The 115,343-nt window shown below is 65.4% G+C and carries 91 protein-coding genes, 3 tRNA genes, 2 pseudogenes and 1 riboswitch (1 of these 97 only partly in view); of the genes and pseudogenes, 48 read left to right on the top strand and 48 right to left on the bottom strand.

The annotated features are described in order from the left end of the window. Window positions 1–175, top strand: the 3' portion of a protein-coding gene (locus tag ACNFIA_RS20905) for a DUF1272 domain-containing protein (protein ID WP_259754246.1). Its footprint begins 68 nt before the window's first position; 175 of the gene's 243 nt are visible here — the last part of the coding sequence; its start codon lies beyond the left edge, outside the window; its stop codon occupies window positions 173–175. A 574-nt stretch (window positions 176–749) separates the two neighbouring features. Here ACNFIA_RS20905 and nfuA read toward each other — a convergent pair. Both nfuA and ACNFIA_RS20895 read right to left on the bottom strand, forming a co-directional pair. Then, entirely contained in the window at window positions 750–1,334 is a 585-nt protein-coding gene (nfuA, locus tag ACNFIA_RS20900; RefSeq protein WP_259754244.1) for a Fe-S biogenesis protein NfuA, read from the bottom strand. A gap of 446 nt (window positions 1,335–1,780) precedes the next feature. Further along, window positions 1,781–4,069 carry a fatty acid cis/trans isomerase gene (locus ACNFIA_RS20895; RefSeq protein WP_416788290.1) on the bottom strand — a complete coding sequence of 763 codons (2,289 nt, stop codon included), beginning with the start codon at window positions 4,067–4,069 and terminating at the stop codon, window positions 1,781–1,783. A gap of 171 nt (window positions 4,070–4,240) precedes the next feature. Between ACNFIA_RS20895 and metH the strand changes: the two genes are divergently transcribed. The 4 genes from metH to ACNFIA_RS20875 all read left to right on the top strand — a co-directional run bounded on the left by metH (window position 4,241) and on the right by ACNFIA_RS20875 (window position 10,335). Continuing rightward, entirely contained in the window at window positions 4,241–7,933 is a 3,693-nt protein-coding gene (metH, locus tag ACNFIA_RS20890; protein WP_416788288.1) for a methionine synthase, read from the top strand. Between the two features lie 85 nt (window positions 7,934–8,018). Beyond that, window positions 8,019–8,456: a GFA family protein gene (locus tag ACNFIA_RS20885; protein ID WP_259754240.1), complete on the top strand. Its 438-nt coding sequence runs from the start codon at window positions 8,019–8,021 to the stop codon at window positions 8,454–8,456. A gap of 43 nt (window positions 8,457–8,499) precedes the next feature. Beyond that, window positions 8,500–8,850, top strand: coding sequence for a YggL family protein (locus ACNFIA_RS20880; protein WP_259754239.1), 351 nt, complete (start codon window positions 8,500–8,502; stop codon window positions 8,848–8,850). 123 nt (window positions 8,851–8,973) lie between these two features. Further along, the gene (locus ACNFIA_RS20875; RefSeq protein ID WP_416788285.1) at window positions 8,974–10,335 is read left to right on the top strand and encodes an FAD/NAD(P)-binding protein; all 1,362 of its coding nucleotides are present in this window, start codon (window positions 8,974–8,976) and stop codon (window positions 10,333–10,335) included. A gap of 80 nt (window positions 10,336–10,415) precedes the next feature. Here the strand turns inward: ACNFIA_RS20875 and ACNFIA_RS20870 are convergent, their stop codons facing one another. The 4 genes from ACNFIA_RS20870 to ACNFIA_RS20855 form a co-directional block, all read right to left on the bottom strand. Continuing rightward, window positions 10,416–10,775 (bottom strand): hypothetical protein, encoded by a 360-nt coding sequence (locus ACNFIA_RS20870; protein ID WP_024763315.1) that lies wholly within the window; start codon window positions 10,773–10,775, stop codon window positions 10,416–10,418. Window positions 10,776–10,846: 71 nt separating this feature from the next. Further along, the gene (locus ACNFIA_RS20865; RefSeq protein WP_259754237.1) at window positions 10,847–11,257 is read right to left on the bottom strand and encodes a roadblock/LC7 domain-containing protein; all 411 of its coding nucleotides are present in this window, start codon (window positions 11,255–11,257) and stop codon (window positions 10,847–10,849) included. Between the two features lie 32 nt (window positions 11,258–11,289). Beyond that, complete coding sequence (locus ACNFIA_RS20860; RefSeq protein WP_416788283.1) at window positions 11,290–11,820, bottom strand: GTP-binding protein; 531 nt, start codon at window positions 11,818–11,820, stop codon at window positions 11,290–11,292. Beyond that, complete coding sequence (locus ACNFIA_RS20855; protein WP_416788281.1) at window positions 11,817–12,410, bottom strand: hypothetical protein; 594 nt, start codon at window positions 12,408–12,410, stop codon at window positions 11,817–11,819. The genes ACNFIA_RS20860 and ACNFIA_RS20855 overlap by 4 nt, the downstream gene beginning before the upstream one ends. 121 nt (window positions 12,411–12,531) lie before the next feature. Continuing rightward, a riboswitch (cyclic di-GMP riboswitch) is annotated at window positions 12,532–12,619 on the bottom strand. 228 nt (window positions 12,620–12,847) lie between these two features. Between ACNFIA_RS20855 and ACNFIA_RS20850 the strand changes: the two genes are divergently transcribed. The 5 genes from ACNFIA_RS20850 (at window position 12,848) to ACNFIA_RS20830 (ending at window position 17,636) form a co-directional block, all read left to right on the top strand. Next, entirely contained in the window at window positions 12,848–14,173 is a 1,326-nt protein-coding gene (locus ACNFIA_RS20850) for an MATE family efflux transporter (RefSeq protein ID WP_259754233.1), read from the top strand. Between the two features lie 33 nt (window positions 14,174–14,206). Continuing rightward, a complete protein-coding gene (locus ACNFIA_RS20845) occupies window positions 14,207–14,422 on the top strand; it encodes a DUF2970 domain-containing protein (RefSeq protein ID WP_416788277.1) in 216 nt (71 codons plus the stop codon). Window positions 14,423–14,745: 323 nt separating this feature from the next. Next, window positions 14,746–15,240, top strand: a complete 495-nt coding sequence (locus tag ACNFIA_RS20840) for a PaaI family thioesterase (protein ID WP_416788274.1) — start codon at window positions 14,746–14,748, stop codon at window positions 15,238–15,240. A 250-nt stretch (window positions 15,241–15,490) separates the two neighbouring features. Further along, window positions 15,491–17,149, top strand: a complete 1,659-nt coding sequence (locus ACNFIA_RS20835) for a nitrite/sulfite reductase (protein ID WP_416788272.1) — start codon at window positions 15,491–15,493, stop codon at window positions 17,147–17,149. Further along, a complete protein-coding gene (locus tag ACNFIA_RS20830; protein ID WP_416788270.1) occupies window positions 17,133–17,636 on the top strand; it encodes a DUF934 domain-containing protein in 504 nt (167 codons plus the stop codon). The genes ACNFIA_RS20835 and ACNFIA_RS20830 overlap by 17 nt, the downstream gene beginning before the upstream one ends. Window positions 17,637–18,092: 456 nt before the next feature. On the opposite strand, the gene ACNFIA_RS20825 is transcribed toward ACNFIA_RS20830, so the two are convergent. Further along, a complete protein-coding gene (locus ACNFIA_RS20825; RefSeq protein WP_416788268.1) occupies window positions 18,093–18,671 on the bottom strand; it encodes a TetR/AcrR family transcriptional regulator in 579 nt (192 codons plus the stop codon). Window positions 18,672–18,793: 122 nt separating this feature from the next. Between ACNFIA_RS20825 and ACNFIA_RS20820 the strand changes: the two genes are divergently transcribed. Both ACNFIA_RS20820 and ACNFIA_RS20815 read left to right on the top strand, forming a co-directional pair. After that, on the top strand, window positions 18,794–19,231 hold the full coding sequence (locus ACNFIA_RS20820; protein ID WP_259754227.1) for a hotdog fold domain-containing protein: 438 nt from the start codon (window positions 18,794–18,796) through the stop codon (window positions 19,229–19,231). An 11-nt stretch (window positions 19,232–19,242) separates the two neighbouring features. Further along, a complete protein-coding gene (locus ACNFIA_RS20815) occupies window positions 19,243–20,097 on the top strand; it encodes an alpha/beta fold hydrolase (RefSeq protein ID WP_416788266.1) in 855 nt (284 codons plus the stop codon). 33 nt (window positions 20,098–20,130) lie between these two features. Here ACNFIA_RS20815 and ACNFIA_RS20810 read toward each other — a convergent pair whose 3' ends face one another. Together ACNFIA_RS20810 and sohB are read right to left on the bottom strand one after the other, a co-directional pair. Then, on the bottom strand, window positions 20,131–21,123 hold the full coding sequence (locus tag ACNFIA_RS20810) for a YhdH/YhfP family quinone oxidoreductase (protein WP_416788263.1): 993 nt from the start codon (window positions 21,121–21,123) through the stop codon (window positions 20,131–20,133). A gap of 55 nt (window positions 21,124–21,178) precedes the next feature. Beyond that, a complete protein-coding gene (gene sohB / locus ACNFIA_RS20805) occupies window positions 21,179–22,207 on the bottom strand; it encodes a protease SohB (RefSeq protein WP_416788260.1) in 1,029 nt (342 codons plus the stop codon). 211 nt (window positions 22,208–22,418) lie between these two features. Between sohB and ACNFIA_RS20800 the strand changes: the two genes are divergently transcribed. The 4 genes from ACNFIA_RS20800 (at window position 22,419) to ACNFIA_RS20785 (ending at window position 25,696) form a co-directional block, all read left to right on the top strand. Continuing rightward, complete coding sequence (locus ACNFIA_RS20800; RefSeq protein ID WP_416788257.1) at window positions 22,419–23,129, top strand: histidine phosphatase family protein; 711 nt, start codon at window positions 22,419–22,421, stop codon at window positions 23,127–23,129. A 58-nt stretch (window positions 23,130–23,187) separates the two neighbouring features. Further along, window positions 23,188–23,499 carry an SCP2 sterol-binding domain-containing protein gene (locus ACNFIA_RS20795; RefSeq protein WP_017519529.1) on the top strand — a complete coding sequence of 104 codons (312 nt, stop codon included), beginning with the start codon at window positions 23,188–23,190 and terminating at the stop codon, window positions 23,497–23,499. A 334-nt stretch (window positions 23,500–23,833) separates the two neighbouring features. Further along, entirely contained in the window at window positions 23,834–24,901 is a 1,068-nt protein-coding gene (locus ACNFIA_RS20790; protein WP_416788254.1) for a phosphotransferase family protein, read from the top strand. Between the two features lie 27 nt (window positions 24,902–24,928). Continuing rightward, complete coding sequence (locus ACNFIA_RS20785; RefSeq protein ID WP_259754220.1) at window positions 24,929–25,696, top strand: SDR family oxidoreductase; 768 nt, start codon at window positions 24,929–24,931, stop codon at window positions 25,694–25,696. A gap of 152 nt (window positions 25,697–25,848) precedes the next feature. On the opposite strand, the gene ACNFIA_RS20780 is transcribed toward ACNFIA_RS20785, so the two are convergent. Further along, window positions 25,849–26,493 (bottom strand): hypothetical protein, encoded by a 645-nt coding sequence (locus tag ACNFIA_RS20780; protein WP_416788251.1) that lies wholly within the window; start codon window positions 26,491–26,493, stop codon window positions 25,849–25,851. A 158-nt stretch (window positions 26,494–26,651) separates the two neighbouring features. Here ACNFIA_RS20780 and ACNFIA_RS20775 point away from each other — a divergent pair, with 158 nt between their 5' ends. Further along, complete coding sequence (locus ACNFIA_RS20775; RefSeq protein WP_416788248.1) at window positions 26,652–27,434, top strand: TSUP family transporter; 783 nt, start codon at window positions 26,652–26,654, stop codon at window positions 27,432–27,434. Window positions 27,435–27,484: 50 nt separating this feature from the next. Here ACNFIA_RS20775 and nudC read toward each other — a convergent pair whose 3' ends face one another. The 9 genes from nudC to ACNFIA_RS20730 all read right to left on the bottom strand — a co-directional run bounded on the left by nudC (window position 27,485) and on the right by ACNFIA_RS20730 (window position 39,981). Beyond that, the gene (gene nudC / locus ACNFIA_RS20770; protein WP_259754215.1) at window positions 27,485–28,324 is read right to left on the bottom strand and encodes an NAD(+) diphosphatase; all 840 of its coding nucleotides are present in this window, start codon (window positions 28,322–28,324) and stop codon (window positions 27,485–27,487) included. Next, window positions 28,324–29,997, bottom strand: a complete 1,674-nt coding sequence (locus tag ACNFIA_RS20765; protein ID WP_259754214.1) for a ferrous iron transporter B — start codon at window positions 29,995–29,997, stop codon at window positions 28,324–28,326. Before ACNFIA_RS20765 ends, nudC begins: the two co-directional genes overlap by 1 nt. A gap of 42 nt (window positions 29,998–30,039) precedes the next feature. Continuing rightward, window positions 30,040–30,852 carry a crotonase/enoyl-CoA hydratase family protein gene (locus ACNFIA_RS20760; RefSeq protein ID WP_259754213.1) on the bottom strand — a complete coding sequence of 271 codons (813 nt, stop codon included), beginning with the start codon at window positions 30,850–30,852 and terminating at the stop codon, window positions 30,040–30,042. A 249-nt stretch (window positions 30,853–31,101) separates the two neighbouring features. Further along, window positions 31,102–32,445, bottom strand: a complete 1,344-nt coding sequence (locus ACNFIA_RS20755; protein WP_416788244.1) for an amino acid permease — start codon at window positions 32,443–32,445, stop codon at window positions 31,102–31,104. A 232-nt stretch (window positions 32,446–32,677) separates the two neighbouring features. Further along, window positions 32,678–34,864, bottom strand: coding sequence for a putative bifunctional diguanylate cyclase/phosphodiesterase (locus ACNFIA_RS20750; protein WP_416788242.1), 2,187 nt, complete (start codon window positions 34,862–34,864; stop codon window positions 32,678–32,680). A 107-nt stretch (window positions 34,865–34,971) separates the two neighbouring features. After that, window positions 34,972–37,224 (bottom strand): Orn/Lys/Arg decarboxylase N-terminal domain-containing protein, encoded by a 2,253-nt coding sequence (locus ACNFIA_RS20745; RefSeq protein ID WP_416788240.1) that lies wholly within the window; start codon window positions 37,222–37,224, stop codon window positions 34,972–34,974. Window positions 37,225–37,960: 736 nt separating this feature from the next. Next, a complete protein-coding gene (dnaQ, locus tag ACNFIA_RS20740) occupies window positions 37,961–38,698 on the bottom strand; it encodes a DNA polymerase III subunit epsilon (protein WP_416788237.1) in 738 nt (245 codons plus the stop codon). Window positions 38,699–38,770: 72 nt separating this feature from the next. Further along, window positions 38,771–39,214: a ribonuclease HI gene (rnhA, locus tag ACNFIA_RS20735; protein WP_259754208.1), complete on the bottom strand. Its 444-nt coding sequence runs from the start codon at window positions 39,212–39,214 to the stop codon at window positions 38,771–38,773. 11 nt (window positions 39,215–39,225) lie between these two features. Beyond that, entirely contained in the window at window positions 39,226–39,981 is a 756-nt protein-coding gene (locus tag ACNFIA_RS20730; protein WP_026079125.1) for a class I SAM-dependent methyltransferase, read from the bottom strand. Between the two features lie 89 nt (window positions 39,982–40,070). Here ACNFIA_RS20730 and gloB point away from each other — a divergent pair, with 89 nt between their 5' ends. From gloB to fabI, 8 genes are all read left to right on the top strand, one after another. Further along, window positions 40,071–40,850 (top strand): hydroxyacylglutathione hydrolase, encoded by a 780-nt coding sequence (gene gloB, locus ACNFIA_RS20725; RefSeq protein ID WP_416788233.1) that lies wholly within the window; start codon window positions 40,071–40,073, stop codon window positions 40,848–40,850. 79 nt (window positions 40,851–40,929) lie between these two features. Beyond that, complete coding sequence (locus ACNFIA_RS20720) at window positions 40,930–42,555, top strand: lytic transglycosylase (RefSeq protein ID WP_259754206.1); 1,626 nt, start codon at window positions 40,930–40,932, stop codon at window positions 42,553–42,555. 115 nt (window positions 42,556–42,670) lie between these two features. After that, window positions 42,671–44,500, top strand: coding sequence for an extracellular solute-binding protein (locus tag ACNFIA_RS20715; RefSeq protein WP_416788230.1), 1,830 nt, complete (start codon window positions 42,671–42,673; stop codon window positions 44,498–44,500). Further along, window positions 44,497–46,362, top strand: a complete 1,866-nt coding sequence (locus ACNFIA_RS20710) for an extracellular solute-binding protein (RefSeq protein ID WP_416788227.1) — start codon at window positions 44,497–44,499, stop codon at window positions 46,360–46,362. The genes ACNFIA_RS20715 and ACNFIA_RS20710 overlap by 4 nt, the downstream gene beginning before the upstream one ends. Continuing rightward, window positions 46,362–47,444, top strand: coding sequence for a microcin C ABC transporter permease YejB (locus tag ACNFIA_RS20705; RefSeq protein WP_081516482.1), 1,083 nt, complete (start codon window positions 46,362–46,364; stop codon window positions 47,442–47,444). The genes ACNFIA_RS20710 and ACNFIA_RS20705 overlap by 1 nt, the downstream gene beginning before the upstream one ends. A gap of 4 nt (window positions 47,445–47,448) precedes the next feature. Beyond that, on the top strand, window positions 47,449–48,468 hold the full coding sequence (locus tag ACNFIA_RS20700; protein ID WP_259754202.1) for an ABC transporter permease: 1,020 nt from the start codon (window positions 47,449–47,451) through the stop codon (window positions 48,466–48,468). Window position 48,469: 1 nt separating this feature from the next. Beyond that, window positions 48,470–50,080: an ABC transporter ATP-binding protein gene (locus ACNFIA_RS20695; protein WP_416788224.1), complete on the top strand. Its 1,611-nt coding sequence runs from the start codon at window positions 48,470–48,472 to the stop codon at window positions 50,078–50,080. Window positions 50,081–50,110: 30 nt separating this feature from the next. Next, window positions 50,111–50,908, top strand: a complete 798-nt coding sequence (gene fabI / locus ACNFIA_RS20690) for an enoyl-ACP reductase FabI (RefSeq protein ID WP_416788222.1) — start codon at window positions 50,111–50,113, stop codon at window positions 50,906–50,908. A 138-nt stretch (window positions 50,909–51,046) separates the two neighbouring features. Here the strand turns inward: fabI and ACNFIA_RS20685 are convergent, their stop codons facing one another. The 9 genes from ACNFIA_RS20685 to ACNFIA_RS20645 form a co-directional block, all read right to left on the bottom strand. Then, complete coding sequence (locus tag ACNFIA_RS20685) at window positions 51,047–52,936, bottom strand: SurA N-terminal domain-containing protein (protein ID WP_416788220.1); 1,890 nt, start codon at window positions 52,934–52,936, stop codon at window positions 51,047–51,049. Window positions 52,937–53,164: 228 nt separating this feature from the next. Further along, window positions 53,165–53,437, bottom strand: coding sequence for a nucleoid-associated protein HU-beta (gene hupB, locus ACNFIA_RS20680; protein ID WP_003087931.1), 273 nt, complete (start codon window positions 53,435–53,437; stop codon window positions 53,165–53,167). 136 nt (window positions 53,438–53,573) lie between these two features. Beyond that, window positions 53,574–55,970: an endopeptidase La gene (lon, locus tag ACNFIA_RS20675; protein WP_259754198.1), complete on the bottom strand. Its 2,397-nt coding sequence runs from the start codon at window positions 55,968–55,970 to the stop codon at window positions 53,574–53,576. Between the two features lie 133 nt (window positions 55,971–56,103). After that, the gene (gene clpX / locus ACNFIA_RS20670) at window positions 56,104–57,384 is read right to left on the bottom strand and encodes an ATP-dependent Clp protease ATP-binding subunit ClpX (RefSeq protein WP_259754197.1); all 1,281 of its coding nucleotides are present in this window, start codon (window positions 57,382–57,384) and stop codon (window positions 56,104–56,106) included. A 107-nt stretch (window positions 57,385–57,491) separates the two neighbouring features. Continuing rightward, window positions 57,492–58,130 carry an ATP-dependent Clp endopeptidase proteolytic subunit ClpP gene (gene clpP / locus ACNFIA_RS20665; RefSeq protein ID WP_259754196.1) on the bottom strand — a complete coding sequence of 213 codons (639 nt, stop codon included), beginning with the start codon at window positions 58,128–58,130 and terminating at the stop codon, window positions 57,492–57,494. 93 nt (window positions 58,131–58,223) lie between these two features. Then, entirely contained in the window at window positions 58,224–59,534 is a 1,311-nt protein-coding gene (tig, locus tag ACNFIA_RS20660; protein ID WP_259754194.1) for a trigger factor, read from the bottom strand. A 142-nt stretch (window positions 59,535–59,676) separates the two neighbouring features. Beyond that, window positions 59,677–59,761 (bottom strand) — tRNA-Leu (locus tag ACNFIA_RS20655). A 52-nt stretch (window positions 59,762–59,813) separates the two neighbouring features. Then, window positions 59,814–59,889: transfer RNA gene (locus tag ACNFIA_RS20650), tRNA-His, on the bottom strand. Window positions 59,890–59,920: 31 nt separating this feature from the next. After that, a tRNA-Arg gene (locus ACNFIA_RS20645) sits at window positions 59,921–59,997 on the bottom strand. A 261-nt stretch (window positions 59,998–60,258) separates the two neighbouring features. Here ACNFIA_RS20645 and folD point away from each other — a divergent pair. Beyond that, the gene (folD, locus tag ACNFIA_RS20640) at window positions 60,259–61,113 is read left to right on the top strand and encodes a bifunctional methylenetetrahydrofolate dehydrogenase/methenyltetrahydrofolate cyclohydrolase FolD (RefSeq protein WP_254473077.1); all 855 of its coding nucleotides are present in this window, start codon (window positions 60,259–60,261) and stop codon (window positions 61,111–61,113) included. A 60-nt stretch (window positions 61,114–61,173) separates the two neighbouring features. Here folD and cysS read toward each other — a convergent pair whose 3' ends face one another. Next, window positions 61,174–62,562, bottom strand: a complete 1,389-nt coding sequence (cysS, locus tag ACNFIA_RS20635; protein ID WP_416788215.1) for a cysteine--tRNA ligase — start codon at window positions 62,560–62,562, stop codon at window positions 61,174–61,176. 3 nt (window positions 62,563–62,565) lie between these two features. Further along, on the bottom strand, window positions 62,566–64,248 hold the full coding sequence (locus tag ACNFIA_RS20630) for a glutamine--tRNA ligase/YqeY domain fusion protein (protein ID WP_416788381.1): 1,683 nt from the start codon (window positions 64,246–64,248) through the stop codon (window positions 62,566–62,568). A 121-nt stretch (window positions 64,249–64,369) separates the two neighbouring features. Between ACNFIA_RS20630 and ACNFIA_RS20625 the strand changes: the two genes are divergently transcribed. From ACNFIA_RS20625 to ACNFIA_RS20615, 3 genes are all read left to right on the top strand, one after another. Then, complete coding sequence (locus tag ACNFIA_RS20625) at window positions 64,370–64,876, top strand: peptidylprolyl isomerase (protein WP_416788213.1); 507 nt, start codon at window positions 64,370–64,372, stop codon at window positions 64,874–64,876. A gap of 4 nt (window positions 64,877–64,880) precedes the next feature. Then, complete coding sequence (gene lpxH / locus ACNFIA_RS20620; protein ID WP_259754188.1) at window positions 64,881–65,603, top strand: UDP-2,3-diacylglucosamine diphosphatase; 723 nt, start codon at window positions 64,881–64,883, stop codon at window positions 65,601–65,603. A gap of 121 nt (window positions 65,604–65,724) precedes the next feature. Further along, the gene (locus tag ACNFIA_RS20615) at window positions 65,725–67,053 is read left to right on the top strand and encodes an SPFH domain-containing protein (protein WP_259754186.1); all 1,329 of its coding nucleotides are present in this window, start codon (window positions 65,725–65,727) and stop codon (window positions 67,051–67,053) included. A gap of 161 nt (window positions 67,054–67,214) precedes the next feature. Here ACNFIA_RS20615 and ACNFIA_RS20610 read toward each other — a convergent pair whose 3' ends face one another. After that, window positions 67,215–67,826: a tRNA-(ms[2]io[6]A)-hydroxylase gene (locus tag ACNFIA_RS20610; protein ID WP_416788210.1), complete on the bottom strand. Its 612-nt coding sequence runs from the start codon at window positions 67,824–67,826 to the stop codon at window positions 67,215–67,217. Window positions 67,827–67,998: 172 nt separating this feature from the next. Here ACNFIA_RS20610 and ACNFIA_RS20605 point away from each other — a divergent pair, with 172 nt between their 5' ends. Continuing rightward, entirely contained in the window at window positions 67,999–68,862 is an 864-nt protein-coding gene (locus tag ACNFIA_RS20605; protein ID WP_259754184.1) for a universal stress protein, read from the top strand. 155 nt (window positions 68,863–69,017) lie between these two features. On the opposite strand, the gene ACNFIA_RS20600 is transcribed toward ACNFIA_RS20605, so the two are convergent. Next, window positions 69,018–69,494, bottom strand: a complete 477-nt coding sequence (locus tag ACNFIA_RS20600) for a DUF1289 domain-containing protein (protein WP_259754183.1) — start codon at window positions 69,492–69,494, stop codon at window positions 69,018–69,020. A gap of 382 nt (window positions 69,495–69,876) precedes the next feature. Between ACNFIA_RS20600 and acnB the strand changes: the two genes are divergently transcribed. The 11 genes and pseudogenes from acnB (at window position 69,877) to cobA (ending at window position 86,041) form a co-directional block, all read left to right on the top strand. Next, window positions 69,877–72,486, top strand: coding sequence for a bifunctional aconitate hydratase 2/2-methylisocitrate dehydratase (acnB, locus tag ACNFIA_RS20595; protein ID WP_259754182.1), 2,610 nt, complete (start codon window positions 69,877–69,879; stop codon window positions 72,484–72,486). 411 nt (window positions 72,487–72,897) lie between these two features. Next, window positions 72,898–74,100, top strand: a complete 1,203-nt coding sequence (locus ACNFIA_RS20590) for a CmpA/NrtA family ABC transporter substrate-binding protein (RefSeq protein WP_416788207.1) — start codon at window positions 72,898–72,900, stop codon at window positions 74,098–74,100. 2 nt (window positions 74,101–74,102) lie between these two features. Then, window positions 74,103–74,681 (top strand): ANTAR domain-containing response regulator, encoded by a 579-nt coding sequence (locus tag ACNFIA_RS20585; RefSeq protein WP_416788205.1) that lies wholly within the window; start codon window positions 74,103–74,105, stop codon window positions 74,679–74,681. Window positions 74,682–74,917: 236 nt separating this feature from the next. After that, window positions 74,918–75,610, top strand: a complete 693-nt coding sequence (locus tag ACNFIA_RS20580; RefSeq protein ID WP_259754178.1) for a polysaccharide lyase family 7 protein — start codon at window positions 74,918–74,920, stop codon at window positions 75,608–75,610. A 98-nt stretch (window positions 75,611–75,708) separates the two neighbouring features. Then, complete coding sequence (locus ACNFIA_RS20575; protein WP_416788202.1) at window positions 75,709–76,137, top strand: thioesterase family protein; 429 nt, start codon at window positions 75,709–75,711, stop codon at window positions 76,135–76,137. A 304-nt stretch (window positions 76,138–76,441) separates the two neighbouring features. Beyond that, window positions 76,442–77,653 (top strand): nitrate/nitrite transporter, encoded by a 1,212-nt coding sequence (locus ACNFIA_RS20570; protein ID WP_416788200.1) that lies wholly within the window; start codon window positions 76,442–76,444, stop codon window positions 77,651–77,653. A 100-nt stretch (window positions 77,654–77,753) separates the two neighbouring features. Beyond that, window positions 77,754–79,423: pseudogene (locus tag ACNFIA_RS20565) on the top strand (protein kinase domain-containing protein). Between the two features lie 272 nt (window positions 79,424–79,695). After that, a complete protein-coding gene (gene nirB / locus ACNFIA_RS20560) occupies window positions 79,696–82,146 on the top strand; it encodes a nitrite reductase large subunit NirB (RefSeq protein ID WP_416788197.1) in 2,451 nt (816 codons plus the stop codon). A 55-nt stretch (window positions 82,147–82,201) separates the two neighbouring features. Further along, complete coding sequence (nirD, locus tag ACNFIA_RS20555) at window positions 82,202–82,531, top strand: nitrite reductase small subunit NirD (protein ID WP_416788194.1); 330 nt, start codon at window positions 82,202–82,204, stop codon at window positions 82,529–82,531. Between the two features lie 22 nt (window positions 82,532–82,553). Beyond that, window positions 82,554–85,268 carry a molybdopterin-dependent oxidoreductase gene (locus ACNFIA_RS20550; RefSeq protein ID WP_416788192.1) on the top strand — a complete coding sequence of 905 codons (2,715 nt, stop codon included), beginning with the start codon at window positions 82,554–82,556 and terminating at the stop codon, window positions 85,266–85,268. Between the two features lie 35 nt (window positions 85,269–85,303). Further along, a complete protein-coding gene (cobA, locus tag ACNFIA_RS20545) occupies window positions 85,304–86,041 on the top strand; it encodes a uroporphyrinogen-III C-methyltransferase (protein WP_416788190.1) in 738 nt (245 codons plus the stop codon). Window positions 86,042–86,106: 65 nt separating this feature from the next. Here the strand turns inward: cobA and ACNFIA_RS20540 are convergent, their stop codons facing one another. The 8 genes from ACNFIA_RS20540 to ppsA form a co-directional block, all read right to left on the bottom strand. After that, the gene (locus tag ACNFIA_RS20540) at window positions 86,107–87,165 is read right to left on the bottom strand and encodes an OmpA family protein (RefSeq protein WP_259754171.1); all 1,059 of its coding nucleotides are present in this window, start codon (window positions 87,163–87,165) and stop codon (window positions 86,107–86,109) included. Window positions 87,166–87,274: 109 nt separating this feature from the next. Beyond that, a complete protein-coding gene (gene sigX, locus ACNFIA_RS20535) occupies window positions 87,275–87,865 on the bottom strand; it encodes an RNA polymerase sigma factor SigX (protein WP_259754170.1) in 591 nt (196 codons plus the stop codon). 73 nt (window positions 87,866–87,938) lie between these two features. Continuing rightward, window positions 87,939–88,763, bottom strand: coding sequence for a mechanosensitive ion channel family protein (locus tag ACNFIA_RS20530; protein ID WP_259754169.1), 825 nt, complete (start codon window positions 88,761–88,763; stop codon window positions 87,939–87,941). Between the two features lie 2 nt (window positions 88,764–88,765). Further along, window positions 88,766–89,014 (bottom strand): hypothetical protein, encoded by a 249-nt coding sequence (locus ACNFIA_RS20525; protein WP_017516812.1) that lies wholly within the window; start codon window positions 89,012–89,014, stop codon window positions 88,766–88,768. Between the two features lie 54 nt (window positions 89,015–89,068). Continuing rightward, complete coding sequence (locus ACNFIA_RS20520; RefSeq protein ID WP_259754168.1) at window positions 89,069–90,067, bottom strand: zinc transporter ZntB; 999 nt, start codon at window positions 90,065–90,067, stop codon at window positions 89,069–89,071. A gap of 100 nt (window positions 90,068–90,167) precedes the next feature. After that, window positions 90,168–90,656: a ribonuclease E activity regulator RraA gene (rraA, locus tag ACNFIA_RS20515; protein ID WP_088417476.1), complete on the bottom strand. Its 489-nt coding sequence runs from the start codon at window positions 90,654–90,656 to the stop codon at window positions 90,168–90,170. A 97-nt stretch (window positions 90,657–90,753) separates the two neighbouring features. Next, entirely contained in the window at window positions 90,754–91,728 is a 975-nt protein-coding gene (locus ACNFIA_RS20510) for an alpha/beta fold hydrolase (RefSeq protein WP_416788187.1), read from the bottom strand. Between the two features lie 65 nt (window positions 91,729–91,793). Continuing rightward, a complete protein-coding gene (gene ppsA, locus ACNFIA_RS20505) occupies window positions 91,794–94,163 on the bottom strand; it encodes a phosphoenolpyruvate synthase (RefSeq protein WP_416788184.1) in 2,370 nt (789 codons plus the stop codon). 165 nt (window positions 94,164–94,328) lie between these two features. Here ppsA and ACNFIA_RS20500 point away from each other — a divergent pair, with 165 nt between their 5' ends. The 6 genes and pseudogenes from ACNFIA_RS20500 to ACNFIA_RS20475 all read left to right on the top strand — a co-directional run bounded on the left by ACNFIA_RS20500 (window position 94,329) and on the right by ACNFIA_RS20475 (window position 101,182). Continuing rightward, the gene (locus tag ACNFIA_RS20500) at window positions 94,329–95,147 is read left to right on the top strand and encodes a pyruvate, water dikinase regulatory protein (protein WP_017516884.1); all 819 of its coding nucleotides are present in this window, start codon (window positions 94,329–94,331) and stop codon (window positions 95,145–95,147) included. A 156-nt stretch (window positions 95,148–95,303) separates the two neighbouring features. Further along, window positions 95,304–96,941 carry a DUF3300 domain-containing protein gene (locus ACNFIA_RS20495; protein ID WP_416788182.1) on the top strand — a complete coding sequence of 546 codons (1,638 nt, stop codon included), beginning with the start codon at window positions 95,304–95,306 and terminating at the stop codon, window positions 96,939–96,941. Between the two features lie 10 nt (window positions 96,942–96,951). Further along, window positions 96,952–97,844, top strand: a pseudogene (locus tag ACNFIA_RS20490) (DUF2950 domain-containing protein). A gap of 268 nt (window positions 97,845–98,112) precedes the next feature. Next, a complete protein-coding gene (locus tag ACNFIA_RS20485) occupies window positions 98,113–98,655 on the top strand; it encodes an ATP-dependent zinc protease (RefSeq protein ID WP_259754161.1) in 543 nt (180 codons plus the stop codon). Window positions 98,656–98,659: 4 nt separating this feature from the next. Beyond that, window positions 98,660–100,192, top strand: coding sequence for an inactive transglutaminase family protein (locus ACNFIA_RS20480; protein WP_259754160.1), 1,533 nt, complete (start codon window positions 98,660–98,662; stop codon window positions 100,190–100,192). Window positions 100,193–100,195: 3 nt separating this feature from the next. Beyond that, window positions 100,196–101,182 (top strand): alpha-L-glutamate ligase-like protein, encoded by a 987-nt coding sequence (locus ACNFIA_RS20475; protein WP_259754159.1) that lies wholly within the window; start codon window positions 100,196–100,198, stop codon window positions 101,180–101,182. A gap of 873 nt (window positions 101,183–102,055) precedes the next feature. Here the strand turns inward: ACNFIA_RS20475 and ACNFIA_RS20470 are convergent. The 7 genes from ACNFIA_RS20470 to ACNFIA_RS20440 all read right to left on the bottom strand — a co-directional run bounded on the left by ACNFIA_RS20470 (window position 102,056) and on the right by ACNFIA_RS20440 (window position 112,890). Then, complete coding sequence (locus tag ACNFIA_RS20470) at window positions 102,056–103,192, bottom strand: MalM family protein (RefSeq protein ID WP_416788379.1); 1,137 nt, start codon at window positions 103,190–103,192, stop codon at window positions 102,056–102,058. Between the two features lie 55 nt (window positions 103,193–103,247). Then, window positions 103,248–104,846, bottom strand: a complete 1,599-nt coding sequence (locus ACNFIA_RS20465) for an outer membrane protein transport protein (RefSeq protein ID WP_259754158.1) — start codon at window positions 104,844–104,846, stop codon at window positions 103,248–103,250. Between the two features lie 18 nt (window positions 104,847–104,864). Next, window positions 104,865–105,869, bottom strand: a complete 1,005-nt coding sequence (locus ACNFIA_RS20460) for a transporter (protein WP_259754157.1) — start codon at window positions 105,867–105,869, stop codon at window positions 104,865–104,867. Between the two features lie 48 nt (window positions 105,870–105,917). Then, the gene (locus ACNFIA_RS20455) at window positions 105,918–106,679 is read right to left on the bottom strand and encodes a C39 family peptidase (RefSeq protein ID WP_259754156.1); all 762 of its coding nucleotides are present in this window, start codon (window positions 106,677–106,679) and stop codon (window positions 105,918–105,920) included. Between the two features lie 90 nt (window positions 106,680–106,769). Beyond that, window positions 106,770–107,225, bottom strand: coding sequence for a DUF6160 family protein (locus ACNFIA_RS20450; RefSeq protein WP_259754155.1), 456 nt, complete (start codon window positions 107,223–107,225; stop codon window positions 106,770–106,772). A gap of 231 nt (window positions 107,226–107,456) precedes the next feature. After that, entirely contained in the window at window positions 107,457–110,180 is a 2,724-nt protein-coding gene (locus ACNFIA_RS20445) for a LuxR C-terminal-related transcriptional regulator (RefSeq protein ID WP_416788178.1), read from the bottom strand. Between the two features lies 1 nt (window position 110,181). Next, a complete protein-coding gene (locus ACNFIA_RS20440) occupies window positions 110,182–112,890 on the bottom strand; it encodes a LuxR C-terminal-related transcriptional regulator (RefSeq protein ID WP_416788176.1) in 2,709 nt (902 codons plus the stop codon). 162 nt (window positions 112,891–113,052) lie between these two features. Between ACNFIA_RS20440 and pabB the strand changes: the two genes are divergently transcribed. Continuing rightward, window positions 113,053–114,396: an aminodeoxychorismate synthase component I gene (gene pabB / locus ACNFIA_RS20435; RefSeq protein ID WP_416788174.1), complete on the top strand. Its 1,344-nt coding sequence runs from the start codon at window positions 113,053–113,055 to the stop codon at window positions 114,394–114,396. 148 nt (window positions 114,397–114,544) lie between these two features. Here the strand turns inward: pabB and thrH are convergent, their stop codons facing one another. Further along, window positions 114,545–115,162 (bottom strand): bifunctional phosphoserine phosphatase/homoserine phosphotransferase ThrH, encoded by a 618-nt coding sequence (gene thrH / locus ACNFIA_RS20430; RefSeq protein WP_416788172.1) that lies wholly within the window; start codon window positions 115,160–115,162, stop codon window positions 114,545–114,547. Between the last annotated feature and the right edge of the window lie 181 nt (window positions 115,163–115,343).

Below are 115,343 nucleotides of genomic sequence, written 5' to 3'. Positions count from 1 at the left end.
GATCTGCAGCTTCGAGTGCACCTTCTGCCGCGACTGTGCCGAGCAGGTGCTGCACGGCCGGTGCCCGAACTGCGGCGGCGAACTGGTGCCCCGCCCGCGCCGCCCGTTGCAGAAGCTCGCGGCTAATCCGGCCTCGACTCAGCGGGTGCACAACCCGGCCGGGTGCCAGGGCTGAGCGTGGCGCTCTCGCGCTGATGCAGAGTCTCCCGTAGGAGCGGACCTTGTCCGCGAAATTCTCAGCGGGAGCTTCCCAGGCATCACGGCCGCGCCAATGTCCCTTCTGGGCGTCGGCACCGATGGTGGTTCGCGAGCAAGCTCGCTCCTACAGGTTGGTTTCGGGGCTCTTTGTAGGAGCGAGCTTGCTCGCGAATTTAGTCCGGATGGAGAAAAACGTTTGCCGCGCAGGCCAAGCGCCGGCGCTGCCGGCGGATCGCGGGCATGGCCCGCTCCTACAGGTTGGTTTCGGGGCTCTTCGTAGGAGCGAGCTTGCTCGCGAATTTAGTCCGGATGGAAAAGAACGTTTGCCGCGCAGGCCAAGCGCCGGCACTGCCGGCGGATCGCGGGCATGGCCCGCTCCTACAGGGACGCGCGGCGGTGGATCTCCACGTAGGAGCGGACTCCGTCCGCGATAGGCCCGACTCGCGCCGAACAGCCCCCACACGACAGGCAGAACCCAGCGCTGCCGCGAGCAACGAGCGCCCACAAAAAAGGCGACCCGCAGGTCGCCTTTTCGCAGCGCGTGCGCCCACTCAGTAGTAGGCGTTCTCGCGGTTGCTGTGGTCGGTCACGTCACGAACGCCTTTCAGCTCCGGGATGCGCTCGATCAGGGTCTTCTCGACGCCATCCTTGAGGGTCATCTCGACCGCGCCGCAGCCCTGGCAACCACCGCCGAAACGCAGCACGGCGATGTTGTCCTCGACCACGTCCACCAGGCTCACCTGGCCGCCATGGCTGGCCAGACCGGGGTTGATCTCGGTCTGCAGGTAGTAGTTGATGCGCTCGGTGATCGGGCTGTCTTCGTTGACCATCGGCACCTTGGCGTTGGGCGCCTTGATGGTCAGCTGGCCGCCCATGCGGTCGGTGGCGTAATCGACGATGGCGTCCTCCAGGAACGGCTCGCTGATCGCGTCGATGTAGGCAGTGAAATCCTTCAGGCCGACCGGGGTGTCTTCCGGCTTCTGCTCGCCCGGCTTGCAGTAGGCGATGCAGGTTTCGGCGTACTGGGTGCCCGGCTGGGTGATGAAGATGCGAATGCCGATGCCGGGGGTGTCCTGCTTGGACAACAGCTCGGCCAGGTAATCCTGTGCGGCTTCGGTAATGGTGATAGCGCTCATGGCAACTCCTCGCAAACGTGGCGCCAGTTTACGCCATCCGGGGGTGAAGGATAAAGCCCTACTGATTTAGTAGGAATAATTCGCAGCTGGGCGGTGCGCTTTTGCAGGAGCGGGCCATGCCCGCTATCCGTCGGCAAGGCCGGCGCCCGACGCGCCCACACCGTGCGCATTGGCAAGGGGGAGGCCGATCGCGGACAAAGTCCGCGGAACACTGGAGCTGACCTGCAGGAGCGCGCCATGCGCGCGATCGCGGGCATGGCCCGCTCTTACAGCGCAACGCCGGCGCTTGGGTATGCCTCGGCCTACACCTGAACCCTCGGCGCCAGCGCCGTGGATTTCGCGGACAAGGTCCGCTCCTACGCGAACTGAAATCCCAGAGCTGACCTGTAGGTGCGGGCCATGCCCGCGATCACGGGCGTGGCCCGTTCCTGCAGAGCGCGCGACGGTCACAGGTTCTCGTAGCGATTCATGTCCAGCACGCCCGCCTCCACCGGCTCGGTTTCGCGCAGGTAGGCGTCCAGGTCGTGGAAGTAGAACCAGAACTGCGGGTGGCTGCGGCGGATGCCCCAGCGATCGGCGACCTTCTCGAAGTCCGCAGCGGTTTTCACCTGTTCCAGCGCACTGACGAACTCGCCGGCCTCGCTGGCCTTGAAGTCGAACATGAAGTTCGGGTAGCTCGACAGCACGCCGGGGTAGATGGTCAGCGTATCCAGGCCGGGCTGGTAGCGCATGGATTCGCCCATGATGAACGCGACGTTGCTGTGCGCGCGGTTGCGCAGCACAGTGTAGATCTCGCGCTGGCCGTCCGGAAGTTCGACGCGCAGGATGGTCGCCTCGGGGAACTGGTCGATCACCGGCAGCCCGGCGGCCGGGCGGCTGACCAGCCGACTGAAGGCTTGCTCGGCGTCCTGCAGCGGCGCGGCGACGTTGTTGCGGTAGCAGGCGCCGTTCTCGCAGAGGTTGATCGGGTCGGGTCGCGCATTGAGCGCCACGTAGTGCTTGAGCAACTGTTTGGCAAAGGCCAGCTTGGCGCCCTTCTCCGGCAGGAACAGCCCGGTCGGCGCGTCGCTGTCGTTGGTGTAGTAGTCGGCCCACATCTTCAGCTTGCCGCTGGTCTGGTACCAGTCGTCGAGCAGCTTCTGCCGCGCGGCCACCGGCATCAGGCGCAGGAAGTTCTGCTCCGCGCCATTGCGGATCAGGTCGAAATACAGGCGGGTCTGCGCCTGATGGGCGACGTTGCCATACACGTCGAAGTTCACCACCAGGCCGTAGTAGGTGCGCTCCAGCAGCGGATAGTCCATCCACCAGATCGTCTGCGGTACGCCGCCGATCAGGCCCTTGCGCACCGAGGCGCTGTCGTACTGGCGGAAGATGCTCAGCACGGCGTTGTCGTTGCCGGCCCAGATGTCCGCCCAGGTCGGCGCCGGCGCGTCGTCGTAGACGTCCTGGCGCAGTTCCTCGTACTGGTTGCGCTTGTCGCGGTAGGCGCGCCACTGCGAGAGCATCGCGCCCACGTCATCGATCTGCCCCGGCAGCGCCAGCAGCGGCGAGGCCTGGCGCTGGAAGTCAGGGTCGGTGACGTAGAGGTCGTGGTCCGGATCCTGGAACAGCGCCCAGAAGTTGTCACGGATCACGTCGGTGGCGATCTGTCCGCGGCAGACCGGCCCGCGGATGAAGGTGCGGACGAAGTACTCGGCGCTGTCCAGCATGAACTGGTAGCGCGCCCGCGCCGGGATCGCCTCGAAGGTCACGAACGGGTTGGCGCGGTGCTGCAGCCCGTAGCCCGGCACCTTGTCGGTATCCCAGGCGGTGCCATAGAACAGCTCCTGGTTGCGCTTGAGACGGGCCTCGTTGAGCGGATAGGTGATGTGCGTCTTGTGCACGATCACACCCTGGATCGGCCACAGGCGGTAATAGAAGGTATTGCCCGGATCGTCGTTGGGCCGCCGCGTGGCGATGGGGTCGATGGGCTGGCCGCTGGGCGTGCGCGAGCGCACCAGCTGGAAGAAGTGCCCCGGCTCGCCGCGCTCGGTGAAGTACAGGTGGGCGAGGTACAGGTGCTCGTAGATCCAGCGCGATACCAGGCTCTGGCGGGCGCCGGGCTGGTTGAGGAAGCGCTCCCAGCGGTCGATCTGCGCCGCTTCGCCCTGGCCCGGCTGCCAGGCCTGCTCGTCCACCGGCGCGCCCTGGGCCAGCCAGGTCTTGATGGTTTTGAGCTGCGCATCGGTCAGGCCGGTGACGGCAAACGGCATGCCGCTGCGCGGGTTCTTCGCCACGAAATCATCGATGCTGTCAGGCGTCGGGCACTGATTGGCGCGGTTGATCGACAGGTCCAGCCCATCGGGGAGTTTCGCGTTCGGCACCAACGGGTGCTCGTGCCCCAGGTCGATCATCCGTGCCATCAGCGCCGCCTGGCTGCCACGGCCATCGAGCACCGACCAGAAGTCCTTGCGCCGCCAGGCATCCGCACCGTGGGCGTCGAGGAACAGCCGCGTCGTGTCCTGAGCCTTGGTTCGCGCGCCGTCGTACACCGGCAGCTTGTTCGCCCCGCGCTGCGCGCCTTCGGCGGCGGTCAGGTTGAGCTGGCACGGCGAGTCGTAGCAGGCGTGGCAGGCCACGCACTTCTCGGTGAAGATCGGCTGGATGTCCTTGGTGTAGGACAGTCCTCCCGCCAGGGCCTGCGCCGAAAACGCCAGGGATGCGATGAGCAACGTGAAGCGGGCTCGCAGGGACATGAAGGACTCCGGACATCAGGATGGAGCGGATTCTAACGGGAGCGCCGCCGCAATGCGCTCCAACCAAAGACTGAACATGAGAAATCTTCATGTAAAACCGCGGCCGGTCAAATTTCCTGCAGCTTTGCTATCATCAGCGACCTTTCGTCACGCCCTTTTCCGAGACTTCCAATGATCGACCGTGCCGCACGCCTGCAAGCCCTTCAGCAAGCCCTCAAGGAGCGCATCCTGATCCTCGACGGCGGCATGGGCACCATGATCCAGAGCTACAAGCTGCAGGAAGAGGACTACCGTGGCGCGCGCTTCGCCGACTGGCCGAGCGACGTGAAGGGCAACAACGACCTGCTGCTGCTCAGCCGCCCGGATGTCATCCAGGCCATCGAGAAAGCCTACCTGGACGCCGGCGCCGACATCCTCGAGACCAACACCTTCAACGCCACCCGCGTGTCCCAGGCCGACTACGGCATGGAAGAGCTGGCCTACGAGATGAACGTCGAGGGCGCGCGCCTGGCCCGTGAAGTGGCCGATGCGAAGACCGCCGAGAATCCGGCCAAGCCGCGCTTCGTCGCCGGCGTGCTCGGCCCGACCAGCCGCACCTGCTCGATCTCCCCGGACGTCAACGATCCGGGCTTTCGCAACGTCACCTTCGACGAGCTGGTGGAAAACTACAGCGAAGCCACCCGCGGCCTGATCGAGGGCGGCGCGGACCTGATCCTGATCGAGACCATCTTCGACACCCTGAACGCCAAGGCCGCGATCTTCGCCGTGCAGGGCGTCTATGAAGAACTGGGCGTCGAGCTGCCGATCATGATCTCCGGCACCATCACCGACGCCTCCGGCCGCACCCTGTCGGGGCAGACCACCGAAGCCTTCTGGAACTCGGTGCGCCACGCCAACCCGATCTCCGTCGGCCTGAACTGCGCCCTGGGCGCGAAAGAGCTGCGCCCGTACCTGGAGGAGCTGGCGACCAAGGCCGGGACCCACGTTTCCGCCCACCCCAACGCCGGCCTGCCCAACGCCTTCGGCGAATACGACGAGACCCCGGCACAGATGGCCGAGGTAGTCGAGGAGTTCGCCGCGTCGGGCTTCCTCAACATCATCGGCGGCTGCTGCGGCACCACCCCGCCGCACATCGAAGCCATCGCCAAGGCCGTGGCCAAGTACGCCCCGCGCGCGATCCCCGAGATTCCGCGCGCCTGCCGCCTGTCGGGCCTCGAGCCGTTCACCATCGACCGCAACTCGCTGTTCGTGAACGTCGGCGAGCGCACCAACATCACCGGCTCGGCCAAGTTCGCCCGCCTGATCCGCGAGGAAAACTACGCCGAAGCACTGGAAGTGGCGCAGCAGCAGGTGGAAGCCGGCGCCCAGGTGATCGACATCAACATGGACGAGGGCATGCTGGATTCGAAGGCGGCCATGGTCACCTTCCTCAACCTGATCGCCTCCGAACCGGACATTTCCCGCGTGCCGATCATGATCGACTCCTCCAAGTGGGAAGTGATCGAAGCGGGCCTCAAGTGCATCCAGGGCAAGGGCATCGTCAACTCCATCTCCATGAAGGAAGGCGTCGAGCAGTTCAAGCACCACGCCCGCCTGTGCAAGCGCTACGGCGCCGCCGTGGTGGTGATGGCCTTCGACGAAGCCGGCCAGGCCGACACCCAGGCGCGCAAGGAAGAAATCTGCCAGCGCTCCTACGACATCCTGGTCAACGAAGTGGGCTTCCCGCCGGAAGACATCATCTTCGACCCGAACATCTTCGCGGTCGCCACCGGCATCGAGGAACACAACAACTACGCAGTTGACTTCATCAACGCCTGCGCCTACATCCGCGACAACCTCCCCTACGCGCTGAGCTCGGGCGGGGTGTCCAACGTGTCGTTCTCGTTCCGCGGCAACAACCCGGTGCGCGAAGCGATCCACTCGGTGTTCCTCTACTACGCCATCCAGAACGGCCTGACGATGGGCATCGTCAACGCCGGCCAGCTGGAGATCTACGACGAGATCCCGCAGGAGCTGCGCGACAAGGTCGAGGACGTGGTGCTCAACCGCAGTCCGGACGCCACCGAGGCACTGCTGGCCATCGCCGACAACTACAAGGGCGGCGGCGCCACCAAGGAAGTGGAAGACGAGGAATGGCGCAGCCATAGCGTCGAGAAGCGCCTGGAGCACGCACTGGTCAAGGGCATCACCACCTGGATCGTCGAGGACACCGAGGAGTGCCGGCAGAAATGCGCGCGCCCCATCGAGGTCATCGAAGGCCCGCTGATGTCCGGCATGAACGTGGTCGGCGACCTGTTCGGCGCCGGCAAGATGTTCCTCCCGCAGGTGGTGAAGTCCGCCCGCGTGATGAAACAGGCGGTGGCCCACCTGATCCCCTTCATCGAGGCGGAAAAAGGCGACAAGCCCGAGGCCAAGGGCAAGATCCTCATGGCCACGGTGAAGGGCGACGTCCATGACATCGGCAAGAACATCGTCGGCGTGGTGCTGGGCTGCAACGGCTACGACATCGTCGACCTCGGCGTGATGGTGCCGGCGGAGAAGATCCTGCAGACCGCCATCGCCGAGAAGTGCGACATCATCGGCCTGTCCGGCCTGATCACTCCGTCGCTGGACGAGATGGTCCACGTCGCCAAGGAAATGCAGCGGCAGAACTTCCATCTGCCCTTGATGATCGGCGGCGCCACCACGTCCAAGGCGCACACCGCGGTGAAGATCGACCCGCAGTACAGCAACGACGCGGTGGTCTACGTCACCGACGCCTCGCGCGCGGTGGGCGTGGCGACCACCCTGCTGTCCAAGGAAATGAAGCCCGAATACGCCCGCAAGCTGCGCGAGGAATACGCGGAGGTGCGCGAGCGCACCGCCAACCGCAGCGCGCGTACCGAACGCCTGAGCTACGAGCAGGCCATCGCCGCCAAGCCGCAGTTCGACTGGGCCGGCTACCAGCCGCCCGTGCCGAGCTTTACCGGCGTGAAGGTGCTGGACGACATCGACCTGAACGTGCTGGCGGAGTACATCGACTGGACGCCCTTCTTCATCTCCTGGGACCTGGCCGGCAAGTACCCGCGCATCCTCACCGACGAAGTCGTCGGCGAGGCGGCCACCAGCCTGTTCAACGACGCCCAGGCGATGCTGAAGAAGCTGATCGACGAGAAGCTCATCCGCGCCAAGGCGGTCTTCGGCTTCTGGCCGGCCAACCAGGTGCACCACGACGACCTGGAAGTCTACGGCGACGACGGCCACAAGCTGGCCACCCTGCACCACCTGCGCCAGCAGACCATCAAGCCCGACGGCAAGCCGAACTTCAGCCTGGCCGACTTCGTCGCGCCGAAAGACAGCGGTGTGAAGGACTATGTCGGCGGCTTCATCACCACCGCCGGCATCGGCGCCGAGGAAGTCGCCAAGGCCTACGAGACCAAGGGCGACGACTACAGTGCGATCATGGTCAAGGCCCTGGCCGATCGCCTTGCCGAAGCCTGCGCAGAATGGCTGCACGAGCGCGTGCGCAAGGAATACTGGGGTTACCAGCCCGAGGAGCACCTGGACAACGAGGCGCTGATCAAGGAGCAGTACGTCGGCATTCGCCCGGCGCCCGGCTACCCGGCCTGCCCGGACCACACCGAGAAAGGCACGCTGTTCAAGCTGCTCGATCCCACGGGCGTCTCCGGTGTGACGCTGACCGAGCACTACGCCATGTTCCCCGCCGCCGCCGTCAGCGGCTGGTACTTCGCTCACCCGCAGGCCCAGTATTTCGCCGTGGGCAAGGTCGACAAGGACCAGATCGAACGCTACAGCGCGCGCAAGGACCAGGAAATCAGCACCAGCGAACGCTGGCTGTCGCCGAACCTGGGCTACGACAACTAAGCCCCTCCCCTGATGCCGCGACCGGGCTTGCCCGGCGCGGTGCCAGGGAGCAAGCTCCGGGCGAGTCAATACCGGAGCCCGCCGCATGAACCCTCTGCTTCAAGGAAGCTGCCACTGCGGCAGCCTGGCTGTCCGCACCGAACTCAGCCACGATCCAGCCGACTACACCCCGCGAGCCTGCGACTGCGATTTCTGCCGCAAACACGGCGCCGCCTACATTTCCGACGCGCAAGGCCAACTAGCCATCCACTGCCGGTCGGCCGCTGACTCGCTGCGCTATCGCCAGGGCAGCGGCACCGTCGAATTCCTTCTGTGCCGCCGCTGCGGCGTGCTGACTGCCGCGCTCTGGGAGGACGCCGGGAAAACCTACGCTGCACTCAACGTCCAGATACTGGATAATCCCGCCACCCTGGGCGCGCCCCAACCGGCCTCGCCACGCCAATTGCCGCTGAATGAGCGCAAGGAACGCTGGCGCAAGCTATGGTTCGCCGATGTGCGTATCACCCGGGACACCACGGATTGAAGCCCGGCCACCTGCCGGCCTTCCCCTGACGAGAGAAAGACAGATGAAATACCTCACCCCCGAACAGATGGCCAAACCGCGCAAGCGCCGCCTCCTCAAGAAGCTGCGCCTGGGCGAGTTCCAGGAATTCGGCTTCAGCCTGGAAGTGAACTACACCGGCGATCTGGACGACGTGCTCGACCAGTGGATCGCCTTCGTCGAGTCCGAGGGCTGGGTCTTCGTCGGCGGCGCCACCGAAGAGGGCGAATTCACCGGCTACCTGTGCCTGAACGCCGTCGGCAGCCTCACCGAAGCCGACCGCGAAACCACCCGCCTGTGGCTGGAAAAGCAGTCCTGGGCCAAGTCCTTCGAACTGGGCGAGCTGAGCGACTGCTGGCACGGCCTGTTCGAGTAAGCGGTCATTCACCCGGCGCGGCGCAACGCCGAGCCGGGCGAAGTCAACAGCGTCGTTTCGCCACTGTTGTCAGCAGGCCCCTGCTCTGCGACCCTGCGTCGGTTCAAACACGGAGCAGGTTGCATGGAACACATCGCCATCATCGGCAGCGGATTCTGCGGCACGGCACTGGCCATCCAGTTGCTGCGCAGCGCCAAGGGGCCGTTGCGCCTCAGCCTGATCAATCGCTCAGGGCGCCTCGCCCGCGGCCTGGCCTACGGCACCCGCTCCGTGAGCCATATCCTCAATGTGCCGGCCGAGCGCATGAGCCTGTTCCCGGACCAGCCCTCGGATTTTCTCGAATTCGCCCGCAAGCAGATGCCCGAGGCGAAACCCGGCGACTTCCTGCCGCGCCGTTTCTACGGTGACTACCTCCAGGACCGCCTCGGCCACGCCATCGCCGAAGCCGCACCGGGGGTGCGCTTCAGCAGCCTCTGCCAGCAGGTGCTGGAACTGACCGAGCATGGTGATCACCTGCGCCTGCTGCTCGACGACGGCCAGCCGCTGGACAGCCAGAACGTGATCATCGCCACGGGCAACTTCGCACCGGCCACCCCCGGCCCGCTCAAGGTGCTCGAGGATGACCCGCGTTATCTGCGCGACCCCTGGGCACCTGGCGCCCTGGAACGCATCCCCCCGCATGCCAATGTGCTGCTGCTGGGCACCGGGTTGACCATGTACGACATGGCCCTCGCCCTCCAGGACCAGGGGCACCGCGGCCCTCTGTTGGCGCTGTCGCGCCGCGCGTTGCTGCCCCAGGCACACCGCGATAACGCCAGCCATCCTGTACTGCCCGATCTGCCGCAGGCCTTCCTTCGGGAGATGGGCCTGAACGAGCGGCTGCGTGGCTTGCGCCGGTTGATCCGCCAGGCAGCCGAAGATGGCCACGACTGGCGCGACGTGGTCGCCGCGCTGCGCCCAGTCACCCCGCAGCTCTGGCAATCGCTGAACGACGCCGAGCGCGGCCGCTTCCTGCGCCATCTGCAAACCTACTGGGATGTCCATCGGCACCGTGCCGCGCCGCCGGTGGCCAAGCGTATCGACGACTTGCGCAACAGCGGCCAATTGCGCGTGCAGGCTGGCCGAGTGCTGGCCGCCAAGGCGGCAGAAAACGGCATCGAACTGGACATTCGCCCACGCGGCGCCAGGCATTCGCAACAGCAGCGCGTCGATTACCTGATCAACTGCACCGGCCCCTGCACCAACCTGCGCACCGTGAACGAGCCGCTGCTGTGCGGCCTGCTTGATCGCGGCGTCATCCGCCAGGACCGGCAAGGCCTGGGGCTGGACACCGACAGCGCATTCCGCCTGCTGGACGCCCACGGCAAGGCCAACCCCCACCTCTTCCTGCTGAGCCCGATGCTGCGCGCCAGCCACTGGGAAGCCACCGCGGTGCCGGAACTGCGCGGCCATGCCGCGCGACTGGCCGAACTGTTGCTGGCCTGAAAGGCAGCTGGCCCGCGATGGGCCAGCCAGTAGTGATCGTCGAAGGCGAGCCTCCCCGCCCGCCTTCGCGGTCGGCGTGTTCAGATCGCCATCTGCCCCTCCACCTCCTGCAGCTTGCGCCGGGCCAGTGCCAGGTTGGCCTTCACCTTGTCCAGCACGTAGTACATGAACACGCCTTCGTGCTTCGCCATGGGGCGGATGATGTGGTACTGGCGGCCCAGGGTGATGAGGATGTCCTCGATCACGTCGTTGAGCGCCAGCGACTTCATGGTCTTGAGCTTGGCGCGGACCACCTCGGTGTTGCCCGCGGCCGCCAGTTCCAGGTCCACGCCGCCGCCCGCCTGCCCGAGCAGCATGCCGCTCTTGGCATCCACCACGGCCGACGCCAGGGCACCATCCAGGTTCAGCAGTTCGTCCAGCGATTGTTGCAGTGCTGCCATAGCGATTACTCCTTGAGTGCGCGTCCTGTTGTAGTGGCCCCGCAGCCGCGCGCGCCGCGGAGCCTGTTATCTCAGCCGGCCAGCGACAGATCCGCCAGCCGCGTGGCGGTGCGTTTGGCCTGGTAGAGCACCTGGCCGAGCATCTCCTCGCGGTCGGCCACCAGGTTGAGGATCATCGGGTGGCTCGGATGTGGGATGTCGACGATGACGATGTAGCCTTCGCTCGCCTCGACGATCACGTTCTGGTGCGGGCCGACCTCGCTTTCCTGGCCGACCATGGCGCCGAGGGCGGAGATCGAGCAGGCCATTGCCGCCAGCTTGGAAACCTCCAGTCCCTTGCCGGCGCGGGAGGCCACTTCGAAGCCGTCTGTGGTGGCGATCACCGCGGCGCTCAGCCGGCCGAGGCTCGCGCCGAGCTCGTCCAGTGCCTGTTCGGCGTCGTGGCGCAGCCTGTCGGGCAGGCTCATCAGGGCATGTTCCATGGTCGACTCCAATCGATGGCGAACGTCAGGCCTCAGGCCGCCGTGCATTCCAGTTGCAGCAGGAGCAGGTCGAGCAGCAGGCGCACCTGTTCGGCTTCGCGGACATCCACCTCGACCACCGGGAAGCTGTACCCGGCCTGCGCCAGCGCCGCCGCGTAGTCATCCAGGCCAGGATGAGGATGGCCCGGCAGCCGACCGACGCCGACCACGCAGGGTGCCTGGCCAATGCACTCGGCGAAGCCGTCGAGGTAGACGCGCAGGTCGCCCAGTGGATCGGGCCGCGAGTTGTCGATCAGGATCACCAGCCCCAGCGCACCGCGGGCGAGGATGCCCCACATGAAGGCGAAGCGGGCCTGGCCGGGGGTACCGTACAGGCGCAGGCGTTCGTCCGGACCGAGCAGCACTTCGCCGTAATCCAGGCCGACCGTGGTGCGCGCCTTGTCGACGCTGGGGTCGTTGTTCTGCACATCGGTGCTGATCGGCTCGATATCGCTGATCGCCGCGATGGCGGTGGTCTTGCCCGCGCCCATGGTGCCGGTGAAGAGAATCTTGTACTCCTTCATCGGCCAGCCTCCGCAGCACCGCCCAGGCCAAGGTGGCGCCGAATGCGCGCCAGCAGGCCGACGGGGGCGGCCGTGTGCGGCACCGGCTTGGCCGGCAGGGCTTCACCGGGCAGGAACATCTCCCGGGCCGCCATCAGGCGAACGAAGCTTTCCGTCACCTGACGCGGCACACCGGAGCGCTCGCACAGTTCATCCAGGCTCATGGTCCGCGCGCAGAGCAGCGTGGCCAGGCGCACGTAGCGATGGTCGCCGGTGAGCAGCGCGGCCGCCGGCCAATGCTTCAGGCGCAGCGCGGCGGCCGGCAGCTGCGCCGGACGCTGGCCAATGGCGCGGGCGGCGCGCTCCAGGCAGTCGAAGATTTCGCTGGCGCGCAGCGGCCAATGTACCCAGAGCGACTCGCCTTCGGCGGTGCGCAGTTGCACCCGCGGCTCGCCCTCCTCGCCCTCGACCAACAGGTCGGCCGGACCGTCGACATAGGCCCAGCGCGCCACGGTGCGACCGCTGAGCAGACCGACGATGGACTTGAACACGACCTGATCGCGCAATGCCATCCGGGCGAACCCGTAGGTGTACTGAACTGGCTGATTCATCGGCGCGCTCCCTTGGGCCAACAAACACCATCAACCTGCACGGGTTGATCAGGAGGCTCACCGGGACGTTGGAGGATGCCGAGCGCACGCTCGCAGAAGGCGCGGACGAACGTCCGGCCTGCTTGGCAACCCCGCGGTCATGGCCCTTCCGGGCTGTAGATCGGTGGCTTTGCGTCCCTGGCTTTCGCACAGGTTTGCCCTGGTCAAGTGAGTCTCAGCGTAGTACGCCGATTTCGTTCGCCAAGGCGAAAAAGCGTGATGCACCTCACACAAATATCGGAAATATCACCGGAACAACTTCGCAATAGGTGTACGCATATTCCGATCTAAAAGCGGCGGAGCCTCGTCCCTTCAGCTAGGATTTCCCCCAGCGGCGCCCCACCGGCGCGGGTCCGCGGACACCCACAACAGGCCGGAGCTCACTGCCCAGAGACGCCATGCTAGAGCGCCAGCGGTTCCAGAACATTCTCAGCCTGGGCCTGCCGATCATTGGCGGGATGCTCAGTCAGAGCCTGCTCAATCTGGTGGACGCGGCGATGGTTGGCCACCTCGGGGAGAAGTCCCTGGCCGGGGTCGGCATCGGCAGCTACGCCAACTTCGTCGCCATCTCGCTGGTGATGGGCCTGGGCGCCGGAGTACAGGCGCTGGTGGCGCGTCGACGGGGCGAGGGCCGCCATGACCAACTGGCCGCGCCGCTCAACGGTGGGCTGCTCGTCGCGCTGGGCCTGTCGCTGCCGATCACGCTGATCTGCCTGCTGTTCGCCGAGCCCATCCTCCGCGCCCTGTCCAACGACCCGGATGTGCTGGCGGTCGGCATCCCCTATTTCGAATGGCGGGCGCTGTCGGTGCTCGCCGTGGGTCTGAACTTCTCCTTCCGCGGCTACTGGAACGGCACCCGGCGCTCGGGCATGTACATGCGCACCCTGGTGGTGATGCACCTGGCCAACGCGGCCATCAGCTACAGCCTGATCCACGGCCTGTTCGGCCTGCCACGGATGGGCGCGGTGGGCAGCGGCCTGGGCACCACGCTGGCGTTGTTCCTGGGCTCGGCGATCTACGCCTGGATCACCTGGCGCGACGCCCGCGCCCAGGGTTTCCGCCCGCGCCTGCCCAGCGAGCGGGATATCCGCACCCTGCTGCGCCTATCGCTGCCCAACTCGCTGCAGCAGTTCTTCTTCGCCGCCGGCATCACCTTGCTGTTCTGGATCATCGCCCAGGTCGGCACCCGCGAACTGGCGGTCGCCCATGTGCTGATCAACCTGGCGCTGTTCCTGATCCTCCCCGGCGTCGGCCTGGGCATGGCGGCCACGACGCTGGTCAGCCAGAGCATGGGCGAGCGCGATTTCGACAGTGCGCACCGCTGGGGCTGGGACGTGGTCAAGGTGGCGGCCTGCGGCCTGGCTCTGCTGGGCGCGCCGTTCTGGCTGTTCCCGGAGGCCATCCTGCGGCTGTTCGTCAGTGATCCTGCGCTGATCGAGCTGGGTCGAGTGCCGCTGATGCTGACCGGCATGGGCATGGTGATCGACGCCACCGCGCTGGTCCTGACCCAGGCGCTGCTGGGCGCCGGCGCCGTGCGCACGGTGATGGCGGTGAGCCTGGGCAACCAGTGGCTGTTCTTCCTGCCGCTGGCCTATCTGGTCGGCCCCGTGCTGGGCGGCGGGCTGCTGGCGATCTGGAGCATGCAGATTCTGCAGCGCGGGCTGGCTTCGGCGATCTTCGCGGTGATGTGGCAGAAGCGCCAATGGACGCAAATCGAGCTCTAGGGTCTAGGATGGGATGCAAAGGGAGGACGAACGATGGACGAGCAACAGAATAAGCCGCCAACCTTCTGGCAGATGCTGCACAGCGTGCTGGCCGCGGCCTTCGGCGTACAGAGCGGGCGCAACCGCACGCGCGACTTCACCCACGGCAAGCCCAGCCATTTCATTGCCATGGGCATTTTATTCACCCTGGTCTTCGTGCTGCTGCTCTATGGGCTGGTGCAGCTGGTGCTGCACTTCGCCGGGCTGTAGCGCACCGGCAAGGGTGAGGTACCGGGCGGGCCGCAGGGCGACCCGCCGGCACCGCTGTCACTGGTGGCTGACCCAGAACACTGCGGTGGCGACCACCAGCAGGATCAGGATGAATGCGGCGCGGGCATCGACGACGCTGTCGCTGGTCTTGTTGGACGTTTCTTCGCTCATGCTTCCCCCATCTTTTCGTTATTGGCTGAAGGACCACAGGCAGAGTTAAGACCAGCCCCGCCCGCTGCTCAAGGAACGGCCCCTTTCCGCCACCGCGCAAATGCCGTTAGGCTGCCGGTTCGACCAGCACAAGCGAGTGGAAAGGAAGGACCATGCACGTGGACTCACTGCAAGACACTGTCGCGCCGGAAGGCGTCTGCTACGGCTGCGGCGGGCGCAACCCGCACGGACTGCACATCAAGAGCCGCTGGCACGAGGACGGCGTCCACGTCGTCGCCGAGCACCTGCCCGACGCCAAGTACTGCGGCTGGCCGGAACTGGTCTACGGCGGGCTGATCGCCATGCTGGTGGACTGCCACTCGAACTGGACGGCCATGGCCTACCACTACCGCGCCGAGGGCCGCGAGCCGGGCAGCCTGCCGCGCATCGACTGCGTGACGGGCCACCTGGGCATCAAGTACATCAAGCCGACGCCCATGGGCGTGCCGCTGACCTTGAGGGCCCATATCGAGGGCGAGGTCGGTCGCAAGAGCCGGATCATCTGCGAGGTCTACGCCGGCGACGTGCTGACCTGTGTCGGCGACTCGATTTTCGTCCGCGTCGACACGGCGCAGCTGCGCGACGCCGCCCACGGCCGCGACGCCTGATCGATCCGTTGCGCCGCTGCCACCCTCCAGACGCAGCGGCGCATTCATCCGCGCTCCATCTCCCGTCGCGCCTGGGCTTCAGGCCCGGCGCGGCTTAGATCAGAAAGTTCTCCCCATATATTCAAACATCACTTTTGCGCATATTCCCGAACTGGTATCGTGCGCCCCACTCCGCGTGGAGCGCGTTGCCGTGCGCGCTGGGAAACGCAGTACGCCCCCGAGCGCTATAAGCCTGACAGCAGGATGATTCATGTACGTATATGACGAATACGATCAAAGGATCGTAGAGGATCGCGTCAAGCAGTTCCGCGATCAGACCCGCCGCTACCTGGCGGGCGAACTGACCGGCGAGGAATTCCGCCCGCTGCGTCTGCAGAATGGCCTCTACATCCAGCGCTACGCGCCCATGCTGCGGGTGGCCGTGCCTTACGGCCTGCTGTCCTCCCGGCAGGTTCGCAAGCTGGCGCAGATCGCCCGTGACTACGACAAGGGCTACGCGCACATCAGCACCCGCCAGAACGTCCAGTACAACTGGCCGGAGCTGGAAGACGTGCCGGAAATCCTCGCGGAGCTGGCCACCGTGCAGATGCATGCGATCCAGACCAGCGGCAACTGCATCCGCAACACCACCACCGACCAGTTCGCCGGCGTCGCCCGCGACGAACTCGTGGACCCGCGCCCCTGGTGCGAGATCATCCGCCAGTGGTCGACCTTCCACCCCGAATTCGCCCACCTGCCGCGCAAGTTCAAGATCGCCGTCAACGGCGCCGTGAGCGACCGCGCCGCCATCGAGGTGCACGACATCGGCCTGGAAGCGGTGAAGAACGAAGCCGGCGAGCTGGGCTTCCGTGTTTCGGTCGGCGGCGGCCTGGGCCGTACCCCGATCGTCGGCAGCTTCATCAACGAATTCCTGCCGTGGCAGCACCTGTTGTCGTACCTGGACTCCATCCTGCGCGTGTACAACCGCTATGGCCGTCGGGACAACAAGTACAAGGCGCGCATCAAGATCCTGGTCAAGGCGCTGACCCCGGAAGTCTTCGCCCAGAAGGTCGACGCCGAATGGGCGCACCTCAAGGACGGCCCGAGCACCCTGACCGAGGCCGAACTGCAGCGCGTGGCCGCCCACTTCGTCGACCCGGCCTACAAGGCCCTGGAAGACCAGGACGCCGCCCTCGCCCAGCTGGACGCCGAACACCCCGGCTTCGCCCGCTGGCGCAGCCGCAACACCTTCGCCCACAAGAAGCCCGGCTACGTCGCCGTGACCCTGTCGCTCAAGCCCACCGGTGTGGCGCCTGGCGACATCACCGACAAGCAGTTGGACGCAGTCGCCGACCTGGCAGACCGCTACAGCTTCGGCGAAGTGCGCAACAGCCATAACCAGAACATCATCCTCGCCGACGTCGAGCAGGCGCAGCTGTTCACCCTCTGGGGCGAACTGCGCGAGAACGGTTTCGCCACCCCTAACGTGGGCCTGCTGACCGACCTCATCTGCTGCCCGGGCGGCGACTTCTGCTCGCTGGCCAACGCCAAGTCGATCCCGGTGGCCGAAGCCATCCAGCGCCGCTTCGATGACCTGGACTACCTGTTCGACATCGGCGAGATCGACCTGAACATCTCCGGCTGCATGAACGCCTGCGGCCACCATCACGTGGGCCACATCGGCATCCTCGGCGTGGACAAGAAGGGCGAGGAGTTCTACCAGGTTTCCCTTGGTGGCAGCGCCAGCCGCGAGGCGAGCCTTGCGCAGATCCTCGGCCCGTCCTTCGCCCAGGAGCAGATGGCCGACGTGATCGAGAAGATCATCAACGTCTACGTGGAACAGCGCACCGAAGAGGAACGTTTCCTCGATACCTACCGTCGCATCGGCATCGACCCCTTCAAGGAGCGCGTATATGCAGCGAATCATTAAGCACCGTGAGGTCGTCGACGACCGCTGGCACCTGCTGCCCAAGGACGCGACCCTGGAGACCGTGCCCAACTGCGACGACGTGATCATCCCGCTGAACCTGTGGCTGGAACACGGCCCCGCCCTGCGCGGCCGTGACGGCGGCCTGGGCGTGTGGCTGGACGCGGACGAAGAGCCCGAAGCCATCGCCGGCGACCTCGACAACTTCAAGGTCATCGCCGTGAACTTCCCCGCCTTCACCGACGGCCGCGGCTTCAGCACCGCGCGCCTGCTGCGCGAGCGCTTCGGCTACCAGGGCGAAGTGCGCGCCATCGGCGACGTGCTGCGTGACCAGTTGTTCTTCATGCAGAGCTGCGGCTTCGACGCCTATGCCATCCGCGCCGACCGCGACCCGCACGCAGCGCTGGCCGGCCTGGACGACTTCAGCGAGGTCTACCAGACCTCGGTGACCCAGCCGCAACCGCTGTTCCGTCGCCGCCAGCCGGCCTGATCCAGCGACAGGAAAAAGCCCCGCACTGCGGGGCTTTTTCGTTTCTGCGTTTGATCTTCGTAGGAGCGAGCTTGCTCGCGAACCCGCCCAGCTTCAGCGCCGCCAGTGAACTCGTTCGCGAGCAAGCTCGCTCCTACAGGGTGCAGCGGCACGCCACCTCAGTAAGGGCACGAACGGCTTTGGTAGGAGCGGAGCTTCTCCGCGAAACTCTTCAGCAAGGCCGGGATGTCGCGGACAAGGTCCGCTCCTACGAAAGCGCTTAAGCCCGAGCTCGCTCGCGAACCCGCCCAGCTTCAGCGCCGCCGGTGAACTCGTTCGCGAGCAAGCTCGCTCCTACAGGGTGCAGCCGCACGCCACCTCAGGGGCACGAATGGCTGTCGTAGGAGCGGAGCTTCTCCGCGAAGCGCTTCAGCATGGCCGGGATTTCGCGGACAAGGTCCGCACCTGCGAAAGCGCTTAGGCCCGCACGCTCTCCCAGGCAATCTGCGCCAGTTGCTCGCGGCAGTCGATCAGGTCCACCCGCGTGCGCCCCGCCAGCCAATTGCGGGCATAGTCGTGGGTCGGGCCGATCACCACGGAATTGAACAGCTCCGCCGACAGCGCCTTGAACGCCCCCGCCTTGCGGTGCTCGGCCAGTAACTCGGCGATACGCCGGCCCTGCTGGCGGTTGGCCTCACGCAGTTCCTCGCCCATCTCCCCCGCCTCGACGCGCCCACGGCTGTGCAGGATGAAGCGCGCCCACTCCGGGTTGGCCGAGACCCAGTCGACATAAGAGGTGACGAACAGCTTGACCACCGCCTCCGCGCTCTTCGCCTCCTGCAAGCCGGCATCGAGCAATGCCGCGTACTGGCCGACGCCCGTCAGGTAGAGCGCGCCGATGATGCGTTCCTTGTTGCCATAGTGATGGTAGAGGCTGCCGATGCTGGCGCCGGAGCGGTCGCGGATCATCTCGATGGTGGTGGCGTCCACGCCGGATTCGCTGAAACAGGCCAGCGCGGCCTGGAGGATGTCGTCTTTGCGGGAAGGTCGGGCCATGTGGTTCCTATGGGAAAAACCGCTCGAACATAATTCTAGAATATTTTTCTAGAATTACTTTCTAATCTTCGTATACTGCCTGGGCGCGCATCCATCTTCAATCCGCTTTCCCCGGAGTTGCCATGAGTCAGATGATGCAGATGTACCAGCAGGCCGGCCCCGCGCAGTTCAGCGCCATGATCGGGCAGGTCGCCCCCTACTTCGCCAGCATCGCCCCGCAGTTCGTCGAACTGCGCCCCGGCTATGCGGAAGTCACCTTCCCCAAGCGCCGCGAAGTGCTCAACCACATCGGCACGGTGCACGCCATCGCGCTGTGCAACGCGGCCGAACTGGCCGCCGGGACCATGACTGACGTGTCGATCCCCAAGGGCCGCCGCTGGATTCCCCGCGGCATGACGGTCGAATACCTGGCCAAGGCCGAGGGTGATGTTCGCGCCGTGGCCGACGGCCGTGCCATCGACTGGAACCAGGACGGCGACATCGTCGTGCCGGTGCTGGCTTATGTGGGCGACAAGAAGGTATTCCGCGCCGACATCACCATGTACGTCAGCCAGGCCTGAGGGACAAGCCCATGATCACCCCGCTCCCCCGTCCGCTGGACAACGGCAACGGCCACAGCCTCTCCAGCCACTGGTACTACCCGCCCGGCGAAGCGCGCGGAGCGGTGTTGATCGTCCCTGCCATGGGTGTCGAACAGCGCTTCTATGCGGCCTTCGCCACCTGGCTGGCCGAGCGCGGCTTCCTGACGGTGACCTTCGATTACGTCGGCATGGGCACCTCCCGCGCCGGCCATCTGCGCGAGCTGGATATCGACATACTGGCCTGGGGCAACCACGACTGCAGCGCGATGCTCGACGCCGTGGTCGAGGCTGCCGGCGAGCGGCCCGTGTTCTGGGTCGGCCACAGCCTGGGCGGGCAGATCCTGCCCTTCGTGCGCGGCACCGAGCGCATCCACCGCGCCTTCACCATCGCCACCGGCAGCGGCTATTGGCGCGAGAACACCCAGGGGCTGCGGCACAAGGCCTGGCTGCTCTGGTATCTGCTGGCGCCGACGATCACGCCGCTGCTGGGCTATTTCCCCGGCAAGCGCCTGGGCGTGGTGGGCGACCTGCCGCGCGGGGTGATCGAGCAATGGCGGCGCTGGTGCCTGAATCCGGAGTACGCCGTGGGCGCGGAAGGTGGCGCAGTACGCGCGGCGTACTCCTCGGTGCGCACGCCCATCACCTCCCTCTCCTTCACCGACGACGAGATGATGTCCGGGCGCAACACCGAATCGCTGCACGGCTTCTACCGCGGCTCGCCGAAGACCCTGAAGAGAATCGCCCCGGAGGACATCGGCGTGAAACGCATCGGCCACTTCGGCTTCTTCCGGCGCCAGTTCGCCGATTCGCTGTGGGCGGGCTACCTGCTGCCGGACCTGGGCTGACGCCCGGGCCCGGCTCGGGTATCGAACGAAGGATCAGTCCAGCGTCACCAGCACCCGCCCAACCAGCTTGCCGGCGAGGATCTGGTGAATGGCGGCCGGCAGGTCGTCGAGCTTGACTTCGCGCACCGCCGCTTCGAGGTTGTCGAGCTTCCACTGCAGGGACAGCTTGTCCCACATGGACGCCTTGACCACCAGCGGCAGCTCCACCGAGTCCACGCCCAGCAGGTTCACGCCGCGCAGGATGAAGGGCAGCACGGTGGCCTTGAAGGCGGCGCCGGCGGTCAGGCCGCAGCAGGCGACGCTGCCGCCGTATTGCAGCGACTTGACCACGTTGAACAGGATGTCGCCGCCCACGGTGTCCACCGCGCCGGCCCACTGCTCGCGCAGCAGCGGCTTGTCGACGCCATCGGAGACGGTGGCGCGGTCGAGGATCTGCCGGGCGCCGAGGCGGTTCAGCAGTTCGGCCTGCTCCAGCTTGCCGGTGGCGGCCGCCACGGTGTAGCCCAGTTGCGCCAGTAGCATCACCGCGATGCTGCCTACGCCGCCGGTGGCGCCGGTGACCAGGATCGGGCCGGCGGACGGCGTTACGCCGGCGCGCTCCAGCTTGTCGACGCACAGCGCGGCGGTCAGGCCGGCGGTGCCGAGAATCATCGACTCGCGCAGCGACAGGCCCTGCGGGCGCTTGATCAGCCACGCCGCCGGCACGCGGATGTACTGGCCAAAGCCGCCCGGGGTGTTCATGCCCAGGTCGTAGCCGGTGACGATGACTTCGTCGCCGGCGGCGAATTCGGCAACCGAGGATTCTTCCACCACGCCGGCGGCATCGATGCCGGGCGTGTGCGGGTACTTGCGGGTGACGCCTCGGTTGCCGCTGGCGGACAGCGCATCCTTGTAGTTCAGCGACGAATACTTCACCCGCACCAGCACTTCACCCGCCGGCAGATCGGCAACCTGCCGCTCGGCCACCTGCAGGTCATACACGCCATGTGCGCTTTCCGTGACCCACAACGCCTTGAATGCACTCATCTCGACCCTCCTCTTTCGAATTTGGAACGGGCGCGATCCCGGCGCCCGACGACAATCATTGCCAGAAGCGGCTGCGGCCCAGGCGATCCCACCAGGTCACCAGCACACGGTCGATCACGCCGCTGACGCCCACACCGAAGCGCTCCTGGAGGGACTTCTTCTGGACGTAGCTGAGCTGGTAGACATCCGCCTCGCGGGCGCGTTCGGCCAGGTACTCGTCACTGGTCTTGAGTTCGTCGACCAGCTTCTTGCCCAGCGCTGCCTGGCCCAGCCAGACCTCGCCGGTGGCGATTTCATCGATGGCCAGCTGCGGGCGGTAGTGAACGACGAAGCGCTTGAACAGCTCGTGGGTGGTTTCCAGGTCTTCCTGGAACTTCTCGCGCCCCTTGTCGGTGTTCTCGCCAAACACGGTCAGGGTGCGCTTGTACTCGCCGGCGGTGAGCACTTCGAAATCGACGTCGTGCTTCTTCAGCAGGCGGTGCACGTTGGGCAACTGCGCCACCACGCCAATGGAGCCGAGGATGGCGAAGGGAGCGGAAAGGATGCGCTCGCCGATGCAGGCCATCATGTAACCGCCGCTGGCGGCGACCTTGTCGACGCACACGGTCAGCGGCACGCCCGCCTGGCGAATGCGCGCCAGCTGGGAAGCGGCCAGGCCGTAGCCGTGGACCATGCCGCCACCGCTCTCCAGGCGCAGCACCACCTCGTCGCGCGGGGTGGCCAGGGTCAGCAGCGCGGTGACTTCATGGCGCAGCTGCTCGGTGGCCGAGGCCTTGATGTCGCCATCGAAGTCGAGCACGTACACGCGATTCTTCTCGCCGCCCTTCTTCTTTTTCGCGTCCTTCAGGTTTTTCGCCTCGGACTTGCGCAGGGCCTTGAGCTTGGCCTTTTCCAATACGCTATGTTGCAGGCGCTCACGCAGCTCCTTGTAGAAGTCGTTGAGCTTGTGCACCTCCAGGTGTCCGCTGCCGCCGCGACGACCGCGGCCGCGCAGTGCGGCGATCACCACCAGGACGATGACGATGGCCACCACGACGGTGAAGGTCTTGGCCAGGAAACCCGCGTAATCCGCTAGAAACTCCACTCACTTCCCCTTTTGCAATTCTGGTCGAGCCCGCCAGGCGAGCGCAGCGAATCCCGCAAGCATACCCACGCCGCAGGCCCGCCACCAGCGCTGGCAAACCGCTGCATCAGTCCAGCGAATGCCATTCAAACAAGCGTATGTTTTTTCGTTGACAGCCCCAGGTGATCCTCATAACCTCGCCGGAACTTTCAGCCCTGCCGGGATACTGCGCGTGGGAAGCATCTACCTGATTCGACATGGCCAGGCTTCGTTCGGCGCCGACGACTACGATGTGCTCTCGGCCACCGGCGTACGCCAGGCGGAAATACTCGGCGAGCACCTGGCCAGCCTCGGCCTGCGCTTCGACCGCTGCGTCGCCGGCGACCTGCGCCGCCAGCGCCACACCGCCGAAGCGGTGATGGGCCGGCTGAACGAAGCGGGGATCGAAACGCCAGCCCTGGAAATCGATTCCGCCTTCAACGAATTCGAAGCCGACGCGGTGATCCGCGCGCACCTGCCGGACCTGCTGGAAATCGAACCGCAGGCGTTGCACATCATGCGCAACGCGGCCGACCACCGCGCCGAGTTCCAGCGCCTGTTCTCCACCGTGATCGCCCGCTGGGTTTCCGGCGACCACGACAAGGACGGCCTGGTGAGCTGGGCCGAGTTCCTCGACACCGTGCACGGCGGCCTCAAGCGCCTGCTGGAATCGGCCAGCGGCAAGGACAACATCGGCGTCTTCACCTCCGGCGGCACCATCACCGCGGTGCTCCAGCAGGTGACGGGCATCCCTGCGCTCAACGCCTTCGAACTCAACTGGCAGATCGTCAACACCTCGCTCAACCGCCTGAAGTTCCGCGGCAGCGAAGTGGCCCTGGCTTCCTTCAACAGTCACGTGCATCTGGAACTGTTGAGGGCGCCGGAACTCATCACCTACCGTTGAGTGCCGGCCCATTGCGACGCATGCGTCGCGCGAGAAAACCTAGAAAAGGAATAGAACCATGAGTGTTGCTGACATCGTTTCCACCATGAAGAGCAAGTTCAACGCCAGCGCGGCCGCCGGCCTGGATCTGGTGTTCCAGTTCAACATCGAAGACGGCGACAACCACTACCTGGTCGTCAAGGACGGCACCTGCGAAGTCGTACAGGGCGACGCCGAGTCCCCCAACGTCACCCTGATCATGGACAGCGAGACCCTCAAGGGTATCACCAGCGGCGAAACCGACGGCATGCAGGCCTTCATGGCCGGCAAGCTGCGCGCCGAAGGCGACATGATGCTGGCGATGAAGCTGGGCGAACTGTTCCCGGTCTGATCCGAGGAAAACCTGCCCGCGCCGCACGAAAAACCGGAGTCCATGGCTCCGGTTTTTTTATGCCCGCACGCCTTGGCCGGGCCCGGATCAGGCAGCCTGATCGGGGTGCAACACGAACACCAATAACGGCTGCGTGCGCTTGTGACGGGCCGAGGCGGACATTAGATTAGCCAATGATCACCCGGCGCCATCATTGCTTTGCCTGATCCTGCCACGCTTCACCCGGCATGAGACCGACGCCGGCCTGCGCGCACCTCGCCAGGAGCCCTGGGCCCTTGCGGGACGATTCGTACAAGCCAGTACAAGACGAGCTCCTAGATAAAAAGGGACCAGCATGTCGTTGACCGACCAGACCATCCGCTCCCGCGAAGGCGAAGAACTCGATGCCGCCGTGATCGACGGCTACCTCAAGGACCACGTTCCCGGCCTGCAGGGCCAGCCGCGCATCAGCCAGTTCCCCGGCGGCGCCTCGAACCTGACCTACCTGATCCAGTACGACAACCAGGAACTGGTCCTGCGCCGTCCGCCGTTCGGCAAGAAGGCCAAGTCGGCCCACGACATGGGCCGCGAATACCGCATCCTGAACCAGCTCAACGACGGCTTCCCCTACTGCCCCAAGGCCTACGCCTATTGCACCGACGAATCGGTGATCGGCGCCGAGTTCTATGTCATGGAGCGCGTCAACGGCATCATCCTGCGCAGCGAGCTGCCCAAGGAACTGAACCTCGACGCCGACAAGACCACCGCGCTGTGCAAGAGCTTCATCGACAAGTTCGTCGAACTGCACAACGTCGACTACAACGCCTGCGGCCTGGGTGACCTGGGCAAGCCCGAGGGCTACGTGCAGCGCCAGATCGGCGGCTGGATCGATCGCTACGAGAAGTCGCTGACGCCCGACGCGCCGGCCTGGGAGCAGGTCAAGGTGTGGCTGCGCGAGAAGATGCCGGCCGACCACCACAAGCCGGGCATCGTCCATAACGACTACCGCTTCGACAACGTCATCCTCGACCCGAACAACCCGATGCAGATCATCGGCGTGCTCGACTGGGAGATGACCACCATCGGCGACCCGCTGATGGACCTGGGCAACACCCTCGCCTACTGGATCCAGGCGGACGACCCACAGCCGATGCAGATGCTGCGCCGCCAGCCCAGCCACGAGCCGGGCATGCTGACCCGCCAGCAGTTCGCCGACTACTACGCCGAGCGCGCCGGCATCCAGATCGACAACCTCGATTACTACTACACCTACGGCATGTTCCGCCTGGCGGGCATCATGCAGCAGATCTACTACCGCTTCTTCCACGGCCAGACCCAGGACAAGCGCTTCGCCACCTTCATCCACGCCAACAAGCTGCTGGAACAGGTGAGCCTGCAGGTCATCGGCAAGTCCCGCCTGTAAGGCGTGTCACATAACAAGGAAACTCCCATGTCCAAGACCCAACTGTTCGACCTCGACGGCAAGATCGCCTTCGTCTCCGGCGCCAGCCGCGGCATCGGCGAGGCCATCGCCAAGCTGCTGGCCCAACAGGGCGCCCACGTCATCGTTTCCAGCCGCAAGATCGATGGCTGCCAGGCCGTGGCTGACGACATCGTCGCCGCCGGCGGCAAGGCCACCGCGATTGCCTGCCACATCGGCGAGATGGAGCAGATCCAGGCCGTCTTCGCGCAGATCCGCGAGCAGTTCGGCCGCCTGGACATCCTGGTGAACAACGCCGCCACCAACCCGCAGTTCTGCAACGTGCTGGACACCGACCTGTCGGCCTTCCAGAAGACCGTTGACGTGAACATCCGCGGCTACTACTTCATGTCCATCGAAGGCGGCAAGCTGATGAAGGCCAACGGTGGCGGCAGCATCATCAACGTGGCCTCGGTGAATGGCGTCACCCCGGGCGAATTCCAGGGCATCTACTCGGTGACCAAGGCCGCGGTGATCAGCATGACCAAGGTCTTCGCCAAGGAATGCGCGCAGTTCAACATCCGCTGCAACGCCCTGCTGCCGGGCCTGACCGACACGAAGTTCGCCTCGGCGCTGGTGAGCAACGATGCGATCCGCAACGTCGCGCTGCAGCGCATCCCGCTCAAGCGCGTGGCCGACCCGAGCGAAATGGCCGGCGCCGTGCTGTACCTCGCCAGCGACGCCTCCAGCTACACCACCGGCGTGACGCTGAACGTGGACGGCGGCTTCCTCGCCTAAGCGCTGGCGTAGCGACGAAAAAGGGAGCCGATGGGCTCCCTTTTTCTTTGGCAAGGATTGGCTCTTCGTAGGAGCGAGCTTGCTCGCGAACCTGCTTCACGCTGAAGTTTCAGGGTGCCGTGCGGTTCGCGAGCAAGCTCGCTCCTACAATGTCACTGCCACTCCTTGAGGGCCTGGTTCGCCGCCGCATTCATCGGCTCGGCGGTCAGCCCGCCTGCTCCGTAGCGCACGGCGAATACCGCCTGGTCGGCCATCGGCAGGTAATTCACTCGCCCGGCCCTGGGCACGAAGGTCAGCAGGTCATGCTGGCCGTCACGCAGCCAGCGCCACAGGTCGACACCCGGCACCTCGTCCGCCAGTGCCACCTTGCGCCCCAGGCTCTGCTGCTCCACCGCCAGGAAGCGCCCACTGAGGTCCTGCAGGCGGTAGCCCGGCGCCAGGCCGATCAGCCGCGCCAGGCCCTTCCACTCCAGCACGCGTGCGTCCAGCTGCCAGAGGTCGCCGGCCAACTCGACGCGCCGCTCGTCATTACCCTGCAACAGGGTGACCTCGAAGCGTTGCTCAGCAGCCTTGTGGAAGCTCAGGGTCGCCAGCGGGCGCTCGGCCGGCAGCGGGTCATAGCTGCGCAGATCCCACGCCACCAAGGCCACCAACGCGGCGATGGCGACGAACAGCAACCCCACCGTGCCGCGCAGCCAGCCGAGGAACCAGTGACGGTCGAACAGAATGCGGGCGGCTACCACCAGGGCCAACAGCGCCACGAAGGCAACGACCCAGGCCAGACCGTCGTACTGCATCGAATGATTTCCTTCCTCGTAGAAATGCCGGCATTATGCGCACCGCGTACCTGCGCGGCCAGCCAGACCGTCGCAGCTTTCGGGTCCGTTAACGTTTCCCATGCCACCGGCTCTTTACCCAGGAGCGGCGGTGCGGGCCCCCGATCAAGGCCAACCCAATGCCCTTCGAACTCGTCGTAGACCCGACCACCCTTGTCATTCTCGCCGGCGTCGCCTTCCTCGCCGGTTTCATCGATGCCATCGCCGGCGGCGGCGGCCTGCTGACCATCCCGGCCCTGCTCACCGCGGGCGTCCCGCCGCACCTGGCGCTGGGCACCAACAAGCTCAGCTCGACCTTCGGCGCCGCCGTGGCCAGCTACACCTTCTACCGGCGCAAACTGTTCCAGCCGCGTCAGTGGCGCAACGGCCTGATCGCCACCGCCATCGGCGCCGCGCTGGGCGCCTGGGCCGCGCATTTGATGCCGGCAGAGTGGCTCAACCGCATGCTGCCGGTGGTGGTATTCGGCTGCGGCCTGTATCTGCTGTTCGGCAAGACACCGGAAGCCCCGCTGGACGCCACCCCGCGCATCGCCCAGCGCCGCCAGTGGCCGCAGGGCCTCGGCCTGGGCTTCTACGACGGCGTGGCCGGCCCCGGCACCGGCGCCTTCTGGACCGTCAGCAGCCTGCTGATGTACCCGCTGGACCTGGTCCGCGCCAGCGGCGTGGCGCGCAGCATGAACTTCGTCAGCAACATCGTCGCACTGGCGGTGTTCATCGCCTCGGGTCAGGTGGTCTGGCTGATGGGCCTGTGCATGGGCAGCTCGCTGATGATCGGCGCCTATTTCGGCGCACGCACGGCTATTGGCGGCGGCGCCAAGTTCATCCGTCCGGTGTTCATCCTGGTGGTGCTGGCGCTGACCGTGCGCCTGGCCTGGCAGCACTGGTTTAGCGCCGCAGCCTGAGACCCCGGCTACGATCCGCTGCGCGTCGGCAGAACGGCGCGGCGCCTGGGTCAGGCGCCGCCGGGCAGGACAGGATCGGGGCGACCGGCGCGGCGCGCCAGGTAGACCTCGATCAGGTAACGCGCAATGGAACGCTCGGCCGGCAGGCGCGGCAACTCGTCGACGTGGAACCAGCGGGCATCCTCGATCTCGTCCGGCTGCATGACGATCTCGCCGCTGACGTACTCGGCGTGGTAGCCGAACATCAGCGAATGGGGGAACGGCCAGGGCTGGCTGCCCATGTAGCGGATATTGCCGATCTCCACGCCCACTTCTTCGCGCACCTCGCGGGCGACACAGTGCTCCACCGACTCGCCGGGCTCGACGAAGCCGGCCAGGGTACTGTACATCCCCGGCACGAAGCGCGGCGAACGCGCCAGCAGCACTTCATCGCCGCGGGTCACCAGCACGATCATGCTCGGCGACAGCAGCGGGTAGCGCTGGATGCCGCAGCTCTCGCAGTGCATGGCGCGATCACGGGGCATGCGCAGGTTGGGCTGGCCACAGCTGCCGCAGAAGCGGTTCTGCCGCCACCAGATGCCGATCTGGCTGGCGAAGCCGAGCATCGCGAAGATGTCTTCCTCGGCCTGCATCATGAACTGGCGCAGGCCGATCCAGCTGGCGCCTTCCAGCGGGTCGGTGCGGTCGATCTCCAGCAGGTACACCGGCTCGCCGTCGAACTGGCCGACGGCGTGCTCGGAGAGCACCGACAGGTCCTGGCGCTTGAGCCAGTCCCGGGGGAACAGCACGCCGTTGCTGTCGGCGAGGAACTGCTGCTGGCAGTGGGCAAGCGCCCAGCCACCGTTGGCCGCCACCTCGAACATCGCGGATTCCCAGCGTCCGGTGCGCATCAGGCTGCCACCGTCAGGCCCAGGGCCTTGACGCTCTCGCTGGCGACGTCCAGGACGTCGGGTTGGCCTTCAGGCCGCATCATCGCTCCACCCTCCAGGTAGTACTCCAGGCCAGTCAGCGCATCCGCCAGGGTCTCCAGCATCTGCTCGGACGGCATCTGGGTCGTCTCGATCATCTGCCCCTGAATGTAATCGGCACAGGCGCCCACGAGCAATGCCGCACGCTCCTGGCCGAGGAACCACAGGCCGCCACGCACCGCCTGCAGGCTGACCGGAACGTTGGCCAGGTGCAGCTTGTCGCCGTTGGATTCCAGGTACGCGGTGATCGCGCGCTTGGCCAGCGCCAGCCCCGCCTGGGCTTCGTCGATCACCACGATGCGCGCTTCGGCGAGCTGGTGCACGGCGAAGGAATCGTCCTCGCCCACCGGCGTCGGGCGCGCGCTCAAGCGCTCACCCCGCTCCAGGTTGCCGACCATGCTCTCGACGTAGAGCAGCGCGTCAGCCAGCGCGTTGAGCGAGGCCGGGTCGTCCACCGCCCCCTTGGCGACCCAGCCGGCGACCACGCCGTGCTGGTGCTGCAGCGAGGTGGCGGCGGAGTTCAGGCCGACCATGCCCAGGGTCTTGGCCAGCTTGCCCAGCTGGGTGTGCAGCAGGCCCAGCGCATCGGCCTGGGACACGCCGCGCTCGATCAGGTCGAGCTGGTCCTTGACCGCGGTGAGCTCCTCGCGGATCGCCACCGACAGCGAGCGCATCACCGACTGACCGGGGCCGGACAGGCGTTGCGATTCGTCTTCGAGCAGGTGGTCGGTGAACGGCAGCGGGGTCAGGCCGAATACCTGGCGCAATTCGCTGGCGCGCACGCCGCTGGTATCGGCCAGGGTGATGAGATAGAGCAGTTCCTTGAGCAACTGGCGCGGCGCTTCGTACTGAGGATTGGCGATCAGTTGCTTGAGCTCGCGGTCCAGGCGCGCGAACACCTGCTTGCGCGTCTTGCGCGGCAGCATCTGCGCGTCCACCAGCGCCTCCAGCGCGCCGGCGCCGACCCAGCACAGGCGGGTGCGCGCGGCGCTGCCCAGCAGCACGTCGAGCTTGCCCAACGCACGCCCCATGAGCTTGAGGCTGGGGTAGAGATTCTGTTCGCGGATCAGCCCCACCAGGCCCACCTGGTACATCTGCCGCAGGCGGCGGACTTCACGGGCCGGGTCTTCCACCTGGGGCACGGTGACCGCACGCAGCGGGCGCGGCAGGTCCAGGCGCGCACTGAAGAAGAAGCTTTCCGGCAGCGCGGGCTGGCCGGCGGCCTGGCGCACGTCGTTGATCGCCGGCAGCAGCAGTTCGGGGATTTCCTGGCGGTGCGCCTCGAGGTTTTCCAGGTAGCGGCGCAGCACGTAGAGCGCGTTGCCCAGCGCGGCCAGCTGGCCGTCACGGTCTTCGCTGACGCCTGCCGGGATGTCGGTGGCCAGGTCCAGCGCTTCCTGCGCCAGCAGCTCGGCGCCCGCCAGTTCGATCAGATTCAGCGTGCCGCGAATCTGGCTCAGGCAATCGACGGAATGTTGCAGCAGGCTGCCGTTCTGACGCTCGGCGATGAAGTGCTCGAGATTCTGCTCGGCCTCCTCCATCGTCGCGAACAGCTCGTCGCGGACCAGACTGAGGGACGTGGCTCCAGTAACCATCGGCCTAGTGCGCCTCCTGCGCGCAAGAAGAGTGGACGGACATCAATCGGCGAACTCGGGGGTCTTCTTGCTCATGTGCGCCATCATCGCGGCCTGCAGGTCGGCGGACTGCAGCATGGCGGCGTTCCAGGTGGCGATGTATTCCAGGCCGTCCTCGACGCGGTGGTCGCGGGCGTAGCCGATCATTTCCTTGGTGCCGCGGATGGCGATCGGCGACTTGGCAGCGATCTGCCGGGCCAGGCCCATCACACCGTCCAGCAGCGCGGCGTGGTCGGCGTAGACGCTGTTGACCAGGCCGATGCGCCGGGCTTCCTCGGCATCGACGTTGCGCCCGGTATAGGCCAGTTCGCGCATGATGCCGTCACCGATCAGGCGCGGCAGGCGTTGCAGGGTACCGACGTCGGCGGCCATGCCCATGTCGATTTCCTTGATGGAGAACTGCGCATCGGCGCTGCAGTAGCGCATGTCGCAGGCGGAAATCAGGTCGATGCCGCCGCCGATGCAGTAGCCCTGGATGGCCGCGAGCACGGGCTTGCTGCACTTGTCCACGGCGTTGAAGGAGCCCTGCAGCTGCAGGATGGTCTTGCGCAGGGCGCGGGCGTTGCGGCCGACGTCCTTGCCCAGGTGGCTGGCGGCCTGGGCCAGCAGGGCGAGGTCGATGCCGGCGGAGAAGTGTTTGCCGGCGCCGCTCAGGACGACGACGCGGACTTCATCCGTTTCATCGGCCCATTGGAAGATTTCGATGATTTCCTTCCAGAAATCGGCGTTCATCGCGTTGAGCTTTTCCGGGCGGTTGATCTGCACATGGGCGATCTTGTCCGCCAGTTCAACGCGGAAGGCTTTGTATTCGGTCACGGGAAAGGTCCTCGGGATTGCCCTGCTTCTCATCTGGGTGCGGCGCGCTGCCGCTGGAGCCCGGGCCAACAGTTCTTATGTGTCGTTTATTCGCGTGGAGCACAGAATTTTGGCATCGCGCCACTATAACAAGGCAAGACCAAAAGTCGATGCCGCGGTCTGTGACACAGGCCACGGCATCGGCGGCGAATCCGCTCGCCATTCGCCCATCAAGTGCTTGATCTGGCTGGAACGCGGCGTTCGCAGCTCTCAGTCACCCGCCGTCAGCGGCAGCCCCTGGGCGCGGTTGCGGTATTGCCGCCAGGTGTACATCGGGATACCCGCCATCAGCACCAGGAAGCCCCAGAAGATCGCCTGCTGCCCGGTGCCATAGAGCGCCCACAGGGAATAGAGGAAGCCCAGGCAACCGATGGCCAGCACCTGCGGCCGCGAGCGCGGCGAGAAGGACTCCGGCTTCACCGCCAGCAGTTGCAGCAGCGCGGCGGTGCAGAAGGCATAGGGAACGACGCCGGTCATGGTGCCGAGCAGGATGATGACGTTGAACACCTCCACCAGTTCGCCGTGGCCATCGACCATCACCAGGGCAGTGACCAGCAGCCCAGACGACAGCAGGCCATTGGCCGGCGCACCGTTCTTGTTGAGCTTGCCCAGGGACTCGGGGAACAGCCCGTCGCGGGCCGGCGCCACCGGGATCTGCCCCTGCAGCAATACCCAGCCGTTGAGCGCGCCCAGGCAGGCGATCACCGCGCCGCCGGCCACCAGGTAGTAGCCCCAGTCGCCCAGCAGGATGCGCGCGGCGTCGGCGAACGGCGAGGTGGACTTGGCCAGTACTTCCGGCGGCATCAGGCCCTGCACGGCGGTGATCGACAGGATGTACACGGCGGCCGCGGCCAGGGTGCCGAACAAGGTGGCACGGGGAATGGTCTTCTTCGGATCGCGCACATCGTCCGCCGGCACGGTCGCCGACTCCAGGCCGATGAACGACCAGAGCGTCAGCGCCGCCGTGGTGGCGATGGCCTGGGCATAGCCCATGCCCGGCAGTTCGCTGGGTGCGGGAATGGTCAGGTAGTCGGGGTTGAAATGGAACCAGCCGAGGATGCCCACCAGCAGCAGCGGGATCAGCTTGAGGGCGGTCAGGCTGTTCTGCACCACGGCGAAGGCGGTGATGCCGCGCAGGTTGATCAGGGTGCACAGCCAGATCGCGCCGATCGCGGTGGCGACCATCAGCAGCGGGTCGGCAAGTGCCGGCATGAACACCCGCAGGTACCCCACGAGCGTGACGGCGATGGCGGCGTTGCCGATCCACGCGGCCTTCCAGTAGGTCCAGGCGCAGAGGTAGCCGGCGAAGCTGCCGAAGCCATCCCGCGTATAGGCGTAGGGTCCGCCGGCGCCGGGGTTGAGCCGTGCCAGTCGGGCGAAGGTAAAGGCCAGGATCACCGCCCCGGTGCTCGACACCAGCCAGCCGAACAGGCTGAGCCCGCCGAACGCCGCCAGGCTCGATGGCAGCAGGAACACCCCCGAGCCCACCATGTTGCCAATCACCAGCGCGGTGCAGCTCCAGAACCCCATGCTGCCCTTTTTCCCTTCCGCCATCTGCGCTCCTTAGAAGCCCGCGATCTCTATTGTCGTGTTATCGCTCTGCCGTCGGACGATTTGCCCCTGCTCTTCTTACAGGCTCTCTTCTCACAGAGAAGTCGCAGAGCGGCGATATGTCCTACAGGGTAGACAGCGCTGGGCCAAGGAGGAAAGCGTTTTGCAGGTCGATATCGCCCGTTTCGAGCGATTTCGCCCTGCGCGGTCAATGCCGCTGCGGAAAATCCGCCCCTCAGGCGGAGCCGACCTTGCGCGTACCGATTTCGTAGAGCTGCTCGAACTGCAGTGACGGCATCGGTTTGGCGAACAGGTAGCCCTGCCCTTCGGTACAGCGTTCGACACGCAGGCGGTCACGCTGGGCAGAGGTCTCGATGCCCTCGGCAATGGTCTCCAGGTCGAAACTGCGGGCCATGTCGAGGATCGCGCGAATCACCGACAGATCCTGCTGGGTCTCCAGCATGCCGATGACGAACGTGCGGTCGACCTTGATGCGCGAGAGCGGGTAGGTCTTGAGCAGGCTGAGCGAGGCGTAGCCGGTACCGAAGTCGTCGAAGGCGATGCCGACGCCGTAGGAGCGCAGGCTCTGCAAGGTGCTGAGCACCGTGTCGTCGTGGTTGAGCACGATGTTCTCGGTGATCTCCAGCTCCAGCGCCTCCGCCGGCAAGCCGTGCCGCTCCAGCGCCTCGAGGACCTGGGTGACCAGGTTGCCCATGCGGAACTGCGCGCCGAACAGGTTCACGCCCATGCGCAGGTCCGGCGCGCCATTGCGCCGCCAATAGGCCGCCTGGGCGCAGGCTTCATCGAGAATCCAGGCGCCGACGATGGCCGCCAGCGGCCCGCCCTCCAGCGAGGGCAGGAACGCGGCCGGCGACAGCAGGCCGCGTTGCGGGTGCTGCCAGCGGATCAGCGCCTCGGCGCCGCGCAGCGAGCCATCGCGCAGGCTGACCTGGGGTTGGTAGAACAGCAGGAACTCGCCGTTGGCCACGGCGCGGTGCAACTCCATGCCGTAGAGATGCCGCGCTGCGGCTTCCATCTTCAGCGCCGGGACGAACACGAAGGCATGGCTGCGCCCGCTGCTCTTGGCCTTGAACAGCGCAAGATCCGCGTCGCCCACCAGCTCCAGGGCCTCCTGGGCGTGCAGCGGAGCCAGCGCCACGCCGCAGCTGGCGGCGACCCGCACTTCGTGGGCGTCGATGATGATCGGCTCGGCAATGCTGGCGATCACCGCCTGGGCGAAACGCATGGCGTGCTCGGGGGAAAGCAGGTTCGGCTCGAGGATGGCGAACTCGTCACCACCGATGCGCGCCACGGTGGCGCCGGCGGTAGCCAGCCGGTCCAGGCGCTGCGCGACCTGGCGCAGGATGCCGTCGCCCACGGCGTGGCCAAGCGAATCATTGACGTCCTTGAAGCCGTCCAGGTCGATCATCAGCACCGCCGCCGGGCGCGACTGCACCAGAATGTCCTCGGTGCGCCGGTAGAACTGGCCGCGGTTGGCCAGCCCGGTGAGCACGTCGACACTGGCCAGTTGGCGCAGCGCTTCCTCTTCCTGGTGCTGGGCGGTGAGGTCCTTGAGCACGGCTTCGAACTTGAGCTTGCCCCGCTCCGACCAACTGAACAGCGTCAGGCCCAGGGACAGCTCGGAGCCGTCCTTGCGCAGGCCGGCGATCTCCCCCGGCACCGCCATGCCGTCCAGGGACGTGGCATCGCTGGCGCCGTTGATCAGGGCGCGAAACGCCGCGCGCTGGGGCTCGGGCAGCAGCAACTCGAAGGCCTGGCCGCTGCCTTCGGCCAGGTCATAGCCGAACAGGTTGGCCGCCGCTTCGTTCCAGGCGGCGATCTCGCCCCAGCAGTCGAACCACACCACCGGCGTCGGCGAAGTGCCGGCGTACTCCTCGAACAGCGGCCGGGTGCGCGACGAGGCCACTTCGATGCGGCGCAACTCGAGCCGGTCCGAGGCCATGCGCGCCAGTTCGACCAGGCGTTCACGGTCCTGGGGGGAAAAGTCCTCGTGGGGCTGGCTGTCGATCACGCACAGCGCCCCCAGGGGCTGCCCCTGCACCGACAGCAGCGGCACGCCGGCATAGAAGCGCACGCCGTTGGGCGCCGTCACCAGGGGGTTGTCGTGGAAACGCTCGTCGCGGCTGGCGTCTCCCACCACCATCACGCCATCCTGGGCGATGGCATGGGCGCAGAAGGAAACATCGCGGCCCATGTCAACCTCGCCAATGCCGGTGGCGGCGGCGAAGAACACATGGTCGCTACCGATCATGTTCACTGCCGCGACCGGCATGCCGAACATGCGTATGGCAATCTGCACCACCGGGTCCAGGCTGGGCAGCAGGCTCTCGTCATCGAAACCGTATTCGGAGAGCGCACTCAGGCGTTCGCTCTCGTTCGGCAACGTCACGGGACAGCGCATGGGGGGAAACCTCCCTTTTTCCTCAATTTCTCCCTTTACCGATGCGCTCAAGGATAGTTCCACTTTTCATACAGTGATGTATGTCGCCCCCGCCAGGAGCCGGACGGTCATTTGCAGCATTCCACGGTGTAGCGCTTCTGCCCGTCTACCTCGCGTATCTGCAGGCCGTGGACGTCGGAATCGAAGCCGGGGAAGGTGCGCTCGAAACTCTGGGCAAACGCCAGATAATCGAGGATGGAACGGGTGGATTCGGTAAACCGCTCGCCCGGCATGATCAGCGGAATGCCCGGCGGATAGGGCACCAGCATCACCGCGGCGATGCGTCCCTCCAGTTGATCGATGGGCACCGCCTCCACTTCGCCGCGCACCAGTTGGGCGTAGGCGTCCGCCGGGCGCATGGCGATTTCCGGGAGCACCGTGTACATGCGTTTCATCGCCTTGGCGGTGGCGTGGTCGCGGTAGCAGCGGTGCAACTCGTCGCAGAGGTCGCGCAGGCCCATGCCGGCATAGCGTGCGCCGCCGGCCTGGGCGACGCTGGGCAGCGCATCGGCCAGCGGCTGGTTGGCATCGTAGCTGCGCTTGAATTCCAGCAGCTCCGTGACCAGGGTGCTCCACTTGCCCTTGGTCACGCCCATGGAGAACAGCACGAGGAAGGAATACAGGCCGGTTTTCTCCACCACCAGCCCGCGCTCCCAGAGGAAGCGGCTGACCACCGCCGCGGGAATGCCCCGCGAGTCGAGGCGCCCGCCGGCGGTCAGGCCCGGGGTGGCCAGGGTGACCTTGATCGGGTCGAGCAGCACGTAGTCTTCCACGGCGTCGCCGAAGCCGTGCCAGTCGGCATTGGGTTCCAGCACCCAGTCGCGGGTCTTGACCTCGTCGGTTCCCTCCACGCCCGGCGGTTGCCAGACGCAGAACCACCAGTCGTCCTCGGCGAGGTTCTGCCGCACGTTGGCCAGGGCGCGACGGAAGCTCAGGGCTTCGTCGAAGGTTTCCTGGATCAGCGAGCGCCCCGCCGGGCCCTCCATCATCGCCGAGGCCACGTCCAGCGAGGCGATGATGCCGTACTGCGGCGAGGTGGAGATGTGCATCATGAAGGCTTCGTTGAAGCGCGCCTGCTCGAAGCGCCGCGCGCCGGCGTCCTGCACGTGGATCATCGACGCCTGGCTGAAGGCGGCGAGCATCTTGTGCGTGGAGTGGGTGGTGAACACCAGCGGGCCGCTGTCGTCGCGGCTGGTGCCCATGCCGTAGCGCCCCTCGTAGAACTCGTGGAATGCCGCGTAGGCGTACCAGGCTTCGTCGAAATGCAGCACCTCGACGCTGTCGCCCAGGGCCTGCTTGATCATCTGCGCGTTGTAGCAGAGCCCGTCGTAGGTGGAGTTGGTCACCACCGCCAGCCGCACCTTGGGCTCGCGCCCGTGCGCCAGCGGGCTGGCCGCGATCTTCGCGGCGATGGATTCGCGGCTGAACTCCGCCAGCGGGATCGGCCCGATGATGCCCAGCTCGTTGCGCTCGGGCGTCAGGTACAGCGGGATGGCGCCGGTCATGATGATCGCGTGCAGGATCGACTTGTGGCAGTTGCGGTCCACCAGTACCAGGTCGTCGCGGCAGACCATGGAATGCCAGACGATCTTGTTCGCCGTGGACGTGCCGTTGATCACGAAGAAGGTGTGGTCCGCGCCGAAATTGCGCGCGGCGCGGGCTTCGGCCTCGGCCAGCGGGCCGGTGTGATCGAGCAGCGAGCCCAGCTCGGGCACCGAGACGGAGAGGTCCGAGCGCAGGGTGTTTTCCCCGAAGAACTGGTGGAACGCCTGCCCCACCGGGCTCTTGCGATAGGCCACGCCGCCGCCATGGCCGGGCGTGTGCCAGGAGTAGTTGGATTGCGCGGTGTGTTCCACCAGCGCGCGGAAAAACGGCGGCAGCAGCCCCTCCAGGTACTTGCGCGCAGCACGGCTGACCTGCCGGGCAAGGAAGGGCACGGTGTCTTCGAACAGGTAGAGGATGCCGCGCAGCTGATGCAGGTCGGCCATGGACTCGGCCGGCGCGTTCTCGATGGTCATCTGCTCGCCAAGGGCGAAGATCGGCAATTGCGGCGCGCGCACCCGCGCCATGCGGATCAGCTCGACCACGTCCTGCAGCAGCCGCTGGTTCTCCCCTGCCCCCTCCGCGGCGACCAGGATGCAGGCCAGGCCGTGGTGGGTCGAGGCGACGATACGTCCCTCGGCGGAGCTGGCGGTGGACAGGATGCTGAACCCGTCCTGCTCCAGCTCCCGCGCGATATCCCTCACCCGATCGCCGGCCACGGTATCGGCCTTGATGTCGCGATGAACGATGAGGATGGGGAATTTCAAGTCTTTGTACATTGTGAACCCCTGAATGGACGTACGACTGGCGTCGATTCCTCTCAGAGTATGGACTCACGGAATGTAGGGGAATGTGCCCGGCTGACCGCTGTAATAAAACGTCGCGTGGGTGACAGGCGACGCCCGGCAAACCCGAGCGTCTCGCTGGGGCTCTGGCTCTGGCTTTAAAAGACTTCCAGAGAAACGCCAGCGCACTCCAGACCGCCCCGTTCAGAAGGCCGAGTGAAAGCGGAGTTTCAGGGGTTGAGCGGCATGGATGCCGCGAGAGCCGCGATGGGCCAGGGATGGCCCGTCGCGGCGGGCCCCTGAAACTTCGCTGGAGCGAGGGCATTTTTCGCCTAGGCGAAAAACCGGATGTCCGGGGCAAGACCTTTGCCTACTTTGGGGCGTTTGCCAAAGTAGGTCGCCCGAGGGGGCGAAACACAAAGCCTGGGCGCACATCGAAGCGGCGCGGAAACACCCAGCTCAACGCAGCGAAACAGGATCAGCATCCGAGCAGAGGACGGCGCCGGCCCTGCCGGCGGTTCGCGGGCATGGCCCGCTCCTACAATGGTGCGCCGGACCGCGGCATTTCGATGGGATCGAGCCGCGGGGATTTCGCGGACAAGGTCCGCTCCTACGAAAGAATCGAGGATCACCCGGCGGTACCGGAGCTGGGCGGTTCGCGAGCGAGCTCACTCCTACGAAAAACGAAAAAGGCCCCTGTTCAGGGGCCTTCTTCATGCAGCACGAAGGATCACTCCTTCGGCGCCTCCATCTGCGCCCACAACGACGGGCCGCCAGCGGACTTCTCGATCACCGCCAGACGCGCAATGTGCGCCTCGATCTCTTCATCAGTTGCCCGGATCACCCGGGTCAGCGCCCGCTCGGCCGCCAGGCGACGAATCGCCGTCGCCGTGGCGCGCCCACTGCCATCGCCCTCGGCGCCGTTGCCAGCCAGCGAGAGGCTGGTCTGGCCCCCGGTCATCGCCAGGTAGACGTCGGCGAGGATCTCGGCGTCGAGCAGTGCGCCGTGCAGGTCACGGCCGGAGTTGTCGACGCCATAGCGCTTGCACAGGGCGTCGAGGTTGTTGCGCTGCCCCGGATGGCGTTCGCGGGCCATCAGCAGGGTATCGAGGATCGAGCAGTAGTCGCTGACTTCCGCGCGCTCGGTCTGGCCGATCAGGGCGAATTCGTTGTTGATGAAGCCAACGTCGAACGCCGCGTTGTGGATGATCAGCTGCGCGCCGTTGATGAACTCGAAGAAGTCGTTGGCCACCTCGCGAAAGCGCGGCATGTCCTTGACGTATTCGTTGGTGATGCCGTGCACCGCGATCGCGCCTTCGTCGATCTCGCGATCGGGTTGCAGGTAGACGTGGAAGTGCCGGCCGGTGAGGCGGCGGCCTTCGAGCTCGACGCAACCGATCTCGATGATCCGGTGGCCGTCGGTGACCGGCATACCGGTCGTTTCAGTATCGAGTACGACGCTGCGCATTCTGTGTGAAACCTTCTTGCGGTTGATCAGCCCGGGTTACGCCGGGCTGCTTTGATTCCCAAGGCCGGCCGCTCAGCGCGGCAGTTCGCTCACGCCACGGTTGGCGAGCATGTCGGCGCGTTCGTTGCCGGGGTGGCCGGTGTGGCCGCGCACCCAGCGCCATTCGACATTATGCCGGTTCACCTGCTCGTCCAGCGCCTGCCACAGGTCGGCGTTCTTCACCGGCTGCTTGGCGGCGGTCTTCCAGCCGCGCTTCTTCCAGTTGACCATCCACTCGGTGATGCCCTGCATGACGTACTGCGAGTCGGTGACGATGCGCACGTCGCAACGCCGCTTGAGCGCGGCCAGGGCCATGATGGCGGCCATCAGTTCCATGCGGTTGTTGGTGGTTTCGGCCTCGCCGCCCCACAGTTCACGCTCGGCGCCCTTGTAGAACAGCACGGCGCCCCAGCCACCCGGCCCGGGGTTGCCCTTGCAGGCGCCGTCGGTGTAGATCTCGACTTTCTCTTCGCTCATTTGGCTCGCTTTCAGGACTCGGAATCGCGACGACTGACCTTGGCCACCGGCAGCGGCACCAATTGGCCGCGCGGCTCGCGACGGGGCTGACGCAGGGGCCGCAGACCGACCACCAGCTTACGTGCCACCAATAGATAGAAGCCGGCGCCGGAGCCCTGCAGGACGGGTCCCCAGGTCTCCATGCGGGCCAGACGGCCCTGCCATTTCGCCGATGCAAGCGGCGGACGATAACACCCGAAGCGGCGTTTCTCCAGCGCGAAGCCCAGCAGGTTGAGCCAGTCGCAGACCCGGTTAGGCGAGATGCAGCGGGCGCGGCGCAAGGCGTCGCGGGCGAAGTAATGGCGAATGCCCCAGGCGCTCCACGGGTTCACCCCGACCACCAGCAGGTGGCCACCCGGGCGCACGCTGCGCGCGGCTTCGCGCAGCAGGCGGTGCGGGGACAGGCAGAAATCCAGGCCATGGTGCAGCAGCACCACGTCGGCGGCATGCTCGCCCAGCGGCCAGGCGGCCTCGTCACAGGCGATCTCCACGCCCGGCAGCGGCGGGCCCAGGCGCACGCCGCGCTGGATGTTACCGACGCTGGCCGGCAACTGGGCATGGGGCCCGTAGTGCACCAGATAACCGCCGAAATAGCGCTCCAGCTCATCGATCAGCAATTGCTGCTCCTCGGCGAGCATCATTCCGCCGATCGGCCCGGACAGCCAGTGCCGGGCCTGGTCGATCAGCTCCAGCCAATCGGCGTCGGCCTGGGCGAAAGGTTCTTCGATCATCACTACCCCCTGTGGGACAGCGCGACACAAATGTGCGTATCCGCACTACTATGCGCCAATGCCCACCACTTGGCGACTTTCCACCCATGATACAGATAGACGCTCTGCCCGCCTTTTCCGACAACTACCTCTGGCTGTTGCAGGATGTGACCCGCCGCGAATGCGCGGTGGTCGACCCGGGTGATGCGGCGCCGGTCGAGCAATGGCTGCAGGCCCATCCGGGCTGGACGCTGACCGACATCATCATCACTCACCACCATGCCGACCACGTCGGCGGCGTCGCCCGGCTCAAGGCGGAAACCGGTGCCCGCGTGCTGGGCCCGGCCGGAGAGAAGATCCCGCAGCGCGACGTGGCGCTGGAAGACGGCGACCGCGTCACCGTGCTCGGCCTGGCGTTCGAGGTCATCCACGTGCCGGGCCACACCCTGGGGCACATCGCCTACTTCCATGCCGATGCAGAGCATCCCCTGCTGTTCTGTGGCGACACACTGTTCGCCGCCGGCTGCGGCCGCCTGTTCGAAGGCACGCCGGCGCAGATGCATGCCTCGCTGAGCCGCCTGGCCGCCCTGCCCGACCGCACCGCGGTGTACTGCGCCCACGAGTACACCCTGAGCAACCTGCGCTTCGCCTGCGCGGTGGAACCGGAGAACCCGCAGCTGCGGGCACGCTTCGAGGAAGTCACGCGCTGGCGCGAACAGGGCAGGATCAGCCTTCCTTCTTCCATTGCCCTAGAAAGGGCGACGAATCCGTTCCTTCGCGTGTCGGAAACATCCGTTAAGAAAATGGCCGACGAGCGGAACGGCCAGCAAATCCGCACGCCGGAGGAGGTCTTTGCGACCATTCGCCGCTGGAAGGACCAGTTTTGAGACCTGGCGAAATCTTGACCAGCGCCGGCGCGATTTCTAGAATCCCCGAAATTTTTGCCCCGGACCAAGTCATCAGCCAATGCCGCCAAAGACCAGCAAGACCTCCGATCTAGACGCATTGGCACGTGCCATCCGAGTCTCTATTGTACTGCTCGCCGCGGGCCTGGCCGGCTGCCAGTCGACCGGCCAGGTGTCCAGCAAGCCCAGCCCCGTGCGCATCGCGCCACGTGCCGTGGACATGCAGTTCAACCCCGCCTGGAACCAAGCCCAGAACGATATCTGGGGACGCATGCGCGGCGGCTTCCAACTGCAGGACCAGCTCAACACCAACCCGCGCATCGAGCGCCAGCGCCTGTGGTTCATGAGCAACCAGTCGTTCCTGGAAAACGCCAGCGAACGCGGCGCGCCGTACATGCATTACATCGTCGAGCGCCTGGAAGAGCGCGACATGCCGCTGGAACTGGCGCTGTTGCCGATGATCGAGAGCTCGTACAACCCGATGGCCGTGTCGCGTGCCCAGGCCGTGGGCCTGTGGCAGTTCATCCCGAGCACGGGGACGCACTTCAACCTGCGCCAGACCAACTTCTATGACGGTCGCCGCGATATCACCGCGTCGACCAACGCCGCGCTGACCTACCTGGGTCGCCTGCACGATATGTTCAACGGCGACTGGCTGCTCGCCCTGGCCGCCTACAACGCCGGTGAAGGCACCGTCAGCCGCGCGATCGAGCGCAACGAGCGCCTCGGCCTGCCCACCGACTACTGGAACCTGCCGCTGCCGCAGGAAACCCAGGACTACGTGCCCAAGCTGCTGGCCCTGTCGCAGCTGGTGAACGCCCCGACCATCTACGGCATCAACCTCAGCCCGATCGCCAACCAGCCCTACTTCACCTCGATCCGCGTCAAGCCGGGCCTGGACCTGTCCCAGGTCGCTGCCGCCGCGGACCTCGACCAGGACGAGCTGCAGCAGCTCAACCCCGCCTTCAAGCGCGGCGTGACGCTGGACGGCCCGCATCACCTGCTGGTGCCGCTGGCCAAGGCCGATTCGCTCAAGGCCGGCGTGGCCAACCTGGAGCCGGTGCAGCTCAAGCCGCTGGTGACCACCGTCGCCAGCTCCGGCAGTCACTACCGCGTGCGCAAGGGCGACAGCCTGCACAGCATCGCGCAGCGCTATCGCCTCAGCGTGGCCGAGCTCAAGGCGGCCAACCGCCTGAGCGCCAACCGTCTGCGCAATGGCCAGACCCTGGTCATCCCCGGCCAGCCCGGCCGCCCCACCATCGAGCCGGAGAGCCCGCGCCAGCTGGCCCAGGTGGAAAGCTCAAAGACCATCGCCAGCGCCCGCGTCGCTACGCGCAGCTACACCGTGAAGAACGGCGACACCCTGTGGAACATCGCCAAGAAGAACGGCGTCGACGTGGCCGATCTCAAGCGCTGGAACGGCCTGGACAGCCACGGCGTCAAGCCCGGCCAGACCCTCAAGCTGCAGAGCGCCGCCGCCACCCAACTGGCCGCCGCCAGCAGCAAGGGCAAGGCGAAGCAGGAAACCGCGACCTACTACAAGGTCAAGCAAGGCGACTCGATTTCCATGATCGCCAAGCGCTTCAACGTCGAGACGCAGCACATCCAGCGCTGGAACCCGCGTACCGGCAAGGCGCTGAAGCCCGGCCAGACACTGACGCTGTACCTGGGCACCGCCAGCCGCTGAGTGTCACCTTGCGCCGGAGCGCACAGCCCCGGCCGCCTCTCTTCTGGCAGCCAGGACAAGCTGCTACTGTACGACGCTAACCCCTTCAGCCAGCCAGGATCGGATCCTACGCCTGATGCGTCGCTTGTCTCTGCTCTTCCTGGGACTCTTCCTAGGCCTCCCCGCCTCCGCCCAGATTACCGAGAGCCACGGCTACGCGCAGTTCGGCGACCTCAAGTACCCGGCCAATTTCGATCACTTCGCCTGGGTCAACCCCGATGCGCCCAAGGGCGGCGTGCTGCGGCTGATGGGCCTGGGCACCTTCGATACGCTCAACCCCTACACCTTCAAGGGCAGCCCGCCGGTGAGCACTGCGGACTTCCTGCAGTACGGCGTCAGCGAGCTGAACGAGCCGCTGATGGTCGGGACCGGCCTGTACGACCCTTCCGGCGACGAGCCCGTCTCCAGCTATGGCCTCATCGCGCGCAGCGTGGAGTACGCCGAGGACCGCAGCTGGGTGGTGTTCAACCTGCGCCCGGAAGCCCGCTTCCACGATGGCAAGCCGATCACCGCCTATGACGTGGCGTTCTCCTACCGCACGCTGCTCAAGCACGGGCACCCGATGTACCGCACCAACCTGCAGGAAGTGCAGCGGGTCGACATTCTTTCGGCCCAAAGCATCCGGTTCGTCTTCAAACGGCACGACAATCCGCTGCTGATCCTGCGCCTGGGGGAAATGCCGGTGCTGCCGCAGCACTACTGGAAAGGCCGCGACTTCCCGGCCACCACCTTCGAGCCACCGCTGGGCAGCGGCCCGTACCGCATCAGCGAGGTGGTGCCGGGGCGACGCCTGGTGTTCGAGCGGGTCAAGGACTGGTGGGGCAAGGACCTGCCGGTGAACCGCGGCAAATACAACTTCGACCGCGTCGAGGTGGACTTCTACCGCGACGCCGGCATCGCCTTCGAAGCCTTCAAGGCCGGCGAGTTCGACATCTACATCGAGCACCAGGCGAAGAACTGGCGCAGCAACTATCGCTTCCCGGCGGTGCGCCGCGGCGACGTGGTGAAGGCGGAAATCCCCCACCAGATTCCGACGCAGACCCAGGCGCTGTTCATGAATACGCGCCGCGCCACCTTCGCCGATCGCCGCCTGCGCGAGGCGCTGGGCATGATGTTCGACTTCGAATGGACCAACCGCGCGCTATTCAATGACGCCTACGTGCGCGCCAGCAGCTACTACCCCAACAGCACCTTTGCCGCCAGCGGCGTGCCCCAGGGCCAGGAGTGGCTGCTGCTCTCGCCCTACCGCCAGCAACTGCCCGAAGCGCTGTTCAAGCGCCCGTTCACCGTACCGGTGACCAAGGGCGCCGGCATCCCGCGGGAAACCCTGCGCCACGCGCTGGGTCTATTGGCCGAGGCCGGCTGGACGCTCTCCGGCGACCGCCTGCTGGATGCCAACGGCAAGCAGCTGCGCTTCGAGATGCTGCTGGTCAACCCCAGCCTGGAACGCATCCTCCAGCCCTATCGCGAGAATCTCGCCAGCATCGGTATCGATGCGAGCTTGCGCACCGTGGACCGCGCCCAGTACAAACAGCGTCTGGACCAGTTCGACTACGACATGATTCTGATGACCCTGCCCCAGACATTGAGCCCCGGCCTCGAACAATGGCAGTACTTCCATTCCAGCCAGGTGGCGGTGAAGGGCAGCAAGAACTATGCGGGCATCGCCAACCCCGTGGTGGATGCGATGCTCGAAAAACTCCTCGGCGCCACCGACCGCGACCAGCAGGAAGCCGCGGCCCGCGCCCTGGACCGGGTGCTGCTGTGGCAGCACTACAGTATTCCCAACTGGTACCTGAACAAGCACCGACTGGCGTACCGCAACCGCTTCGCCTTCGTCACCACGCCGCCCTATACCCTGGGTCTGCGCGCCTGGTGGCAAAAAGACCAGGAGAAAACCCTATGAAAAGCCCCCGCCGAGCCGCGCTCTGCGCCGGCCTGTTGCTGGGACTGCTGGGCAGTGCGCAGGCCGCGCCGCAGCACGCCATCACCCTGTATGACGAAGCGCCCAAGTACCCGGCGAACTTCAAGCACTTCGATTTCGTCAATCCGGATGCGCCCAAGGGCGGCACGCTGCGCCTCTCCGACTTCGGCGGTTTCGACAGCCTCAACCCCTTCATCGCCAAGGGCAACTCCGCGCCGCAGATCAACCTGATCTACGACACCCTGACCTTCCACTCCCTCGACGAACCCTTCACCGAATACGGCCTGCTCGCCGAGAAGATCGAGAAGGACCCGGAGCACCGGTTCGTCCGCTACTACCTGCGCCCCGAGGCGAAGTTCCAGGACGGCACGCCGGTCACCGCGGAGGACGTGGTGTTCACCTTCGAGACGTTGATGAAAGACGGCGACCCGATGTACCGCAACTACTACGCGGACGTCGACAAGGTGGTGGCCGAGGACAAGCTGCGCGTGCGCTTCGACTTCAAGCACGGCGACAACCGCGAGCTACCGCTGATCCTCGGGCAGCTGTCGATCCTGCCCAAGCACTGGTGGGCCAACCGCGACTTCAACAAGACCAACATGGAGCCGCCGCTGGGCAGCGGCCCCTACCGCATCGCCAAGGTCGAGGCTGGCCGCTCGATCCGCTACGAGAGGGTCAAGGACTGGTGGGGCGAGAAGCTGCCGGTGAACCGCGGCTTCAACAACTTCGACGCCGTGGTGGTGGAGTCCTACCGCGACCTCACCGTCGCCCTGGAAGCCTTCAAGGCCGGGCAGTTCGACTTCAACGACGAGCGCATCGCGAAGAACTGGGCGACCGCCTACGACTCGCCCGCCGTGCGCGACGGCCGCATCGTCCGCGAGGAACCGGTCAACGGCAACCCGTGGGGCATGCAGGCCTACGCCTTCAACATCCGCCGCCCGGTGTTCCAGGACCCGCGCGTGCGCGAAGCGATCACCAACCTGTTCGACTTCGAATGGACCAACAAGCAGCTGTTCTTCGGCTCCTACCTGCGCGATGGCAGCTACTTCGAGAACTCCGAGATGGCTGCCAAGCAGTTGCCGGACGCCGAAGAACTGAAGATCCTCGAGCCCCTGCGCGACAAGCTGCCGCCGCAGGTGTTCACCCAGGTCTACGTGCCGCCCACCAGCGACGGCAGCGGCATCATCCGCGAGCAGAAGCGCAAGGCCTACCAGCTGCTGCTGGAGGCGGGCTACAGGATCGAGAACGACAAGATGGTCGGCCCCGACGGCAAACAGCTGAGCTTCGAATTCATGCTCGCCCAGGCGGATTTCGAGCGCGTGCTGCTGCCCTTCAAGCGTAACCTCGCCGAACTGGGCATCGACATGCAGCTGCGCCGCGTCGACGTCTCGCAGTACATCAACCGCCTGCGCTCGCGGGACTACGACATGATCGTCAGCAGTTGGCCGCAGTCCAGCTCGCCGGGCAACGAGCAACGTGAGTTCTGGCACTCCAGCAGCGCCGACAAACCTGGCAGCCGCAATTTCATCGGCCTGCGCGACCCGGGCATCGACGCCCTGGTGGAAGGCCTGATCAACGCCGGCTCCCGCGAAAGCCTGGTGCGCCATGCCCGCGCCCTCGACCGCGCCCTGCTCTGGGGCCACTACGTGGTGCCCAACTGGTACCTGGGCAACTGGCGCATCGCCTACTGGAACCGCATCGCCCACCCGGAAAAACTGCCGCCCTACAGCTACGCGCTGCAGACCTGGTGGCAGGCCCGCGACAAGGCCGTGCCGACCAGGACCGACGCCAAGGCCGCCAACGAAACACCGGCTGACGGCGCACTCGCCCAAGGGGCCAACTGATGCTGGCCTACATCCTGCGGCGCCTGCTGCTGATCATCCCCACCCTGTTCGGCATCCTGCTGATCAACTTCATCATCATCCAGGCTGCCCCCGGCGGCCCGGTGGAGCAGATGATCGCCAAGCTGGAAGGCTTCGACGCCGCCAGCGGCGGCGCCACCGGGCGCATTTCCGGCGGCGGCGGTGAAGTCGCCTCTGCCGGCACGCACTACCGCGGCGCCCAGGGCCTGGACCCGGAACTGGTGAAGGAAATCGAGCGCATGTACGGCTTCGACAAGCCGGCGCCCGAGCGCTTCTGGATCATGCTCAAGAACTACGTGCACCTGGACTTCGGCCAGAGCTTCTTCCGCGATGCCAAGGTCACCGACCTGATCGTCGAGAAGCTGCCCGTCTCCATCTCCCTGGGGCTGTGGAGCACGCTGATCATGTACCTGGTGTCGATTCCGCTGGGCATCGCCAAGGCGGTGCGCCACGGCAGCCACTTCGACGTCTGGACCAGCTCGGCGATCATCGTCGGCTACGCCATCCCCGCCTTCCTCTTCGCCATCCTGCTGGTGGTGCTGTTCGCCGGCGGCAGCTACTGGGACTGGTTCCCGCTACGCGGGCTGACCTCCAACAACTTCGACGAGCTGACCTGGGGCGGCAAGGTCCGCGACTACTTCTGGCACCTCGCGCTACCGATCACCGCGCTGGTGATCGGCAACTTCGCCACCATCACCCTGCTGACCAAGAACAGCTTCCTCGACGAGATCGGCAAGCAGTACGTGGTCACCGCCCGCGCCAAGGGCCTGACAGAGCGCCGCGTGCTCTATGGCCATGTGTTCCGCAACGCCATGCTGCTGATCATCGCGGGCCTCCCGTCGGCCCTGCTGGGCATCTTCTTCACCGGCTCGCTGCTGATCGAGGTGATCTTCTCCCTCGACGGCCTTGGCCTGCTCAGCTTCGAGGCGGCGCTCAACCGCGACTACCCGGTGGTGTTCGGCACGCTGTTCATCTTCACCCTGTTCGGCCTGATCATGAAGCTGGTCAGCGACGTCCTCTACACGCTGGTCGATCCGCGCATCGACTTCGAGAACCGGGAGTAATCCGATGCGCCTGTCTCCCATCAATCAGCGCCGCTGGGCGCGCTTCAAGGCCAACAAACGCGGCTGGTGGTCGCTCTGGCTGTTCCTTGCACTGTTCATCCTCAGCCTGGGCGCCGAGCTGATCGCCAACGACAAGCCACTGGCCATCCACTATGACGGCCAGTGGTACTTCCCGGTGCTCAAGCGCTACCCGGAAACCGCCTTCGGCGGCGAGTTCCCCATGGAGGCCAACTACAAGAGCCCGTACATGCGCGAGCAGATCGCCCAGAAGGACGGCTGGATCCTCTGGCCGCCGATCGCCTATAGCTACGACACCATCAACTACGACCTGCGCGTGCCGGCGCCATCGGCCCCGACCGCGGAGAACTGGCTGGGCACCGACGACCAGGCGCGCGACGTCATGGCACGGGTGATCTACGGCTTCCGCGTGTCGGTGCTGTTCGCCCTGATCCTCACCGTGCTCAGCTCCCTCATCGGCGTCATCGTCGGCGCCCTGCAGGGCTTCTACGGCGGCTGGGTCGACCTGCTCGGCCAGCGCTTCCTGGAAATCTGGTCGGGCTTGCCGGTGCTCTACCTGCTGATCATCCTCGCCAGCTTCGTCCAGCCGAGCTTCTGGTGGCTGCTGGGGATCATGCTGCTGTTCTCCTGGATGAGCCTGGTGGACGTGGTGCGCGCCGAATTCCTCCGCGGTCGCAACCTGGAGTACGTGCGCGCCGCCCGCGCCCTGGGCATGCGCAACGGCGCGATCATGTTCCGTCACATCCTGCCCAACGCGATGATTTCCACACTGACCTTCATGCCCTTCATCCTCACCGGCGCGATCGGCACCCTGACCTCCCTGGACTTCCTCGGCTTCGGCCTGCCGGCCGGCGCGCCCTCGCTGGGCGAACTGGTCGCCCAGGGCAAGTCCAACCTGCAGGCGCCCTGGCTGGGCATCACCGCCTTCGTGGTGCTGGCCGTGATGCTGAGCCTGCTCGTGTTCATCGGCGAAGCCGCCCGTGACGCCTTCGACCCGAGGAAGTGACATGAGCCAAAACGAGAACCTCATCGAAGTCCGCGACCTGTCCGTCGATTTCCTCTGCGGCAACGAGCAGGTGCGCGCGGTGGAACACATCAGCTTCGACATCCGCAAGGGCGAGACCCTGGCCCTGGTGGGCGAAAGCGGGTCGGGCAAGTCGGTCACTGCGCACTCCATCCTGCGCCTGCTGCCCTACCCCACCGCCAGCCATCCCTCCGGCAGCATCCAGTACGCCGGCAAGGACCTGCTCAAGCTGCCCGAGCGCAAGCTGCGCGGCATTCGCGGCAACCGCATCGCCATGGTGTTCCAGGAACCCATGACCTCGCTGAACCCGCTGCACACCATCGAGAAGCAGATCGGCGAAGTACTCGCCCTGCACAAGGGCATGAGCGGCAACCAGGCCCGCGCCCGCACGCTGGAGCTGCTCGACCTGGTCGGCATCCCCAACCCTGCCTCGCGCCTCAAGGCCTACCCGCACGAGCTTTCCGGCGGCCAGCGGCAGCGGGTGATGATTGCCATGGCCCTGGCCTGCGAACCGGAACTGCTGATCGCCGATGAACCGACCACCGCGCTGGACGTCACCGTGCAGTTGAAGATCCTCGACCTGCTGCGCGACCTGCAGCAGCGCCTGGGCATGGCGATGCTGCTGATCACCCATGATCTCAACCTGGTGCGTCGCATCGCCCATCGCGTCTGCGTGATGAAGCGCGGTTGCATCGTCGAGCAGGCCGATTGCGAGACCCTCTTCGAGGCCCCGCAGCACCCCTACACGCGCGAACTGCTCGGCGCCGAGCCCAGCGGTATCCCCGCGCAGAACACGCCCGGTGCGCCCCTGCTGGAGGTCGACGACCTGCGCGTGTGGTTCCCAATCAAGAAAGGCGTGTTCCGCAAGACCGTCGACCACGTCAAGGCGGTGGACGGCATCGATTTCAGCCTGCCGCGTGGCCAGACCCTGGGCATCGTCGGCGAAAGCGGTTCGGGCAAGTCGACCCTGGGCCTGGCCATCCTGCGCCTGATCAACAGCCAGGGCGGCATCCGCTTCGAGGGCCAGGCCATCGAGGGCATGAGCCAGGCGCAAGTCAGGCCTCTGCGGCGTGAAATGCAGGTGGTCTTCCAGGATCCGTTCGGCAGCCTCAGCCCACGCATGTCGGTGGGCCAGATCGTCGGCGAGGGCCTGGAAATCCATGGCATGGGTACGGCCGAGGAACGCGAGCAGGCAATCATCGAGGCGCTCAAGGAGGTCGGGCTCGACCCCGACACCCGTCACCGCTACCCCCATGAGTTTTCCGGCGGCCAGCGGCAGCGCATCGCCATCGCCCGCGCCCTGGTATTGAAGCCGGCGCTGATCCTGCTGGACGAGCCGACCTCGGCGCTCGACCGCACCGTACAGCGCCAGGTCGTCGAATTGCTGCGCGGCCTGCAGGCCAAGTACAACCTGACGTACCTGTTCATCAGCCATGACCTGGCGGTGGTCAAGGCCCTCAGCCACCAGTTGATGGTGATCCGCCACGGCAAGGTGGTCGAACAGGGGCTGGCCGAGGACGTCTTCGCCGCGCCGCAGGATGCCTACACGCAACAGTTGCTGGAAGCGGCGTTCCTGGCTCCGACGAATGCCTGAACCTACAGCAGCCTGATCAAGGGAGTGACCATGGGATTTCTCGCCGGTAAACGCGTCCTCATCGTCGGGGTCGCCAGCAAGTTGTCCATCGCCTCCGGCATCGCCGCGGCGATGCACCGGGAAGGCGCCGAGCTCGCCTTCACCTACCAGAACGACAAGCTCAAGGGCCGCGTCGAGGATTTTGCCGCCGGCTGGGGCTCCCGCGCCGAGCTGTGCTTCCCCTGCGACGTGGCCAGCGATGCGGACATCGAAGCCGTGTTCGCCGCGCTGGCCACGCAGTGGGATGGCCTGGATTGCATTGTCCACTCGGTGGGCTTCGCGCCGGGCGACCAGCTCGACGGCGACTTCACCGAGGTCACCACCCGCGATGGCTTCCGCATCGCCCACGATATCAGCGCCTACAGCTTCATCGCCCTGGCCAAGGCCGGGCGCGAGCTGATGCGCGGCCGTCATGGCAGCCTGCTGACGCTTTCCTACCTGGGCGCCGAGCGCACGCTTCCCAACTACAACGTCATGGGCATGGCCAAGGCCAGCCTCGAAGCCGGCGTGCGCTACCTGGCTGGCAGCCTCGGCCCGGAAGGCACCCGGGTCAACGCCATTTCCGCCGGCCCGATCCGCACCCTGGCGGCGTCCGGTATCAAGAGCTTCCGCAAGATGCTCGCCGCCAGCGAACGCCAGACACCGCTGCGGCGCAACGTGACCATCGAGGAGGTCGGCAACGCCGGCGCCTTCCTCTGCTCCGACCTGGCCAGCGGCATCAGCGGTGAAATCCTCTATGTCGACGGCGGCTTCAACACCACCGCCCTGGGCCCGCTGGACGACGACTGAAACCGCCCATGGCGATGGTGCAGGAGCGAGCTTGCTCGCGAACCCAGCCGCTCTCCTACCGCTCCATGAAAAAAGGCCGCTGATGCGGCCTTTTCTTTTGCCTGAAAGAACAAGGGCCGCTTGCGCGGCCCCTGTCGGTTACTTCTTGGCGTCGTCGAATTTCTCGATTTTCGCCTGGTCCTGCAGGTAGCGACGGAACGCAGCGAAGTCGTCCGCGCCACTGCGCGACGCGAGGAAGCGCTGGTACATCGCTTTCTCCTGCTCGGTGGGCTTGCCTTCCGGCTCACTCACACCGCGGAGCTTGATCACCACGAAGTCACCGTTCTGCAGCGCGACACCACCCAGGCTGGGCTTGTCGGCGCCTTGCGGGCGAGCCATGCGGAACACGCTCTGCAGCACAACCGGGTCGACACCTTCCTGACCACGGGCGGCGGCTTCCACGACTTTCCAGTCCTGGCCTTCCTGAGCCTGGGTCAGCGGGATCTTGCCGTCGCGCAGGCCAGCCAGCAGCGCTTCACCGCGCGCCTTGGCATCGGTGGCGGCGTGCTCGATCTGCAGGCGCTTGAGGATGTCGGCACGGACCTGCTCCAGGGTTTCCTGCGCAGGCTTGTGGTGCTCCTTCACGCGCAGTACGACCACGGTGTCCGGGTCCAGCTCGATGGCGCCGCTGTTGGCGCCCTCTTCCAGCACTTCCGGGCTGAAAGCGGCCTGGATGACCTGGCGGTTGGCCGTTACGCCGTCGCCGCCTTCCTTGCCGAACGGCTTGCTGGTCTGGACCTTCAGGCCCATGTCCTGCGCCGGCTGGGCCAGGTCGGACGCCTCGTAGGCGGAACTTTCCAGCTGCTTGGTCGCATCGACGAAGCGCTGCTCGACCAGTTGGGTCTTGGCTTCGTGCTCCAGCTTGGCCTTCAGGCTGTCGAAGGTCGGAACCTGTGGCGCTTCCACGCCCAGCAGCTTGATCAGGTGCCAGCCGTAGGAGGTCTTCACCGGTGCGGAGACGTCGCCCTTCTTCAGCGCGTACAGCGCTTCTTCGAAGGCCGGGTCATACACGCCACGACCGGCGTAACCCAGATCGCCCCCGTTGGCGGCGGAACCGGTGTCGTTGGACAGCTCCTTGGCCAGCTTGGCGAAGTCTTCGCCCTTGTCCAGGCGAGCCTTGATCTCGTCGATCTTGGCCTTGGCCTGCTGATCGTTCTGCTTGTCGTTCACCTCGATCAGGATGTGCGCGGCGTTGCGCTGCTCGGCCAGGCCGGCGATTTCCTTCTGATAGAGGGCATCGAGGTCCTCCTGCTTCACTTCGACCTGGTCGAAGAAGCCGGACTTCTTCAGCTCGATATAATCAATGGTGACCTGCTCGGGCGTCATGAACTCGGCGCTGTGAGCGTCGTAGTACGCCTTGATCTCGCTGTCCTCGACCTTGCTCTTGGCCGGGTCGGCCTTGAGGGTCAGGGTGGCGAAGTCACGGGTCTGCTTCTCCAGGCGAGCGAAGGCATTGAGCTCGTCGTCAGTGACGAAGCCGGTACCGGCGATGCCGGCGCGCAGCTGACCGATCAGCATTTCCTCGCCGAACATGCGACGGAACTGCATGCGGTCATAGCCCATCTGGCGGATGACCTGGTCAAAGCGCTCGGCGCTGAACTTGCCATCCACCTGGAATTCAGGGGTCGACAGGATCAGTTGGTCCAGCGCCTGCTGGGAGAAGGCGAATTTGTCATTCTGGGCGGCCTGCAGGACCAGCTTGCGCTCGATGAGCGACTTCAGCGCGGAGTCCTTGAGCAGCTTGTCGTCGAGCATCGACGAGTCGAAGTCCTTGCCCAGACGCTGCATCAGCTGGCGGCGCTGCATGTCCGCAGCCTGCTGCAGTTCCGGCAGACCGATGTCTTCACCGTTGACCTGAGCAGCGACGTTCTCGTGGTGGGTTGCGCGAATGATCTGATCGAACCCGGTCAAAGCCATGAGGACAACGATCACGCCCAGGATGGTCTTGGTGATCCAGCCTTGGGAATTGTCCCTGATGTTTTGCAGCATGCGGCCCCCGACGCGGCCACGGCCCACCGTCAATGGCGGCGCGGCGTGGAAAAAAAAGCGGATATAAGAAAGGCGCATCCGAGGATGCGCCTTCTCGTAACTGGTGGAGCTTGCGGGCTTTGAGCCCGTGACCCCTGATGATTCCAACCGACCTACGCCAGCCGGGTCACCGCTCCGTGACCGGCCCAACCGAGGTTGAACCGGCCCAGGTCAAGTCCAAAAAGACGCTTAGTTGACAGCGTCCTTGAGGGCTTTACCGGCCTTGAAGCCCGGGATCTTAGCAGCAGCGATTTTGATCGGCTTGCCGGTTTGCGGGTTGCGACCGGTGCGAGCAGCACGCTCTTTGACAGCGAAGGTGCCGAAGCCGACCAGTACGACGGAGTCACCAGCCTTCAGGGCGCCAGTTACGGACTCGATCACCGCGTCCAGAGCGCGACCGGCAACAGCTTTCGGGATATCAGCAGATGCGGCGATAGCATCGATCAGTTCCGACTTGTTCACTCTAAGTCCCCTTATTTCTGTTGAGTATGTTTCTATGTGTTAGGTGTAAGCAAAAGCAGGTGCTGGTTTGCCAACTGACAAAGCAAGTGCCGCTTTATAACAAGGGCTCAAAAACAGTGTCAAGAAAGCCCCCCAACTAATGCGTGCTGATTCGCTCCTTGGAATCAGACTCGCGCTTCTCATCCTTTGCAACCATCTCGGGAGCCGCATCGGGCAAGGGCTCCGGGGCGTATTGCAGCGCAATTTGCAGGACCTCGTCAATCCATTTAACCGGTTTAATAACGAGATCGGCCTTAATATTATCCGGAATTTCCCTAAGGTCCCGTACGTTTTCCTCGGGAATGATCACAGTCTTGATTCCACCCCGGTGCGCCGCGAGAAGTTTTTCCTTCAGACCGCCAATGGCCAGCACCTGACCCCGCAGGGTGATTTCACCGGTCATGGCCACGTCGGCGCGGACCGGAATCTGCGTGATGGCCGAGACCAGGGCGGTGCACATGCCGATGCCCGCGCTGGGGCCGTCCTTGGGCGTCGCACCCTCCGGCACGTGGATGTGAATGTCGTGCTTCTCGTGGAAGTCCGGGGCGATGCCCAGGCTTTTCGAACGACTACGAACCACGGTCAGCGCAGCGGTGATGGATTCCGCCATGACGTCGCCCAGGGAGCCGGTCTTGGTCAGCGCGCCCTTGCCCGGAACCATGGCCGATTCGATGGTCAGCAGCTCGCCGCCCACCTGAGTCCAGGCGAGGCCGGTCACCTGGCCGATCTGGTCCTGCTGCTCGGCCAGGCCGTAGCGGAACTTGCGCACGCCCAGGTAGTTTTCCAGCGAATCCGGGGTCACCACGGCGTCGATGCGCTTGGCCTTGCCGCCGTCCTTGACCGCCTTGCGGCAGACTTTGGCGATCTGGCGTTCGAGGCTGCGCACACCGGCTTCGCGGGTGTAGTAGCGGATGATGTCGCGGGTCGCCGCTTCCTCGAAGACCAGCTCGCCCTTCTTGAGACCATTGGCCGCGGTTTGTTTCGGTACAAGATATTTCGAAGCGATGTTGATCTTCTCGTCTTCGGTGTAACCCGGCAGGCGGATGACTTCCATGCGGTCCAGCAGCGGCGCCGGAATGTTCATGGAGTTGGCCGTGCAGAGGAACATCACGTCGGAGAGGTCGTAGTCGACTTCGAGGTAGTGATCGTTGAAGTTGTGGTTCTGCTCCGGATCGAGCACTTCCAGCAGCGCCGAGGCGGGATCGCCACGCATGTCGCTGCCCATCTTGTCGATTTCGTCCAGGAGGAACAGCGGGTTGCGCACGCCGACCTTGGTCATTTTCTGAATCAGACGACCGGGCATGGAACCGATGTAGGTCCGGCGGTGACCGCGAATCTCGGCTTCGTCACGCACGCCACCCAGGGCCATGCGCACGAACTTGCGATTGGTCGCGCGGGCGATGGACTCGGCCAGCGAGGTCTTGCCCACACCGGGCGGGCCAACCAGGCAGAGCACCGGGCCTTTCAGCTTCTTCACGCGCTTCTGCACGGCGAGGTACTCGAGGATGCGCTCCTTGACCTCCTCCAGACCGTAGTGGTCGGCATCGAGAATGTCCTCGGCCTTGTCCAGGTCGTGGCGGACCTTGCTCTCGGCCTTCCACGGCACGTTCACCAGCCAGTCGATGTACGAACGCACGACGGTCGCCTCGGCGGACATCGGCGACATCTGCTTGAGCTTGTTCAGCTCCGCAGTGGCCTTGGCCAGGGCTTCCTTGGTCAGGCCGGCGGCGTCGATGCGCTTCTTCAGCTCCTCGACTTCGTTATGGCCCTCGTCGATGTCACCCAGTTCTTTCTGGATGGCCTTCATCTGTTCGTTGAGGTAGTACTCGCGCTGGCTGCGCTCCATCTGCTTCTTCACGCGGCCGCGGATGCGCTTCTCGACCTGCAGCAGGTCGATCTCGGCATCCAGCATGGCCAGCACGTGCTCGACACGGGCCGACAGCTCGGTGATTTCGAGGATTTCCTGCTTCTGCTCGATCTTCAGCGCCATGTGGGCGGCCATGGTGTCCACCAGGCGGCCCGGCTCATCGATGCTGTTGAGCGAGGACAGGACTTCGGCAGGAACCTTCTTGCCCAGTTGCACGTACTGCTCGAACTGGCTGAGCAGGCTGCGGGTGAAGACTTCGGATTCGCGCTCGCCCACCGAGGCTTCGTCGATGATCGACACCTCGGCGCGGCAGTAGGCTTCCTCATCGATGAAGCGCTCGACCTGGCCGCGCTGCTCGCCCTCCACCAGCACCTTGACGGTGCCATCGGGCAGCTTCAGCAATTGCAGGACGGTGGCCACGGTACCCATGCGGTACAGGCCGTCCGCGCCCGGGTCGTCGTCGGCCGGGTTCTTCTGCGCCAGCAACAGGATCTGCTTGTCGCTGGTCATGGCAGCCTCGAGGGCCTCGATGGATTTCTCACGGCCCACGAAAAGCGGGATGACCATGTGCGGATACACCACTACGTCACGCAGGGGGAGCAGGGGCAACTCGACGAGTGTTTTCATGATATTCGGCTCTACAGCGGCACTTGGCCAAAACGATGGGATTGGACCCTTCGGCCTAAGATGGGGTTAGGGCTGGGAAAAAACAAGCGCGGTAGATGGGAAGGAAAAAGGGGCCCTAGGGCCCCTTCTGGTTTCAGGCGTCAGGTGCAGCCTTGGCCGGCTGCTCGCTGTTCTCGTAGATCAGCAGCGGCTGGGAGGAGCCCTCGATGACGCTTTCGTCGATCACCACCTTGCTGACGTCGTTCTGCGAGGGGATCTCGTACATGGTATCGAGCAGGATGCCTTCGAGGATGGAACGCAGGCCACGGGCGCCGGTCTTGCGCTCCAGCGCGCGACGAGCGACGGCCTTGAGCGCGTCGGGGCGGAACTCGAGGTCCACGCCTTCCATTTCGAAGAGTTTGGCGTACTGCTTGGTCAGCGCGTTCTTCGGCTCGGTCAGAATCTGCATCAGCGCAGCTTCGTCCAGCTCGTCGAGGGTCGCGATGATCGGCAGGCGGCCGACAAACTCGGGGATCAGGCCGAATTTCACCAGATCTTCCGGCTCGACCTCACGCAGCGCCTCGCCCACCTTCTTGCCCGCTTCCTGGCTGCGAACTTCGGCGTTGAAGCCGATGCCGCCCTTGGTGGAACGGTTCTGGATGACCTTTTCCAGGCCAGCGAACGCGCCACCGCAGATGAACAGGATGTTGCGGGTGTCGACCTGCAGGAATTCCTGCTGCGGGTGCTTGCGGCCGCCTTGGGGTGGTACGGAAGCCACGGTGCCTTCGATCAGCTTCAGCAGCGCCTGCTGAACGCCTTCGCCGGACACGTCGCGGGTGATCGACGGGTTGTCGGATTTACGCGAGATCTTGTCAATTTCGTCGATGTAGACGATGCCCATCTGGGCCTTTTCGACATCGTAGTCGCACTTCTGCAGCAGCTTCTGGATGATGTTCTCGACGTCTTCGCCCACGTAGCCCGCCTCGGTGAGGGTGGTGGCATCGGCGATGGTGAAGGGAACATTGAGCAGGCGCGCCAGGGTCTCGGCCAGCAGGGTCTTGCCCGAGCCGGTCGGGCCGATGAGCAGGATGTTGCTCTTGCCCAGTTCGACGTCGTCCTTGCGCTCACGCTGGTTCAGGCGCTTGTAGTGGTTGTACACCGCTACTGCCAGGGTTTTCTTGGCACGTTCCTGGCCGATCACGTACTGATCGAGGATGGTGCGGATCTCTTTCGGCGCCGGTAGCTTGTGCGCACTGCTCTCCGCCTGTGCTTCCTGCACCTCCTCACGGATGATGTCATTGCACAGGTCGACGCACTCGTCGCAGATAAAGACCGAGGGGCCGGCAATCAACTTGCGCACTTCGTGCTGGCTCTTGCCGCAGAAGGAGCAATACAGCAGCTTGCCGTTGTCCTCGCCGTTGCGGGTGTCAGTCATTCGATCGTTCCAATCGGGGATATACGTGAAGGACAAGATGAAGGCATTCGCAGGCATTTTCAAGCCCGCGAGCGGCCGGATTACCGGCCGCGGTACAGCGGAGAGACTCAGGCGGCAGAAGGACGCTGAGTGAAGACCTGATCGATCAGACCGTATTTGACGGCTTCGTCACCGCTCATGAAGCGGTCACGGTCGGTATCGCGGGCGATGACGTCCAGCGGCTGGCCAGTGTGGTGCGCCAGCACCTGGTTCAGGCGCTCCTTGATGAACAGGATTTCCTTGGCATGGATCTCGATGTCCGAGGCCTGGCCCTGGAAGCCGCCCAGCGGCTGGTGGATCATCATGCGCGAGTGTGGCAGGCAGTAGCGCTTGCCAGCGGCACCGCCAGCCAGCAGCAGGGCGCCCATGCTGCACGCCTGGCCCACGCAGATGGTGGAAACGTCCGGCTTGATGAACTGCATGGTGTCGTAGATCGACATGCCGGCAGTCACGGAACCACCCGGGGAGTTGATGTAGAGGTGGATGTCCTTGTCCGGGTTCTCGGCTTCGAGGAACAGTAACTGGGCCACCACGAGGTTGGCCATGTAGTCCTCGACCTGGCCGACCAGGAAGATGATCCGCTCCTTCAGCAGGCGCGAATAGATGTCGTAGGAACGCTCACCGCGGGCGGATTGCTCCACCACCATCGGCACCAGACCACCAGCGGCCTGAATGTTCGGAACTTGCGGCATATAAGGATTATGCATGTCCGACGATCACTCCCTAATAAAAAATCATGTCTGTATAGACGCACAAGCCAGCCCGAAGGCTGGCTTGTGACAATCGAACGAAGCGCTGGATCAGGCCGCTTGCGGAGCTTCTGCAGGCTTGACCGCGTCTTCGTAGGATACCTGCTTGTCGGTCACATTGGCCTTCTGCAGGACAGTATCTACAACTTGTTCTTCCAGTACAACCGAACGAACTTCGTTCAGCTGCTGGTCGTTCTTGTAGTACCAGGCAACAACTTGTTCCGGCTCCTGATAAGCGGAAGCCATTTCCTCGATCATTTCGCGAACGCGGGCTTCGTCAGCCTTCAGTTCGTGCTGCTTGACCAGCTCGGCGACGATCAGACCCAGCACGACGCGGCGCTTGGCCTGCTCTTCGAACAGCTCAGCCGGCAGTTGGTCAGGCTTGATGTTGCCACCGAACTGCTGGACAGCCTGGACGCGCAGACGATCGACTTCGTTGCTGATCAGCGCTTTCGGCACTTCGATCGGGTTGGTCTCGACCAGACCTTCCATCACCTGGTTCTTCACCTTGGACTTGATGGCCTGACGCAGTTCACGCTCCATGTTCTTGCGAACTTCGGCGCGGAAGCCTTCCAGGGTGCTTTCCTTCACGCCGAACAGAGCGAAGAACTCTTCGTTCAGTTCCGGCAGCTTCGGCTCGGCAACGCTGTTGACGGTAGCGGTGAACTCGGCGGCTTTGCCAGCCAGGTCCAGGTTCTGGTAGTCCTCGGGGAAGGTCACGTTCAGAACGCGCTCTTCACCGGCCTTGGCGCCGACCAGGCCTTCTTCGAAGCCCGGGATCATGCGGCCGGAGCCCAGCACCAGCAGGGTGCCCTTGGCGGAACCGCCAGCGAAGGCTTCGCCGTCGATCTTGCCGACGAAGTCGATGTTCACCTGGTCGTCGTTCTGCGCGGCGCGGTCGACGATTTCGAAGCGGGTGTTCTGCTTGCGCAGGATTTCCAGCATGTTGTCGAGGTCGGCATCGGCCACGTCGGCCTGCAGGCGCTCAACCTTGATGCCGTCGAAATCGGCAACCTTGAACTCGGGGAAGACTTCGAAGGTTGCGATGTACTCGAGGCCCTTCTCCTTTTCGAACACTTTCGGTTCGACGGAGGGAGCACCGGCCGGGTTCAGCTTCTGCTCGACCACGGCTTCGTAGAAGGTTTCCTGGATCAGGTCACCGAGGGCTTCCTGACGAGCGGCGGCTTCGTAGCGCTGACGGATCACGCTCATCGGCACCTTGCCGGGACGGAAGCCAGGAACCTTGGCGCGACGAGCGGTCTGCTGCAGACGCTTGTTGACTTCGGTCTCGATGCGCTCGGCCGGCACGCCAACGGTCATGCGGCGCTCAAGAGCGGAGGTGCTTTCAACGGAAACTTGCATGGATATTCCTCGTGGCACAGACGTAAGCCGGTCCTTCCGGCTCCCAGAATCAAGGGCAAGCATTCTAGTAGCTAGAAATGCAGAAGTCACCCTGGCTGGAAGCTGCGAAAATTCACGGATGCGAGAGCTTATGGAAAGAAGATGGTGCGGACGGAGAGACTCGAACTCTCACAGCTTGCGCCACTGGAACCTAAATCCAGCGTGTCTACCAATTTCACCACGTCCGCAGGGTACCGCAGAAACGAAAACGCCAGGCTCTGGGCCTGGCGCTTCGGAATATGGGGTGGACGATGGGAATCGAACCCACGACACCAGGAGCCACAATCCTGTGCTCTACCAACTGAGCTACGCCCACCATATTACACTTGCTTGTACCGAACGCCACTTGGCGCACCCGGCAGGACTCGAACCTGCGACCATCCGCTTAGAAGGCGGATGCTCTATCCAGCTGAGCTACGGGCGCTTTAGTGGCGGCAACCCTTGCTAAGCAGACCCAGTGGAACCACCGGATCGGTTGGCACCGCCTCTTTCGTGTTTCAGGCTGTGCTCGGCAAGCGGGGCGCATGTTATCGATGAGCCCCTACCCCGTCAACAACTTTTTTAAAAAAAATTCAAAGAGATAAAGGAGTTACGGCAAATCAGGGGTGCCCGCCTTTGCCTAATGGAGGCAGCGTGCGAAAATGCGCGCCTTCTTTTCACCCGCCTTAATGGTTATCCCCCCGACATGACTGCAAAACTGATCGACGGCAAAGCGATCGCCGCCAGCCTCCGCCAGCAGATTGCCCAACGCGTCAATGAACGCCGCCAGCAAGGACTGCGCATTCCCGGCCTGGCAGTGATCCTGGTCGGTAGCGACCCCGCCTCTCAGGTCTATGTCGCGCACAAGCGCAAGGACTGTGAAGAGGTCGGCTTCCTCTCGCAGGCGTACGACCTCCCCGCCAGCACCACCCAGGATGAACTGCTGGCACTGATCGACCGCCTGAACGCCGACCCGGCCATCGACGGCATCCTCGTGCAGTTGCCCCTGCCCGCCCACCTGGACGCCTCCCAGTTGCTGGAGCGCATCAGCCCGGACAAGGACGTGGACGGTTTCCACCCCTTCAATATCGGTCGCCTGGCCCAGCGCATTCCGCTGCTGCGCCCGTGCACCCCGAAAGGCATCATGACCCTGCTGCAAAGCACCGGTGTCGATCTGTACGGCATGGACGCGGTCGTCGTCGGCGCCTCGAACATCGTCGGCCGCCCCATGGCCCTGGAACTGCTGCTAGGCGGCTGCACCGTTACCGTGACCCACCGCTTCACCCGTGACCTGGCCGATCACGTGCGCCGCGCCGACCTGGTGGTCGTGGCCGCCGGCAAGCCGGGCCTGGTCAAGGGCGAGTGGATCAAGGAAGGCGCCATCGTCATCGACGTGGGCATCAACCGCCAGGCCGACGGCAAGCTGGTGGGCGATGTGGAGTACGACGTGGCCGCCGAACGCGCCAGCTGGATCACCCCGGTGCCGGGCGGCGTCGGCCCAATGACCCGCGCCTGCCTGCTGGAAAACACCCTGTACGCCGCCGAGCACCTGCATCCCTGACGCTGGCGACGGACAAGAAAAAGGCCGCTGATCAGCGGCCTTCTTCATTTCCGGGGGCGATTACTCGGCAAGACGCCAGGTCGTACCGCCCTTGCCGTCTTCCAGCACCACGCCCAGAGCGGTCAGCTCGTCGCGGATACGGTCGGACTCGGCCCAGTTTTTCGCCGCACGGGCATCCAGGCGCGCCTGGATCAGTGCCTCGACCTGTGCCGCATCGACCTTGCCGGCCGCCCCCGCCTGGAGGAACGCGTCGGCGTCCAACTGCAGCACGCCCAGCAGAGCCCCCAGCTCACGCACGCGTGCCGCCAGTGCGGCAGCCGCGGCCGTATCGCTCTCGCGCAGGCGGTTGACCTCGCGGACCATCTCGAACAGCACGGCCACTGCTTCCGGCGTACCGAAGTCATCGTCCATCGCGGCGCCGAAGCGCTCGACGAACGCCTCGCCACCCGCGGCAGCCACCTGCGGCAGGCCGCGCAGCGCGGTGTAGAAACGCTCCAGCGCGCCCTTGGCTTCCTTCAGGTTGTCTTCGGAATAGTTGATCGGGCTGCGGTAATGGCTCGACACCAGCAGGAAGCGCACGACCTCCGGGTGGTATTTCTCCAGCACTTCGCGGATGGTGAAGAAGTTGCCCAGGGACTTGGACATTTTCTCGCCATCCACGCGCACCGCGCCGGCGTGCATCCAGCTGGCGGCGTAGAGCTTGCCAGTGGCCGCCTCGCTCTGGGCGATCTCGTTCTCGTGGTGCGGGAACACCAGGTCCGGGCCGCCGCCGTGGATGTCGAAGGTCTCGCCCAGGCAGCAGGTGGACATCACCGAGCATTCGATGTGCCAGCCCGGACGCCCGGCGCCCCAGGGCGACTCCCAGCTCGGCTCGCCCGGCTTGGCGCCTTTCCAGAGCACGAAGTCCAGCGGGTCTTCCTTGGATTCGTCGACCTCGATCCGCGCACCGATGCGCAGGTCTTCGATCTTCTTGCGCGACAGCTTGCCGTAGCCGGCGAACTTGCCGACCCGGTAGTAGACGTCGCCATTGCCCGGTGCGTAGGCGTAGCCCTTGTCGATCAGGGTCTGGATCATCTCGTGCATGCCGGCGATGTGACCGGTGGCGCGCGGCTCGATGTCCGGACGCAGGACCGACAGGCGTGCCTCGTCCTCGTGCATCGCGGCGATCATGCGGGCGGTCAGGTCTTCGAACGACTCGCCGTTCTCCTGGGCGCGACGGATGATCTTGTCGTCGATGTCGGTGATGTTGCGCACGTAGGTCAGGTCATAGCCGCGATGGCGCAGCCAGCGGGCGATGACGTCGAACGCCACCATCACGCGGGCGTGGCCGATGTGGCAGAAGTCGTACACGGTCATGCCGCACACGTACATGCGCACCTGGTTGCCGACCAGCGGCTTGAAGGCGTCCTTGGTCTTGGACAGCGTGCTGTAGATCTGCAAGTCAGCCATCCCTTACTGCCCCCACGAATCGCGCAGGGTCACGGTGCGATTGAAGACCAGCGCATCGGCGGTGGAATCCTTGGAGTCCACGCAGAAGTAGCCCTCGCGCTCGAACTGGAAGCGATCCTCGGCCGTGGCGCTGGCCAGCGACGGCTCGGCGCGGCAGCCCTTGAGCACCACCAGAGAGTCGGGGTTGATGTTGTCGAGGAAGCTGCCGCCCTCTTCCGATTTCTCCGGGTTGGCGGAACGGAACAGGCGATCGTACAGGCGCACTTCGCACTCGACGCTCTCGGCGGCCGGCACCCAGTGGATCACGCCCTTGACCTTGCGGCCCTCGGGGTTCTTGCCCAGGGTGTTCTCGTCGTAGCTGCAACGCAGTTCGACGATGTTGCCGGCGGCATCCTTGATCGCCTCGTCGGCGCGGATCACGTAGCTGCCGCGCAGGCGGACTTCGCCGCCCGGGATCAGGCGCTTGTAGCCGGCCGGCGGGACTTCTTCGAAGTCGCTGGCGTCGATGTAGATCTCGCGGCTGAACGGCAGCACCCGCACACCCATGTCCTGCTTCGGATGGCGCGGCAGTTCGAGGTTCTCGACCTGGCCTTCCGGGTAGTTGGTGATCACCACTTTCAGCGGCTTCAGCACGCACATGGCGCGGCCGGCGTTGGCATCGAGGTCGTCACGGATGGCGAATTCCAGCATGCCGATGTCCACCACGCCGCCGGCGCGGTTCACGCCGATCATGTCGCAGAAGGCACGGATCGAGGCCGGGGTGTAGCCACGGCGGCGATAGCCGGACAGGGTCGACATGCGCGGGTCGTCCCAGCCATTCACATGGTTTTCATCGACCAACTGCTTGAGCTTGCGCTTGCTGGTGATGGTGTAGTTCAGGTTCAGGCGCGCGAATTCGTACTGGCGCGGCTGGGCCGGTACTGGCAGGTTGGCCAGGAACCATTCGTACAGCGGACGGTGATCCTCGAACTCCAGAGTGCAGATGGAGTGGGTGATGCCCTCGATGGCGTCCGACTGGCCGTGGGTGAAGTCGTAGCTAGGGTAGATGCACCACTTGTCGCCGGTCTGGTGGTGATGGGCGTGGCGGATGCGGTAGAGGATCGGGTCGCGCAGGTTGATGTTCGGCGAGGCCATGTCGATCTTCGCGCGCAGCGAACGGGCGCCGTCGGGGAATTCGCCGGCCTTCATGCGGGCGAACAGGTCCAGGTTCTCTTCCACCGAGCGGTCGCGGAAGGGGCTGTTCCTGCCCGGTTCGGTCAGCGAACCGCGATAGGCACGCATTTCCTCGGCGTTCAGGTCGCAGACGAAGGCCTTGCCGGCCTTGATCAGGTCCACGGCCCAGTCGTGCAACTGGTCGAAGTAGTTGGAGGCATAGCGCACCTGGCCGGCCCACTCGAAGCCCAGCCACTTCACATCGGCCTCGATGGCGTCGATGTATTCCTGATCTTCCTTCGCCGGGTTGGTGTCGTCGAAGCGCAGGTGGCAGTCACCGCCGAACTCCTTGGCCAGGCCGAAGTTCAGACAGATGGACTTGGCATGGCCGATGTGCAGGTAGCCGTTGGGCTCCGGCGGGAAGCGGGTGACGATTTTCTGGTGCTTGCCACTTTCCAGGTCGGCCGCCACGATCGGGCGCAGGAAGTTGGCGGCAACAGTGGCTTCTTTCGTATCGGCGGTAGGCTTGCTCATGGTGTCCTTGATCATGCTGGTGTTCGGCCAGGGTAGGCCAGCCAAACCAAAGCGCTTATCATAGCCGAAGCTGTCAACCCCCTGACAGGCCTTCGATTTTTCCAACGAGCGGAATTCCCTGATGACTACCACCGTCAAACTGCAGACCAACTTCGGCGATATCACCCTTGAACTGTTCGACGACAAGGCGCCGGAAACCGTGGCCAACTTCAAGGAGTACGTGAAGGCCGGCCATTACGACAACACCGTGTTCCACCGCGTGATCAACAACTTCATGATCCAGGGCGGCGGTTTCGAGCCGGGCATGAAGCAGAAGAGCACCCGCAAGTCGATCAAGAACGAAGCCAACAACGGCGTCGCCAACAAGATCGGCACCGTCGCCATGGCCCGTACCATGGAGCCGCATTCGGCCAGCGCGCAGTTCTTCATCAACGTCGCCGACAACGACTTCCTCAACCACAGCGCACCGACCGTGCAGGGCTGGGGCTACTGCGTGTTCGGCGAAGTGAAGGACGGCATGGACGTGGTCAACAAGATCAAGACCGTCGCCACCACCATGCGCTCCGGCCACCAGGACGTACCGGCCGACGACGTGATCATCGAGAAAGCAGAAGTCATCGGCGAGTGAGTCGATGAGCGTCCTGTTCATCTCGGACCTGCATCTTGAAGCGGAACGCCCGGATATCACCCGGGCGTTCTTGCATTTCCTCTCCACCCGCGCCCGCACGGCGCAGGCGCTGTACATCCTCGGCGACTTCTTCGAAGCCTGGATCGGCGACGACGGCATGGACGAGTTCCAGCACGCCATCGCCCGCGCCCTGCGTGAGCTGTCCGACAGCGGTACGCGCATCTACCTGATGCACGGCAATCGCGACTTCCTGATAGGCCAGGCCTTCTGCCGCGAGGCCGGTTGCACCCTGCTGCGCGACCCGAGCCTGATCGAGGTGGGCGGCGAGAAGATCCTGCTGATGCACGGCGACAGCCTGTGCACCCTCGACGCGGCCTACATGAAGCTGCGCCGCTGGCTGCGCAACCCGGTGAGCCTGTTCATCCTGCGCAACCTGCCGCTGGCCACCCGCCGCAAGCTGGCGCGCAAGCTGCGCAAGGAAAGCCGCGCGCAGACGCGCATGAAGGCCAGCGAGATCGTCGACGTCACCCCGGCGGAAGTGGAGCGCATCATGCGCGACAAGGGTGTGCGCATCCTGATCCACGGACACACGCACCGCCCCGCCGTCCATGAACTGCAGGTCGACGGCCGCCCCGCGCGGCGCATCGTCCTCGGCGACTGGGACAGCCAGGGCTGGGCCCTGGAAGCGGACGACCAGGGCATGCAGCAGGCCCCCTTCCCGCTCTGAACGGCCGGCCACCGCAAGGTGGCCTTCTGCCGTTAACCCACCCGCACTGTCAGACATCGCTTCTTGACCAACCCCGGCGGCCTTGCGCAGCATTCGCGGTTTGCTCACTCAAGGAAGAGACATGTTCAGCAAGGAAAACCTCATCAAGTTCGGCGCCCTGCCCCTCGCCCTGGTCGCCGCGGCCTTCATCCTCTTCAACGGCATCTTCTTCTATAACGAAGCCGGCTACATGACCCACGTGCGGACCATCTTCGGCGACGAGAAGGTCGTCGACGACGTCGGCTACGCCACCAAGTGGTTCGGCCGCGCCACCACCTGGAAGAAAGCCATCAGCGTGCAGTCCGTGCTGGTCATGGACGAGAACGACAACAACCCCGACAACGACGCACTGGGCGCCACCATCGAAGCCTTCCCCATCGTCTTCCTCGGCAACGTGGACGCCAAGGTGGAATCCTCGGCGCGATTCCGCCTGCCCGGCGGCGACCAGTTCCTGAAGATGGCCCAGGAATATCGCAACCCGGACAACTTCATCCGTACCGCACTGGTCCCGGCGATCAAGGAAACCCTGCAGGCCACCGCTTCGTTGATGACCGCCGACGACTATTACGCCGGCGCCCGCAGCGAATTCGCCGCGGAGTTCGAAAACCAGCTCAACGACGGCCTGTACCTGATCAAGCGCAAGGAAGTCCGCGGCCCGCGCGGCGCCGTACCGCACCAGACCGCCATCCTCCAGGCCGGCACCGAACAGGGCAGCTTCGGCGACAACAACGCCAGCCAGTTCGTCACCGAGAAGGTCACCGACGCCAAGGGCATCCCGGTACGCAAGCAGCAGCAGTTCCGCAAGTTCGGTGTGGAAGTGGTGGAGGCACGCATCACCAACGTCGACCCGAACCCGCAGTACAAGCAGCGCATGGTCAAGGTGCAGCAGGCGCTGGCCGAGCTGGCCGTGGCCCGCCAGAACCGCCTGAAGGAAGAGGAAGAGAAGCTGCTGGTCACCGCCCGCGGCGAGAAGGAAGTGGAAGCCAAGCGCCAGGAAACCCTGCGCGACCAGATCGAGCGCACAACCCAGGCGGAAACCGAGAAGCAACTGGCCGTGATCAACGCCGAGCGCGAGAAACAGCGCGCCGAGATCGAGAAGCAGACCGCCGAATTGCTGCGCGATAAAGCCACCGTGACCGCCCAGGCCACCAAGATCACCGCGGACGCCGATGCCTATGCCCGTGAAGCGGTGATCAAGGCCGACGGCGCGCTGCAACCCAAGCTGGACGCGCTGATCGCGATCAACAAGGTGTGGGCCGAAGCCGCCGCCCAGGCCCCGGTGCCCAGCGTGATGATGGCTGGCGGGTCGACCAGCGCCAGCAGCCGCCAGGATGAAATCGGCCAGCTGATGGGCGTCCTGGCCACCAAGGCCGCGCGTGACCTGGCGCTGGACCTGAAGGTGAAGGACTGAGCCCGGCTCTTTTGTAGGAGCGAGCTTGCTCGCGAACGGAATTCCCGGCGGCTCCGCTGACTGGGCAGGTTCGCGAGCAAGAAACGGGCGCCCTCTCGGTCCTACAAAAGCGGCAAAGAAAAAGCGCCCGATTGGGCGCTTTTTTCATTCCAGCGAGGGCCTCAGGCCGCCTGCTCCACCGGCACACCGCTGTGGAAACGGAACTCGCTGTCCGGCGACTGGATCAGGCCAGCCTCCACCTCGCGGATCTCCGCCACGCGGCGCTGGATATCGGCATCGTCACCGTAACGGCGCGCCAGGCTCAGGTAGCCCTGGAAGTGCCGCGCCTCGGATTTCAGCAGCGAGCCGTAGAATTTCGCCAGATCCGCATCCAGGTGATCGACCAGCGCGGCAAAGCGCTCGCAGCTGCGGCACTCGATGAAGGCGCCGACGATCAGGGTGTCCACCAGCTTCTGCGGCTCATGGTTACGCACCACGGCGCGCAGGCCGGAGGCGTAGCGGCCGGCGGAAATCGGCCGCAGCGGGATACCGCGCTTCTTCAGGATCGCCAGCACCTGCTCGTGGTGACGCAGCTCCTCGCGGGCCAGGCGCGACATGAAGTTCACCAGCTCCTCATGGGCGCTGTACTTGGCGATCAGGGCCAGGGCCGTGCTGGCGGCCTTGAACTCGTTGTTCTTGTGGTCGATCAGCATCACCGCCTGATCCCGCAATGCGGCTTCCACCCACGCATCGGGCGTGGCACAACCGAGGAATTCCCTGATTTCAGACAACATGTTCAAGCTCCGAGGACGCGACCCACCGGCTGGCCGGTGTCATAAAGGCGGAGCATTATACGAATGCCACCGCGCGGAACCAGCGTCGGCCGTTGATATGCCTCAACGTCATGAACGAGATATCCCGACTACAGTTGTCCCACATAAACAACGCGCACGAAGGGAGACGATCATGCAAGCCATCCGTAGCATCCTCGTAGTCGTGGACCCCGACCAGCCGGAAGGTCTCGCACTGAAACGGGCGCGCCTGATCGCCAGCGTGACCCAGTCGCACCTGCACCTGCTGGCCTGCGAGCGGCGCGCCGATTACAGCGCCAAGCTCGAGGAAGTGGCCGACGTGCTGCGCCAGGAAGGTTTCAGCGCCTCCAGCCGCCAGGCCTGGAAGGACAACCTGCACCAGACCATCATCGCCGAACAACAGGCCGAAGGCTGCGGCCTGGTGGTCAAGCAGCACAGCCCCGACAACCCGCTGAAGAAGGCCCTACTCACCCCGGACGACTGGAAGCTGCTGCGCTTCTGCCCCGCGCCCGTGCTGCTGGTGAAGACCAGCTTGCCCTGGGCCGGACGCAACATCCTCGCCGCGGTGGACGTCGGCAACAACGATATCGAGCACCGCACCCTGCATGCCGGCATCGTCAGCCACGCCTATGACATCGCCGGCCTCGCCCACGGCCAGCTGCATGTCATCAGCGCCCATCCCTCGCCCATGCTTTCGGCGGCCGACCCGACCTTCCAGCTCAGCGAGACCATCGAAGCCAAGTACCGCGAAGCCTGCAAGGCGTTCCAGGCCGAATACGGCGTGGACGACCAGCACCTGCACATCGAGGAAGGCCCGGCGGACGTACTGATCCCCCGCGCGGCGCATAACCTCGACGTGGCGGTGACGGTGATCGGCAGCGTGGCGCGCACCGGCCTGTCCGGCGCACTGATCGGCAACACCGCCGAAGTGGTGCTGGACTCGCTGGCCAGCGACGTCCTGGTGCTCAAGCCGGAGGACATCATCGCCCACCTCGAGGAGCTCGCCGCCAAACCGTGATGCGCCTGTACCGGTAGGAGCGAGGGGGACGCCATCGTTATTGCTCGCGAACCAGCCCGGCGCCGCAGTTACCGGGAATCACCTTCGTGAGCATGCTCGCTCCTACAAAAGCAGAAAGCCGCCCATCGGGCGGCTTTCTTATTGCACGGCAGCGATCAGACCCGCGACTCCAGCCCGTTGGCCAGGAAGCTTGGCGCGATGTAACGCTCGTAATGCGCCTCGGAGAGGATGAAGAACTCCTTGTCGATGGCGTCCCGCAGGTCCGGCAGCGGCCAGCCGCGGAATTCAGGCAGCAGCGCCAGCCCGTAGGCCTCGATCTGGTTGATCATCCGCGAGCCGCGGGCGATCAACTGGTAGGCCCAGCAATAGGGCGACTGCTCGGGCACGAAGCGAATCTGCCGCTGCTCCAGCTGGCTGCGCAGCAAGGCCTGATCGAAGACTTCCAGCTTGGCCATCATCACCTGCGCCAGCAGGACCTCCAGACGGCTCAGGACCGCCCGCTTCTCCTCGTCGCCGTAGCGGTTCCAGTTCACCACTTCGTGGTGGAAACGCTTGCAGCCACGGCAGACCAGGTCGCCATAGACCGTCGAGCAGAGCCCGACACAGGGGGTTTTGATGCGCTGAGAAGACATGGGGAAACAGGTAGCTGGCAAAGCGGGCATGTTAGCCCTTTGTCTAGGCAAGATCACCCTCAGGTGCCAAGCGAACCCGCTTACCAAGGCCCATTAATTCCATTAGAATGGCTGCGCCTTTTTGGCGTCATTGTCCGAAAGAAGCTGTTTTCAAAGCGTCACGAAGCACAGATTCCGGCAGCCGCGCGGTCTGGGCGCTCCCCTCAAGCGTCCAGCCCCATCAGTCCCAGGCCACCCCGGCGTAAAACTTTGAAAACAGCTTCTGCCCGGAGATCGCCGGTGCCGTCGTAGGTCAGTGGATTACCGTCCACCATGCCTGACGAATGGATCGGAGGGGTCTCCTGGATACGCGTCCTCCGGGACCACTGATGAGGGAAATACTGTGCTTGAAGCCTATCGCAAACACGTAGAAGAGCGTGCCGCCCAGGGCGTCGTGCCCCAGCCGCTGAACGCCGAACAGACCGCTGGTCTGGTCGAACTCCTGAAGAACCCGCCGGCCGGCGAAGAAGAATTTCTCCTCGACCTGATCACCAACCGCGTACCGCCGGGCGTGGACGAAGCCGCCTACGTCAAGGCCGGCTTCCTCTCTGCCGTCGCCAAGGGTGAAGCCACTTCCCCGCTGCTGACCAAGACCCGCGCCGTCGAGCTGCTGGGCACCATGCAGGGCGGCTACAACATCGCCACCATGGTCGAGCTGCTGGACAGCGCCGAGCTGGCCGATGTCGCCGCCGAGCAACTCAAGCACACCCTGCTGATGTTCGACGCCTTCCACGACGTCGCCGAACGCGCCAAGAAGGGCAACGCCGCCGCCAAGGCCGTGCTGCAGTCCTGGGCCGATGGCGAGTGGTTCAAGGCCCGCCCGGCCGTCGCCGAGAAGCTGACCCTGACCGTGTTCAAGGTCCCCGGCGAAACCAACACCGACGACCTGTCCCCCGCTCCGGACGCCTGGTCGCGCCCTGACATCCCGCTGCACGCCCTGGCCATGCTGAAAATGGCTCGCGACGGCATCGAGCCGGTTCAGCCGGGCTCCGTCGGCCCGCTGAAGCAGATCGAAGCCGTCAAGGCCAAGGGCTTCCCGGTTGCCTACGTCGGCGACGTGGTCGGCACCGGTTCGTCCCGTAAGTCCGCCACCAACTCGGTGCTGTGGTTCTTCGGCGACGACATCCCCTACGTACCGAACAAGCGCGCTGGCGGCTTCTGCTTCGGCACCAAGATCGCCCCGATCTTCTACAACACCATGGAAGACGCCGGCGCCCTGCCGATCGAATTCGACTGCACCAACCTGGCCATGGGCGACGTCATCGACGTGTACCCGTACGAAGGCAAGGTCGTGCGTCATGACAGCGGCGAAGTGGTCACCACCTTCGAGCTGAAGACCCCGGTCCTGCTGGACGAAGTCCGCGCTGGCGGCCGTATCCCGCTGATCGTTGGCCGTGGCCTGACCGAGAAAGCCCGCGCCGAGCTGGGCCTGCCTGCATCCGACCTGTTCAAGAAGCCGGAAGCGCCGGCCGACAGCGGCAAGGGCTTCACCCTCGCGCAGAAGATGGTTGGCCGCGCCTGCGGGCTGCCGGAAGGCCAGGGCGTACGTCCGGGCACCTACTGCGAACCGAAGATGACCACCGTCGGTTCCCAGGACACCACCGGCCCGATGACCCGCGACGAGCTGAAGGACCTGGCGTGCCTGGGCTTCTCCGCCGACCTGGTGATGCAGTCCTTCTGCCACACCGCTGCCTATCCGAAGCCGATCGACGTCAAGACCCACCACACCCTGCCGGACTTCATCATGACCCGCGGCGGTGTCTCCCTGCGTCCGGGCGACGGCATCATCCACAGCTGGCTGAACCGCATGCTGCTGCCTGACACCGTCGGCACCGGCGGCGACTCGCACACCCGCTTCCCGATCGGCATCAGCTTCCCGGCCGGTTCCGGCCTGGTGGCCTTCGCCGCTGCCACCGGCGTGATGCCGCTGGACATGCCCGAATCGGTTCTGGTGCGCTTCAAGGGCAAGCTGCAGCCGGGCATCACCCTGCGTGACCTGGTCCATGCGATCCCCTACTACGCCATCCAGGCTGGCCTGCTGACCGTCGAGAAGAAAGGCAAGAAGAACATCTTCTCCGGCCGCATCCTCGAGATCGAAGGTCTGAACGACCTGACCGTCGAGCAAGCCTTCGAGCTGTCCGACGCCTCCGCCGAGCGTTCGGCTGCCGGTTGCACCATCAAGCTGCCGGAAGAGGCCATCGCCGAGTACCTGAAGTCCAACATCACCCTGCTGCGCTGGATGATCGGCGAAGGCTACGGCGACGCCCGCACCCTGGAGCGCCGCGCGCAAGCGATGGAAGCCTGGCTGGCCAACCCGCAACTGCTGGAAGCCGACAAGGACGCCGAGTACGCCGCGGTCATCGAGATCGACCTGGCCGACGTCAAGGAGCCGGTACTCTGCGCTCCGAACGACCCGGACGACGCTCGTCTGCTGTCCAGCGTCGAAGGCCGCAAGATCGATGAAGTCTTCATCGGTTCCTGCATGACCAACATCGGTCACTTCCGCGCTGCCGGCAAACTGCTGGACAAGGTCAAGGGTGGCATTCCGACCCGTCTGTGGCTGGCTCCGCCGACCAAGATGGACGCCCACCAGCTGACCGAAGAAGGCTACTACGGCATCTACGGCAAGGCTGGCGCGCGCATGGAAATGCCGGGCTGCTCGCTGTGCATGGGCAACCAGGCTCGCGTCCAGACCGGTTCCACCGTGGTCTCCACCTCGACCCGTAACTTCCCGAACCGTCTGGGCGACGCCACCGACGTGTTCCTGGCATCCGCCGAGCTGGCAGCTGTCGCTTCGATCATCGGCAAGCTGCCGACCGTCGAGGAGTACATGGCCTACGCGAAGGACATCGACAGCATGTCTGCCGATATCTACCGCTACCTGAGCTTCGACCAGATCGCCGAGTTCCGTGAAGCGGCAGCCAACGCGAAGATCCCGGCCGTCCAGGTCTGAGTGATCCCCGCGTGATGAAAAGCCCCGCCTGAGTGCGGGGCTTTTTCTTTTCCAGGGCCCGCCCTAGAGCGCCTGCGCCCGCCCCTCACGATGGGCCTAATACTTATTGACCGGTTGCGTCCCGGCCCTCGAGGTCTAAGGTGGACGACAGGCTCCTGCCGATATCCGTGCTCAGGTGCCCTTGTGGAACCCTCCAGAGGTGCGCTCCCTTCCTCTGCGCCCCGCCCTCCATGGCGGGGCTTCTTTTTTCCGCGCTCCTGCTGGCACAGCCCTTGCTGCGCTTCTGATACCTGCGATCCAACGGCGGATCGCCCCCGACAACGGCGTCGCGACTACCTCCCTTCAGCGGCAGGTGGTGCGGCGCCATTTTTTTGCATTGAAGGTGCGTTGGGAGTGCGTTCAGAGGTGGACATGATCGACAACAGCAACGGTCGTTCGGACAACCTGGCCTGGGTGGCTGGCTCCGATGCGCCGGAGAAGACCGCGCTCAACCTGGGCTTCATGGCCCTCACCGATTCGGCATCGCTGGTGGTGGCTGCCACCCAAGGCTTTGGCCAGCCTTACGGGCTGACCCTCAACCTGCAGCGGCAGAGTTCCTGGGCCGGGCTGCGGGACCGCCTGCTCAGTGGCGAACTGGACGCCGCACAAGGCCTCTACGGGCTCATCTATGGCATGCAGCTGGGCCTGGGCGGCGCCCCGGCGACCGACATGGCCGTGCTCATGGGCCTGTGCCAGAACGGCCAGTCGATCAACCTCTCGGCCCCGCTGATGCGCGACGGCGTGACCACTGCCGGGGCATTGCAACGCCACGTGCGCCAGCACGGTGCACCGCTGACCCTCGCTCACACCTTCCCCACCGGCACCCATGCCATGTGGCTGTACTACTGGCTGGCCAGCCACGGCATTCACCCGCTGCAGGACGTGCGCAGCCTGGTGGTGCCACCGGCGCAGATGGTCGCGCACCTGAAGGCCGGGCGCATCGACGGCTTCTGCGCGGGCGGTCCCTGGGGCGCGCTGGCCGTGGAGGAAGGCATGGGCTTCACCCTCGCCACCAGCCAGCAGATCTGGCCGGACCACCCGGAAAAAGTCCTGGGCACCACCCGCTCCTTCGTCGAGCAGTACCCCAACACCGCCCGCGCCCTGGTGATGAGCCTCCTCGACGCCAGCCGCTTCATCGAGGCCAGCGACGACAACCGGCGCAGCGCTGCCCAACTGATCAGCAGCGAAGACTATGTCGACGCCCCGCTCGCCAGCATCGAGCCGCGCATGCTCGGCCGTTACCAGGACGGCCTGGGCAATGCCTGGCAGGACGGCCACCCGTTGCGCTTCTTCAACGACGGCCAGGCCAACCACCCCTGGCTCTCCGACGGGCTGTGGTTCATGACCCAGTTCCGCCGCTGGGGTCTGCTGCGCGAGGACGTCGACTACCTCGCCATCGCCCGCCGGGTCCAGCAACTCGACCTGTATCGCGAAGCCGCCAGCGCCGTGGGCGTCAGCGTGCCGACTACCGAGATGCGCGCTTCGACCCTGATCGACGGCCGCCGCTGGGATGGCAGCGACCCGGCAGGCTATGCCCGCAGCTTCGCGCTGCATGCCCTGGCGGAGCGAGATTGAACATGCTGCGCGTCCTGCTGATCAACGACACCGCGAAAAAGGTCGGGCGCCTCAAGGCCGCCCTGGTGGAATGCGGCTTCGAGGTGATCGACGAATCGGGCCTCTTGGTCGATCTGGCGCAACGGGTCCAGGCCCTGCACCCGGACGTGATCCTCATCGACACGGAATCCCCCGGCCGCGACGTGATGGAACAGGTGGTACTGGTCAGCCGCGACCAGCCGCGCCCCATCGTCATGTTCACCGACGAGCACGACCCGCAGGTGATGCGCCAGGCTATCCGCTCCGGCGTCAGCGCCTACATCGTCGAGGGCATCCAGGCTGAACGCCTGCAACCGATACTCGACGTCGCCATGGCCCGCTTCGAGAGCGACCAGGCCTTGCGTGCCCAATTGCAGGCCCGCGAGCAGCAACTGGCCGAGCGCAAGCGCATCGAATTGGCCAAGGGTCTGCTGATGAAGATGAAGGGCTGCGCCGAGGAAGAGGCCTACACCCTGATGCGCCGCCAGGCCATGGGCCGCCAGCAGAAGCTGGTGCAGGTGGCCGAGCAGATCATCGCCATGCACGAAATGCTCGGTCACTGACCCGGCGCCTGCGGGGCCGGCCATCTGCCAGCGACGGCAAGGCGCGATCATTTCGCCAGCGGTACAGGTGGCCCCCGCTTCGCTGGCAAGGCCCTATGCTGCGGCCGCCCGGCCATCTGGCCGGGCCCCGGAGCGCCATCGACTGGCTTCGATGACGCATCGCAGTGGCCGCCGCCGGCTAGGCACCTCGGCGCCACCCGACCTCGCCGCCTTCGCGGCCCAGCAAGGGCAAGCCCATGATCGACCTCACCACCTGGAACCTCAGCGTTCCCACCGACCCCCGCCCCACCGAAGTCACCACCGAGCAGATCGCCCGGGGCTACCAGAGCCACTATTTCCAGCCCAGCGGCAGCCAGGTGGTGTTCTGGGTCCCCGTCACCGGTTCGCATACCTCCGACAGCGTCTACCCGCGCAGCGAGCTGCGCGAAACCACACCCGCCGGCGACGTCTCCAACTGGTACTACAACCAGGGCGACAACGAACTGCGCGTGACCATGAGCGTCCAGCAGGTACCGTCGAAGAACAAGATCATCATCGGCCAGATCCACAGCCGCTCGCCCTACACCGGCGACGGCGAACCCCTGGTCAAGCTGCAATACCACTACCTGCCGACCCTGGAGAGCGGGCGTCTGGAAGCGCTGGTGCGCAACCACCCCGACGACCGCGCCAGCGTCAACGTCCCGCTGATCGACAACATCGCCCTGGACCAGACCTTCAACTACAGCCTGCGCGTCACCTCAGTGGGCAACCTGGCGATCCGCGTGGAAACCTCCGACGGCCGCGCCAACTACTACCGCAAGATCCTCAGCAGCGCCTGGTCCAAGCAGTTGCTCTATTTCAAGGCTGGCGCCTACATCAACGACAACTACGGCGACAGCAGCGAGGGCGCGCGGGTGACCATCTTCCACCTGAACTCGGCGCACCGCTGATTCGCCATTCACCGGCCTGATGAGGCGCGGGGCGAGTGGACTGCGCGTAGAATGCGCGACACATCCGCACGCCCCGTCGCCTTGCCACCGAGACCGCCATGGCCCGCCTGAAACTGGAATTCCCCGAAGAACTGTTCATTTACCAAACCAAGCTCACCGTCCGCGTCACCGACATCAACGGGGCCAACCACCTGGGCAACGACTCGATGATCTCCATGATCTCCGAGGCCCGCGCACGCTTCCTGTTCGACTACGGCATCCGCGAGACCGGCATCATCGTCACCGACCTGGCCACCACCTACCGCGCCGAAGCCCACGCCCGCGACCAGTTGCTATTCGAGGTTGGCGTGATGGACTTCAACAAGTACGGCGGCGACATCATCTTCCGTATCACCCGCCCCGCCGACGGCACCCTCGTGGCCATGGCCAAGTCGGGCTTCGTGTTCTTCGATTACAAGGCCGGCAAGGTCGTGCCGATCCCCGCGGCCTTCCGCGACACCTTCCCCAACGTCAACTGGGTCGCCTGACGCTCCAGCACGGGGCACGCCGCCCCACGGCGCGCCCTTCGATGGATCACCCCTGATCCTCGCCTTCCCCTCATCCTCTTGATCCGACTGGGATTTTCCATCCTGGCCCGCGCCTTGCTGTGCACAAGGCGATGGTAATCAACGGCGATTACCCGACTTCGACAAAGGCGTCGCATCCACACCCGCGCAGTGCGGTGGGTGGAGCGACGCCTTTTTCGTTTGCCCCGGCGCAGGGGCTCAGGACTTCCCGGCGGCATCCTGTGGCCACGACCGGGGCTCTCAACCGTTGCTGATGAGGTGTTCGATGAACACGAGTTTCTGGAAAGCCGGCCATGCGCCGACCCTGTTCGCCGCCTTCCTGTACTTCGACCTGAGCTTCATGGTCTGGTACGTCCTCGGCCCCCTGGCAGTGCAGATCGCCACCGACCTGCAGCTGACCACCCAACAGCGCGCGCTGATGGTCGCAACGCCGATCCTCTCCGGCGCCATCCTGCGCTTCCTCATGGGCCTGCTGGCCGATCGCTGGTCACCCAAGGCCGCCGGCATTCTCGGCCAGGTGATCGTCATCGGCGCACTGTTCGGCGCCTGGCAACTGGGCATCCATAGCCTGGAACAGGCGATCATCCTCGGCGTGTTGCTGGGCATGGCAGGCGCCTCCTTCGCCGTGGCGCTGCCGCTGGCGTCGCAGTGGTACCCGCCGCAGCACCAGGGCAAGGCCATGGGCATCGCCGGCGCCGGCAACTCGGGCACCGTGCTCACCGCGCTGTTCGCTCCGGCCATCGCCGCTGCCTTCGGCTGGCAGAACGTCTTCGGCTTCGCACTGATCCCGCTGCTGGCCACCTTGATAGTCTTCGCCCTGCTCGCCCGCAATGCCCCTGGGCGGCCGCCGGCCAAGTCCCTGGCCGACTACCTGAAGGCCCTGGGCGACCGCGACAGCTGGTGGTTCATGTTCTTCTACAGCGTGACCTTCGGCGGCTTCCTCGGCCTGGCCAGCACCCTGCCCGGCTATTTCCACGACCAGTACGGCCTCGACCCGGTGCAAGCCGGCTACTACACCGCTGCCTGCGTCTTCGCCGGCAGCCTGATGCGTCCGCTGGGCGGTGCCCTGGCCGACCGCATCGGCGGCATCCGCAGCCTGTTGGTGATGTACACGGTCGCTGCGATCTGCATCGCCGCAGTAGGCTTCCATTTGCCCAATGCGGTGGCGGCGCTGAGCCTCTTCGTGGTCGCGATGCTCAGCCTTGGCGCGGGGAACGGTGCGGTGTTCCAGCTGGTGCCGCAGCGCTTCCGCCAGACCATCGGGGTGATGACCGGCCTGATCGGCATGGCCGGCGGCATCGGTGGATTCTGCCTGACGGCGGGCCTGGGCGCGATCAAGCAGGCCACCGGCGACTACCAGCTCGGCCTCTGGCTGTTCGCCAGCCTCGGCGTGCTCGCCTGGTTCGGCCTGCACGCGGTCAAAGCCCGCTGGCGTACCACCTGGGGCAGCGCGGCTGTTACCGCCGCGCGGGTCTGACCATGCGCTTTTGTAGGAGCGAGCTTGCTCGCGAACCGCATCCAGTCGTAGCTGTCGGGAAATCCGTTCGCGAGCGAGCTCGCTCCTACAGGTGGTGGCGATGATCTTGCAGTTATCCTTCGCCCAAGCCAGCGCCACCGGCCCGCGCGAGGAGAACCAGGATGCCTTGCGGGTGGTCACCCCGCCCGCCGGGTAGCCGCCAGCAAGGGGCACCTGTTCGCCATCGCCGACGGCGTCAGCCATTGCGCCGACGGCGGCCTGGCGGCGCGCTTGAGTCTCCAGGCGCTGGCCGCGGATTATTACGCCACCCCCGAGACCTGGTCTGTCGCCCAGGCCCTCGACCGCCTGCTGATCTCGCAGAACCGCTGGCTGCAGGCCAACGGGGGCGGCCAGCCGCTGCTCACCACCCTCACCGCGCTGGTCCTGCGCGGGCGGCGCTTCACCCTCGCCCACGTCGGCGACTGCCGCCTGTACCGCTGGCACGCCGGGCAACTGGACTGCCTGACCCAGGACCATGTATGGGAGCAGCCCGGCATGCAGCACGTGCTCAAGCGCGCACTGGGCCTCGATCAGCACCTGGTAGTGGACTACCGCGATGGCGAGCTGGAAGCTGGGCAGCACTTCCTGCTGGTCAGCGACGGCATCTGGGCGACCCTGGGTGACAATGCCATCCAGCGCCTGCTGGAGGATGCACAATCCCTGCAGGCCTGCGTCGACGCACTGGTTGGCGCCGCCCACCTGGCCGGCAGTCAGGACAACGCCAGCGCCCTGCTGCTGCGCGTGGACGAGCTGCCGCCGGCCAGCCTGGGCGATGCCCTTGCCCAGCTCGACCACTGGCCCGTCCCACCCGACCTGCGTAACGACCAGGACTTCGAAGGGTGGCAGGTCGAAGGCAAGCTCGCGCAGTCACGCCAATCGCTGATCTACCGCGTGCGCGACCGGCAGAACCGCCCGTGGTTGCTCAAGACCCTGCCACCCGCGCTGCGCGACTCGCCCGAAGCCGCCCAGGCATTGCTCCTGGAAGAGTGGTTCCTGCGTCGCGTGCAGGGGCGTTACTTCCCCGAACTGCACAGCCTGCCGCAGCGCCAGCACCTCTACTACGTCATGCGCGAATATGCAGGGAAGACGCTGGGCGAGCATCTGAAACTCAGCGGCCCGCCGAACCTGACCGACTGGCTGGACCTTGCCCAGCGCCTGCTTCGCGGCCTGGGCCAGTTGCACCGGCGCAACATCCTGCACCGCGACATCAAGCCGGAGAACCTACACTGGGCCGACGACGGCGAACTGCGCCTGCTGGACTTCGGCCTGGCCTATTGCCCTGGACTTTCGCAGGATAATCCGCACGACCTGCCCGGCACGCCGAGCTACCTCGCCCCGGAGTGCTTCCAGGGCGCGGCGCCGGACGCCCGCCAGGATCTCTACGCCGCCGGCGTCGCGCTCTACCGCGTGCTCTGTAGCCATTACCCCTATGGCGAGATCGAAGTCTTCCAGCATCCGCGTTTCGGCACACCCACCCCGGCCAGCCGCTACCGTCCGGACGTGCCGGCCTGGCTCGACGACTGGCTGGCGAAGCTCATCGCCGTCCAGCCGCAGGAGCGCTTCGAAACCGCGGAGCAGTGCCTGCTCGCTCTGGAGCAAGGCGAACGACAGGCACCGGCTCGCCCACGGCCACTGCTGGAGCGCGAGCCGCTGCGGGTCTGGCGCGGCGTCGCGCTGACCTCGCTAGCAATCAACCTCGGGCTCCTGCTCTGGCTGCTGCACCACGGCTGACGCTGCACCAGTTCGGTTCGGCACGCCTCAGCGCAGTGCAGCAAAAGCGCCGATACGCCGCGCGGGACGGCTGAAGGCCCCGAAAACCAGGCCCCGAACAAGTTGGCACAACCCCTGCAATATCTGATTCAACAATCTACAAAAGCGCGTCCCTCAACGAAGAGGCTCGCACTTCCCGATCGAACGGGACTTGGACAAAGGCGTCCTCGCTGGGTAACCGGCGGGACGCCTTTTTTGTTTTCCGTGATTTTTCCGTGACGCGGAGCCCTGACATGAAAAAGCTCAAGCTCGTCCTCATCGGCAACGGCATGGCCGGTGTGCGCACCCTGGAAGAACTGCTGAAGATCGCGCCCGACCTCTACGACATCACCGTCTTCGGCGCCGAACCGCACCCCAACTACAACCGCATCCTGCTCTCCCCGGTCCTGGCCGGCGAGCAGGCTTTCGAGGACATCGTTCTCAACGACCTCAACTGGTACAGCGAGAACGGCATCCGCCTGCTGCTCAACCGCAAGGTCACCCGTATCGACCGCCATCGCCGCAAGGTCTACGCCGAAGACGGCAGCGAAGCCGAGTACGACCGCCTGCTGATCGCCACCGGCTCCAATCCCTTCATCCTGCCGGTGCCCGGCAGCCGCCTGCAGGGCGTGATCGGCTACCGTGACATCGCCGACACCCAGACCATGATCGACACCGCCGGCACTCACAGCCATGCGGTGGTCATCGGCGGCGGCCTGCTCGGCCTGGAAGCCGCCAACGGCCTGAAGCAGCGCGGCATGGACGTCACTGTGGTGCACCTCTCCGACTGGCTGCTGGAGCGTCAGCTCGACCGCACCGCCGGCAAGCTGCTGCAGGGCGCGCTGGAGTCGCGCGGCATCCACTTCCGCCTGAACACCCACACCGAGGAACTGATCGACGACGGCAGCGGCCGAGTCTGCGCTGTGCGCTTCAAGGACAGCGAGGTGATTGCTGCCGACCTGGTGGTAATGGCCGCCGGCATCCGTCCCAACACGGAGCTCGCGGAGAAAACCGGCCTGCCCTGCAACCGCGGCATCCTGGTCAACGACACCCTGCAGACCTATGACCCGCGCATCTACGCCCTGGGCGAATGCGCCAGCCACCGCGGCATCGCCTATGGCCTGGTGGCGCCGCTGTTCGAGCAGGCCAAGGTCTGCGCCAACCACCTGGCGATGCTCGGCTTCGCCCGCTACCAGGGCTCGGTCACCTCCACCAAGCTCAAGGTCACCGGCATCGACCTGTTCTCCGCCGGCGAATTCATGGGCGGCGAAGGCACCGAGACCATCACCCTCTCCGACCCCATCGGCGGCGTGTACAAGAAGCTGGTGATCAAGGATGACGTACTGGTCGGCGCCTGCCTCTACGGCGACGCCGCCGACGGCGGCTGGTACTTCCGGCAGATCCGCGAGAACCACAACGTCGCCCAGATCCGCGACCACCTGATGTTCGGCGAGAGCAGCCTTGGCGACGTCGGCCACCAGGGCCAGAGCAGCGCGGCCGGCATGCCCGACAGCGCGGAAGTCTGCGGCTGCAACGGCGTGTGCAAGGGCACCATCGTCAAGGCGATCCAGGAGAACGGCCTGTTCAGCGTGGACGAGGTGAAGAAGCACACCAAGGCCGCCAGTTCCTGCGGCTCCTGCGCAGGCCTGGTCGAGCAGATCCTCATCAGCACCGTCGGCGGCGCGGCGGACGTTAAGCCCAAGAGCGAGAAGGCCATCTGCGGCTGCAGCGACCTCAACCACGGCCAGGTGCGCCAGGCGATTCGCGAACATCACCTGATTTCGCTGAGCTCCGCGATGCGCTTCATGGACTGGCGCACCCCGGACGGCTGCGCCACCTGCCGCCCGGCGCTGAACTACTACCTGATCTCCACCTGGCCGGGCGAGGCCAAGGACGACCCGCAGTCGCGCCTGATCAACGAACGCGCCCACGCCAACATTCAGAAGGACGGCACCTACTCCGTGGTGCCGCGCATGTGGGGCGGCGTCACCAACGCCGCCGAGCTGCGGCGCATCGCCGACGTGGCGGACAAGTACCAGGTGCCCATGGTGAAAGTCACCGGCGGCCAGCGCATCGACCTGCTGGGGATCAGGAAGGACGACCTTCCGGCGATCTGGAAGGAACTGAACATGCCCTCCGGCCACGCCTACGGCAAGTCCATCCGTACCGTGAAGACCTGCGTGGGCAGCGAGTTCTGCCGCTTCGGCACGCAGAACTCGACGCAGCTGGGCATCGACCTGGAGCACGACCTGTTCAACATGTGGTCGCCGCACAAGGTCAAGCTGGCGGTCTCCGGCTGCCCACGCAACTGCGCCGAGGCCGGCATCAAGGACATCGGCATCATCGGCGTGGACTCGGGCTGGGAGCTGTACATCGGCGGCAACGGCGGGATCAAGACCGAGGTCGCGGAGTTCTTCGTCAAGCTCAAGACCGCTGACGAGGTACGCGAGTACAGCGGCGCCTTCCTCCAGCTCTACCGCGAAGAAGCCTTCTACCTCGAGCGCACCGTGCACTACCTGCAACGGGTCGGCATGGAGCACATCAAAAAGGCCGTGCTGGAAGATGCGGACAACCGCCAGGCACTGAACGCGCGCCTGCAGTTCTCGCTGTCGCTGGAACAGGACCCGTGGCAGGAGCGCATCGCCCAGCAGCCGCTGAAGAAGGAGTTCGAACGGATACCGCTCAAGCAGCTGGAAACCGCCTGACTGTCCGCCGGGCCCCGCCTTCGGGGCCTTCCCACCCGATTGCCGGAGACACCCCATGAACTGGTTCGACATCTGCGCCCTGGACGACATCAACCCACTGGGCTCGCGCGTCATCGCCGGGCCCCAGGGCGACATCGCGATCTTCCGCACTTCCGATGACCAGGTCTTCGCCCTCGACGACCGCTGCCCGCACAAGGGCGGCCCGCTGTCCCAGGGCCTGATCTACGGCAAGCGCGTGGCCTGCCCGCTGCACAACTGGCAGATCGAGCTGGAGAGCGGCGAAGCCGTCGCGCCCGACCAGGGCTGCGCCCACCGCCACGAGGCGAAGGTCGAGGCTGGCCGTGTGCTGCTTGCCCTGCGCACCCCGGTCGCCGATTGCGCCTGAGTCAGCCAGCGAGGCCTGCGCCATGAACCCGAACATTCGCACCACCGCATCCACCTGTTGCTACTGCGGCGTCGGCTGCGGCGTCCTGATCGAGCACGACGACGAGCGCATCCTCGGCGTACAGGGGGACCCGCAGCACCCCGCCAACTTCGGCCGCCTGTGCAGCAAGGGTGCGACCCTGCACCTCACCGGCGATGCAGCCGCCCGCGCACAGTTTCCGGAGCTGCGCCTGGGCAAAGGCCTGCCGCGCACCCGCACCGACTGGGACACCGCGCTGGAGCACGCCGCCGGCGTCTTCGCCGAGACCCTCCGCGAGCACGGCCCGGACAGCGTGGCGTTCTATGTCTCCGGCCAACTGCTGACCGAGGACTACTACGCCTTCAACAAGCTGGCCCGCGCCCTGGTCGGCACCCACAACATCGACAGCAACTCGCGCCTGTGCATGTCTTCGGCGGTGGTCGGCTACAAGCGCAGCCTGGGCGCCGACGCCCCGCCCTGCAGCTACGAGGACATCGAGCTGGCCGATTGCGTGATGATCGCCGGCAGCAACATGGCCTACGCGCACCCCGTGCTGTTCCGCCGCCTGGAAGACGCCCGCGCGCGGCGCCCGGAGATAAAGCTGATCGTCATCGACCCGCGCGTCACCGACACCGCCGAGGCGGCCGACCTGCACCTGGCGATCCTGCCCGGCACCGACGTCGCGCTGTTCCACGGCATCCTGCATATCCTGCTCTGGGAAGGCTGGATCGACCGTGCCTTCATCGATGCTCACACCGAGGGCCTGGATGAACTCAAAGCCCTGGTGCGCGACTACGGCCCGCTGGCCGTGGCGGAGATCTGCGGCATCGCCGTGGATGATCTGCAGCGCGCGGCCCAGTGGATCGGCCAGGCGCCTGCCTTCCTCTCGCTCTGGTGCATGGGCCTGAACCAGTCCAGCGCCGGCAGTGCGAAGAACAGCGCGCTGATCAACCTGCACCTGGCTACCGGGAAGATCGGCCGCCCCGGCGCCGGCCCCTTCTCCCTTACCGGCCAGCCCAACGCCATGGGCGGCCGCGAGACCGGCAGCTTGTCCAACCTGCTGCCCGGCCACCGCGAGGCCGGCAACGCCGAGCACCGTGCGGAGGTCGCCACGTACTGGGGCGTCGAACGGCTGCCGGAGAATCCCGGCCTGAGCGCCATCGAACTGTTCGATGCGGTGCGCGACGGGCGCATCAAGGCCCTGTGGATCGCCTGCACCAACCCGGCCCAATCCCTGCCGGACCAGACCCGCGTGCGCGAAGCCCTGGCTGCGTGCCCCTTCGTCATCGTCCAGGAGGCCTTCACCTCCAGCGAGACCTGCCAGTACGCCGACCTGCTGCTGCCAGCCGCCAGCTGGGGCGAGAAGGAAGGCACGGTGACCAACTCCGAGCGCCGCATCAGCCACGTCCGTCCGGCCATCCCGGCGATCGGCGAGGCGCGGGCGGACTGGGACATCGTCTGCGATTTCGCCCGCCGCCTGGAACGGCGTCTGCGTCCCGGCCTACCCAGCCTGTTCGATTTCCACTCGCCGGCCGCCCTGTTCGACGAGTACAAGCGACTGACCCGCGAGCGTGACCTCGACCTCTCCGGCATCGACTATGCGCTGCTGGACGCGCGCGGCCCGCAGCAATGGCCCTTCGCCGCCGGCGCGGCGCGCGGCACCGCGCGCCTGTACAGCGACGGACACTTCCCCACCGCGACGGGGCGGGCCCGGCTGATCGCTGAGCCCTACCGCACCCCCAAGGAAAAGCGCGACGCGCGCTACCCGCTGATCCTCAACACCGGCCGCCTGCGCGATCAATGGCACGGCATGACCCGTACCGGCACCGCGCCGCAACTGTTTGGCCACGTGGCAGAAGCCGTACTCGGCCTGCACCCGGACGAATTGCGCCGCCGGCGCATCAGCGACGGCCAGTTGGTGCGCCTGCGCAGCCGCCGCGGCGAACTGGTGCTGCCGGTGCAGGCCGACGACCGCCTGCGTCCCGGCCAGGCCTTCCTGCCGATGCACTGGGGTGATCGCTTCCTCAAGGGGCTGGGCGTCAATGTCCTCACCCTGCCGGCCGTGGACCCGCTGTCGCATCAACCCGAACTGAAACACGCCACCGTGGAGGTCAGCCGCGTGGAGCTGCCCTGGCAGTTCTTCGCCCTGGTGGAAGGCGAGGTGCAGCAGCGCTTCGACGCCCTGCGCCCATTGTTCGAGGAACTGCGCTACGCCAGCTTCAGCCCCACCGGCCGCGAACGCCCGGCGCTGGTGATCCGCGCCGCGCACGCAGAAGCGCCGAGTGCCGAGTGGCTGGCCCGCATCGACGCCCTGCTCGGCCTCGAAGAGGGCCCGGTCATGGCCTATGACGACCCGCGCCGCACGGTCGGCAAGCGCGTCCGCATCGAACACTCGCGCATCGTCTCGCTGCGCCTGGCCGGCGAAACCGCCGCCCGCGCCTGGCTGCGCGAACTGTGGCAGAAAGGCCGCGCCGATCAGGACCTGCGCCGCTGGCTACTGGCCCCGCTCAGCGCCGCCCCAGGCGAGGCCGGGGCACCAGCCGACAAGACATTGTGCAACTGCCTGAACGTCAGCCAGAGCCGCATCCAGGCGGGCATCGACAAGGGCCTCGACCTCGACGGCCTCAAGGGTCAACTCCAGTGCGGGACCGCCTGCGGCTCCTGCGTACCGGAAATCAAGCGCCTGCTGGCCCGGCAATCGCTGGCCGTCACGGCCTGAGCACGCCGCGTAGACGGCAGCCTGAGGAGAACGACATGAGTGGAAAAGTCTGGCTGATCGGCGCCGGCCCCGGCGATCCGGAATTGCTGACCTTGAAGGCCGTGCGAGCGATGGCGCAGGCAGACGTGGTGCTGATCGATGATCTGGTCAATCCCGCCGTGCTGGAGCACTGCCCATCTGCCCGGGTCATTGCCGTCGGCAAGCGCGGCGGCTGCCGCTCCACACCGCAGGACTTCATTCACCGCTTGATGCTGCGCTACGCCCGCCAGGGCCGCCGCGTGGCGCGCCTGAAAGGCGGCGACCCGTGCATTTTCGGGCGTGGCGGCGAGGAAGCCGAATGGCTGATGGCCCGCGGTGTCGACTGCGAACTGGTCAACGGCATCACCGCAGGCCTTGCGGCCGCCACCCAGTGCGGCATCTCCGTGACCCTGCGCGGCGTCAGCCGGGGCGTCACCCTGGTGACCGCCCATACCCAGGACGACAGCCCTCTGAACTGGCGCGGCCTGGCAGAAGGCGGCACCACCCTGGTGGTGTACATGGGCGTGGCGAAGCTATCGGAAATCCGCGATGGGCTGCTCACTGGCGGCATGGCCGCGGACATGCCGGTGGCGATGATCGAGAACGCCTCCCTGCCCGCCCAGCGCGAATACCGCAGTCGATTGACCGACCTGCTGGAGGACGCCCAGCGTTTTGCGCTGAAAAGCCCGGCGATTCTGATAATCGGCGACGTGGCCGCCGCCGCGCAGCAGGCGCTGCTGGCCCACTCCGCCTGAGCCGCGCTTTTTCGCAGGCAAAGAAAAACCCGGCCTAGGCCGGGTTTTTCGTCAGCTCAGACCAATTACTTGGCTTGGGCTTCTACTTCGGCTTCAACGCGACGGTTGATGGCGCGGCCTTCGGCAGTTGCGTTGTCAGCAACCGGACGGGACTCACCGTAACCAACAGCGTTTACGCGACCGCCTTCAACACCGTACTGGTTGACCAGCACGTCACGAACGGCGTTGGCACGACGCTCGGACAGCTTCTGGTTGTAGGCGTCGGTGCCGACGGAGTCGGTGTGGCCTTCAACGGTGGTGGAGGTGGACGGGTACTGCTTCATGAAGTCAGCCAGGTTTTTGATGTCAGCGTAGCTGTTCTCTTTAACCTTGGACTTGTCGAAGTCGAACTTCACGTCCAGCTGAACGCGAACGACTTCGGCAACAGCCGGGCAGCCGTTGGCGTCAACGGTAACGTTGGCCGGGGTGTTCGGGCACTTGTCGACGTTGTCGCAGACGCCGTCGTTGTCGGAGTCGGAGCAGACTTCAGCAACCGGCTCCGGAGCCGGGGCCGGCTTGGCGCCGCCGCCGAAGTTCATACCAACGCCCAGGCCAGCCATCCACTCGCCCTGGTGACCGTTCACGCGCTGCTCCAGACCGTACTGACCGTCCAGGCTGGCTTTGGCGTAGAAGTTGTCGGTGAAGTAGTACTTCAGACCGGTACCGATCATGGCCATGGTCAGGTTCTGACGGCCGCCATTGTCGGAGTTGATGTTGGTCAGGCTCTGGTGGCCGATACCTGCGGAAACGTACGGACGCAGGTTGCCAGCACCCGGAGTGCCGAAGTGGTAGATGGCGTCCAGAGTGCTCAGGTTGCCGTGGACCTTCTTGTTGCCGGTCTCGTAGGTGCCACGAACGTCGTGGTACTCACCGTAGGACAGAGCCAGCTCGACGTCGTCGGTCAGGAAGTAACCAACGGAACCGCCGTACAGGTCCGCATTCTTCATGTTACGAACGCTGTCGGTGAAGTAGCGCTTGCCGAAAGCTTCGACTTCGACGGCGCCTTCGCCTTGGGCGAACGCGTTGATAGCGGAGGTGGCGATCAGCGAGCCAACTACGACGCCTAAGGTGTTCTTCAGTTTCATCCGTTAAATCCCCATCTTGGTGGTCAATAAGTTGTCCTAACCATAGGCCGTACAACTTGGGTGGCAAGTTTATCAGAACTCGCCAAACAGAGAGACAATATTTCCCGGACTAAGATTCCGTCACATTCGAAAACTTTTCTCTCATTCGATCGAGTGCACGTTTGTAGCGCATTTTCGTGGCGCTGAGTCCCATGTGCATGATATCGGCGATCTCCTGGAATTCCAGTTCCGCGACAAATCGAAGGACCAGGATCTCCCGGTCGATGGGATTGACATGAACTAGCCAGCGGTCCAGCCCACCCCGTTCTTCGATCTTCGGAGCCTTCTCCTCGGAAGCCTCCTCGACGGGATCCAGACTCAGCGCATCGAGCAATCTGCGTTTGCGCCGTTCCTTCCGATACTGGGTAATGCACTCGTTGTAAGTGATGCTGTACAGCCAGGTCTTGAACTTCGATTTCCCCTCGAAGTTCTTCAGACCATACAGCACCTTGAGCATGACCTCTTGACACACATCATCGGCGTCCCGGTCGTTGCCCAGGTAGCGCGCGCAGACGTTGAAGAGGGTGCGCTGGTAGCGGCGCATCAGCTCTTCGTAGGCCCGCGTCACGTGGTATAGCTCCTCGTGAGAACGCTCCACCAGCTCCTCGTCGGTGAGCTGGCGCGGGTCATAGCGCAAGGACAGTGATTGCGGCTTGTTCAAGTCGGGTCGGGCCAGGTCAAGTCAGCGTCCGGCGCGGCTTCGGGCAAGCCGTACCGGCAATCGGTCATCATCTTCAGCGACTGGTTACACGCTGATCGAGCAGGATGCGGTTGGCGATCGACACCAGCTCACCCTCGTCTGTCAGCAGGATAGTCTTGATGGTACCAATTTCCTCGATGATGCCTTCGACATCCGCCACTTTCACCTGTTGTCCGACCTGATACAGCTCCCGCACGTAGATTCCCGCAATGATCTGCCCAGCCACCTCGCGGCTGCCCAGGCCCAGCGCCAGCGCGGCAGCCAGACCGATGGTGATCAGCACGATGGCGATGATGTAGTTGAGAAGGTCGGTCTTCACCTCGAGCTGGCCGATGGCGACCGAGATACTGATGATGATGACCAGCCACTGGGCGACGCGGCCCAGGCCGTTGGAGTATTCCAGGCCGACGCCATCGGCGGCGCCGCGCACCAGGCTGTTGGCCAGCTGGGCCAGCAGGATGCCGACGATCAGCACCAGCGCCGCGCCGAACACCTTGGGCAGGTACAGCGCGAGCATGTCCAGGGTCGCCGAGACACGCTGCAGACCGAGGGACTCCGCGGCGGAGACGAGGAACACCAGCAGCACGAACCAGTAGACGATCTTGCCGACCAGGGTCGAGACGGGCACCTGGATGCCGGCGCGCGACAGCAGCTTGGTCAGGCCGGTGCCGGCCATCAGGCGGTCGAGGCCGACCTTGGCGAGCAGCTTGGAGAGCAGCGCGTCGAGCAGTTTGGCCACGACGAAGCCGAGCAGCACGATCACCAGCGCGGCGAGCAGGTTCGGAATGAACCCGGCCAGCTTGCCCCACAGGGTATTCATGGCGGTGAGCAGGCTTTGCGTCCAGATGTCGAATTGCATGTTCAGTCGGCCTTGTCAGCGGAAGGGGCGGAATTCTGCGCGTGACGCGAGACGGGTGCAAGGTGTGCGGCGCCACGGCTCACGCCAATGGACAGGGCCTGGAACCAATGGCCCATCAGGCTGAACAGATCGCCCGCGCCCACCTGGCGGTTGGCGGTCTTGAGGACGCGGTCCAGCCGCGAATCGTCGCCCGGCTGTTCCGGGGGCATTCGCAGCAGATCGCGCAGGGATTCTTCAAATGGGTCGTGCATGCGCACCTCGCCTGTGTGAGGTGCTTGACGCCCCCACCACCTCAAAAGTCACACCTAGAGCCAACGCAGGCGGCGGAAGATCCACCACTGGAACCCCACTACGCCAAGGATTACCGCGCACGCCACGGCGAATCCGTAAGGCGCGCTGGCGCCGGGAATGCCGCCCACGTTGATGCCCAGCAGCCCGGTCACGAAGCTGATGGGCAGGAAAAAGCCGGTGATGATACCAAGCAGATACATGGTGCGGTTCATCCGCTCGGTAATTCGACGATGTTCGGCCTCCTGGATCAGGCTGATGCGCTCGCGCACCAGCTCCAGCTCCTCCAGGTTGCGGGTCAGGCGGTTGTACAGTTCGTTCCAGTAATCGGCGTCGTCGACCACCGTCCAGGACGCCTTGTACTTGACCATCTGCGAGTAGATGTCCCGCTGCGGCGCCAGGTAGCGACGCAGGCCTGCGGCACGTCGTCGCAGGGTGCGCAGCTGGTGCTGGTCGGGGATGCTGCGCTCATCTTCCTCGATGGACTCTTCCATGCTGTCGAGCTGGTCGGCCAGCCCGCCGATCAGCGTGTCGACGCGGTCGGTGAGGTAATGGGCGAGGTACAGCACCACCTCCGATGCGGTTTTCGGGCCGGTGCCGGCATCCAGGTCGGCGCGCAGGTCAGCCACGGCCTTGAGCGGGCGCAGGCGCAGGGAGATGACCCGCTGCGCCTCGGCGTAGACGCGCAGCGAGACCATGTCTTCCGGCACCGCGCCGGGGTTGAGGTTGACCCCGCGCAGGAACAGCAGCAGACGTTCGCCACCCAGGTCCACCAGACGCGGGCGGGTCGCCTCTTCCAGCAGCAGGTCGCAGGCGAACTGGTTGAGGCCGCTGGACTCGCGCAGCCAGCTTTGCGCTTCGGGCACGCCGCGATCCCAGTGCACCCAAAGGCTTTCCTCGGGCTTGAGGTCCAGCAGCGGCAGTTCGCTGCGGGTGATTCGCCGGCCGCCACCGTGACCGTCCAGCACGAAGCCGTCGATCAAACCCCGTTCGGTGCCGCTCTCGTACTGCTGCATGCCCTGTTCCTTCATTGGAGGTCGCGTATCGCGAGACCCATGAAAAATGCCGGAAGCTTTCGCTTCCGGCATTGACCGAACTACGCTGTGAAGGTTCGGATTATTCCGGCATTTTCAATGCCTTAGGCGACACGATGATGCCGTTGTTGTCGGCGTAGACGAACTCGCCCGGGCGGAAGGTGATGCCGCCGAAGGTCACCGCCACGTTCAGGTCGCCAATGCCGCGCTTGTCGGTCTTCATCGGGTGGCTGGCCAGCGCCTGCACGCCCAGGTCGGTCTGCGCGATGACGTCGACGTCACGGATGCAGCCGTACACCACGATGCCTTCCCAACCGTTCTTGGCGGCCTTCTCGGCGAGCATGTCGCCCAGCAGCGCGCGGCGCAGCGAGCCACCGCCATCCACCACCAGCACCTTGCCCTTGCCGTCCTTCTCGACCTGCTCCTTGACCAGCGAGTTGTCTTCGAAGCACTTGATGGTGACGATTTCGCCACCGAAGGAGTCCCGCCCGCCGAAGTTGCTGAACATCGGCTCGACGACCTGGACCAGCTCCGGGTAGGCATCGCACAGATCGGGGGTGACGTAATGCATGGAGACGCTCCTCTTGATGAAATCCGCCGGGGGTTTCGGGCCTGGATGTGACCGGAAGCCGCAATGGCGTCACAGTCTACTCCCTGCCACGCCAAGCTCAAGCCTGCGCCAGAGCGCCCTGCCCCTCCGGCAATTCCCCGTGCTCGAGCCAGTAGTGCAGCAGCGGCCAGACTTCCCGCTGGGCGTTCTTGCTGATGAGCATCTCGACGTGGCCGAAATCCTCGGAGAAACCGTGGCGCCGCCCCAGGCGCAGGAATTGCCGCACCTGCGAACCAAACTGTTCCAGGAGCTTGCGGCACGCCCAGGCCGGGTCTTGAATGTCGCCATCGGAGCCGATGGCCAGCACCGGCAGCGTTGCCTTCTGCAGCCCACCCCACCAGTCGTTGTCCTTTTCGCCGAAGCGGCCGAACAGGCTGTACCAGTGCAGCGCCTCGAGGGCCAGCCCCAGGGGCTCGTCCTCCGGGCCGCGCTTGAGCCGGGCGCCCGACAGACCGCCCATGCGCTTGAGCAGGAAGCGCCCGCTCCAGGCTACCGGCGGCAGCTTCAGCGGCCAGTAGGTGCGGCTCACCTGACTACCGCACAGCACCGCGCTGGCCGCCTGCCGCTCGTCCAGGTAGCCACCGCCCAGTGCCGCCGCCAGGGTGACGCCCCCCAGGGAATGGCCGATCCAGTGGGGCGCCTGGCCGTTCTGCTCCACCACGAATCTGGCGATGGCGGGCAGGTCGAAGCGCGCGTAGTCCGCCACGCGGTTGCGATCGTAACCTTCGTTGCGCGGCGACAAGCCATGGCCACGCATCTCGGCAATCCATACGTCGTAGCCTGCGCGCGCCAGATAAGCCCCCAACCCGATTCCCTTGGGCGAGAACCAGAAACGGCGATTGGAGAAGCTGCCGTGCAACAGGATCACCGGCACGCCACGACGCTCGTCCGCACGACCAAGACGAGTGACCGCCAGCTCGACGCTGGAGTCCGGGCTGTTATTGGGCTTGAGCAGGTAGACGTCCTCGGTGAGGTCGCCCCGCAGTTCGGCGCTCATCAGCGCGACAGGGAAAAGTTGACTGCTGCTTTGCATGGAATCGCTTGCATAAAAAAGGGCGGGTGAAATCACCCGCCCTTCTCAGGATGGTAAAGGAGACGTCAGGACTGGCCTTCCGCGAGGAAGAACCAGGTGTCGAGGACCGAGTCGGGGTTCAGCGACACGCTCTCGATGCCCTGCTCCATCAGCCACTTGGCGAGGTCCGGGTGGTCCGACGGGCCCTGGCCGCAGATGCCGATGTACTTGCCGGCGCGGTTGCACGCCTGGATGGCATTGGACAGCAGCTTCTTCACCGCCGGGTTACGCTCGTCGAACAGGTGCGCAACGATGCCCGAGTCGCGGTCCAGGCCCAGGGTCAGCTGGGTCAGGTCATTGGAGCCGATGGAGAAGCCGTCGAAGAACTCGAGGAACTCGTCGGCCAGCAGGGCGTTGGACGGCAGCTCGCACATCATGATGACGCGCAGGCCGTTCTCGCCACGCTTGAGGCCATTGGTGGCCAGCAGGTCGACGACCTGGGACGCTTCGCCCAGGGTACGCACGAACGGCACCATCAGCTCGACGTTGGTCAGGCCCATCTCGTTGCGGACTTTCTTCATCGCGCGGCATTCGAGCTCGAAGCAGTCGCGGAAGGATTCGCTGATGTAGCGCGAGGCGCCACGGAAGCCGAGCATCGGGTTCTCTTCTTCCGGCTCATAGAGCTTGCCGCCGATCAGGTTGGCGTATTCGTTGGACTTGAAGTCCGACAGACGCACGATGACCTTCTTCGGCCAGAACGCCGCGGCCAGGGTGCTGACGCCCTCGACCAGCTTCTCGACGTAGAAGCCCACCGGATCGTCGTAGCCGGCGATGCGCTTCTCGACGCTTTCCTTGATGTCCGCCGGCAGGCCGGCGAAATTCAGCAGTGCCTTGGGGTGCACGCCGATCATGCGGTTGATGATGAATTCCAGGCGGGCCAGGCCCACCCCTTCGTTCGGCAGTTGCGCGAAGTCGAAGGCGCGGTCGGGGTTACCGACGTTCATCATGATCTTGAACGGCAGCTCGGGCATGGCGTCGACCGAGTTCTGGCGCACGTCGAAGCCCAGTTCGCCTTCGTAGATCAGGCCGGTGTCACCCTCGGCGCAGGACACGGTCACGCGCTGGCCGTCCTTCAGTGCCGCAGTGGCGTTGCCACAGCCGACGACCGCCGGGATGCCCAGTTCACGGGCAATGATCGCCGCGTGGCAGGTACGCCCGCCGCGGTTGGTGACGATGGCGCTGGCGCGCTTCATCACCGGCTCCCAGTCCGGGTCGGTCATGTCGGAGACCAGCACGTCGCCCGGCTGGACCTTGTCCATCTCGGAAACGTCGTGGATCACCTTCACCGGGCCGGCGCCGATGCGCTGGCCGATGGCGCGGCCTTCGACCAGGACCTTGCCTTTTTCCTTGAGCAGGTAGCGCTCCATCACGTTGGCGCTGGAGCGGCTCTTCACGGTTTCCGGGCGCGCCTGCACGATGTACAGCTTGCCGTCGTCACCGTCCTTGGCCCACTCGATGTCCATCGGACGCTGGTAGTGCTTCTCGATGATCAGGGCCTGCTTGGCCAGCTCGGTCACTTCGGCGTCGGTCAGGGCGAAGCGGGCGCGATCGGCCTTGTCCACGTCGACCACCTTGACCGATTTGCCGGCCTTGGCTTCGTCGCCGTAGATCATCTTGATGGCCTTGCTGCCCAGGTTGCGACGCAGGATCGCCGGGCGGCCAGCTTCCAGGGTCGGCTTGTGGACGTAGAACTCGTCGGGGTTCACCGCGCCCTGTACCACGGTCTCGCCGAGGCCGTAGGCGCCGGTGATGAACACCACGTCACGGAAACCGGATTCGGTGTCCAGGGTGAACATCACGCCGGCGGTGCCGGTTTCCGAACGGACCATGCGCTGCACGCCGGCGGACAGGGCGACCAGCTTGTGGTCGAAGCCCTGGTGCACACGGTAGGCGATGGCACGGTCGTTGAAGAGGGAGGCGAAGACTTCCTTGGCCGCGCGGATCACGTTGTCCACGCCGCGGATGTTCAGGAAGGTTTCCTGCTGGCCGGCGAAGGAGGCGTCCGGCAGGTCTTCGGCGGTGGCGGAGGAACGCACCGCCACGGCCATGTTGTCGTTGCCGCCGGCCATGTCGGCGAAGGCCTTGCGAATCTCGGCATCGAGGCGGGCGGGGAATTCGGCTTCCATGACCCACTGGCGGATCTGCGCGCCGGTCTTGGCCAGGGCGTTGACGTCGTCCACATCCAGGGCGTCGAGCGCTGCGTGGATGCGATCGTTCAGGCCGCTCTGCTCGAGGAAGTCACGGTAGGCCTGGGCGGTAGTGGCGAAGCCACCCGGTACGGAAACGCCGGCACCGGCGAGGTTGCTGATCATTTCGCCCAGGGATGCGTTCTTGCCCCCCACATGTTCGACATCGTGGACGCCGAGCTTATCGAGGGAAACTACGTACTCTACCAAGGTGATCTCTCCACTAAGTGTTGGAAAAGGTCATACAAGTCGGAGCGGCCCCACCCTTCTGGCCGGGGCCGGAAAAATGGGTGAGAATGCCCCGGCAAAGGGCCTTGCAAATGTGGGGCCTATCATAACCAGGATTCGATCCTACCTATAAGGCCCGCAGCGCACATGAAACGAACTGCATTCTTCATTTCCGACGGCACCGGCATCACTGCCGAAACCCTCGGCCAGAGCCTGCTGGCGCAGTTCGAGAACATCAACTTCACCAAACTGACGCGACCTTACATCGATACCGAGGAAAAGGCGCGCGTCATGGTACAGCAAATCAACCGGGCTGCGGAGGCGGACGGGGCGAGACCGATCATCTTCGACACCATCGTCAATCGCGAGATCCGCTCCGTCCTGGCGCAATCCAACGGTTTCATGATTGACATCTTCTCGACGTTTTTGTCCCCACTGGAACAAGAATTATCCTCAGACTCATCGTATTCCGTCGGAAAATCCCACAGCATCGGCCATAACCCGCACTACATGGAGCGGATCGATGCGGTGAACTTCGCCCTCGACAACGACGACGGCGCCCGCACCCACTACTACGACAAGGCCGACCTGATTCTGGTCGGCGTCTCGCGCTGCGGCAAAACGCCCACCTGCCTTTATATGGCCCTGCAGTACGGCATTCGCGCGGCGAACTACCCGCTGACCGAAGAGGACATGGAGCGCCTGCAGTTGCCCAACGCGCTCAAGCCCTACAAGCACAAGCTGTTCGGCCTGACCATCGACCCGGACCGGCTCACCGCCATCCGCCACGAGCGCAAGCCCAACAGCCGCTACGCCAGCTTCGCCCAGTGCGAATTCGAAGTCCGCGAGGTGGAAAACCTATTCCGCCGCGAGAACATCGCCTACATCAACTCCACGCATTTCTCAGTGGAAGAGATCTCCGCCAAGATCCTCGTCGAGAAGGGCGTCGAGCGCCGGCTGAAATAAGGGCTCTCGCCGCACGAACCCTCCCAAGCGACGGCCGGTATCACCGGCCGTTCGACTTTCTGCAGCCTTTCAATCGGGCGCCTATCATTCTCTGAACCCGCGTTTTACCCGTGGCAGTTTTCACGGATCGGGCATTCCCCGGCACAGGAGAGCGCCATGCGAGAATGTCAGTATCTGATTCTGATTGCCCTGTTGGCGCTGGCCGGCTGCGACGCGGGCGACAAGCCCGCCGCCAAGACCGCCGCTGCCGCCACCCCGCCAGCCAGCCCACCTGCCGCGGCTGCCCCTGCGCCACCTGCGCCGCCTGCTCCCCCGCCCGCCGCCCCTGCCGCCCCGGCTACGCTAGCAGCGGCGCCGGCCGCGCCGTCCCAGGCGGTCTTCAGCGTCGAGGAGCTGGACCAGATGCTCGCGCCGCTGGCGCTCTATCCGGATTCGCTGCTGGCGCAGGTGCTGATGGCGACCACCTACCCCGGCAACGTCGCCGATGCGGCGGCCTGGTCGAAGGCCCATCCCAAGGCGGAGGGTGACGACGCGGTGAAACAGGTCGCCAACCAGCCGTGGGACCCGAGCGTGCAATCGCTGGTGGCGTTCCCGCTGGTGCTGGCCACGCTGGGGCAGGACCCGGCGTGGGTGCAGCGCGTCGGCGATGCCTTCCTCGCCCAGCCCGAGGCGGTGATGGATTCCATCCAGCGCTTGCGCCGCCAGGCACAGGCCGCCGGCAACCTGAAATCCAACGAACAGCAGACCGTCACCGTCAAACCGGCTGCGCCGCCGGCACCACCGGCGCCCGGCGGCGACACCGTGGTGGTGCAGCAACCGGCGCCCGCGCAGACCATCATCATCGAGCCCACCGATCCGCAGGTGGTCTACGTGCCCAGCTACAACCCGACGCAGGTCTACGGCTCCTGGCCGTACCCGGCCAGCCCGCCGGTGTACTACCCGCCGCCACCGGAATACCCCGTGGCCACCGCGCTGGCCACCGGCCTGGCGTTTGGCGCCGGCATCGCCATCGTCGGCTCGCTGTGGGGCGACTGCGACTGGGACGACCACGAGATCGACGTCGACGTGGAGCACCACAACAACTTCAACAGCAATCGCAACGTCAACACCAACCGCGAGTTCAACAGCAACCGCAACGTCAACCGGACCAAGTGGCAGCACGATCCGACCTATCGCAACGGCGTGCCCTACCGCGACGCCGCCAGCCGCGAGCAGTACAACCGCCGACTGGCCGGCAGCGAACAGCGCGAAGCGATGCGCGGCTTCGACTCGACGCGCGCGCAGGAGCGCGCGAAAGCCCGGGAAAGCCTGACCCAGCGCGGCATCGCCCCGCCCGCGGCCAACAACGCCCAGGCCCGCGAGCGCGCCCAGGCCGCCACCCGTGACCTGCGCGACAACCCGCAAGCCCAGCAGCGCCTGCAGCAAGGCAATCGCGAGGCGCGCGACACCGCCCAGGCCCGTGAACGCGCCCAGGCCGCCACCCGCGAACTGAACCGCACGCCGGAAAACCGCCAGCGCGCCCAGAACCAGCTGCAGAACCGCAACCAGTCGCAGCAACGGCCCCGCGCGCAGAACAACCAGCAGATCCGCGAGCAGGCCCGCCAGCAGCACGCGCGCTCCCAGGCGCCGCGCAACAACGCCTTCGCCGGCGCGAACAACCCGCGGCAGTCACGCGAGGTCGCCAACCGAGGCCAAGTCAGCCGCGCCGCCGCCAGCCGTCCGCAGGCAGCGCGCGCCGGCCATACCGTACAACGTCCTGCCCGCGCGCCTTCCGGCGGCGGCCGGCGCCGCTAGGAGACGACCCATGCCTACCGCATCGCGCCTGCTGGCGCTCGCCCTCCTGGCCGCCCTGCCCGGCAGTCTGCTGGCACAGGACAGCTTCCCTACCCCCGACGCAGCCGCCGAGGCCTTCGTTGCCGCGCTGGGTAATGAAAAGGCCGACCCCGAGCGCCTCGCCGCGCTACTGGGCAAGGACTGGCAAAGCTACATTCCCACCGCCGGAATCGACCGCGACGAGGTGGACGCCTTCCTCGCGCACTACAAGCCAAGCACCAGATCCAGCAGGACAACCCGCACCTCGCCCACCTGGTCGTGGGCGACGATCCCTGGGTGCTGCCGCTGCCCATCGTCCATGCGAAGAACGGCTGGGCCTTCAATGCCAAGGCCGGCGGCGAGGAAATCCGCGTCCGCCGCATCGGCCGCAACGAGGAATCGGCCCTGGAAGCCGTGCAGGCCTACCACGACGCGCAGATGGACTTCGCCGAGGTCGACCGCAACGGCGACGGCGTCCTGGAATACGCCCAGAAGTTCGTCAGCAGCGACGGCCAGCATGACGGCCTGTACTGGCCGGAGGAGGACGGCGGCGAGGAAAGCCCCCTGGGCCCGCTGTTCGGCGACGAACTGCCCGGCGACGGCTGGCATGGCTACCACTACCGCATCCTCACGGCCCAGGGACCGTCGGCCCCCGGCGGCGCCTACGATTACCTGATCGGCGGTCGGATGACCCGCGGCTTCGCCCTGATCGCCTGGCCGGTGAAATACGGCGACAGTGGCGTGATGAGTTTCATGATCAGCCACGACGGCGAGATCTTCTCCAAGAACCTCGGCCCCCAGAGCGGCGCGATCGCCCTGAAGATGACCCGTTTCGACCCGGACAGCAGCTGGACGGAGGTCACCCCGCCAGACGCCAAGCCCTGAGCCACGCACCGTCCGGCCGCCTTGGGGCTGGACGGTTCAGGAAAAGTCCGCCGCGCCGATGGGCATGTGCCGGGTTGTCATGAGCCTGAAACAAATACCCTGCCAACGCGCCAACCGACTGTCGCCAGTGAAAAACCACATGGTAGAATTCGCCGCGCTATTGCCTGGCGTCACCGGGCCACCGGCCAGCAAGCCGGGCGCAGCCACCTGGGGTGACGACCGCGGCGTTTCTTTTCAAGGCTTTGCGGCCACTCACTCATCAAGGCCCATGCGAATCAAGCCCACAGCCCTGCTCCTGTTGCTGAGCATCGTCCTGCTTCCCGGCCTCGGCGCCGCTGCCGGCAAGACGGTCTATGGGCTGAACGAATACGCGCGGATCAACGACCTGAACATCGAACTGGCCGCCAAGCTCGACACCGGCGCCAAGACCGCCTCCCTCAGTGCCCGCGACATCAAGCGCTTCAAGCGCGATGGCGAGACCTGGGTGCGCTTCTACCTGGCCACCGACACCGCCGACAGCCAGCCGATCGAGAAGCCCCTGGCGCGCATCAGCAAGATCAAGCGCCGCCACGGCGACTACGACCCCGACGAAGGCAAGGCCTACACCGCGCGGCCGGTGATCGAGCTGCAGCTGTGCATGGGCAAGGCCCTGCGCACCATCGAAGTGAACCTTACCGACCGTAGCGCCTTCCAATACCCACTTCTGATCGGCTCCGACGCGCTCAAGCGCTTCGGCGCGCTGGTCGACCCGAGCCTGAAATACGCTGCCGGCAAGCCCGGCTGCCAACCCGTAGCGAAACCTGCCGAGTAATCCCATGCGCTCTCTTACCCTGCATCTGAAGGTCCTGATCGCCATCCTGCTGACGCTGGGCGTCGCGATCACCGCCTACCAGATCTTCGTCCTCGGCATCCCCATGACCGAGGCCGAGACCGACGACCTGTGGAACATCGACGCCAAGGTCGAGTTCCTCGCCACGCCGAAGACCCCGGTGAAGGTGCAGATGTTCGTGCCGCCGCTGACCCAGGATTACGTCAGCCTCAACGAGAGCTTCGTCTCCAACAACTACGGCGTGGGCATCAACCGCTCCGAGGGCAACCGCAAGGTCACCTGGTCCTCGCGCCGCGCCACCGGCCAGCAGACCCTCTACTACCGCCTGGTGCTGACCAAGCGCTACGCCGGCGCCAGCGAAAAGGCCAAGGAAAAGGGCCCGATCTTCCGCGACAGCCTGCCCCTGGAAGGCCCCGACAAGATCGCCGCCGAAGCCCTGATCGCGCCGATCCGCCAGCACTCGGCGGACGTCGAGACCTTCGTCAGCGAAGCCATCAAGCGCGCCAACAACCTCAACGACGACAACGTGAAACTGCTGCTGGCCGGCGACACCAGCCTGGACAAGCGCTCCCACGTGGTCGAAACCCTGCTCGCGGTGGCCCACGTGCCGCTGGAGCGCGTGCACACCATCCGCCTGATCGCCAACCAGCCGCAGCAGCCAGAACTCTGGCTGCGCAGCTACAACGGCAAGGAATGGCTGTACTTCAACCCGGAGACCGGCGAGCGCGGCCTGCCCGCCGACCGCCTGATCTGGTGGCTGGGTGACGAAAGCCTGCTGACCATCGAAGGCGGCAAGAAGGCCCAGGTCAGCTTCAGCCTCAACAGCAGCGAGATGAACGCCATCCGCCTGGCCAAGCTGTCGGACGAGAACACCGATGCGGCCTTCCTCGAGTACTCGCTGTACGGCCTGCCGCTGTCCACCCAGCAGACCTTCCAGATCATGATCATGATCCCGTTCGGCGTGCTGGTGATCCTGGTGCTGCGCAACCTGATCGGCCTGCAGACCCTGGGCACCTTCACCCCCGTGCTGATCGCCCTCGCCTTCCGCGAGACCGGCCTGCAATGGGGCATCGGCCTGTTCACCGTGATCACCGCCCTGGGCCTGTCGCTACGCTCGTACCTGGAACACCTGAAGTTGCAGATGCTGCCGCGCCTGTCGGTGGTGCTGACCTTCGTGGTGGTGATGATCGCCGCCATCAGCCTGCTCAGCCACAAGCTCGGTTTCGAGAGCGGCCTGTCGGTCGCCCTGTTCCCGATGGTGATCCTCACCATGAGCATCGAACGCCTGTCGATCACCTGGGAAGAGCGCGGCGCCACCCACGCCATGAAGGCCGCCATCGGCACCCTGTTCGCCGCCGCCCTGGCGCACATCCTGATGCGCGTACCGGAGCTGGTGTACTTCGTGTTCACCTTCCCGGCCGTGCTGCTGATCCTGGTGGCGTTCATGCTGGCGATGGGACGCTACCGCGGTTACCGCCTGACCGAACTGTTCCGCTTCAAAGCCTTCCTGAAGGACTAAGCCATGTTCGGCCTGATCAAGCGATGGAAAGCCCTGAGTGCCCTCGGCATCATGGGTATCAACCGACGCAACGCGGACTACGTGCTCAAGTACAACCAGCGGCACCTGTACCCGATCGTCGACGACAAGATCATCACCAAGCAGCGCGCCATCGAGGCGGGCATCCACGTACCGGAAATGTACGGGATCATCTCCACCGAGAAGGAGATCGAGCGCCTGCCCGAGATCATCGGCGAGCGCAGCGACTTCGTGATCAAGCCGGCGCAGGGCGCCGGCGGCGACGGCATCCTGGTGATCGCCGACCGCTTCGAGGGCCGCTACAAGACGGTCTCCGGGCGCATCATCAGCCATGAGGAAATCGAGCACCAACTCTCGAGCATCCTCACCGGCCTGTACTCCCTGGGCGGCCACCGCGACCGCGCGCTGATCGAGTACCGGGTGACCCCGGACCAGATCTTCAAGAGCATCAGCTACGAAGGCGTGCCGGACATCCGCATCATCGTGCTGATGGGTTACCCGGTGATGGCGATGCTGCGCCTGCCGACCCGCCAGTCCAACGGCAAGGCCAACCTGCATCAGGGCGCCATCGGCGTGGGTGTGGACCTCGCCACCGGCCTTACCCTGCGCGGCACCTGGCTGAACAACAAGATCAGCAAGCACCCGGACACCACCAACGCGGTGGACGGGGTGCAACTGCCCAACTGGGACGGTTTCATGAAGCTCGCCGCCGGCTGCTACGAGCTGTGCGGCCTGGGCTACATCGGCGTGGACATGGTGCTGGACCAGGACAAGGGCCCGCTGATCCTCGAACTCAACGCCCGCCCCGGCCTGAACATCCAGATCGCCAACGACTGCGGCCTGACCCTGCGCACCCATGCCGTCGAGGCGCATATCGCCGAGCTGGAAGCCAAGGGCGTGAAGGAAACCGTGGAAGAGCGCGTGCGCTTCTCCCAGCAGTTGTTCGGCCACGTGCATCCGAAGGAAGTCTGAGACGCCCTGCCCCACGAAAAAGCCCGGCCAATGCCGGGCTTTTTCATGCCCATCGACTTTCACGCACATGCACCTGTAGGAGCGGGCCACGCCCGCGATCCGTCGGCAGGCACCGTCATCACCGGCCCCTGTCGCTTCCGCCGCGGGGATATCGCGGACAAGGTCCGCTCCTACGAAGAGCCGAGCCCTGGCGCAGACCTGTAGGAGCGGGCCATGCCCGCGATCCATCGGCAGGGCCGACGCCGGCAGCAGGCACCGTCGTCACCGCCCCGGTCGCTTCCGCCGCGGGGACATCGCGGACAAAGTCCGCTCCTACGAAAGCCGAGCCCGGGCGCAGACCTGTAGGAGCGGGCCATGCCCGCGATCCGTCGGCAAGGCCGACGCCGGCAGCAGGCACCGTCGTCACCGGCCCCTGTCGCTTCCGCCACTGGGACATCGCGGACAAGGTCCGCTCCTACGGAAGCCGAGCCCTGGCGCAGACCTGTAGGAGCGGGCCATGCCCGCGACCCGTCGGCAGGGCCGACGCCGGAAGCAGGCACCGTCGTCACCGGCCCCTGTCGCTTCCGCCGCGGGGACATCGCGGACGGAGTCCGCTCCTACGAAAGCCGAGCCCTGGCGCAGACCTGTAGGAGCGGACCATGCCCGCGACCCGTCGGCAGGGCCGACGCCGGCAGCAGGCACCGTCGTCACCGGCCCCTGTCGCTTCCGCCGCGGGGATATCGCGGACAAGGTCCGCTCCTACGAAAGCCGAGCCTTGGCGTAGACCTGTAGGAGCGAGCTTGCTCGCGAACGGGTTTCCCGGTCACACAGGTGTCGGGGAGGCGGTTCGCGAGCAAGCTCGCTCCTACGAAGAGCCGTTCAACGCGGGCGGGGTCAACGCACCACCGCCAGCTCGAATCCGCCCTGGTCACCGTGCTCGCGCACCTTCATGCCCGCCTCGTTCACCGCGAGGTCTTCCAGCGGGCGCTTGTAGGGTTTGTTGTCGAGGGTCTGCAGGCTGCGGTCCTCGTCGGTGGTGAGCAGCAGCACGTAGCGCTCGCCCTGGTTGGCGCGCACCGGCACCGTGCCCTCGATGAAAGCGTAGCGGTACCAGGTTTCCGGGTTGAGCTTGTACACCGCATCGCTCACCAGGCGGGTCGGGCGCTTCTGCTCGTCGAGGAACAGCAGCGACGGATAGACCACCTGGTGGTTGGCGAAACTGCGCACGCGTAGGCCGTAGACGCGCTGGGAGCTGGGCAGCTTCATGGCCACGAAGTAGCTCTTGCCCATGGGGAAGTCGAAGCTCGGCGAGAACTTGTTCAGTTCCTCGTAGCGCGGTTCCTCGGCGGACAGTTCGGTGAAATCGCCATCGCCCATCTGCTCGCAGCAGCGGCGCTGCAGGTCGACGTAGAGGTCATCCAGGGTCTTGCCACTGCCCTTGAGCAGCGCCTTCATGGCGTCGGTCTGTTCACTCGTGCCGTCGAGCCCGGGCAGGTTGCTCGGGCGCGTCTTCAGGTCGATCTGCCGACCTTCGGTAAAGGCGATCTGGCTGCCGCCCTGCTCGCCCCGGCGGAACATCTCGCCGCGTTGCTCGGCGGTGATCGGCGAGTTGCGCACCTGGCCCTTGTCGTCGACCCAGGTGAAGTACGGGTTGCCGTTTTCGCTGCGGACGAAGCCGCGATCCTCGTAGGACTCGGCGTCGATGTACTCGGAGGAATGATCCCCGTTGGGCAGCACGTAGTCGGCACGGCCCGGCGCCACCTGGCCGGCGGCATAGAAGCTGTTCTGCAAGTTGCCCTGGGCGTCCACCCAGGTGAAGTAGCGGCGCTTGCTCTCTCCCGCCGGCCGGCTGCCGGGCCACTGGGTGGCGCTGAGGTCGATCAGCCGCGCGCGGTCGCTCTGGTCGATGCGCTTGTCGGCCTGGCGCTGCTGCTGGGCGTAGTTGGCGTCGACGAAGGTGTTGTGCACCTGTCCGCTGTCGTCGATCCATGACAGGTAGCGGCCGCTGGCAGCCTGAGCCGACGCGCCCATGCCGGCGGCGGCACACAAGGAAATCAGGAGGGTCAGCCTGTTCATGTCGATGCCCTCAGAAGGTGGTGCGGTAAGTCATGGCGAACACGTAGGCCTTCACCGTGGTGCTGACGTCGAGGCCGGCATACGGGTTGTACACCAGGTTGTCGATGCCGGTGCAATTCAGGTTGCAACTGGTGCCGGCCTTGATGTTCTGCTTGGAGACGAAGTAGTTGAAGCCCAGGTCGATCACCGTGTCCTTGTCCCACTGGTAGCCCAGGCCCAGACCGTAGAGGTCGGCATCGCCGATGGGCACCAGGGCGTCGGCCTTGTCCTTGGGAATCGCCGAGGGGCGGTATTCGTAGCCGGCGCGCAGCTGTAGGCGGTCGTTGACGTCGTACTGCACGCCCATGGCGTAGCTCCAGGTGTCCTGGTAGCCGCGGTCGAGGATGATGCTGTGGTCGGTGGCGCCGTTGGGCGCGAAGTTCTTGGCGATGCGCAGCAGGTCGAGCTCCTTGTCGAACTCGATTTCCAGCTTGTTCCAGTCGCTGTAGTCGGTCCACTTCAGGTCGAAGTTGAACTGCCAGCGGTCGAACGGGCGTACCTTGATGCCGGTGGAGAAGCTGTCCGGGTTGACCATGTTCAGGGTCGCCACGCCGTGCTCTTCCTCGGCGTTGCCGTAGGGGAACAGCGGGCTGAGGAAGGCGCCGAAGATCGAGCTCTGCATGCCGGACCAGAAGCCCTGCCAGTCCTTGGTGTAGTCGACGCGGTACTTGCCCTTGAGGTGCATGCGCGACTCGCTCTGGTAGGTCGCGCCCCAGGCGAACCAGTCGTAGGGCTCCCACAGCACGCCCAGGTTGAAGCTCGGCGAGAGGGTCTGCTGCATGTCCAGCTTCAGGTTGGCCAGGGAGTCATAGGGACCGATGCGGCCGCCGCAGACGTTGAACACCAGCTCGACGATCTCCTGCGCGCCGGGCACGCAGGTGGTGTCGTGCAGGGTCTGCAAGAGGCCGGTGAGCAGGCCGGGGTTGCGGAAGTCGGTGTCCAGCGCCATGGCCTGGTGGGAGAAGCCGATGGACAGGCCGGCCGACAGCGTGTCGTTGATCTCGTAGCCCACCGAGGGCGAGAAGTAGGTGATGCGCTGCAGCGAGACGCGGCGGCCTTCGTAGCGTGCCGGGTCGCTGTCGGAGTCGCGTGAGTAGCCCAGTGCCTGCGGCGCGTAGACGTTGGTGGCGAAGGTGAACTTGGAGCCTGGCGGGTTGATCGACAGCCCGGCCAGGGGCGCCACCAGCAGTGGCATGTCGGTCATGCCGCCCAGGCCCGGCAGGTACATGGTCGGGGTCAGCGTGCGGCTGTTCTGGCCGGCCACCGGGTCGTCGTCCAGGCCGAAGGAGGAGGAGCCGTAGTCCGGCGGCGCCTTGAAGCCGGCGCGGATGTCCATCACCCCGGTGATCAGCTTGACCGCGGTCTGGCGGCCCTTGAGCTTGGTCAGGGCGGCGGGGTTGTAGTGCACCGCGTCGATGCCGGTGGAGTCGGCCGTGACCGCGTTGGCCATGGCCATGGCCTTGGGGTTGCCGATGGTCAGGTCGTTGGCCAGTTGGGCGTTGGCCAGCGTCGCCCAGCCAAGCCCTACCCCTGCCATCGCCACCGCGAGGGGCGAAATGCGCATAGTCATGTGGTGGTCGCTCGTCGGTTACTGGGCTTTGAGGCCTTGGATATCCAGGGGCAGGGAAACCCCCAGCAGTACATCCGGCGAGTCTTCGGTCAGACCGAAACCGGCGTTCACGTTGACGATGTAGTCCGGCGATGTTCGCAGGCCGAGCGAGAAGTTCATGATCGCGCTGGTCTGCTCGGGCGCCTCGACGGTGCGGTCGTTGAAGTAGTACTTGTTCTTGAACGAGTAGGCCATCTGGTAGGAGGTGGCCAGGGAGACGTCGTAGGACAGTGCGTAGGCCATGCCCATGGCGAAGTTGACGGTATCGCCCGGCACGACCTTCTCCAGCTCCTCGCCGTACTGGTTCTGGTGGATGTCGTCGACCTGCATGTTGTAGGTGTAACCGAGCGAGCCGTAGAGCACGACCGGGTCGATCACGTAGGACATGTTCGCTCCGGCGCCCAGGCTGTAGAAGCCGTTGCCGGTGGACACGTCGTCCTGCACGTTGCCCTTGTAGGGGCTGTCTCCGGTGGGCAGGCCGAGGGTCGCGTAGAGCGTGGTGACCGGCCGACCGCGCCGCGCGGCCCACGGCTGCCAGCGCAGGGTCGCGGAGATATCGCCCAGGCTGTAGGCGTGGATGTCGCGCTCGGTGTCGTACTTGGCCACGAACGGCAGGCGCATGCTGAAGGTCAGGTTGTCCCAGATGCCGTAGTCGAAGGTGAAGGAGTTGGTGAAGGTGTGCTGCGCCTCGCTCTGGGCCAGCACGCTGTAGACGTTCTCGCCACTGCGCACGGCCTGCAGGCGCGTGTCGCGCATCAGGGTGTAGTCGAAGCCGTAGGTCAGCTGGCGCTCGCCCTTCTTGAGCAGGGTGTAGCTCTTCTCGGCGGCCTGGAACACCTGCTCCAGCGCCTTGGCGCTGTCGGCATCGGTGTCCTTCTTGGCCAGCGCATCACGCGCGTCTTCGGTTGTCGCTTGTTCGGCGAAGGTGCTGGTACTTGCCAGCAAGGCCAGAGCGGCAACGCACGCAAACCCCTTGAAATCCATGTTGCTATCCCCTGGTCTTGTTCTTATTCGTATGGGCCGATCGGGCGGTCACTTGCGCCGGATGTACTGCACATCTCCATGGGTGGCGGCTTCGCCGATCTGGTTCTGGGTGATCTTGCTCATCTCCGGGAACTCGCGGAATGCCAGCAGGCTGACGGTCCGGTCGTCCACCAGGCGCAGGTCGGCCTCGCGCAGCTCCAGGGCGTTCCTGGGCTCCTGGCCGCTGGGGTAGATGACGAAGAGCACGTTCTGGTCCCAGATCTCCTCGAAACGGGCGCGGGTGAAACTGATGTTGCCCAAGGCAGGATCGGCAACGAAAACGTGGTCGTTGTAGACATCGCGGACCACGACGAAATGCTTGAAACCGGCATAGTGGATCGGCACCAGCGCCGGGTGTTCGAGCGAGTCCAGGTCGGAGAACTCGGCACGGAAGCCGCCACTCTTGTAGCCGAGTGCGGCGGCGTAGCGCTTCATGTCCAGAAGCGAGAAGCCACGGCGCTGGACGATCTTGTCGGCCTCGCCGTACTTGATCAGGCCTTCCATGACCTGACGCTCCTCCAGGTTGCGGCCCAGGTAGTAGTCCAGCAGCGTGGTCAGCGCCGCCGAGCCGCAGCTGTAGTCGTAGGCCTGGCGGATGACGTTGCGGAACTGCACCTGGCTCATCGGTTCGAGCTGCACCGACTCGCGGAAGGGACCGTTGGGCGTGAGCGGCTGCGAGATATTCACTGTGCCCTGCTGTTGCGGCTTGGTGTCCACGGCCTGGGTAAAACCGAACAGGCCCAGCAGGCTTCCCAGCAGAATCTCGAACATCCGACCCCTCTCTTCAAATACTGGAAGTCAATCCTGGAAAAGCCTTGCCGGCAGGCGCCGGCAAGGGGTGCTGCGCGTCAACCTCGGGGATCAGTGGCCCCAGACCTTCACGGTCGAACCGGCGAGGTTCAGGTTGGAAACGGTCAGCGAGCCGATGCTGGCGCCGTTGGTGCCGACCTTGACCGCGTCGATGGTGACGTCGCCGGTCACGGTGGGCAGGCCGATGGCCAGTTGCTCGGTGGCAACGGCGGTGCCGCCGCCAACCGGAGTGATGTTGGTTTTCACCACGTCGACGGTCATCGGGGCGTTGTCGGCGATGGTCACGCTCGGCAGGTGGATACCCTGCAGGACCAGGGAACCGCCGTTGGTATCGGCGTCCTTGTAGGTGACAGCGCCAATGGAGGCGTTGAAGGTACCGGAAATGCTGATGCCATCCTGGCCGGTGATACCGGACAGTGCAGCGTCATCCATGGATTTCATGTCGGCATGTGCCAGGAACGGAGCGGCCAGAACTGCGCTTGCGAGAACCAGTTGCTTGATTTTCATTGTTATAACTCTCCAGTGTTCAGGTGGGGTTGCCCCAGGCACTGCAAGGGGCGTCCTACCCCGCTGCAGGTTGACCGGCAGTTGCCGATCTTCCAGACCCCCGACTTCTTCCTTAGGCGCCGCGGGCATGGATTCGTGAAGCACGAAGCTTCGCGTCCTGATCTCCAAGCTACTGACCCGCCGTGAACCTGCCAGCCCATCCAAGGGATGGCGCAAAACCAACCGTCTGCCTCAGGCTTCGCTGAGCAGACCCAGACTCTTGCCCTTGAGTACCGCCTGGGTCCGACTGCGCACGCCGAGCTTGGCGAACAGGTTGTGCAGATGCCACTTGATGGTGGCCTCCGACAGATGCACCGCCTGGGCGATGTCCCGGTTCGACAAGCCTGCCGCCACGAGCCGCAGGATCTCCCGCTCGCGGTGGCTAACATCTTGATTTTCATCGAAACTTTCTGGGTCGACAGAGAGCCTGCGGCACTGCTCGCGGAGCATTTCCGCCACCCCTTGCCAGGCCGACGCGCGCTTGGGTTCGGCGCCCTTCCAGGCTTCCCAGAGCGGCAGCAGCCACAGCGCGTCGTCCTGGAACAGGCGGCGATAGCCCAGGTTCCAGGCTTCCTCGAGCGTGGGGGCGAACAGGGCGAAGGCTTTTTCGCTGTTACCTTTCTGCCAATACGCCACAGAAAGTAACAGCGAAAGACGCAGCCGCCGGTCGCGTTGATAGGGCGAGGTAAAGCCCGCCAGGCATGATTCCAGACGCTGCTGCGCGCGCTCGGCGTGGCGCTCGGAAAGCGCCAGGCGCGCCTCCGCCATGACCAGCGCCGCATGGGCATCGGCATAGCGCTCGGCGTTCAATCCATCCAGGTGCTGCGCCAGCTGCAGGCACACGCGCTCGGCCTCATTGGGACGACGCATCCACAGCAGCAACTGCACCTTGCAGCTCATGGCCAGCGCATGGACCCGCTCGTAGCCGGGCGACTGCAGGCCCACCAGCCATTCGTCGAGCTGAGCCAACCCTTGTTCGGCCTCGCCGGCGAAGAAGCGCGCCTTGGCCATCACCAACTGGCCGCGGCTGATCAGTTCCACGGGCGTTGCGACATCGCGCCAGGTGGTCGCCAGCGGCAGCTCGGCGAGGATCGCCGCGTGGCGATCCTGCTCGTACAGCAGGTCCGCGTAGGCCAGCGACAACGGCCCGCCGACCCGGCTGCGCCGGCCGAACACACGCTCGACGCGGCTGCGCGCGCTCTCGGCGATGGTGCGGCCACGTTCCAGTTCGCCGCGCTCCTTGCAGATCAGCGCCTCGATCATGCTGACCACCACCTGCAGGTATTCGCTGTCCGCCATGCGCAGGCAATCGCGGGCGACGCCGATGGCATTGGCCGCCTCGGCGTAGTCCCCCAGCAGCGCATAGGCCGCGGCCTGGATGCACGACAGGCTGGCGCGGAACACCGGCTGGTTGCCCGGCACCAGCGCCAGCCACTGGCGCGCCACCTTCAGGCAGGCTTCCAGCTTGTCCTGGTAGAGCAGCACCAGCGCCTTGAGGACCTGGGCGACGGCAAGCAATTCGGCCATGCCGAAGTGACGCACCTTGCCCTGCCCTTGCAGCAGGCGGACGCTGAGCTCTTCGATCAGCGCCTCGGCCTCGGCGAACTTCTGTTCGAAGGCCAGCTGCCAGGCATAGAAGATCTGGAACACCGGGTGCTCGCGGATCACCTCGGCGGGGATGCTGCTGAGCATGCCGAGGATGCCGTAGACGCGGTTCCCGGCGATCAGCTTGGCACCCTGGCGCTCCAGCAGGTCGGCGGCGAAGGCGTAGTCGCGGGCGCGCAGGGCGTACTTGATCGCCCGGTCCGCCATGTCGCGGCTCTCGCACCAGCGAGCGGCGGCGTGCAGCAGCGGCGTCGGGTCGGCGTTGCGTGCCAGGCGGCCCTGGAGGAACTCGGCGAACAGGTGGTGGTAGCGGAACCACTCGCGCTGGTCGTCCAGGGGAATGATGAACAACTGCTCGTTCTGCAGCCGCATCAGCATGTCCAGGCCATCGCGGCGCCCGGTCAGGGCGTTGCACAGTTCGGCGCAGAACTCGTCGAGCACCGAGGTCTGGTCGAGGAACTGCTGCAGTGGCTCGGGCAGGCTGCGCAGCACGTCTTCTGCGAGGTAATCGGCGAGGTCGCGCTCGGTGCCGGAAAGCCCCTTGAGCAGCGCCGCGCGGTCCGGGTTGCGCGCCAGCGCCAGCGCAGCGAGATGCAGCGCGGTGATCCAGCCCTCGGTGCGCTTGTGCAGCAGCTTGAGTTCGCTGTCGCTCAGGGCCAGGCCCTTGAGTTCGGTGAGGAAGGTGTCGGTTTCCTCGCGGGTCAGGCGCAGGTCGTCGCCGCTCAGGCAGAAGGCCCAGGGCGCCAGGCCCGGCTCGTCCACCAGGAAGCGCGGGCGGTAGCGGGTGCTGGTGACCAGGCGGATGTTGTCCGGCAGGTGCTCGATCAGGTAGCGCGCGCCGTGGGCCAGCGCCGGGTGGCGGATCTGGTGGAAGTCGTCGAGCAGCAGATAGAGCGGTCCGTCGAGGCGGCGCAGGTCGGAGAGGAAGGCGTCGATGATGCCTTCCAGCGGCAGGGTCATGTCCGATTGCAGCAGGTTCGAGGTGTTGGTGCCGAAGCCCTCCTCGACGCTGCGGATGCTCGCCACCAGGTACTGCACCAGGCGCTGCGGCTCGCTGTCGCCCTCGTCGCAGGACATCCACGCGACCCGCGCGCCGCTATCCAGCAAGCGCTGGCGGAACAGGCTGAGGATGGTGCTCTTGCCGAAGCCGGCCGGCGCGCTGAGGATCAGCACGCGCTGCTGGCGGTTGGCGTACAGCCGGTCGATCAGGGCGCGCCGTGGCAGCAGCGAATCGCTGTCGGTGCGCGGCGGGAACAGCTTGGTGCGCAGCAGCGGCATGGGCTGCTGCGGCAGTGTGGTCAGGGTCGTCATGTCAGAGCAGACTCAGCTCGCGGGCACGGCGTATCGCTTGGGTCCGATTGCGCACCTTGAGCTTCTCGTAGATGTTGTGCAGGTGCCATTTGACGGTGCCCAGGGCCAGCGACAATCGCTGGCCGATCTCCTCGTTGGAGAGTCCCTGGGCCGCCAGGCATACCACCTCGCGCTCGCGGTCGGTCAGACCTTCCTCGAGCACCTCGGGCGACCTGCGTGCTTCCTGCCCCGGCCAGACGGTCAACATTCCGCGAATGAAGACCTGCAGCGCGGGTTGTCGCTCGGTGGACTCCAGCTGCTGCAGCAACTGGCGAATCCCCTCGCCTTCCTCGATGAAAATGCTCCGCACCCCTTCCCGCTCGGCGCCCACCAGGCATTGGCCGAGCAGGCTGTGGGAACGCTCCTGGTAACCCAGGCGCTGGTAGCTCAGGGCTGCCAGCAGGTCCAGGCGCAGCCGCTGCAGGCCATGCCAGCCCGGCTGCAGCATGCCGCGCAGCTGGGTGATTTCATGCAGCGCCTCGCTGAAGTGCCCGCGCGCCTGGAGCAGGCGCACGCGGCTGATGCCCTGCACCCAGAGCACCGGGTTGAACGGCATCTGCTTGTAGTGACTGGCGAGCTTCGCCCAGTCGATCGCCTTGAGCCGCTGCTCGGCGCGCTTGCAGCGGTCGGTGGCGGTCTCCTGGAGGATCAGGTTGATCTCCTCGCCCACCGCCATGGCGAAGAAGCGCCAGGACTGGTTGCGCGAGGCCAGCGTCTGCATCAGCCCGAGGGTCGCCAGCGCTTCCTTGCCGCGCCCCTGCAGGCGCTGGATGCGCGCCAGGCATTGCGTGCCCTGGGCATACAGGTCGATGGGATTGACCACGTCGACCCGGCTCAACGCCCAGCGCAGGCGTTCTTCCAGGCCGTCCAGGTCGGTGCGGTAATACGCCGTCAGCGCTTCGGCGATGGCCGGCAGCGCCAGGGCCTGGGAGCGCTTGTCGAACAACGGCATGGCCTGCTCGCGCACCCGCTCGATGAGCATCTGCGCCTGCTTGACCTGGCCCTGCTCCAGCGCCAGCACCACCTCGATGGTGCACTGCTGCATGTGCAGGTAGCGTCCATCGAGGAAATGGTTGCGCTGCTGCGCCAATCCCATGAGGCGGCGCGCCTGTTCCGCCTGGCCACGGATGACCTGGGCGAAGGCGCCGATCAGCAGGATGGCGCCTTCGAGGAACGCCGAATTCTGCCCCAGCTGGCTTTCCACCTTGCGCGCCAGGGTGATGCACTGTTCGAGGTCGTCCTTCTGCAGCGCCAGCACGGCCTTCACCGCCAGGGCCGAGAGGTACTGGTTGCCCATCGGGCCGCTGCCGCGCGAGTCGCCCCAGCGCGCCAGCAGCTCGTCGATCATGCGGTTGGCTTCGGGCAGGCTGAGCTCGGTGGCGCGGGTCCAGACATCGCTGAGCACGAGGATCGGGTAGCGCTCGGCGATCTCGTCCGGAACGTGCTTGCGCCAGCGTGAGATCAGGTACAGCTGGCCGCGGTTGATCAGTTCCAGGCCGCAGCCATCCACCAGCGCGGCGAGCATTTCCGGGTCTTCGGCGAGGCAGGCGTGCTCGATGGCCAGGGTCGGCATGTGGTGATTGGTGAACCACAGGCTGGCGTTGAAATGCAGCTGTTTGAAGCGCTCCAGGTCACGCTCGCGCAGGCGCGCCCGGAGGAAGTCGGCGAACAACTGGTGGAAGCGGTACCACTGGCGGTCGCGGTCCAGCGGCAGGAGGAACAGCTGCATGCTGTCCAGGTGCTCCAGCAGCGCCTGGCCATCCTGGCGGCCGGTCAGGGTGTTGGCCAGGTCGCCGTTCAGGCGATTGGCGATGCCCAGGGACAACAGCGCGTCCTGCACGTCGGCCGGCAGGTGTTCGAACACCGCGCGCAGCAGGTAATCACCCACGGCGGCCTTGTCGCTGCTGAGCAGCTTGAGGTCCTCCGGCGTGCCGGGTTGCTGGCGCAACCACAGGCTGACCAGGTGAACCCCCGCCATCCAACCTTCGGTCTGGTTGTGCAGCGACTGCAGGCAGCTATCTTCGAGTTGCAGGCCATCGCGGGCCAGGTATTCGCGGGTTTCGTCGCGGGACAGGCGCAGCTCGTCCTGGCCGACCTCCAGCAGCAGCCCCTTGGCGCGCCAGGTGGCGAGGTTCAGCGGCGGCTGGGAACGACTGCCGATGGCCAGGGTGAGGCCCGGCGGCGCGTACTGCACCAGGCGGTTGAGGCCGGCGAAGACGTCGGAATGGGTGATCTCATGCAGGTCGTCGAGCACCAGCAGGACCTTGCGCTCGTCGCGGGACAGGTCCATCAGCAGGCTTTCCATGACCGCGACCACGGGCACGCGCATGGTGTTGCGCACATAGCCCAGCGCATCCTCGCCGGTGCCCGGCACGGCAGTGGCCAGCGCCTGGATGAGCTTCAGGCAGAAGCGGCCGGGGTCATCGTCGTCGCTTTCCAGGGAGAGCCAGGCGACCTTGTGGCCTTCGCTCGCCCGCTTGCCGGCCAGCGCTGCCAGCGCGGTGGTCTTGCCGAAGCCGGCGGGCGCCGAGAACGACAGGACCGAGGCATACGGATGTCGGTCCAGGGCATTCTGAACGTCGGGACGTATCAAATAATCAGCAGGCACCCGAGGGGGTGTTAATCTGGAGCGCAGAAGGCTGCCGGCTGCGGGTTCGAGCACTACATCCACGGCCTGTATCCCTATGTCATTATCGTTGTTGGTACGGAGCACTGTCCGCGTGGGATTCGTCACTTCTTATCAGAATGCTTTTCCTACGTAAACTGAAGAAATAGCTCTAGGATCGACCCTTCAGCCGACCTGATCACCTCATTTGCCTGCACGCTGTTACCCATGCCTGACTGTTTCCTGCACCCGCTTCCCTATCAGGAAGACCCGGGTGAACGCTTCGCCCTGATCCACCGGGCGCCCGGCGCCGTACTTCTGGACGCCGGTCGACCCATTGCCACACGTGGACGCTATGACCTTCTGAGCGCCTGGCCATTGGCAGAACTGGCACCGACCGCCGACGAATCGGCCAAGGGCTTTTTCGCCCGCGCAAGAGCCGCCCTGCAGAGCCTGGGCGAGGCGAACGTCCCGGACAATCGCCGACTGCCATTCGTCGGCGGAATGATCGGTTATCTGGGTTACGACTTCGGCCGCCGCATCGAGCGCCTGCCCGAGCCGAACCTCGACGACCTCGCCCTGCCCGACGCGCGCCTGGGCCTGTATGGCTGGGCGCTGATCACCGACCACGAGGAAGGCAGCAGCCAGCTGGTGTTCCACCCGGCGTTGGCGGCAGAGGAGCGGCAACGCCTGATCGCGCTGTTCGACAGCCCGCCGGAAGACGACACTCTGCCGCCGTTCCGGCTGGCCGCGCCGTTCCGCCCGGACCTCAGCCGCGAGCAGTACCGCGCGGCGCTGGAGCGAGTGCACGGCTATATCCTCGCGGGCGATTGCTACCAGGTGAATTACACCCAGCGCTTCCGCGCGCCCTGCAGCGGTTCGCCCTGGCTGGCCTACCGCGCGCTGCGCGAAGCCTGCCCTACGCCATTTTCCGGCTACCTGGCATTGCCTGAAGGGGCCGTCCTCAGCCTATCGCCGGAGCGTTTCATCCAACTCCACGGCCGGCAGGTGGAAACCCGCCCGATCAAGGGCACCCGCCCGCGCGGCGGCACGCCCGAGGCAGACCGGCAGCACGCCGACGCCCTGCTGGCCAGCGAGAAGGACCGCGCCGAGAACCTGATGATCGTCGATCTGCTACGCAACGACCTCGGCCGCAGTTGCCGCCCCGGCAGCGTGCGCGTGCCGGAGCTGTTCGCGGTGGAGACCTACCCCAACGTCCACCACCTGGTCAGCAGCGTGCGCGGCGAGCTGGCGGACGGCAAGGACGCGCTGGACCTGCTAGAAGGCAGCTTCCCCGGCGGCTCCATCACCGGCGCACCGAAGGTCCGCGCCATGCAGATCATCGACGAGCTGGAACCGACCCAGCGCAGCATCTACTGCGGCAGCCTGCTCTACCTCGACGTACGCGGCGAGATGGACAGCTCCATCGCCATCCGCACCGTGCTGGTGAAGGATGGCCAGGCCAGTTGCTGGGCCGGCGGCGGCATCGTCGCCGACTCCAACTGGGAGGAGGAATACGAGGAGTCGCTGACCAAGGTGGGCGTGCTGCTGCGGACACTGGAAGGCCTCTGAGTCCTGCCGCATCCCTGTAGGAGCGGACCTTGGCCGCGAAGTCTGTCAGGCCGGCCTGTCGGCCGGTTCGCGGATAAGATCCGCTCCTACAAAAAGCGCCCAAAATAAAAAGCCCCGCATCAGCGGGGCTTTTTCGTCACAGCCGGTGTTACAGGCCGAGTTGGCGGTTGGACGCCTTGAGGAATTCCTTCTTCAGGTCCTCATAGGTGTGCACGGCCGGGAACTGCGGGAACTCGCGAATCACGTTGTCCGGCGCATGGAAGAGAATACCGGCGTGGGCTTCGGAGAGCATGGTGGTGTCGTTGTAGGAATCGCCTGCGGCGATCACACGGTAGTACAGGCTCTTGAAGGCAATGACCGACTGACGCTTCGGATCTTTCTGGCGCAGTTGGTAGCCGACGACGCGATCGGTCTCGTCGGTGATCAGCTTGTGGCACAGCAGGGTCGGGAAACCGAGCTGGCGCATCAGCGGCTGGGAGAACTCGTAGAAGGTGTCGGAAAGGATCACCACCTGGAAGCGCTCGCGCAGCCAGTCGACGAACTCCACCGCGCCTTCCAGCGGCTTCAGCGTGGCGATGACTTCCTGGATGTCGGACAGCTTCAGGCCGTGCTCGTCGAGGATGCGCAGACGCTGCTTCATCAGCACGTCGTAATCCGGGATATCGCGGGTCGTCGCCTTCAGCGCTTCGATACCGGTTTTTTCAGCGAAGGCGATCCAGATTTCCGGAACCAGAACCCCTTCCAGGTCGAGACAGGCGATTTCCACGAACGATTTCCCCGCAGGATTGACTTGAGAGGCGGCACTCTAGCCGCTCGCTCCCAGCGGCGCAACGCGGCACTTATACTCAAACACAGCAGTCCACCTTTCCGATGGTTATTTAGGGGCATATCCACCACTTTGCTACCATCGCGCCCACGCACCGCACTGCGCCATTAAAACTAGGACT

The sequence above is a fragment of the Pseudomonas sp. NY15437 genome, assembly GCF_048068435.1.
GTDB classification, from domain to species: Bacteria; Pseudomonadota; Gammaproteobacteria; order Pseudomonadales; family Pseudomonadaceae; genus Pseudomonas; species Pseudomonas nitroreducens_B.
The sequence above is the reverse complement of the archived record's forward strand: the minus strand, read 5'-3'. Positions and strand labels throughout refer to the sequence as shown.

Excerpts from the sequence above, each read along its gene's own strand:
- nfuA (WP_259754244.1), bottom strand. The coding sequence starts at position 1,334 with ATGAGCGCTATCACCATTACCGAAGCCGCACAGGATTACCTGGCCGAG.
- ACNFIA_RS20895 (WP_416788290.1), bottom strand. The coding sequence starts at position 4,069 with ATGTCCCTGCGAGCCCGCTTCACGTTGCTCATCGCATCCCTGGCGTTT.
- metH (WP_416788288.1), top strand. The coding sequence starts at position 4,241 with ATGATCGACCGTGCCGCACGCCTGCAAGCCCTTCAGCAAGCCCTCAAG.
- ACNFIA_RS20885 (WP_259754240.1), top strand. The coding sequence starts at position 8,019 with ATGAACCCTCTGCTTCAAGGAAGCTGCCACTGCGGCAGCCTGGCTGTC.
- ACNFIA_RS20880 (WP_259754239.1), top strand. The coding sequence starts at position 8,500 with ATGAAATACCTCACCCCCGAACAGATGGCCAAACCGCGCAAGCGCCGC.
- ACNFIA_RS20875 (WP_416788285.1), top strand. The coding sequence starts at position 8,974 with ATGGAACACATCGCCATCATCGGCAGCGGATTCTGCGGCACGGCACTG.
- ACNFIA_RS20870 (WP_024763315.1), bottom strand. The coding sequence starts at position 10,775 with ATGGCAGCACTGCAACAATCGCTGGACGAACTGCTGAACCTGGATGGT.
- ACNFIA_RS20865 (WP_259754237.1), bottom strand. The coding sequence starts at position 11,257 with ATGGAACATGCCCTGATGAGCCTGCCCGACAGGCTGCGCCACGACGCC.
- ACNFIA_RS20860 (WP_416788283.1), bottom strand. The coding sequence starts at position 11,820 with ATGAAGGAGTACAAGATTCTCTTCACCGGCACCATGGGCGCGGGCAAG.
- ACNFIA_RS20855 (WP_416788281.1), bottom strand. The coding sequence starts at position 12,410 with ATGAATCAGCCAGTTCAGTACACCTACGGGTTCGCCCGGATGGCATTG.
- ACNFIA_RS20850 (WP_259754233.1), top strand. The coding sequence starts at position 12,848 with ATGCTAGAGCGCCAGCGGTTCCAGAACATTCTCAGCCTGGGCCTGCCG.
- ACNFIA_RS20845 (WP_416788277.1), top strand. The coding sequence starts at position 14,207 with ATGGACGAGCAACAGAATAAGCCGCCAACCTTCTGGCAGATGCTGCAC.
- ACNFIA_RS20840 (WP_416788274.1), top strand. The coding sequence starts at position 14,746 with ATGCACGTGGACTCACTGCAAGACACTGTCGCGCCGGAAGGCGTCTGC.
- ACNFIA_RS20835 (WP_416788272.1), top strand. The coding sequence starts at position 15,491 with ATGTACGTATATGACGAATACGATCAAAGGATCGTAGAGGATCGCGTC.
- ACNFIA_RS20830 (WP_416788270.1), top strand. The coding sequence starts at position 17,133 with ATGCAGCGAATCATTAAGCACCGTGAGGTCGTCGACGACCGCTGGCAC.
- ACNFIA_RS20825 (WP_416788268.1), bottom strand. The coding sequence starts at position 18,671 with ATGGCCCGACCTTCCCGCAAAGACGACATCCTCCAGGCCGCGCTGGCC.
- ACNFIA_RS20820 (WP_259754227.1), top strand. The coding sequence starts at position 18,794 with ATGAGTCAGATGATGCAGATGTACCAGCAGGCCGGCCCCGCGCAGTTC.
- ACNFIA_RS20815 (WP_416788266.1), top strand. The coding sequence starts at position 19,243 with ATGATCACCCCGCTCCCCCGTCCGCTGGACAACGGCAACGGCCACAGC.
- ACNFIA_RS20810 (WP_416788263.1), bottom strand. The coding sequence starts at position 21,123 with ATGAGTGCATTCAAGGCGTTGTGGGTCACGGAAAGCGCACATGGCGTG.
- ACNFIA_RS20795 (WP_017519529.1), top strand. The coding sequence starts at position 23,188 with ATGAGTGTTGCTGACATCGTTTCCACCATGAAGAGCAAGTTCAACGCC.
- ACNFIA_RS20790 (WP_416788254.1), top strand. The coding sequence starts at position 23,834 with ATGTCGTTGACCGACCAGACCATCCGCTCCCGCGAAGGCGAAGAACTC.
- ACNFIA_RS20785 (WP_259754220.1), top strand. The coding sequence starts at position 24,929 with ATGTCCAAGACCCAACTGTTCGACCTCGACGGCAAGATCGCCTTCGTC.
- ACNFIA_RS20780 (WP_416788251.1), bottom strand. The coding sequence starts at position 26,493 with ATGCAGTACGACGGTCTGGCCTGGGTCGTTGCCTTCGTGGCGCTGTTG.
- ACNFIA_RS20775 (WP_416788248.1), top strand. The coding sequence starts at position 26,652 with ATGCCCTTCGAACTCGTCGTAGACCCGACCACCCTTGTCATTCTCGCC.
- nudC (WP_259754215.1), bottom strand. The coding sequence starts at position 28,324 with ATGCGCACCGGACGCTGGGAATCCGCGATGTTCGAGGTGGCGGCCAAC.
- ACNFIA_RS20765 (WP_259754214.1), bottom strand. The coding sequence starts at position 29,997 with ATGGTTACTGGAGCCACGTCCCTCAGTCTGGTCCGCGACGAGCTGTTC.
- ACNFIA_RS20755 (WP_416788244.1), bottom strand. The coding sequence starts at position 32,445 with ATGGCGGAAGGGAAAAAGGGCAGCATGGGGTTCTGGAGCTGCACCGCG.
- ACNFIA_RS20750 (WP_416788242.1), bottom strand. The coding sequence starts at position 34,864 with ATGCGCTGTCCCGTGACGTTGCCGAACGAGAGCGAACGCCTGAGTGCG.
- ACNFIA_RS20745 (WP_416788240.1), bottom strand. The coding sequence starts at position 37,224 with ATGTACAAAGACTTGAAATTCCCCATCCTCATCGTTCATCGCGACATC.
- dnaQ (WP_416788237.1), bottom strand. The coding sequence starts at position 38,698 with ATGCGCAGCGTCGTACTCGATACTGAAACGACCGGTATGCCGGTCACC.
- rnhA (WP_259754208.1), bottom strand. The coding sequence starts at position 39,214 with ATGAGCGAAGAGAAAGTCGAGATCTACACCGACGGCGCCTGCAAGGGC.
- gloB (WP_416788233.1), top strand. The coding sequence starts at position 40,071 with ATGATACAGATAGACGCTCTGCCCGCCTTTTCCGACAACTACCTCTGG.
- ACNFIA_RS20720 (WP_259754206.1), top strand. The coding sequence starts at position 40,930 with ATGCCGCCAAAGACCAGCAAGACCTCCGATCTAGACGCATTGGCACGT.
- ACNFIA_RS20715 (WP_416788230.1), top strand. The coding sequence starts at position 42,671 with ATGCGTCGCTTGTCTCTGCTCTTCCTGGGACTCTTCCTAGGCCTCCCC.
- ACNFIA_RS20710 (WP_416788227.1), top strand. The coding sequence starts at position 44,497 with ATGAAAAGCCCCCGCCGAGCCGCGCTCTGCGCCGGCCTGTTGCTGGGA.
- ACNFIA_RS20705 (WP_081516482.1), top strand. The coding sequence starts at position 46,362 with ATGCTGGCCTACATCCTGCGGCGCCTGCTGCTGATCATCCCCACCCTG.
- ACNFIA_RS20700 (WP_259754202.1), top strand. The coding sequence starts at position 47,449 with ATGCGCCTGTCTCCCATCAATCAGCGCCGCTGGGCGCGCTTCAAGGCC.
- ACNFIA_RS20695 (WP_416788224.1), top strand. The coding sequence starts at position 48,470 with ATGAGCCAAAACGAGAACCTCATCGAAGTCCGCGACCTGTCCGTCGAT.
- fabI (WP_416788222.1), top strand. The coding sequence starts at position 50,111 with ATGGGATTTCTCGCCGGTAAACGCGTCCTCATCGTCGGGGTCGCCAGC.
- ACNFIA_RS20685 (WP_416788220.1), bottom strand. The coding sequence starts at position 52,936 with ATGCTGCAAAACATCAGGGACAATTCCCAAGGCTGGATCACCAAGACC.
- lon (WP_259754198.1), bottom strand. The coding sequence starts at position 55,970 with ATGAAAACACTCGTCGAGTTGCCCCTGCTCCCCCTGCGTGACGTAGTG.
- clpX (WP_259754197.1), bottom strand. The coding sequence starts at position 57,384 with ATGACTGACACCCGCAACGGCGAGGACAACGGCAAGCTGCTGTATTGC.
- clpP (WP_259754196.1), bottom strand. The coding sequence starts at position 58,130 with ATGCATAATCCTTATATGCCGCAAGTTCCGAACATTCAGGCCGCTGGT.
- tig (WP_259754194.1), bottom strand. The coding sequence starts at position 59,534 with ATGCAAGTTTCCGTTGAAAGCACCTCCGCTCTTGAGCGCCGCATGACC.
- folD (WP_254473077.1), top strand. The coding sequence starts at position 60,259 with ATGACTGCAAAACTGATCGACGGCAAAGCGATCGCCGCCAGCCTCCGC.
- cysS (WP_416788215.1), bottom strand. The coding sequence starts at position 62,562 with ATGGCTGACTTGCAGATCTACAGCACGCTGTCCAAGACCAAGGACGCC.
- ACNFIA_RS20630 (WP_416788381.1), bottom strand. The coding sequence starts at position 64,248 with ATGAGCAAGCCTACCGCCGATACGAAAGAAGCCACTGTTGCCGCCAAC.
- ACNFIA_RS20625 (WP_416788213.1), top strand. The coding sequence starts at position 64,370 with ATGACTACCACCGTCAAACTGCAGACCAACTTCGGCGATATCACCCTT.
- lpxH (WP_259754188.1), top strand. The coding sequence starts at position 64,881 with ATGAGCGTCCTGTTCATCTCGGACCTGCATCTTGAAGCGGAACGCCCG.
- ACNFIA_RS20615 (WP_259754186.1), top strand. The coding sequence starts at position 65,725 with ATGTTCAGCAAGGAAAACCTCATCAAGTTCGGCGCCCTGCCCCTCGCC.
- ACNFIA_RS20610 (WP_416788210.1), bottom strand. The coding sequence starts at position 67,826 with ATGTTGTCTGAAATCAGGGAATTCCTCGGTTGTGCCACGCCCGATGCG.
- ACNFIA_RS20605 (WP_259754184.1), top strand. The coding sequence starts at position 67,999 with ATGCAAGCCATCCGTAGCATCCTCGTAGTCGTGGACCCCGACCAGCCG.
- ACNFIA_RS20600 (WP_259754183.1), bottom strand. The coding sequence starts at position 69,494 with ATGTCTTCTCAGCGCATCAAAACCCCCTGTGTCGGGCTCTGCTCGACG.
- ACNFIA_RS20590 (WP_416788207.1), top strand. The coding sequence starts at position 72,898 with ATGATCGACAACAGCAACGGTCGTTCGGACAACCTGGCCTGGGTGGCT.
- ACNFIA_RS20585 (WP_416788205.1), top strand. The coding sequence starts at position 74,103 with ATGCTGCGCGTCCTGCTGATCAACGACACCGCGAAAAAGGTCGGGCGC.
- ACNFIA_RS20580 (WP_259754178.1), top strand. The coding sequence starts at position 74,918 with ATGATCGACCTCACCACCTGGAACCTCAGCGTTCCCACCGACCCCCGC.
- ACNFIA_RS20575 (WP_416788202.1), top strand. The coding sequence starts at position 75,709 with ATGGCCCGCCTGAAACTGGAATTCCCCGAAGAACTGTTCATTTACCAA.
- ACNFIA_RS20570 (WP_416788200.1), top strand. The coding sequence starts at position 76,442 with ATGAACACGAGTTTCTGGAAAGCCGGCCATGCGCCGACCCTGTTCGCC.
- nirB (WP_416788197.1), top strand. The coding sequence starts at position 79,696 with ATGAAAAAGCTCAAGCTCGTCCTCATCGGCAACGGCATGGCCGGTGTG.
- nirD (WP_416788194.1), top strand. The coding sequence starts at position 82,202 with ATGAACTGGTTCGACATCTGCGCCCTGGACGACATCAACCCACTGGGC.
- ACNFIA_RS20550 (WP_416788192.1), top strand. The coding sequence starts at position 82,554 with ATGAACCCGAACATTCGCACCACCGCATCCACCTGTTGCTACTGCGGC.
- cobA (WP_416788190.1), top strand. The coding sequence starts at position 85,304 with ATGAGTGGAAAAGTCTGGCTGATCGGCGCCGGCCCCGGCGATCCGGAA.
- ACNFIA_RS20540 (WP_259754171.1), bottom strand. The coding sequence starts at position 87,165 with ATGAAACTGAAGAACACCTTAGGCGTCGTAGTTGGCTCGCTGATCGCC.
- ACNFIA_RS20530 (WP_259754169.1), bottom strand. The coding sequence starts at position 88,763 with ATGCAATTCGACATCTGGACGCAAAGCCTGCTCACCGCCATGAATACC.
- ACNFIA_RS20525 (WP_017516812.1), bottom strand. The coding sequence starts at position 89,014 with ATGCACGACCCATTTGAAGAATCCCTGCGCGATCTGCTGCGAATGCCC.
- ACNFIA_RS20520 (WP_259754168.1), bottom strand. The coding sequence starts at position 90,067 with ATGCAGCAGTACGAGAGCGGCACCGAACGGGGTTTGATCGACGGCTTC.
- rraA (WP_088417476.1), bottom strand. The coding sequence starts at position 90,656 with ATGCATTACGTCACCCCCGATCTGTGCGATGCCTACCCGGAGCTGGTC.
- ACNFIA_RS20510 (WP_416788187.1), bottom strand. The coding sequence starts at position 91,728 with ATGCAAAGCAGCAGTCAACTTTTCCCTGTCGCGCTGATGAGCGCCGAA.
- ACNFIA_RS20500 (WP_017516884.1), top strand. The coding sequence starts at position 94,329 with ATGAAACGAACTGCATTCTTCATTTCCGACGGCACCGGCATCACTGCC.
- ACNFIA_RS20495 (WP_416788182.1), top strand. The coding sequence starts at position 95,304 with ATGCGAGAATGTCAGTATCTGATTCTGATTGCCCTGTTGGCGCTGGCC.
- ACNFIA_RS20485 (WP_259754161.1), top strand. The coding sequence starts at position 98,113 with ATGCGAATCAAGCCCACAGCCCTGCTCCTGTTGCTGAGCATCGTCCTG.
- ACNFIA_RS20480 (WP_259754160.1), top strand. The coding sequence starts at position 98,660 with ATGCGCTCTCTTACCCTGCATCTGAAGGTCCTGATCGCCATCCTGCTG.
- ACNFIA_RS20475 (WP_259754159.1), top strand. The coding sequence starts at position 100,196 with ATGTTCGGCCTGATCAAGCGATGGAAAGCCCTGAGTGCCCTCGGCATC.
- ACNFIA_RS20470 (WP_416788379.1), bottom strand. The coding sequence starts at position 103,192 with ATGGGCGCGTCGGCTCAGGCTGCCAGCGGCCGCTACCTGTCATGGATC.
- ACNFIA_RS20465 (WP_259754158.1), bottom strand. The coding sequence starts at position 104,846 with ATGACTATGCGCATTTCGCCCCTCGCGGTGGCGATGGCAGGGGTAGGG.
- ACNFIA_RS20460 (WP_259754157.1), bottom strand. The coding sequence starts at position 105,869 with ATGGATTTCAAGGGGTTTGCGTGCGTTGCCGCTCTGGCCTTGCTGGCA.
- ACNFIA_RS20455 (WP_259754156.1), bottom strand. The coding sequence starts at position 106,679 with ATGTTCGAGATTCTGCTGGGAAGCCTGCTGGGCCTGTTCGGTTTTACC.
- ACNFIA_RS20450 (WP_259754155.1), bottom strand. The coding sequence starts at position 107,225 with ATGAAAATCAAGCAACTGGTTCTCGCAAGCGCAGTTCTGGCCGCTCCG.
- ACNFIA_RS20445 (WP_416788178.1), bottom strand. The coding sequence starts at position 110,180 with ATGACGACCCTGACCACACTGCCGCAGCAGCCCATGCCGCTGCTGCGC.
- pabB (WP_416788174.1), top strand. The coding sequence starts at position 113,053 with ATGCCTGACTGTTTCCTGCACCCGCTTCCCTATCAGGAAGACCCGGGT.